This window comes from Pseudarthrobacter raffinosi, from assembly GCF_023913735.1.
Taxonomy (GTDB): domain Bacteria; phylum Actinomycetota; class Actinomycetes; order Actinomycetales; family Micrococcaceae; genus Arthrobacter; species Arthrobacter raffinosi.
Window position 1 is genome coordinate 115,344 of the sequence record NZ_JAMXBH010000006.1, and the last position, 114,536, is coordinate 229,879.

Annotated in this window: 92 protein-coding genes, 2 tRNA genes, 2 pseudogenes and 1 riboswitch (1 of these 97 only partly in view); of the genes and pseudogenes, 58 read left to right on the forward strand and 38 right to left on the reverse strand. The window is 65.7% G+C overall.

Features of this window, described 5'->3' with window-relative positions; genetic code table 11:
* The 4 genes from NG698_RS07130 to thiE all read right to left on the reverse strand — a co-directional run.
* A protein-coding gene (locus NG698_RS07130) for a DNA-methyltransferase (protein WP_252598289.1) crosses the window boundary here: on the reverse strand, positions 1-32 show its 5' portion. The gene continues 841 nt to the left of window position 1, outside the view; 32 of the gene's 873 nt are visible here — the first part of the coding sequence; it begins with the start codon at positions 30-32; its stop codon lies off the left edge, out of view.
* 8 nt (positions 33-40) lie between these two features.
* Positions 41-1,735, reverse strand: coding sequence for a DEAD/DEAH box helicase (locus NG698_RS07135; protein WP_252598288.1), 1,695 nt, complete (start codon positions 1,733-1,735; stop codon positions 41-43).
* Between the two features lie 292 nt (positions 1,736-2,027).
* Entirely contained in the window at positions 2,028-3,527 is a 1,500-nt protein-coding gene (locus NG698_RS07140; RefSeq protein ID WP_252598287.1) for an RNB domain-containing ribonuclease, read from the reverse strand.
* Between the two features lie 64 nt (positions 3,528-3,591).
* On the reverse strand, positions 3,592-4,368 hold the full coding sequence (thiE, locus tag NG698_RS07145; RefSeq protein WP_252598286.1) for a thiamine phosphate synthase: 777 nt from the start codon (positions 4,366-4,368) through the stop codon (positions 3,592-3,594).
* Between the two features lie 27 nt (positions 4,369-4,395).
* A riboswitch (TPP riboswitch) is annotated at positions 4,396-4,516 on the forward strand.
* On the opposite strand from thiE, the gene thiO reads away from it, so the two are divergent.
* From thiO to NG698_RS07165, 4 genes are all read left to right on the forward strand, one after another.
* Positions 4,507-5,853: a glycine oxidase ThiO gene (thiO, locus tag NG698_RS07150; protein ID WP_252609003.1), complete on the forward strand. Its 1,347-nt coding sequence runs from the start codon at positions 4,507-4,509 to the stop codon at positions 5,851-5,853. It overlaps the preceding riboswitch by 10 nt.
* Positions 5,850-6,086, forward strand: a complete 237-nt coding sequence (gene thiS, locus NG698_RS07155; RefSeq protein WP_252609005.1) for a sulfur carrier protein ThiS — start codon at positions 5,850-5,852, stop codon at positions 6,084-6,086. Before thiO ends, thiS begins: the two co-directional genes overlap by 4 nt.
* A gap of 4 nt (positions 6,087-6,090) precedes the next feature.
* Positions 6,091-6,906, forward strand: coding sequence for a thiazole synthase (locus tag NG698_RS07160; protein ID WP_256470863.1), 816 nt, complete (start codon positions 6,091-6,093; stop codon positions 6,904-6,906).
* A 72-nt stretch (positions 6,907-6,978) separates the two neighbouring features.
* Positions 6,979-7,305, forward strand: a complete 327-nt coding sequence (locus NG698_RS07165) for a 4a-hydroxytetrahydrobiopterin dehydratase (protein WP_252609007.1) — start codon at positions 6,979-6,981, stop codon at positions 7,303-7,305.
* Positions 7,306-7,383: 78 nt separating this feature from the next.
* Here the strand turns inward: NG698_RS07165 and NG698_RS07170 are convergent, their stop codons facing one another.
* The 3 genes from NG698_RS07170 to NG698_RS07180 are packed head-to-tail and all read right to left on the reverse strand — an operon-like array spanning position 7,384 to position 8,682.
* Complete coding sequence (locus tag NG698_RS07170; RefSeq protein WP_104062155.1) at positions 7,384-7,686, reverse strand: hypothetical protein; 303 nt, start codon at positions 7,684-7,686, stop codon at positions 7,384-7,386.
* Between the two features lie 55 nt (positions 7,687-7,741).
* A complete protein-coding gene (locus NG698_RS07175) occupies positions 7,742-7,966 on the reverse strand; it encodes a DUF3107 domain-containing protein (RefSeq protein WP_252609009.1) in 225 nt (74 codons plus the stop codon).
* 50 nt (positions 7,967-8,016) lie between these two features.
* Positions 8,017-8,682 carry a TetR/AcrR family transcriptional regulator gene (locus tag NG698_RS07180; RefSeq protein ID WP_252598281.1) on the reverse strand — a complete coding sequence of 222 codons (666 nt, stop codon included), beginning with the start codon at positions 8,680-8,682 and terminating at the stop codon, positions 8,017-8,019.
* 84 nt (positions 8,683-8,766) lie between these two features.
* Between NG698_RS07180 and moeB the strand changes: the two genes are divergently transcribed.
* Positions 8,767-9,966 carry a molybdopterin-synthase adenylyltransferase MoeB gene (gene moeB, locus NG698_RS07185; protein ID WP_252609011.1) on the forward strand — a complete coding sequence of 400 codons (1,200 nt, stop codon included), beginning with the start codon at positions 8,767-8,769 and terminating at the stop codon, positions 9,964-9,966.
* Positions 9,967-9,975: 9 nt separating this feature from the next.
* Here moeB and NG698_RS07190 read toward each other — a convergent pair whose 3' ends face one another.
* Positions 9,976-11,289, reverse strand: a complete 1,314-nt coding sequence (locus NG698_RS07190; protein WP_252609013.1) for a glutamyl-tRNA reductase — start codon at positions 11,287-11,289, stop codon at positions 9,976-9,978.
* Between the two features lie 158 nt (positions 11,290-11,447).
* Between NG698_RS07190 and hemE the strand changes: the two genes are divergently transcribed.
* From hemE to hemL, 10 genes are all read left to right on the forward strand, one after another.
* Positions 11,448-12,566, forward strand: coding sequence for a uroporphyrinogen decarboxylase (hemE, locus tag NG698_RS07195; RefSeq protein ID WP_252598278.1), 1,119 nt, complete (start codon positions 11,448-11,450; stop codon positions 12,564-12,566).
* A 4-nt stretch (positions 12,567-12,570) separates the two neighbouring features.
* Complete coding sequence (gene hemG, locus NG698_RS07200; RefSeq protein WP_252609015.1) at positions 12,571-14,013, forward strand: protoporphyrinogen oxidase; 1,443 nt, start codon at positions 12,571-12,573, stop codon at positions 14,011-14,013.
* 101 nt (positions 14,014-14,114) lie between these two features.
* Positions 14,115-14,876: a hypothetical protein gene (locus NG698_RS07205; protein ID WP_252609017.1), complete on the forward strand. Its 762-nt coding sequence runs from the start codon at positions 14,115-14,117 to the stop codon at positions 14,874-14,876.
* Positions 14,877-14,996: 120 nt separating this feature from the next.
* Positions 14,997-15,698, forward strand: coding sequence for a hydrogen peroxide-dependent heme synthase (gene hemQ, locus NG698_RS07210; protein ID WP_252598275.1), 702 nt, complete (start codon positions 14,997-14,999; stop codon positions 15,696-15,698).
* On the forward strand, positions 15,695-16,960 hold the full coding sequence (locus NG698_RS07215; RefSeq protein ID WP_252609019.1) for a ferrochelatase: 1,266 nt from the start codon (positions 15,695-15,697) through the stop codon (positions 16,958-16,960). Before hemQ ends, NG698_RS07215 begins: the two co-directional genes overlap by 4 nt.
* A complete protein-coding gene (hemC, locus tag NG698_RS07220; RefSeq protein WP_252598273.1) occupies positions 16,957-17,940 on the forward strand; it encodes a hydroxymethylbilane synthase in 984 nt (327 codons plus the stop codon). Before NG698_RS07215 ends, hemC begins: the two co-directional genes overlap by 4 nt.
* Positions 17,927-18,802: a uroporphyrinogen-III synthase gene (locus NG698_RS07225; protein ID WP_252609021.1), complete on the forward strand. Its 876-nt coding sequence runs from the start codon at positions 17,927-17,929 to the stop codon at positions 18,800-18,802. Before hemC ends, NG698_RS07225 begins: the two co-directional genes overlap by 14 nt.
* A complete protein-coding gene (gene hemB / locus NG698_RS07230) occupies positions 18,799-19,779 on the forward strand; it encodes a porphobilinogen synthase (RefSeq protein WP_058931884.1) in 981 nt (326 codons plus the stop codon). The genes NG698_RS07225 and hemB overlap by 4 nt, the downstream gene beginning before the upstream one ends.
* Positions 19,780-19,822: 43 nt before the next feature.
* Positions 19,823-20,941: an LLM class flavin-dependent oxidoreductase gene (locus NG698_RS07235; protein ID WP_252609023.1), complete on the forward strand. Its 1,119-nt coding sequence runs from the start codon at positions 19,823-19,825 to the stop codon at positions 20,939-20,941.
* A 94-nt stretch (positions 20,942-21,035) separates the two neighbouring features.
* The gene (hemL, locus tag NG698_RS07240) at positions 21,036-22,355 is read left to right on the forward strand and encodes a glutamate-1-semialdehyde 2,1-aminomutase (protein WP_252598270.1); all 1,320 of its coding nucleotides are present in this window, start codon (positions 21,036-21,038) and stop codon (positions 22,353-22,355) included.
* 125 nt (positions 22,356-22,480) lie between these two features.
* Here the strand turns inward: hemL and NG698_RS07245 are convergent, their stop codons facing one another.
* The 4 genes from NG698_RS07245 to NG698_RS07260 all read right to left on the reverse strand — a co-directional run bounded on the left by NG698_RS07245 (position 22,481) and on the right by NG698_RS07260 (position 25,946).
* Positions 22,481-23,218, reverse strand: coding sequence for an amino acid ABC transporter ATP-binding protein (locus NG698_RS07245; protein ID WP_252598269.1), 738 nt, complete (start codon positions 23,216-23,218; stop codon positions 22,481-22,483).
* Positions 23,215-23,979: an amino acid ABC transporter permease gene (locus NG698_RS07250; RefSeq protein WP_056343886.1), complete on the reverse strand. Its 765-nt coding sequence runs from the start codon at positions 23,977-23,979 to the stop codon at positions 23,215-23,217. Before NG698_RS07250 ends, NG698_RS07245 begins: the two co-directional genes overlap by 4 nt.
* Before the next feature lie 17 nt (positions 23,980-23,996).
* Positions 23,997-24,932, reverse strand: coding sequence for an ABC transporter substrate-binding protein (locus NG698_RS07255; RefSeq protein ID WP_252598268.1), 936 nt, complete (start codon positions 24,930-24,932; stop codon positions 23,997-23,999).
* Between the two features lie 306 nt (positions 24,933-25,238).
* Entirely contained in the window at positions 25,239-25,946 is a 708-nt protein-coding gene (locus tag NG698_RS07260) for a 3'-5' exonuclease (protein WP_252598267.1), read from the reverse strand.
* A 63-nt stretch (positions 25,947-26,009) separates the two neighbouring features.
* Here NG698_RS07260 and NG698_RS07265 point away from each other — a divergent pair, with 63 nt between their 5' ends.
* Genes NG698_RS07265 through NG698_RS07275 form a run of 3 tightly spaced genes read left to right on the forward strand, consistent with a single transcriptional unit; the run spans position 26,010 to position 33,435 of the window.
* Positions 26,010-26,426 (forward strand): MGMT family protein, encoded by a 417-nt coding sequence (locus NG698_RS07265; protein WP_252598266.1) that lies wholly within the window; start codon positions 26,010-26,012, stop codon positions 26,424-26,426.
* Positions 26,423-29,878 (forward strand): ATP-dependent helicase, encoded by a 3,456-nt coding sequence (locus NG698_RS07270; protein WP_374210087.1) that lies wholly within the window; start codon positions 26,423-26,425, stop codon positions 29,876-29,878. The genes NG698_RS07265 and NG698_RS07270 overlap by 4 nt, the downstream gene beginning before the upstream one ends.
* Positions 29,875-33,435 (forward strand): ATP-dependent helicase, encoded by a 3,561-nt coding sequence (locus tag NG698_RS07275; RefSeq protein ID WP_252609025.1) that lies wholly within the window; start codon positions 29,875-29,877, stop codon positions 33,433-33,435. Before NG698_RS07270 ends, NG698_RS07275 begins: the two co-directional genes overlap by 4 nt.
* A gap of 38 nt (positions 33,436-33,473) precedes the next feature.
* On the opposite strand, the gene NG698_RS07280 is transcribed toward NG698_RS07275, so the two are convergent.
* Complete coding sequence (locus NG698_RS07280) at positions 33,474-34,718, reverse strand: macrolide 2'-phosphotransferase (RefSeq protein WP_252609027.1); 1,245 nt, start codon at positions 34,716-34,718, stop codon at positions 33,474-33,476.
* A gap of 168 nt (positions 34,719-34,886) precedes the next feature.
* On the opposite strand from NG698_RS07280, the gene nudC reads away from it, so the two are divergent.
* From nudC to NG698_RS07300, 4 genes are all read left to right on the forward strand, one after another.
* Complete coding sequence (gene nudC / locus NG698_RS07285) at positions 34,887-35,909, forward strand: NAD(+) diphosphatase (protein WP_252609029.1); 1,023 nt, start codon at positions 34,887-34,889, stop codon at positions 35,907-35,909.
* A 68-nt stretch (positions 35,910-35,977) separates the two neighbouring features.
* Positions 35,978-38,113 carry an ATP-dependent DNA helicase UvrD2 gene (locus tag NG698_RS07290; RefSeq protein ID WP_056343866.1) on the forward strand — a complete coding sequence of 712 codons (2,136 nt, stop codon included), beginning with the start codon at positions 35,978-35,980 and terminating at the stop codon, positions 38,111-38,113.
* Positions 38,110-38,721, forward strand: a complete 612-nt coding sequence (locus NG698_RS07295) for a M48 metallopeptidase family protein (RefSeq protein WP_252598262.1) — start codon at positions 38,110-38,112, stop codon at positions 38,719-38,721. Before NG698_RS07290 ends, NG698_RS07295 begins: the two co-directional genes overlap by 4 nt.
* Before the next feature lie 133 nt (positions 38,722-38,854).
* A complete protein-coding gene (locus tag NG698_RS07300; protein WP_252609031.1) occupies positions 38,855-39,478 on the forward strand; it encodes a dihydrofolate reductase family protein in 624 nt (207 codons plus the stop codon).
* A gap of 39 nt (positions 39,479-39,517) precedes the next feature.
* Here NG698_RS07300 and NG698_RS07305 read toward each other — a convergent pair whose 3' ends face one another.
* Both NG698_RS07305 and NG698_RS07310 read right to left on the reverse strand, forming a co-directional pair.
* Positions 39,518-39,913 carry a dihydrofolate reductase family protein gene (locus tag NG698_RS07305; RefSeq protein ID WP_252609032.1) on the reverse strand — a complete coding sequence of 132 codons (396 nt, stop codon included), beginning with the start codon at positions 39,911-39,913 and terminating at the stop codon, positions 39,518-39,520.
* A gap of 59 nt (positions 39,914-39,972) precedes the next feature.
* Complete coding sequence (locus NG698_RS07310) at positions 39,973-41,391, reverse strand: zinc-dependent metalloprotease (RefSeq protein ID WP_252598260.1); 1,419 nt, start codon at positions 41,389-41,391, stop codon at positions 39,973-39,975.
* Between the two features lie 131 nt (positions 41,392-41,522).
* Between NG698_RS07310 and NG698_RS07315 the strand changes: the two genes are divergently transcribed.
* The 5 genes from NG698_RS07315 (at position 41,523) to NG698_RS07335 (ending at position 47,336) form a co-directional block, all read left to right on the forward strand.
* Positions 41,523-42,716, forward strand: coding sequence for a YlbL family protein (locus tag NG698_RS07315; RefSeq protein WP_374209925.1), 1,194 nt, complete (start codon positions 41,523-41,525; stop codon positions 42,714-42,716).
* A gap of 136 nt (positions 42,717-42,852) precedes the next feature.
* Positions 42,853-45,861: a UPF0182 family membrane protein gene (locus tag NG698_RS07320; protein ID WP_252598259.1), complete on the forward strand. Its 3,009-nt coding sequence runs from the start codon at positions 42,853-42,855 to the stop codon at positions 45,859-45,861.
* A gap of 80 nt (positions 45,862-45,941) precedes the next feature.
* A tRNA-Met gene (locus NG698_RS07325) sits at positions 45,942-46,015 on the forward strand.
* Positions 46,016-46,162: 147 nt separating this feature from the next.
* Positions 46,163-46,239 (forward strand) — tRNA-Met (locus NG698_RS07330).
* A gap of 164 nt (positions 46,240-46,403) precedes the next feature.
* Positions 46,404-47,336 (forward strand): cytochrome b/b6 domain-containing protein, encoded by a 933-nt coding sequence (locus NG698_RS07335; RefSeq protein ID WP_252598258.1) that lies wholly within the window; start codon positions 46,404-46,406, stop codon positions 47,334-47,336.
* Here NG698_RS07335 and NG698_RS07340 read toward each other — a convergent pair.
* From NG698_RS07340 to NG698_RS07350, 3 genes are all read right to left on the reverse strand, one after another.
* Positions 47,326-48,801 (reverse strand): cryptochrome/photolyase family protein, encoded by a 1,476-nt coding sequence (locus NG698_RS07340; protein ID WP_252609034.1) that lies wholly within the window; start codon positions 48,799-48,801, stop codon positions 47,326-47,328. The genes NG698_RS07335 and NG698_RS07340 overlap by 11 nt on opposite strands.
* A 129-nt stretch (positions 48,802-48,930) precedes the next feature.
* A complete protein-coding gene (locus tag NG698_RS07345; RefSeq protein ID WP_056343844.1) occupies positions 48,931-49,716 on the reverse strand; it encodes a PspA/IM30 family protein in 786 nt (261 codons plus the stop codon).
* Positions 49,717-49,826: 110 nt separating this feature from the next.
* Positions 49,827-51,875, reverse strand: coding sequence for a TPM domain-containing protein (locus tag NG698_RS07350; RefSeq protein WP_252598256.1), 2,049 nt, complete (start codon positions 51,873-51,875; stop codon positions 49,827-49,829).
* 286 nt (positions 51,876-52,161) lie between these two features.
* Here NG698_RS07350 and NG698_RS07355 point away from each other — a divergent pair, with 286 nt between their 5' ends.
* The 4 genes from NG698_RS07355 (at position 52,162) to NG698_RS07370 (ending at position 56,568) form a co-directional block, all read left to right on the forward strand.
* Positions 52,162-53,763: a trypsin-like peptidase domain-containing protein gene (locus NG698_RS07355; RefSeq protein ID WP_252609036.1), complete on the forward strand. Its 1,602-nt coding sequence runs from the start codon at positions 52,162-52,164 to the stop codon at positions 53,761-53,763.
* 253 nt (positions 53,764-54,016) lie between these two features.
* Positions 54,017-54,817, forward strand: a complete 801-nt coding sequence (locus NG698_RS07360; RefSeq protein WP_252609093.1) for an electron transfer flavoprotein subunit beta/FixA family protein — start codon at positions 54,017-54,019, stop codon at positions 54,815-54,817.
* 14 nt (positions 54,818-54,831) lie between these two features.
* On the forward strand, positions 54,832-55,785 hold the full coding sequence (locus NG698_RS07365; protein WP_252609038.1) for an electron transfer flavoprotein subunit alpha/FixB family protein: 954 nt from the start codon (positions 54,832-54,834) through the stop codon (positions 55,783-55,785).
* A 3-nt stretch (positions 55,786-55,788) separates the two neighbouring features.
* On the forward strand, positions 55,789-56,568 hold the full coding sequence (locus tag NG698_RS07370) for a PIG-L deacetylase family protein (RefSeq protein WP_252609040.1): 780 nt from the start codon (positions 55,789-55,791) through the stop codon (positions 56,566-56,568).
* Between the two features lie 49 nt (positions 56,569-56,617).
* Here NG698_RS07370 and NG698_RS07375 read toward each other — a convergent pair whose 3' ends face one another.
* From NG698_RS07375 to NG698_RS07390, 4 genes are all read right to left on the reverse strand, one after another.
* Positions 56,618-57,493 (reverse strand): anti-sigma factor, encoded by an 876-nt coding sequence (locus NG698_RS07375; RefSeq protein ID WP_252609042.1) that lies wholly within the window; start codon positions 57,491-57,493, stop codon positions 56,618-56,620.
* 1 nt (position 57,494) lies between these two features.
* On the reverse strand, positions 57,495-58,103 hold the full coding sequence (locus NG698_RS07380) for a sigma-70 family RNA polymerase sigma factor (protein WP_252598251.1): 609 nt from the start codon (positions 58,101-58,103) through the stop codon (positions 57,495-57,497).
* 190 nt (positions 58,104-58,293) lie between these two features.
* On the reverse strand, positions 58,294-58,761 hold the full coding sequence (locus NG698_RS07385; protein ID WP_252598250.1) for a tRNA (cytidine(34)-2'-O)-methyltransferase: 468 nt from the start codon (positions 58,759-58,761) through the stop codon (positions 58,294-58,296).
* Positions 58,762-58,827: 66 nt separating this feature from the next.
* Positions 58,828-59,790 (reverse strand): J domain-containing protein, encoded by a 963-nt coding sequence (locus tag NG698_RS07390; protein WP_252609043.1) that lies wholly within the window; start codon positions 59,788-59,790, stop codon positions 58,828-58,830.
* A 229-nt stretch (positions 59,791-60,019) separates the two neighbouring features.
* Here NG698_RS07390 and NG698_RS07395 point away from each other — a divergent pair, with 229 nt between their 5' ends.
* On the forward strand, positions 60,020-60,631 hold the full coding sequence (locus NG698_RS07395) for a hypothetical protein (protein WP_252609095.1): 612 nt from the start codon (positions 60,020-60,022) through the stop codon (positions 60,629-60,631).
* Between the two features lie 9 nt (positions 60,632-60,640).
* On the opposite strand, the gene NG698_RS07400 is transcribed toward NG698_RS07395, so the two are convergent.
* Positions 60,641-61,069, reverse strand: a complete 429-nt coding sequence (locus NG698_RS07400) for a hypothetical protein (RefSeq protein WP_252609045.1) — start codon at positions 61,067-61,069, stop codon at positions 60,641-60,643.
* Positions 61,070-61,159: 90 nt separating this feature from the next.
* Here NG698_RS07400 and NG698_RS07405 point away from each other — a divergent pair, with 90 nt between their 5' ends.
* Positions 61,160-61,822, forward strand: coding sequence for a helix-turn-helix transcriptional regulator (locus tag NG698_RS07405; RefSeq protein ID WP_252598247.1), 663 nt, complete (start codon positions 61,160-61,162; stop codon positions 61,820-61,822).
* A 56-nt stretch (positions 61,823-61,878) separates the two neighbouring features.
* The gene (locus NG698_RS07410; RefSeq protein WP_252598246.1) at positions 61,879-63,111 is read left to right on the forward strand and encodes a cysteine desulfurase family protein; all 1,233 of its coding nucleotides are present in this window, start codon (positions 61,879-61,881) and stop codon (positions 63,109-63,111) included.
* Here NG698_RS07410 and NG698_RS07415 read toward each other — a convergent pair.
* On the reverse strand, positions 63,087-64,358 hold the full coding sequence (locus NG698_RS07415; RefSeq protein ID WP_252609047.1) for an NAD(P)/FAD-dependent oxidoreductase: 1,272 nt from the start codon (positions 64,356-64,358) through the stop codon (positions 63,087-63,089). The two genes, NG698_RS07410 and NG698_RS07415, sit on opposite strands and share 25 nt — an antisense overlap.
* Positions 64,359-64,565: 207 nt before the next feature.
* Here NG698_RS07415 and mnmA point away from each other — a divergent pair, with 207 nt between their 5' ends.
* From mnmA to NG698_RS07450, 7 genes are all read left to right on the forward strand, one after another.
* Entirely contained in the window at positions 64,566-65,690 is a 1,125-nt protein-coding gene (gene mnmA, locus NG698_RS07420; RefSeq protein ID WP_256470865.1) for a tRNA 2-thiouridine(34) synthase MnmA, read from the forward strand.
* Between the two features lie 173 nt (positions 65,691-65,863).
* Positions 65,864-67,504, forward strand: a complete 1,641-nt coding sequence (locus NG698_RS07425) for an ABC transporter substrate-binding protein (protein ID WP_252598244.1) — start codon at positions 65,864-65,866, stop codon at positions 67,502-67,504.
* A 95-nt stretch (positions 67,505-67,599) separates the two neighbouring features.
* On the forward strand, positions 67,600-68,682 hold the full coding sequence (locus tag NG698_RS07430; RefSeq protein WP_252598243.1) for an ABC transporter permease: 1,083 nt from the start codon (positions 67,600-67,602) through the stop codon (positions 68,680-68,682).
* Positions 68,682-69,695: an ABC transporter permease gene (locus tag NG698_RS07435; protein WP_252609049.1), complete on the forward strand. Its 1,014-nt coding sequence runs from the start codon at positions 68,682-68,684 to the stop codon at positions 69,693-69,695. Before NG698_RS07430 ends, NG698_RS07435 begins: the two co-directional genes overlap by 1 nt.
* Positions 69,692-71,407 (forward strand): ABC transporter ATP-binding protein, encoded by a 1,716-nt coding sequence (locus NG698_RS07440; protein WP_252609051.1) that lies wholly within the window; start codon positions 69,692-69,694, stop codon positions 71,405-71,407. Before NG698_RS07435 ends, NG698_RS07440 begins: the two co-directional genes overlap by 4 nt.
* 121 nt (positions 71,408-71,528) lie before the next feature.
* Positions 71,529-71,915 (forward strand): chorismate mutase, encoded by a 387-nt coding sequence (locus tag NG698_RS07445; protein WP_058931921.1) that lies wholly within the window; start codon positions 71,529-71,531, stop codon positions 71,913-71,915.
* A complete protein-coding gene (locus NG698_RS07450; RefSeq protein WP_252609053.1) occupies positions 71,906-72,916 on the forward strand; it encodes a uroporphyrinogen decarboxylase/cobalamine-independent methonine synthase family protein in 1,011 nt (336 codons plus the stop codon). Before NG698_RS07445 ends, NG698_RS07450 begins: the two co-directional genes overlap by 10 nt.
* Before the next feature lie 51 nt (positions 72,917-72,967).
* Here NG698_RS07450 and NG698_RS07455 read toward each other — a convergent pair whose 3' ends face one another.
* From NG698_RS07455 to NG698_RS07480, 6 genes are read right to left on the reverse strand one after another with little or no spacing between them, the layout of a single operon-like run.
* Positions 72,968-73,681, reverse strand: a complete 714-nt coding sequence (locus NG698_RS07455; RefSeq protein ID WP_252598239.1) for a DUF4166 domain-containing protein — start codon at positions 73,679-73,681, stop codon at positions 72,968-72,970.
* A gap of 41 nt (positions 73,682-73,722) precedes the next feature.
* Positions 73,723-75,015 (reverse strand): DUF58 domain-containing protein, encoded by a 1,293-nt coding sequence (locus NG698_RS07460; RefSeq protein WP_252598238.1) that lies wholly within the window; start codon positions 75,013-75,015, stop codon positions 73,723-73,725.
* Positions 75,016-75,026: 11 nt separating this feature from the next.
* A complete protein-coding gene (locus NG698_RS07465) occupies positions 75,027-76,028 on the reverse strand; it encodes an AAA family ATPase (protein WP_374209926.1) in 1,002 nt (333 codons plus the stop codon).
* A complete protein-coding gene (locus NG698_RS07470; RefSeq protein ID WP_252609055.1) occupies positions 76,025-77,278 on the reverse strand; it encodes a DUF4350 domain-containing protein in 1,254 nt (417 codons plus the stop codon). The genes NG698_RS07465 and NG698_RS07470 overlap by 4 nt, the downstream gene beginning before the upstream one ends.
* 14 nt (positions 77,279-77,292) lie before the next feature.
* The gene (locus tag NG698_RS07475; RefSeq protein WP_252598236.1) at positions 77,293-77,949 is read right to left on the reverse strand and encodes a DUF4129 domain-containing protein; all 657 of its coding nucleotides are present in this window, start codon (positions 77,947-77,949) and stop codon (positions 77,293-77,295) included.
* Positions 77,939-79,210 carry a DUF7847 domain-containing protein gene (locus NG698_RS07480; RefSeq protein WP_252598235.1) on the reverse strand — a complete coding sequence of 424 codons (1,272 nt, stop codon included), beginning with the start codon at positions 79,208-79,210 and terminating at the stop codon, positions 77,939-77,941. The genes NG698_RS07475 and NG698_RS07480 overlap by 11 nt, the downstream gene beginning before the upstream one ends.
* Before the next feature lie 154 nt (positions 79,211-79,364).
* Here NG698_RS07480 and mtrA point away from each other — a divergent pair, with 154 nt between their 5' ends.
* The 7 genes from mtrA to secA all read left to right on the forward strand — a co-directional run bounded on the left by mtrA (position 79,365) and on the right by secA (position 89,674).
* Positions 79,365-80,039: an MtrAB system response regulator MtrA gene (mtrA, locus tag NG698_RS07485; RefSeq protein WP_056343773.1), complete on the forward strand. Its 675-nt coding sequence runs from the start codon at positions 79,365-79,367 to the stop codon at positions 80,037-80,039.
* Positions 80,040-80,172: 133 nt separating this feature from the next.
* Complete coding sequence (gene mtrB, locus NG698_RS07490; protein ID WP_374209979.1) at positions 80,173-81,936, forward strand: MtrAB system histidine kinase MtrB; 1,764 nt, start codon at positions 80,173-80,175, stop codon at positions 81,934-81,936.
* Positions 81,933-83,651 carry an LpqB family beta-propeller domain-containing protein gene (locus NG698_RS07495; protein WP_252598234.1) on the forward strand — a complete coding sequence of 573 codons (1,719 nt, stop codon included), beginning with the start codon at positions 81,933-81,935 and terminating at the stop codon, positions 83,649-83,651. The genes mtrB and NG698_RS07495 overlap by 4 nt, the downstream gene beginning before the upstream one ends.
* Positions 83,652-83,710: 59 nt before the next feature.
* Positions 83,711-84,658, forward strand: coding sequence for a ComF family protein (locus tag NG698_RS07500; RefSeq protein ID WP_252609057.1), 948 nt, complete (start codon positions 83,711-83,713; stop codon positions 84,656-84,658).
* A 211-nt stretch (positions 84,659-84,869) separates the two neighbouring features.
* Positions 84,870-85,595 (forward strand): ribosome hibernation-promoting factor, HPF/YfiA family, encoded by a 726-nt coding sequence (hpf, locus tag NG698_RS07505; protein ID WP_252598232.1) that lies wholly within the window; start codon positions 84,870-84,872, stop codon positions 85,593-85,595.
* Positions 85,596-85,627: 32 nt separating this feature from the next.
* The gene (locus NG698_RS07510) at positions 85,628-86,893 is read left to right on the forward strand and encodes a winged helix-turn-helix domain-containing protein (protein ID WP_252609059.1); all 1,266 of its coding nucleotides are present in this window, start codon (positions 85,628-85,630) and stop codon (positions 86,891-86,893) included.
* Positions 86,894-86,935: 42 nt separating this feature from the next.
* Complete coding sequence (gene secA, locus NG698_RS07515) at positions 86,936-89,674, forward strand: preprotein translocase subunit SecA (protein ID WP_252609060.1); 2,739 nt, start codon at positions 86,936-86,938, stop codon at positions 89,672-89,674.
* Between the two features lie 123 nt (positions 89,675-89,797).
* Here the strand turns inward: secA and NG698_RS07520 are convergent, their stop codons facing one another.
* Positions 89,798-90,265: an Rv3235 family protein gene (locus tag NG698_RS07520; RefSeq protein WP_252598229.1), complete on the reverse strand. Its 468-nt coding sequence runs from the start codon at positions 90,263-90,265 to the stop codon at positions 89,798-89,800.
* Between the two features lie 43 nt (positions 90,266-90,308).
* A complete protein-coding gene (locus NG698_RS07525) occupies positions 90,309-91,142 on the reverse strand; it encodes a LysM peptidoglycan-binding domain-containing protein (RefSeq protein WP_252609062.1) in 834 nt (277 codons plus the stop codon).
* 148 nt (positions 91,143-91,290) lie between these two features.
* Here NG698_RS07525 and NG698_RS07530 point away from each other — a divergent pair, with 148 nt between their 5' ends.
* The gene (locus NG698_RS07530) at positions 91,291-91,863 is read left to right on the forward strand and encodes a hypothetical protein (protein ID WP_056343753.1); all 573 of its coding nucleotides are present in this window, start codon (positions 91,291-91,293) and stop codon (positions 91,861-91,863) included.
* A gap of 113 nt (positions 91,864-91,976) precedes the next feature.
* On the opposite strand, the gene NG698_RS07535 is transcribed toward NG698_RS07530, so the two are convergent.
* Positions 91,977-92,192: a helix-turn-helix domain-containing protein gene (locus tag NG698_RS07535; protein ID WP_252567261.1), complete on the reverse strand. Its 216-nt coding sequence runs from the start codon at positions 92,190-92,192 to the stop codon at positions 91,977-91,979.
* Positions 92,193-92,345: 153 nt separating this feature from the next.
* Between NG698_RS07535 and NG698_RS07540 the strand changes: the two genes are divergently transcribed.
* The 4 genes from NG698_RS07540 to NG698_RS07555 are packed head-to-tail and all read left to right on the forward strand — an operon-like array spanning position 92,346 to position 100,700.
* Positions 92,346-92,987 carry an SAF domain-containing protein gene (locus tag NG698_RS07540; RefSeq protein ID WP_252609064.1) on the forward strand — a complete coding sequence of 214 codons (642 nt, stop codon included), beginning with the start codon at positions 92,346-92,348 and terminating at the stop codon, positions 92,985-92,987.
* Positions 92,984-94,291, forward strand: a complete 1,308-nt coding sequence (locus tag NG698_RS07545; RefSeq protein WP_252609065.1) for a CpaE/TadZ family protein — start codon at positions 92,984-92,986, stop codon at positions 94,289-94,291. The genes NG698_RS07540 and NG698_RS07545 overlap by 4 nt, the downstream gene beginning before the upstream one ends.
* A gap of 57 nt (positions 94,292-94,348) precedes the next feature.
* On the forward strand, positions 94,349-99,202 hold the full coding sequence (locus NG698_RS07550; protein WP_252609067.1) for an NAD-glutamate dehydrogenase: 4,854 nt from the start codon (positions 94,349-94,351) through the stop codon (positions 99,200-99,202).
* Positions 99,203-99,230: 28 nt separating this feature from the next.
* On the forward strand, positions 99,231-100,700 hold the full coding sequence (locus tag NG698_RS07555; RefSeq protein WP_056343739.1) for a sensor histidine kinase: 1,470 nt from the start codon (positions 99,231-99,233) through the stop codon (positions 100,698-100,700).
* 103 nt (positions 100,701-100,803) lie between these two features.
* Here the strand turns inward: NG698_RS07555 and NG698_RS07560 are convergent, their stop codons facing one another.
* Positions 100,804-101,052 (reverse strand): WhiB family transcriptional regulator, encoded by a 249-nt coding sequence (locus NG698_RS07560; protein ID WP_003804966.1) that lies wholly within the window; start codon positions 101,050-101,052, stop codon positions 100,804-100,806.
* Positions 101,053-101,282: 230 nt separating this feature from the next.
* Here NG698_RS07560 and NG698_RS07565 point away from each other — a divergent pair, with 230 nt between their 5' ends.
* The gene (locus tag NG698_RS07565) at positions 101,283-101,720 is read left to right on the forward strand and encodes a hypothetical protein (RefSeq protein WP_252609069.1); all 438 of its coding nucleotides are present in this window, start codon (positions 101,283-101,285) and stop codon (positions 101,718-101,720) included.
* Between the two features lie 14 nt (positions 101,721-101,734).
* Here NG698_RS07565 and NG698_RS07570 read toward each other — a convergent pair whose 3' ends face one another.
* On the reverse strand, positions 101,735-105,802 hold the full coding sequence (locus NG698_RS07570; protein ID WP_252609071.1) for an FtsK/SpoIIIE domain-containing protein: 4,068 nt from the start codon (positions 105,800-105,802) through the stop codon (positions 101,735-101,737).
* A 189-nt stretch (positions 105,803-105,991) separates the two neighbouring features.
* Here NG698_RS07570 and glf point away from each other — a divergent pair, with 189 nt between their 5' ends.
* Both glf and NG698_RS07580 read left to right on the forward strand, forming a co-directional pair.
* Positions 105,992-107,179, forward strand: coding sequence for a UDP-galactopyranose mutase (gene glf / locus NG698_RS07575; protein ID WP_252609073.1), 1,188 nt, complete (start codon positions 105,992-105,994; stop codon positions 107,177-107,179).
* A 65-nt stretch (positions 107,180-107,244) separates the two neighbouring features.
* Positions 107,245-109,146: a glycosyltransferase gene (locus NG698_RS07580; protein ID WP_252609100.1), complete on the forward strand. Its 1,902-nt coding sequence runs from the start codon at positions 107,245-107,247 to the stop codon at positions 109,144-109,146.
* A 56-nt stretch (positions 109,147-109,202) separates the two neighbouring features.
* Here NG698_RS07580 and NG698_RS07585 read toward each other — a convergent pair whose 3' ends face one another.
* Positions 109,203-110,771 carry a DUF2142 domain-containing protein gene (locus tag NG698_RS07585; protein WP_308293020.1) on the reverse strand — a complete coding sequence of 523 codons (1,569 nt, stop codon included), beginning with the start codon at positions 110,769-110,771 and terminating at the stop codon, positions 109,203-109,205.
* Positions 110,772-110,846: 75 nt separating this feature from the next.
* Here NG698_RS07585 and NG698_RS07590 point away from each other — a divergent pair, with 75 nt between their 5' ends.
* Both NG698_RS07590 and NG698_RS07595 read left to right on the forward strand, forming a co-directional pair.
* Positions 110,847-111,329, forward strand: coding sequence for a GtrA family protein (locus NG698_RS07590; RefSeq protein WP_252609102.1), 483 nt, complete (start codon positions 110,847-110,849; stop codon positions 111,327-111,329).
* A gap of 82 nt (positions 111,330-111,411) precedes the next feature.
* A pseudogene (locus NG698_RS07595) lies at positions 111,412-112,078 on the forward strand (IS256 family transposase); the annotation flags it as partial.
* Positions 112,079-112,727: 649 nt separating this feature from the next.
* On the opposite strand, the gene istB reads toward NG698_RS07595, so the two are convergent.
* Together istB and NG698_RS07605 are read right to left on the reverse strand one after the other, a co-directional pair.
* Positions 112,728-113,459 (reverse strand): IS21-like element helper ATPase IstB, encoded by a 732-nt coding sequence (gene istB, locus NG698_RS07600; RefSeq protein WP_252609076.1) that lies wholly within the window; start codon positions 113,457-113,459, stop codon positions 112,728-112,730.
* A pseudogene (locus NG698_RS07605) lies at positions 113,456-114,346 on the reverse strand (transposase); the annotation flags it as partial. The gene istB and the pseudogene NG698_RS07605, both read right to left, overlap by 4 nt.
* Positions 114,347-114,536: the final 190 nt, after the last annotated feature.

Genomic DNA, 114,536 nt, shown 5'->3' on the forward strand with positions numbered 1-114,536 from the left:
CTGCCGTCCGGCGCCCAGACGGTGTCAGTCATCGAGGCTGTTATGCCTCGGTGCTGCGCTGCTGCGGGCCGTTGTCGGCACCGGCCACCACTTCGCCGTTGCGGCGGCGGGTGCGGGTCCGGCTGCGGCGGGCACGGGGGTCCACTTCGCCTTCGGCCGGAGCCGCAGCAACCGGTTCGGGGGCAGGGCTGGTGCCGGCGGTCGCCGCATCAGAGGTACGACGACGGCGGTCACCGGAGCGTCCGCCGGGCTCGCTGGTGCGGCGGCTGCTGCTGTCGCGAGCACCGGAGCGGCCGGCGTCGCGGCTGTTGTCGCGCCCGCCATCACGGGCGCCGCTGGGACGGGTGTTCTTTTTGCCGGTCTCGCCCAGGTCCTCGAGGACCTCGGCGTCGACGCCGGCCAGCACGCGCTTGTTGCGGGGCAGGCGGCCCTTGGTGCCTTCCGGGATGTCCAGCTCTTCGTACAGGTGCGGCGACGAGGAGTACGTTTCCACGGGCTCCGGAACGCTGAGTCCCAGGGCCTTGTTGATCAGGCCCCAGCGCGGCATGTCGTCCCAGTCAACGAAGGTCACTGCTGTGCCCTTGTTGCCGGCGCGGCCGGTGCGGCCCACCCGGTGCAGGTAGATCTTTTCGTCTTCAACGCACTGGTAGTTGATGACGTGCGTGACGTCGTCGACGTCGATGCCGCGGGCGGCGACGTCAGTGGCCACCAGGACGTCCACCTTGTTGTTGCGGAAGGCACGGAGCGCCTGCTCGCGGGCGCCCTGGCCCAGGTCACCGTGGATGGCGGCGGCGGCGAAGCCGCGGTCCACGAGCTCCTCGGCAACCTTCGCGGCGGTGCGCTTGGTTTTGGTGAAAATGATGGTCCGGCCGCGGCCGCGTGCCTGCAGGATGCGGGCAACGACCTCGATCTTGTCCATGCTGTGCGCACGGTAGATGAGCTGACGGATGTCGCGCTTGGTGAGGCCCTCGTCGTCCGGATCAGCGGCCCGGATGTGGGTGGGCTGCGTCATGTAGCGGCGGGCCATGGCGATGACCGGGCCGGGCATGGTGGCAGAGAACAGCAGGGTCTGGCGGACTGCAGGGGTACCGGCGATGAGGGTTTCCACGTCCGGCAGGAAGCCGAGGTCCAGCATTTCGTCGGCCTCGTCAAGGATGACCATCTTGACGTTCTTCAGGACCAGGTGCTTCTGCTTGTAGAGGTCGATGAGGCGGCCGGGAGTACCGACAACTACCTCGACGCCGTTCTGCAGGGCCTCCACCTGGGGCTCGTAGGCACGGCCGCCGTAGATGGTGGTGATACGGGCGTTCCGCTTGCGGGAAGCGTTCTGGAGATCATTGGCCACCTGGACGGCCAGCTCGCGCGTGGGCACGATAACCAGGGCCTGCGGTGCACCCGGAACGGCGAGCTTGTCGTAGCCGGCGTCGTCCGGACCCACCACGCGCTGCAGCGCGGGAATGCCGAAGCCGAGGGTCTTGCCGGTGCCGGTCTTGGCCTGCCCGATGATGTCGTGGCCCGAAAGCGCCACCGGCAGGGTCATGGCCTGGATGGGGAAGGGGTGGGTGATCCCGGCGTCGGCGAGGGACTCCACGATGTCGGCGCGGACGTTGTAGTCAGCGAAGGATTTCTCCTCGATCTCGTGCGGCTTCTCGTCCGAGATGATGGTTTCTTCAGGTTCGATCGTCTCGATGCCGGAGTCGTCAGTCAGGATCTGGTGGGTATGCAATTCACTCACAGGGGAGTTTCCTTATTCATTCGGGCATTGGCGCTGCCTGCTCAACGGGCCGGCCAAAGTGGCCGTTCCGGAGCACGCTCGAAGCGCGCAAGCAAATCCAGTGGAAGCCGATCGCGGGCTATCAAAATGCTGGCACTGGTGACCAACGGGTGCATCTCAAGATCGCGTAGGGGCGGGCTTGTTGAATTCAAATCAAGGAAATCAACGACCGGGCATCCATATCTACTTCTTCAGTCTAGCCGCACGGACCCTGAATCCCGGCTTTGGGCCGATCAGGCAGCGCGGAAATCGTTCAGGCCAGCAGCTCGAAGTGGACCTCGCGGGCGGCGATATCGGACGAGATCAGGCGGACCCGCACTTTGGTGCCGGATTCCAGGTCGCCGCCGCACCGGGCCGTCACGGCGGGTTCGGCGATCTGGATGATCCCCGAGGGGCCGTTTCCATTTTTTGCGGCTCCGTTCTTGGTGCCGTTGCCGTTTTTCCCGTTGCCGTTGTCCTTCTGCGGCTTGGAGCCGGAAATCACGATCGCCTCGAACTCCTGGCCCACATGGTTGACCAGGAGTGCGGCCTCCACGGTGTCCAGCGCCATGCGTTCCATCCGCGATGCCAGCTGGTCGGATCCGGCCATGATCTCCGGCAGGGACGGCAGGGCTTCCCGAGCCCAGGCCGGTACAGGCTTGCCATTGCTCAGGGCTTCGCAGATCACCAGGACAAAGCGGTCGATCAGACGCCGGAGCGGTGCCGTGGTGTGGGCATAGGCAGCGCCGATGGCGGACTGGATGGCGTCTTTCGGGACTGTGCCGTCGAACGCCGTGTAGCTGGCACCGCGGAACAGCATGCCGGCGGAGTGCAGGATGGCCAGTTGCCGGGGTTCGGTCGGGTCAAGGCTGCGGAGGTATTCGCCGTAGCTGATCTTGCCGTCCCACGGCTTGCCCAATGCCTCAGTCTGGAGACGGAAGTGACGCAGGGAGCGCTCGTCCGGGGCGGGCATGGTGCGCAGGATGCCCACTTCTCCCGCCAGCATCAGGTCTGCCGCCGCCATCCCCGTCATCAGGGAGATCTGGGCGTTCCAGTCCTCCACCGGAAGCTGCGGCGCCGCGGCAATCCGGTAGCCGCCGTCGGGCAGCTGCACGATTTCCTGCTCGGGCATGTTCAGGCTGGCGCCGCCACGCTGCCGCTCCAGTTCAACGCGCTTGAGGCCCACTTCCTTCAGGAGCTGCAGGACAGGGCCGGCCGTCCCGGCGTCGAATTCGGCCTGGACTCCCTTGTAGCTCAGCTTGGCCCGGCTCCGGATGGTGGCCCTCTGGACGCTCACAGTGGAGACCTGCGCGGCGTCGTTCAGCCCGAACTCCCAGACGTAGGCGGAACACAGCTGGCCGGCCAGAAGGCTGCCTGCCCCTTCGCTGATGACTTCCGGGTGCAGCGGGATACGGCCGTCAGGGGCGTAGAACGTCTGGCCGCGGCGCCGGGTCTCTGCGTCCAGTCCGCCTCCGGGGCGGACAAAGGACGGCACGTCAGCGATGGCGTAAAGCACCCGGTAGCCAGTGCCCGCACGCTCGATGAACAGCGCCTGGTCCAGGTCAGTGGACGACGCCGGATCGATAGTGAGGAACGCCACTTCCGTCAGGTCAGCACCCGGCAACTCGTGCGCGGCCACTGCCGCTTCCGCGTCCCGGACCGCCTCCGCCGGGTAGGGCCCCGGCAGTTCCAGCTCGGTCCGCAGGGCGCTCAGCGCCGCCGCGAGGTCGTTCGTCTGCTCGTGGACATTGGGGGCCAACCTATGATGTGACACGAAAATCAGGTTAGCTCGATTTCCACGGATCGTGCACGCCCGCCGCACGCCACGCGGTGGATTGTCAGGATGCGCCGGCGTCCAGGGCCGCCAGAAGTGCCACGGCCGCCGCTGCGGGGTCCGAGGCTTCGGTGATGGCACGCACCACAACAATCCTGCCGGCGCCGGCCTCCACCACCTGCTCCACGTTGCCGAGATCGATGCCTCCGATGGCAAACCAGGGCAGCGTGGCCTGGGTGCCACCGGCAGCGCGGACGGCTTCGGCCGCGTACCGCACCAGGTCAAGGCCGACGGCGGCCCGGCCCGGTTTCGTCGGCGTGGCCCAGACCGGTCCTACGCAGAAGTAGTCCAGGCCGCCTTGGTCAGTCAGCCCACCGGACAGCCGGATGGCCCCTTCGATCTGCTCGGCGGTGTGCGTGGAAAGGCCGATCGCGGCTGGTGCCCCGAGCAGCGTGCGGGCGGAAGCGACCGGCAGATCCTTCTGCCCGATGTGGAAGACGGGGGCGCCGGACAGCAGCGCGATATCGGCACGGTCATTGACTGCCCACAGCTTTCCGTGGCGTTCGGCCGCGGCCTGAAGCACGGCCAGCAGCTCCAGCTCCTCGGCTGCCTCGATGGCCTTGTCCCGGAGCTGGATGATGTCCACGCCGCCGGCAAACGCCGCGTCCACAAACTCGCCAAAGTCCCCGCGGTCCCGGCGCGCGTCGGTGCACAGGTACAGCTTGACGCTGTGCGGGAGGCCGGTGTTTGTGCCGCCGGCGGGGTCTGTTCCGGTCAAGGATTCGGGAGCGGCGGAGGGGGCGGAGGGCGTGCCTGCCGCGGCGAAGGATTGCGCGTTCATGGAATCCAGCCTAAGTCCCCTAAACTGGGCGGGTACTGCGGGAGCCCGTTGCAGCCGTCACAAAGCGGCCGGGCTGAGAGGGCGTCAGAGCCGACCGCTTGACCTGATCCGGCTAGTACCGGCGTAGGGAAGGAACATATGCCCCCCGCAATAAGCAGCCCACCTGAGCCTGCACCAGCCAGCCCGGCCACCGCCCTGCACGCGGACGTGGCCGTCATCGGCGGCGGAGTCATCGGCCACGCCATAGCCTGGGAAGTCCGGCGGTCCGGCCGTTCCGTCGTGCTGATCGATGACGCGCCCGGCAACGGCGCCAGCTGGGCAGCCGCCGGCATGCTGGCCCCTGTGAGCGAACTGCACTACCAGGAGGAAGACCTCCTTGAGCTGATGCTGGCATCCTCCGGCCTGTGGCCTGCCTTTGCGGCGGACCTCGCCCTGGCCGGGGCTGGTGATACGGGATATCTGACGACGCCGACCCTCGCCATCGGCGCGGACGCTGCGGACCGCCGGGCACTGATGGACCTCCGGGCCGTGCAGCAGGCCAGCGGCCTGGTGGTGGAACCCCTGACTGTCCGTGAGGCCAGGACCAGGGAATCCCTGCTCAGCCCGGCCATATCCTGCGCCCTGGACATCCCCGCCGACCACCAGGTGGATCCGCGGAAACTCGTGGCGTGCCTCCAGGAAGTCCTGGCCATCCACGAACCGGGAGAAGGAACAGCCGTGGCAGGGGCCCGCGCGGGATTCGCCGTTGACCAACGTGCCGCTGCCCTGCTCTGGGAGGACGGCCGCGTCATCGGCGTGAAGCTCGCCCACGGCGGAACTGTCCAGGCCCGGGAGACCATCGTGGCCAACGGATTGCAGGCGGGGTCGCTGGCTGGCCTGCCGGGTGGGCTGCACCTGCCCCTGCGGCCCGTCTACGGTGACATCCTGCGGCTGGCTGTTCCGCGGCACCTGCGCCCGCTCCTCACCTCCACTGTCCGCGGAATGGTCCATGGTGTGCCGGTCTACATCGTTCCCCGGCAGGACGGCACGGTGGTGATCGGGGCTACGCAGCGAGAAGACGCGCTCGCCGGGACGGGCGACGCCGCTGTCTCGGCGGGCGGCGTCTACCAGTTGCTGCGGGACGCCCAGGTCCTGGTGCCGGCCGTCTCGGAGCTTGAACTCCTGGAATGCACAGCGCGGGCAAGGCCAGCGACCCCCGACAACGCGCCTCTCCTCGGCCGCGTACCGGTTTCCGCGCCACGGACGGGGAACACAGCGGACATTGCCGGGCTGATGATTGCCACCGGATTCTTCCGACACGGAGTGCTGCTTGCTCCGGCGGCGGCGGCCACCTGCCGGGAACTGCTGGATGGCCGGAAGGACCCGCGATGGGGGGCCCTCAGCCCGGCCCGCTTTTCAGGAGAGCACCACGTAGCCGGCACACAGGCCCCACGCAAGGACATCAGCAGCACGAAGGACGTCGACCCACAAAAGGAATCAGCATGAACATCACCCTCAACGGCTCGCGCCATTCCGTGACGGACGACGCCTCCATCACCACCCTCATCAGCCAGATCACTGGCCGTCCCCTCGCGGCCAACGGCCAGGCAACAGACGGGCAGAAACTCGGCGTCGCCGTCGCCCATAACTCCGAAGTAGTACCCCGCAGCCAGTGGTTCGTTACGGCGCTCGCCGAAGGTGACGACGTCGAACTGGTCACAGCAGTCCAGGGAGGCTGACACCATGACAGTAACCAGCAACATCAGCGCACATAACCGTCCCGAGGCCGCAGACAGGCTGGTCATCGACGGCGTCGAGCTCGGCTCCCGCCTCATCATGGGCACCGGTGGCGCCCCCAGCCTCGACGGGCTGGGGGCAGCCCTCCTGGCGTCCGGAACCGAGCTGACCACAGTGGCCATGCGGCGCTATTCGCCGGCTGAATCGGGGTCCCTTTTCCAGCTCCTGGTGGACCACGGGATCCGGATCCTGCCCAACACCGCCGGCTGCTTCACCGCCCGGGACGCGGTCATGACAGCGGAACTGGCCCGCGAAGCGCTGGAAACCGACTGGATCAAGCTGGAAGTCATCGCCGACGAACAGACCCTGCTGCCGGACGCCGTGGAATTGGTGGATGCTACGGAACGGCTTGTTAACCGGGGCTTCAAAGTGTTCGCCTACACCAACGATGACCCGGTCCTGGCCCTGCGGCTGGAAAACCTGGGTGCCACCGCGGTTATGCCGCTCGGAGCGCCCATCGGCACCGGCCTGGGAATCCTGAATCCACACAACATCGAACTGATCGTCTCGCGCGCCTCGGTGCCCGTGGTGCTGGACGCCGGCATCGGCACGGCATCCGACGCCGCCCTGGCCATGGAGCTTGGCTGTGATGCGGTACTGCTGGCCACTGCCGTCACCCGTGCGCAGAACCCGGCACTCATGGGGGAGGCCTTCAAACACGCCGTCATCGCCGGTAGGCTGGCGAAAGCGGCCGGCAGGATTCCGCGCCGCGAGCACGCCCTGGCGTCATCGGCCATGGAAGGCCGGGCAGAGTTTCTCTAGGCCGTTTTCTCTAGGCCTGGCGCCCTCAACCAAACGCCGGGGCGGCTCACCGGACGAGCCAAGGAGGCCGCTGTGGCCGGCAAGGAACACAAACTCACCAGGGAGCGGATCGACGCCGTCCTCGAGGCGCTGCCCGACTGGCGGTACCGGCTGGGCGGGCTGGTCACTGTCTATAAGACGCCGACGGCGGCCGCCGCACTGGAGCTGATTGCCGCCGTCGGACGTCTCGCGGAACAGCAGAACCACCATCCGGACCTTGAGTGGCGCTACAACAAGGTCCATCTCCGCTACACGTCCCACGACGCCGGCGGCGAGGTCACTGAGCGGGATGCCGCTGCTGCAGCGGCAGTGAGTGCGGCTGCGGCACGGCTCGGCGCCACAGCCCAGCCGGTGGGTTAAGCCGCCGGGTTAAAGGACCCGTGACCACGCACCCTGCTGGGGTGGTGGTCACGGGTACTTAAGGAAAAAGGGCGCGGCCTAAAGCTTGAGCGCCTGCGTCAGCCGCCGCGTATCGTGGCTTTCGCGCGTCCGGCCCAGGTAGATGACCGTCCCGATGGCAGCGACGGTGCCGAGCGCCATGGGCAGGACCCAGGGAATCCACGTCAGGCCCGGCTGGTAGCCAAAACCTGCCGCGATGAAAATGATCCAGCTGACCGCGCCCACCACCACGGCAACCCCTGCGGGCAACCCTGTGCCGTACCGCGTATGGCGCTTGTCATTGGCCCAGACAACAAAGCCTGCGGCCGCTGTGACCAGGACAACGATGGTCAGCGAAAGCATGGAATCTCCTCGGAAAGCAGCGGCCAGCCGCCAAAGGGGGCTGGCCGCGGACGTGCTAGAACTGGCCGAAACCGACCTTGCGGGCCTCTTCGGCGCCGATTTCCACGTAGCCCAGGGCGTTGCCGGGAACGATGATGATGCGTCCCTTGTCGTCCTTGAGGCGGAGTTCGGTGCCCTTGGTGATGGCTTCTTCAACGACCGTGGCTACAGCGTCAGCATCCTGAGCCGATTCCAATATGATTTCGCGGCCAATGTTCTGAATGCCGATCTTAATTTCCAAAAGGGGGCCTCCCAGCCAATCAAAGTTTCTTGGGTTCTCTTATTTGTAGTCTAGGACTCTTTGGGGAAGCGAGAGATTCCGCGCCAAGCTAAACGGTAAATGAGGTCGCTGGCCACATCGAGGTCCAGGTTCCCGTCCGTTTCCAGCCAGTAACGCGCGCTGACCTGGGCCATTCCGGCCAGGCCACGGCCCAGAAGCTGCGCCTCCAGGGGGGGCAGCTTGGTGTCCTCGGCAATCACGCGGGCAACGGCGTCCGCGAATGTCTTGTTGAATGTCTCGAGGCGTGAACTGACATCGGGATCGTTAATGAGGTCCGATTCGAAGACCAGGCGGTGTGCTTGGTCGTCGCTTGCGATGAAGCGGTAGTAGGCGCGCATCACCGCCTGGACACGTTCGTCATTGTCGGTGGTGGAGCTCAACGCACCAAGCATCAGGTCCGTCAGCGACGCTAGATGGCTGTCCAGCAGGGCAAGATACAGCTCCCGTTTGGACGGGAAGTGCTGGTACAGCACCGGTTTGCTGACATGGGCCGTTTCGGCGATTTCATCCATGGCGGCGCCATGGTAGCCGTTGGCGACAAAAACCTCCTGCGCCGCAGCGAGGAGCTGCGCCCGGCGCTCATCCCGGGGAAGCCGGGCGGACCTCTGGCCCGCCGTCCGTTGAGGTGCGGCGGGTTCGCCGCCGGACGCCGGGTCAGCCCGTGCTTCATGGACCACAGTTGCCCTACTTTCCCTTGCCGTTACCTACACAATACTGCGCGGTAATATGACCGGGCGGTATCTCGGGGCATACATTGAAGTATGGCTTCGACTTTGACCGCAAATGATTCCTCTGTCTCGCTTAACCCGCTCGTGGAGCCCGCCGGTGAATTGACGCCGGCCGAGGTGGAACGCTACTCGCGGCACCTCATCATTCCCGAAATCGGAGCGGTGGGGCAGCGGCGGCTGAAGAACGCCAGGGTACTTGTTATCGGAGCCGGGGGACTGGGCTCGCCCGCCCTGCTCTACTTGGCGGCAGCGGGCGTGGGGACCCTGGGAATCATCGACGACGACGCCGTTGACCTCAGCAACCTGCAACGCCAGGTGATCCACGGCGTCGCCGACGTAGGACGGCCCAAGATCGAATCCGCGCGGGACGCGATTGCCGCACTGAACCCGCTTGTGGAGGTCCGGCTGCACAACGTCAGGCTGGATGCCTCCAACGCACTGGAGCTGTTCGCGGACTACGATCTGATCCTGGACGGGGCGGACAACTTCGCCACCCGCTACCTGGTCAACGACTCCGCCGCCATCCTCGGCAAGCCTTATGTGTGGGGATCGATCTTCCGTTTCGACGGTCAGGTCAGCGTGTTTTGGGAAAAGCACGGACCCACCTACCGGGACCTATACCCCGAGGCCCCGCCGGCCGGATCCGTGCCCTCCTGCGGCGAGGGTGGCGTCTTCGGCATGCTCTGTGCTGCTGTGGGTTCACTTATGGTGACCGAGGCAGTGAAGCTGATCACCGGCGTCGGACGTTCACTCCTGGGCAGGGTGGCACTGTTTGATGCGCTGGGCGGCAGCTGGCGCGAGATCCGGGTGTCCAAGGACCCGGCGGCCGAGCCCATTACGGAACTGACGGACTACGAAGCCTTCTGCGGCATTACCCCCGCCGCCCTCGCCGACACGGAGCACACGGTGACGGCGACCCAGCTGGCCACCATGCTGGCGTCCCGGAAGGCAGGCCTGAAGGACTTCGAGCTGGTGGACGTCAGGGAAACCGGCGAACACGACATCGTGAGCATCGACGGCTCGGTGCTGATCCCGCAGGGCAGGATCCTGGCGGGGGAGGCCTGGGCGGAACTTCCGCAGGACAAGGACATTGTGTTCCACTGCAAGGCCGGCACGCGGTCAGGGAACGTGCTGGAGGCTGCGCGGAAGGCAGGCTACCAGCGGGTCAGCCATCTCGACGGCGGCATCCTGGCCTGGGTGCGCGATGTGGAACCGCAGAAGCCGGTCTACTGACCGGGCGGGTCAGGCGGTTTCGAGGCCCCGGTGGTCCACGGGGCACTCCGCCTGCGCTGCGGTGGCCGGCTGCTCCACGGTGATGCCGTAGAGGGTTTCGAGCGCGGACACGTAGTCGTCCTGTTGGCCGTTGGCGGCGAGCTCACGGGCACGGACAGTGGGCACGTGCAGCAGCTGCTTGACCATCCGGCGGAGGGCGAACTCCACTTCCTCGGCGGCGGCGGTGCAGCCGTGGCGGGCACGGACGCGTTCCATTTCCGCATCCAGGACGTTCATGGTGTGCCGGCGGAGCGCCACGATGGCGGAATCCATCGAGCGGGCTTCCCGTTCCTGTTCGAAGGCCTGGGCCGCGCCGGACACGATGCCGCTGGCCTGGGTGAGGGACTCGGCCTGTTCCTGGGGTGCCGCCAAACGCACGGATTCCAGCGTGAGCAGCTCAACGCCGTCGAGCTGGCCGACTTCGGGGTCAAAGTCATGGGTGAGGGCGAGGTCGATCGCGATCAGCGGCTGGGGAGAGCCCGCGCGGATCTCGGCAAGTTCGCCAGCCTCGACCCGGGTGTCGGAGCCGCTGCAGCCGATCATAACGTCTGCCGCAGCTACGGCTACCGGCAGGGATTCGCTGTCCAGCGCTGTTCCGCCGCGCGTGGCGACGAACGCTTCGGCGCGTCCCGACGAGGAGAACACGGAGATGTCGGTGCAGCCCCGTTCGCGGAGCAGAGCCATGGTGGCGCCGGCGTAGGCGCCGGTGCCGAACACCACCACCTTCTTCGCTGACCAGTCGGGGCTTTCGGAAAGATCGGTGGCCAGATCCAGTGCAACTGAAACGATGGACAGGCCCCTGGAACCGAGGGCGGTCTGCGCTCCGACGTCCTTGGCCGTCTTGGAGGCGGCCTGGAAGAGGCGGACCAGGCCGGAGCTGGCCGTGCCCTCGTGCTGGGCAGTGATGAGTGCGCGGCGGACCTGGCCGGCGATTTCACGTTCACCCACCACGGCGGAGTCCAGTCCGGCGCTGACGGCGAACAGGTGCTGGCTGACTTCGGGGCCGGTGCGTGTGCTGAAGGAGCGGGACACGAGCTGTTCGTTGAGGCCGCTGAGTCCGCTGATCTCGGACACGAGAGCCGCACGTGCGGCCTCAACATCGTCAGCGTGGGGCGCTTCGCCGTAGATTTCGTAGCGGTTGCAGGTGGCAAGCACAATCGCACCCGTCACTGCCGGCGATCCGGAGAGTGCGGATGTTGCGATACCGGAGGCACCGTTGCTCAGTTGAGCAACGGTCTCAAGGTCGATGTCGGCGTGTGTAGCCACCAATGAAAAAAGAACCACAGCAGACCAATCATAGCTTTTTCGTAGCCCGGTAGAACAACCGGCCAACCGGCAACGGGCGGTGGAGGGCCATGATTCCTGTCACGGCGCGTCCCGGGCGGCTCTCCGTGACAGGCTGTCGTTATCTTTTAGGGCCGATTTTGGGCACAATCAAAGGCATGACTTCCAGCTCCGCCGTGTCCAATGCCGTGCCTAGTGTCCCGTCTAACGGCAGAGCCCTCGCTGCCGGCCATCCGCTGATGGACGGCCGCACCTCAGATTCGCCGCTCATCACCGCTTACCGTGGCGGCAAGCCGTCGCGGCGGCCGGTGTGGTTCATGCGGCAGGCCGGGCGCTCCCTGCCGGAATACCTGAAGGTGCGCGAAGGCGTGGCCATGCTGGATTCCTGCCTGCGGCCCGAGCTCGCGGCCGAAATCACGCTGCAGCCCGTCCGGCGCCATGACGTGGACGCTGGCATTTTCTTCTCCGACATCGTCATTCCGCTCAAGCTCGCCGGCGTCGGCGTGGACATTGTGCCGGGCGTGGGCCCCGTGCTGGACAAACCGGTGCGCACGGCTGCAGACGTTGCCGCCCTGCCCCAGCTGACCTGGGAAGCGCTGGAACCGATCCGCGAAGCCGTGCGGCTGACCGTCGCCGAGCTGGGCAAAACCCCGCTGATCGGCTTTGCCGGTGCCCCGTTCACCCTCGCCGCCTACATGGTGGAGGGCAAACCCTCCCGTGACCACCTGGGCCCGCGCACCATGATGCACGCGGACCCGGAAGCCTGGACGGCGCTGGCCAACTGGGCCGCCGACGCCTCGGGGATGTTCCTCCGCGCCCAGCTGGAAGCCGGCGCCTCCGCCGCGCAGCTGTTTGATTCCTGGGCAGGGTCGCTGGGCCTGGCCGACTACACCAAGTTCGTGGCACCTGCCTCGGCCCGTGCGCTGGACCATGTCCGCCACCTCGGCGCGCCGCTGATCCACTTTGGTACCGGAACCTCCGAACTGCTTGTTGCCATGCGCGACGTCGGCGTGGACGTGGTGGGCGTGGATTACCGCCTTCCGCTGGATGAGGCCAACCGGCGCCTGGGTGGAACGGTGCCGCTGCAGGGCAACATCGACCCCGCGTTGCTTTCCGCGCCGTGGGACGTGCTGGAAGCCCATGTCCGTGCGGTCATTGCGGCCGGCGCTTCTGCGCCCGGCCATGTGCTCAACCTTGGACACGGGGTGCCGCCGGAAACCGACCCCACGGTCCTGACCCGCGTTGTAGAACTCATCCACTCCATTTCCCCGGAGTAGGACCGTGGGCAGTTCCGAGACACCGGCCCAGACCGCCGTCGTCCTTGGCGGCGGCATCTCCGGCCTGCTGGCCGCACGCGAGCTGGCAGCTGCCGGACGCACCGTCACCGTCCTGGAAGCCACAGCATCCTGGGGCGGCTGCGTGGGCAGCCACGTGGTGGCCGGCCTCACCCTGGACAGCGGAGCAGAGTCCTTCGCCACACGCTCCTCAGCCGTGGCGGACCTTGCTGCTGAACTGGGACTCGGCGGCAACGTTGTGGCGCCCCGCCCGGGCGGCGCCTGGGTGCAGCTTCCGGACGGCCCCCGCGAACTGCCCAAGACCGGAGTCCTGGGCATTCCCGCCAACCCTTGGGACCCGGAGGTCAGGCGGTCCCTCGGATTTGCGGGTTCGCTGCGGGCGTCGCTGGACAAGTACCTGCCGGCGTCGATCGGCGCGTCGGCGGACGTCACCAGCGTCGCGGCGCTGGTGCGGGCCCGGATGGGCCGCCGCGTGTTGGACCGCCTCGTAGCCCCGGTGGTGGGCGGCGTGCACTCCGCGGACCCCGGACTCCTGGACGTGGACATGGTGGCCCCCGGCCTCCGGGCCGGAATCCGTGAGCACGGTTCCCTCGCAGCCGCGGTGGCCGCCCAGCGGCGCGGTTCCACCCAGCCGTCCGTTGCGAAGGCGGGTTCCGCCGTCGCCGGCCTCAACGGCGGGATGCACACCCTGGTGTCGGCCCTGCTCAGCGATCTCCGCAGCCGCGGGGTCACCCTGATGAGTGGAACAGCCGCGGACGCCGTCGAACGGACGCCGGACGGGTGGCGGGTCACCGCCGGTGACGCAGCGTACGACGGCGGCCTGCTGGTGGTGGCGCTGCCCGGCCCGGCCGCAGTGGGGCTGCTTCAGGCGGCCGTACCCGCCCTCGCCGGCAGGAGCCCCGAAAGCGGGCCGGACGTCCGGCTCGTTACCCTGGTGGTGGACCTGCCCGAACTTGACCGCCGGCCGCGGGGCACCGGGATCCTCGTGGCCCCCCAAACGCCGGGCATCCAGGCTAAAGCCCTCACGCATGCAACCGCCAAGTGGGATTGGCTCGCCGCTGCGGCAGGTCCCGGGACGCACGTGCTGCGGCTCTCGTACGGCCGCCTGGAAGCCTCGGAACCCGCGACCGCAGAAACCGGCGGCTCCGCCCCAGCCGCCGACACTGAACTCCTGGCTGCTGCCTTGCACGACGCTTCGGCCCTGCTGGACGTCCCGGTGCAGGGGACCGACGTCGTTGGCTGGGATGTTGTCAGGTGGCAAGGGGCCCTGCCGTTCGCGGCCGTAGGACACAAAGCCCGGGTGGCCGAGGTCAGGAAGCTCTGCGCGGCAGAGGCTGGCCTCGGCATTGTGGGCGGATGGGTGGCCGGCAACGGACTCGCCGCCGTGGTGGCCGATACCCGAAAAGAAATTCGCAGCCTGCTCAGCTGACCATCGCTCCTGTTCAGTGGAATATGGGCCTTGAAGGGACCACTCCGGGGTGCAGTTTCCGGTTTTCAATCCACCCCCTGATGTGGCTAGGGTCGATAACTATGGTTATTTACAGGTCCGAATTTTCCCGTTCCCGGACCAGTATCCATGGGGGACTCCGGCGTGGCGCTGCAGCGGCTGCCGTCGGAGCGGTACTGGTCCTGTCCGCCGGCGTGCCGGCATCCCAGGCGGCTGACGGCAGCGCCGAACCCCCAGGGTCCGCCGAGGTTGCGGCCGACGGGGACCTCGCCGGGGTCGGTGGCCTGCTGAATGGACTCCTGGGCGGTTCCGGCGGACAGGCCAAAGCCTCACCGGAACCGACTCCGGCCCCCTCAGGATCGTCCACTCCGACGGCCACGGCTACACCGTCTCCCGCCCCCACGTCCACGGCCCCCACGTCAACTGCGCCGACGTCGTCCGCTCCGTCGACATCTGCCAGCCCAGCGCCGCAGGGCACCACTCCGCAGGGCACGGCTCCCCAAGGTGCCGTCCCGACGTCGAGCGCTCCGGCGCCGCTCAGCACGTCCCCGGATGCCGCAGGTTCAGCGGCAGGCACGCAGCCGAACGGCCAGCCCGGCACCCCAGCCGACGCGACGCAGGAAGCCGATCCTGCTGCGGACCAGCCCACGGACACCCACAGCACCAACGCCACGCCTGTTTCGGGACCGGGGCGCCACGGAAACGCGCCTGCCAGCCGGGACAACATGGCGTCCGCCACGGCAGCAGCCGCGGCCGCCGAACCCGCGAAGGTCTGGCTTGGTGTGGGACTGGTGGGGTCCGCCGGAGCCGCTGGCCTCCTTTTTGCCCGGATCCGCCAGATCTGACCTCAGTGCCGGATTGGCTCACAACCCACGCTTCGCCGAACGTGTGACATTGAGCACTTCTACGTCTTGTAGAAGTCGCTGGTTTCGACTTGGCGGTAGGGAAGGGGCAAACTGGTAACCATGAGCCACACTTCTGCCGAATCTGTCACTAAAACCGAAGAATCAGCCGAGCAGTTCTTCACTCTCTGGACTGTTTTCAAGCGGTCCGAGGAACTGGTGCGCAGCGCTGATGCTGCCGCCGATTTCGATGCCCTGTTGGTCCGCCTGGCCGAGGCCGGCGTGACGCACCGCGGCAGCTACGACGTCTCCGCGATGCGCGCCGACGCCGACATCATGGTGTGGCTCCACGGCCCGAAGCCCGAAGCGCTGCAGCAGGCCATCCGCGACATCCGCCGCAGCACGCTTTTCGCCGGAACCGAGATTGTCTGGTCCGCCATGGGCGTGCACCGGGAAGCCGAGTTCGCCAAGAACCACACCCCCGCTTACTCACGCGGTGTGGCCCCGGCCGAATGGCTCTGCGTCTACCCGTTCGTGCGCTCCTATGAGTGGTACATCCTGCCCGAGGAAGAACGCGGCAAGATGCTGCGCGACCACGGTATGCTGGGCCGGGAGTTCCCGCAGGTCATCTCCAACACGGTATCCTCCTTCGCCCTGGGAGACTGGGAATGGATCCTGGGACTGGAAGCCCCAGAACTGGTGGACCTCGTGGACCTCATGCGCCACCTCCGCGCCACCGAAGCACGCAACCACGTACGGGAGGAAATCCCGTTCTACACCGGCCGCCGCATCACCGCAGCCGAGGTCGCTGAGGTCCTCGCATGACCCAGCCCGATCCTGCGGCGGGCGCCGTGCTCACCGGAATCAACCCGGTCACCGAAGCCGGCCGGATGGCGCCCAAAAACTATGACGGCGTCCTGCTGGCCTCCTTTGGCGGGCCCGAAGGCCAGGACGACGTCATCCCGTTCCTACGCAATGTCACCCGCGGCCGCGGCATCCCGGACGAGCGGCTGGAAGAGGTTTCCCGGCACTACCGGGAAAATGGCGGCATCAGCCCCATCAACCAGCAAAACCGCGAGCTCAAGGCAGCCCTGGAAGCGGAGCTCAGCGCCCGCGGCATTGAGCTTCCCGTGCTGTGGGGCAACCGCAACTGGGACCCCTACATTCCGCAGACCCTGCAGGACGCGTACGACGCCGGCCACCGCAAACTGCTGATGGTCACCACAAGTGCCTACTCCTGTTACTCCAGCTGCCGCCAGTACCGCGAGGACATCGGCATCGCCCTGACGGAGACAGGACTGGACGGCCGGCTTGAGGTGGACAAGGTCCGCCAGTACTTCGACCACCCCGGCTTTGTGGAGCCCTTCATCGAAGGCACCGCAGCCGGGCTGGCGGACGTGCGGGCGCAGCTTGCGGCCGCGGGAACACCGGACGCCCCCGTGCACATCCTTTTTGCCACCCACTCCATCCCCACCCGGGATGCCGAGGCCGCCGGACGGTCTGCGGACGAACCGCGCGAGTTCGACGAAGGTTCCGCCTACGTGGCCCAGCACCTGGCCACCGGCGCCGCAGTCATCAGCCGAGTGCAGGCCGAGTCAGGCCTGACCGCACCCTGGTCGCTCGTCTACCAATCCCGCTCGGGCGCGCCGCACGTGCCCTGGCTGGAACCGGACATCAACGACGCCATCGCCGACCTGGCTGGCCAGGGCATCAAAGGCGTCGTCATCGTCCCGCTGGGCTTTGTCAGCGACCACATGGAAGTTGTCTGGGACCTGGACACCGAAGCTCTGGAAACCAGCCGTAACCTCGGCCTGGCTGCCACGCGTGTACCCACCCCCGGCAACCACCGGAAGTTTGTGAACGGCCTGGTGGACCTCATCTCCGAACGGACGCTCGCCAACAACATCAGCGACCGGCCCGCCGTGACCGGACTGGGCCCCTGGTACGACGTCTGCCGGCCGGGATGCTGCGCGAACTTCCGCGGCGAAAAGCCCACCATCGCCGGAGCCGACACCACCGTCGGCACCGGACACGACGCATACCCGGGCGCATCTGCGGGCGCTCCCGGGAGAGAAGGAACCCCGTGACCGTACGGATCGGAACCAGGGCCAGCAAGCTCGCCCTGACCCAGACCCAGCAGACGGCGGACCAGCTGGCCGCCGTCGGAGGCTTCCCCGTGGAGCTGGTGCACATCACCACCGAGGGCGACGTCAGGACAGGGTCCCTGTCCCAGATGGGCGGCACCGGGGTGTTTGTCGCCGCCCTGCGCGATGCCCTCCTGCAGGACACCTGCGATGTCGCTGTGCACTCACTCAAGGACCTTCCCACGGGCGCCGCGCCGGGCCTCACCATCGCCGCAACGCCCAAGCGTGCGGACGTGCGGGACGTCCTGTGCGCCCGCGACGGCCTAAAGCTGGCTGATCTGCCTCAAGGCGCCAAGGTGGGCACCGGCTCTCCGCGCCGAGCTGCCCAGTTGCGTGCCGCCCGCCCTGACCTGGAAGTGCAGGACATCCGCGGCAATGTGGATACCCGTCTGGGCCGCGTGCCCGGCCTGCCCGGAAACGCCGCCGGCGCACCGGGTGACCTGGACGCCGTCGTACTGGCCGCCGCAGGCCTGGAACGCATCGGCCGCCTGGACGCCGTCAGCGAATTTTTCGAGATGGACGTGATGCTGCCGGCGCCCGGACAGGGTTCGCTGGCCATCGAATGCCGGACGGCTGACGCCCCGCGCAAGGCAGGTTCCACCGAGGGGTCGCAGAGTGTTTTGGCGCAGGCCCTGGCCGCGCTCAACGATGAGGACACCCGCCTCGCCGTGACCGCCGAGCGTGCCGTGCTGGCCCGCCTCGAGGCCGGCTGCGCCGCCCCCGTGGGTGCCTTCGCGTACCGCAAGGGCAGCATGCTGTACCTCGAGGCGGCGGTGTGCGCCGTGGACGGCACCAAGACTGTGCGCGAAAAGAAGGCAACCGACGGTCTCACCGAGGTTGGTGCCACGCTGCTCGGCATCGAGGTGGCCGAGCTCCTGCTGGCTGCCGGCGCCGCGGAGATCGCGGACCTTGCAGCCTCCTGATGACCTGGCGGGCGCTCTGGGTGGCCGGCGCGTCCTGATCACCCGTAGCGCCGACCGTGCCGGGCCGCTGGCCGCGCTGCTCGGCGGTCTGGGGGCCGAACCGTTGCTTTTGCCGCTCATCGACTTTGAACGGGCCGCGGACCAGTCGGCTCTCGATGCCGCGCTGGATGATCTGGTGGCCGGGGGCTTCGACTGGCTGGTGGTCAGCAGCATCACCGCGGTGCGTGTGCTCGTGGAAAAAGCGGTTGAGCGCGGCACCACGCCGGCCGGACTGGTGCCGGCGGGAACGAGGGTGGCCACCATCGGACCGTCCTCCCGGCGGATCCTCGAGGCCGCGGGCATTCCTGTGGCGCTGGCCCCGGTGGATATCCAGTCCGCCGAAGGGCTCGTGGAACTGTGGACCGCCGCGCCGGCGCGCGTGCTGCTGCCACAGGCCGACATCGCGGCCCCTGAACTGCGCGATGGCCTGGCAGCCAAGGGTGCCGACGTCACCGCAGTTGTGGCCTACCACACCGTGGACTACCCGGCCCGGCAAGAACTCCGCCTGGAGGCGGAACTGCCGTCCGCCGTCGGAATCTCCCACGCTTTCGCTCCCCGTGAGCTCAGTCAGTCGCAGACCCGCAGGGAGCTCGACGCCGGGACGCTCGACGCCGTCGTGGCCGCCTCGCCAAGCGCCGCGCGGCGCATTGCAGCGACCCTCCTGCCGCTGGGCCGCTGCCGTTTCATCGCCATCGGACGCCCGACGGCGGCAGAAGCTGCCGCCCTTGGCATCCCGGTGGCCGCCACCGCCCAAGTCCCCACCCCGGACGGCATAGTGGCCGCGCTGGGCACCGTATTTGCCAACGAAGGGAACACCCGATGAGCTTTCCGAACCACCGCCCGCGCCGCCTCCGCACCACGCCCGCCATGCGCCGGCTCACCGCCGAATACCGCCTGGCGCCTGCCGACCTGATCCTGCCCGCGTTCATCCGCGAAGGCCTCAGCGAACCGTCGCCCATCACCTCCATGCCCGGCGTCGTCCAGCACACCACCGACTCGCTAAAGCGCGCCGCCGCGGAAGCCGTGGAATTGGGCGTCGGCGGCATCATGCTCTTTGGCGTGCCCGCAGTGCGCGATGCCCGCGGCACCGCCTCCCTGGACCCGGACGGCGTGCTCAATAAAGCCATCCGCGACGTCCGCGCCGAGGTGGGCGACGACCTGGTCATCATGGGCGATGTCTGCCTGGACGAATTCACCGACCACGGCCACTGCGGCGTCCTGGACGCCGATGGCTATGTGGACAACGACGCCACGCTGGAGATCTACGGCCAGATGGCCGTGGCCCAGGCTGACGCGGGCGCCCATGTGCTGGGGCCCTCCGGCATGATGGACGGCCAGATCGCCGTGATCCGCCAGGCCCTTGAGGAATCCGGCCACAAAAACACCGTCATCCTGGCCTACGCTGCCAAGTACGCCTCCGCCTTCTACGGTCCCTTCCGGGAAGCCGTGGATTCGCAGCTCAAGGGCGACCGCCGCACCTATCAGATGGACGCCGCCAACCGCCGCGAAGCCCTCCTTGAGGTGGAGCTGGATCTTGAGGAAGGCGCAGACATGGTGATGGTGAAGCCGGCCATGAGCTACCTGGATATCCTGGCCGACGTCGCCGCCATGAGTCCCGTGCCCGTCTCGGCCTACCAGATCTCGGGTGAATACGCGATGATCGAGGCCGCCGCCGCCAACGGCTGGATTGACCGGCGGGGTGCCATCACGGAATCCATCCTCGGCATCAAGCGGGCCGGCGCCAACACCGTGCTGACTTACTGGGCCTCCGAAGTAGCAGGCTGGCTCAAGGAATCCTGACGCGGCAGGGAATGTTTCCGGATGCTCGGTGGTTTGTATGCGTATGCATGAAAACAGCGAGCCTTCCGTAACCACTCCGTCCACCCCGGGCAACCCCACTGCCCCTGTCCCCGCGGACACCATCCTATTGGGCGTCAGTACCTTCGGCGACGTCGACCTGGCTGCCGACGGCGCACCCAAGCACCACGCGGAGGTGCTGCGCCAGGTGGTGGAACAGGCCAAGGTGGCCGACGCCGTCGGACTGCACTCCTTCGGCGTGGGGGAGCACCACCGCAGGGACTTCGCCGTCAGTGCGCCGGACGTGGTGCTCGCAGCCATCGCCACGGCCACGGAAAACATCCGGCTCGGCAGTGCCGTCACGGTCCTGAGCTCGGACGATCCCATCCGCGTCTTCCAGCGCTTCGCCACACTCGACGCCGTCTCCAACGGCCGCGCCGAAGTGATCCTGGGCAGGGGTTCGTTCACCGAGTCCTTCCCGCTCTTTGGCTACGACCTGGGCGACTACGACGCGCTGTTCGAGGAGAAGCTGGACATCTATGACCGCGTCCGCTCCCAGAACCCGGTGAACTGGGACGGCCGCACCCGGGCGTCGCTTCGGGGCCAGATGGTCTATCCGCACGTGGAAGGCCGCCTGCTTCCCACCTGGATCGGAGTGGGCGGCTCACCCCAGTCCGTAGTCCGCACGGCCACCTACGGGTACCCCATGGTCCTGGCGATCATCGGCGGCGAGCCCGAGCGTTTCCGCCCGTATGCCGATCTGTACCGGCGCACGCTGGCCGAAGCCGGTAAGGAACCGCAGGCACTCTCCGTGCATTCGCCCGGCTACGTGGCCGAAACTGACGAGCAGGCCCTCGAGGAGTACTACCCGCACTGGCTCGCCACGCGGAACAAGATCGGCGCGGAACGCGGCTGGGGACCGGCCGGGCGCGGCGAATACGAAGCCGCGGCCGACGAGGACGGCGCCCTGTTCGTTGGTTCCCCGGAGACCGTGGCGGCGAAGATCGCCCGGCTCAAGGGCACCCTCGGTGCGGACCGCTTCGAGATGAAGTACAGCAGCGGCACGCTGCCCCACGAGCAGATGCTGCGCTCCATCGAACTGTTCGGTTCCAAGGTGGCGCCACGCGTTGCGGACAAGCTTGCGGACATGCTCGCGGACCGCTGAGTCAGGCGGCCACTTGATCCGGCAGCTACTGTATCCGGCGCCCGCACCATGGCGTGGCGCCGGATGCCACCGCACGTGATGGAAGAATAGGGGCATGACTCGTTCCGAAGACCTCTTCGCCCGTGCCCAGACCCTGATGCCCGGTGGCGTCAACTCACCCGTCCGTGCCTTCGGCTCGGTGGGCGGTACCCCGCGGTTTATGGTGTCGGCCCAGGGCCCATACCTGACCGATGCCGACGGCAAAGAGTACGTCGACCTGGTCTGCTCCTGGGGCCCGGCCCTTCTGGGGCACGCCCATCCGGCCGTACTGGAGGCGGTCCACGCGGCGGTGGACCGAGGCCTGTCCTTCGGCGCGTCCACCCCGGACGAGGCCAACCTGGCCGCCATCGTCCAGGAGCGCGTGCCGGCCGCCGAACGCGTGCGTATGGTCTCCACCGGCACCGAGGCCACCATGACGGCCGTCCGGCTGGCCCGCGGCTTCACCGGCCGGAACCTCATCATCAAGTTCGCTGGCTGCTACCACGGCCACCTGGACGGGCTGCTCGCCGCTGCAGGATCGGGTGTTGCAACCCTGGCGCTGCCGGGCTCGGCCGGCGTCACCGCAGCCACTGCCGCCGAAACGCTGGTCCTGCCCTACAACGACCTCGCCGCCGTCGAAGCCGCCTTTGCTGCGCACGGGCCGAACATCGCAGCCGTCATCACCGAAGCCGCCCCCGCCAACATGGGCGTGGTGACTCCGAGGGAGGGCTTCAACCTGGGCCTGTCCCGCATCACCCGCGAGCACGGCGCCCTGCTGATCCTGGACGAAGTGCTCACCGGCTTCCGCACCGGCTACTCCGGCTACTGGGGACTCACCGGCGGTGCTGCTGACGCGACGGAGCCGTGGACCCCCGACCTGCTCACGTTCGGCAAGGTCATCGGCGGCGGAATGCCGACGGCGGCCCTCGGCGGGCGTGCGGACGTTATGGACTACCTTGCACCCCTCGGCCCGGTGTACCAGGCAGGGACACTCTCCGGGAACCCCGTGGCCATGGCAGCCGGCGTAGCCACGCTGACGCACGCCACCCGCGACGTGTACTCCTTTGTGGACGCCCGCTCGCTGGAACTCTCCTCGGCGCTGTCCGCTGCCCTGGACAGTGCCGGTGTGGACCACTCCGTCCAGTTCGCCGGAAACCTCTTCTCCGTGGCATTCGGCACGTCCGCCAACGGCGTCCACAACTACGCTGACGCCCAGGCCCAGGAAACCTTCCGGTACGCGCCGTTCTTCCACTCCATGCTGGAAACCGGCGTTTACCTGCCGCCGTCGGTCTTCGAGGCCTGGTTCCTCTCGGCCGCCCACGACGACGCCGCGATGAACCGAATCTTTGACGCCCTCCCGGCCGCCGCGAAGGCTGCAGCTGCCGCGAAGGCCTAGCGCCGCCGTCGGCCGTTGACCGGCGCCCGCAACGGCTGAAGCAAGAAAATCCCCGTCTCCCGGACAAATCCCCGCACAAAGCGTGGGGGAAATGTCCGGGAGACGGGGATTTCCTGTTGGCGCGTCTACAGCACGTCCGAAAGGAAGCCCTTCAGGCGGTCTGTTGCGGGCGCCGTGAAGATCTGCTCGGGCGGACCCGATTCGACCACCACGCCGGCGTCCATAAACGTGACAGTGTCCGAGACGTTGCGGGAGAAGCCCATCTCGTGGGTCACCACCACCATGGTCATGCCGCCCTTGGCGAGGTCGGTCATCAGCGCCAGGACGCCCTTAACGAGCTCGGGGTCGAGGGCGGAGGTGGCCTCGTCAAAGAACATCACCTCAGGCTTCATGGCCAACGCACGGGCGATTGCAACGCGCTGCTGCTGGCCGCCGGAGAGGTTGGCCGGGCGGGCATCGGCTTTGTGCTTGAGGCCCACCAGGTCCAGCTGCTCCAGGGCCTCGGCGCGCGCCTCGTCCTTGGAGAGCTTCCGGAGCTTTCGCAGCGCGAGCGAGACGTTGTCCAACACCGTCTTGTGCGGGAACAGGTTGAACTGCTGGAACACCATGCCGATCCGCTGGCGCAGCTCGTCCGGGTTGTCCTTCAGGACCGACCGGCCATCCAGCAGGATGTCGCCCTGGTCCGGTTCGATCAGCCGGTTCATGACGCGCAGGAGCGTCGACTTTCCAGAGCCAGACGGGCCGATGACCGAAGCCGTAGTGCCCTTCTCCACGTGGAGGTCGATGCCGCGGAGCACATGGTTATGCCCGAACGAAAGGTGCAGGTTCTTGCCGGTCAGGGTGCCGGAAGTAAACTCCGTCATGCCTGTGCCCCCTTGCCGATAGGTGCCGCCAGCTCGTCCGGTTCCTTCTTCTCCGGCCGGCCAGTACGGAGCCGGTTGTCGATGAAGTTCACGAAGTGTGTCAGCGGCACGGTCAGGATCAGATACAGAACGCCGGCGGCCACCAGCGGCGAAAGGTTCCCAGTGTTGGCCATGGCATCGTTACCGATCCGGAAAATCTCGCGGTCGGAGGCTGCCAGGCCCAGCACAAATACCAGGGAGGAATCCTTCAGCAGCGAGATGAACTGGTTCACCAAGGCAGGCAGCACGCGGCGGATGCCCTGTGGCACCACCACCAGGCGCATGGACTTGCCGTAGCTGAACCCCAAAGCGCGCGAGGCCTCCAACTGGCCCTTCTCCACGCTCTGGATTCCGGAACGGAAGATCTCGCCGATGTAGGCGCCGGCGATCAACGTCAGAGCCAGGATCCCGAGCGGATAGGGGTTCCGGTTACCGGTGAGTTCCCGAGCGATGGGGCTGAGCCCAATACCGATCACCAGGATGACCAAAATGGCGGGCAGGCCGCGGAACAGGTCGGTGTAGATCCGAGCTGCCCAGCGGGCGACGGGATTCCGGGAAATGCCCATCAGCGCGAGCAGTAGCCCCAGCAAGGAGCCGAGGATGCCCGAGGCCAAGGCCAGGATCAGGGTGTTGGGCAAGCCCACCGTGAGAAGGGAAGGAACGACTTTCGCCATTTCCTCCCAGTTGAGGAAGGTTTCACCCAGCTGGTCCAGGAGATCCATAAGCGGTTAAGTCCAGATCAGCTCTGGGGAGCCGGAGCAGCTTTGCTTCCCGGCTTCCAGTCGGCGGGGGTCTCGCGGTCCGGGTACCATTCCTTGGTCAGCTTGGACCAGGTGCCGTCAGCAATTACGGCATCAAGGCCGGAGTTCAAAGCGTCGATCAGGGCCTTGTTGTCCTTGTTCACGGCGTAAGCGGTGAAGTTCTGGGTGTTCACAACAGACTCGGCGATGACAGTTCCGTCGCCGTCCTTCACCTGGCCGGTGGCCTGCTGCGAGGGTGCCACCCAGGCATCGATCTGGCCGTTGCGCACGTTGGCGTACACGGTGGCGTAGTCCGGGAAACGGACCGGCTCGAGCTTCAGGGTGTTGGTGGCGTAGTCGTCCTGGACCGTGCCCTGGACAACGCCGATGCGGACATTGGCATCCAGGTCTGCGAAGCCCTTGACGTCGCTGTCGGTCTTGGCAACGACAGCCATAAAGCCGAAGTCGTAGCCGTTGGTGAAGCCCACGTTGGCGCGGCGGGCGTCTGTGGTGGAAATCGAGGACGATCCCACATCGAACTGCTTAGTCTGTACCTGGGAGAGCAGCGCCGAGAAGTCGGTGGCTACGAACTCGACCTCGAGGCCAAGCTTGCCGGCAACGGCGCGCAGGAGCTCGTTGTCGTAGCCGGTGAACTTGCCGGCGGGGTCGATGAAGATATTCGGCGGGGCGTCGGAGAGCGTGCCAACTTCAAGCTTGCCTTCGGTGTTGAGGCCCAGCTTGGTCTTGTCGATCTGGTCCAACGGCGTGACGTCGGCGGTGGTGTACTTGTCCAGCGTCTGCTGGTCACTGCCGGCGAGGGCATCGGTGGGCGTGCCGCTCGGCTGGGCAGTCCCGCTACCGCAGGCGGCCAGCGAGACAGCCAGCGCAACCGCGACCGGAACGCTGGTCAGCCACTTCATGGCTTTGGTCTTCATGAGAAAGTCACTTTCATCAGAGTCATAAGATCAACCGGGCCGAAGGCTGCGCGTCAGGCGCCTGGCGCCTTGCTCCCAAATGCCGGCCGGCCGGGGCGGGATTACCGCTGAACTTAATCATCTCATTTCCGGCTTTCAGCGCCTTCGGACGAATAAGACCTTGCTTCAATGCGCCTCTTGCCGAATTAGTGGCTGCAGTTGACTCTTCCTGAACATCTGATGAATGAAAGCTTCCCGCGCGGCCGAATCTGCGGGTTCCGGCAGCCGCAGTCAGCGGTTCCGGGCTAAATGTGAGTTAGCTCTCAACTAGAAGTCACCGCTGGCGTCTTCCGGTGGAAGGACGGGCCATTCCCCTTCGATCACGGCGGCGGGCTTGGTCTTGCGCAGGTAGTTCTGGAAGTCCGCAGCTTGGCTGACAGCCCAGTCCTTTTGCAGTTCGTGAAGCTGGCTGGCCGGCATCTTGAGCTTGGGAAACTTGATGGCCATCGCATCCAGCATCCGGAGCGTGGCCAAAGCATCCGCGGCCGACGTATGGGCGTTGTCCAGCGTGATGCCGTATTCCTCACACAACGCCGTCAACGTGCGCTTTCCCTTGCGGTACCGGTCCACCTGCTTGTTCATGATGAACGGGTCCAGGACAGGGAACCGGCTCAACTGCCGGACGCCGTAGCGGGCGGACTCAGCGGCCAGGACGGTGAAGTCGTAGCTGGCATTGAAGGCAATGACCGGAATGCCGGCGTCGAACAGGTCCTGCAGGACAGTGGCGAGCTCCGCGGTGACTTCATGGACAGGCCGTCCCTCACGCCGGGCCTGCTCCGTGGTGATGCCGTGGATATCGCTGGCCTCGGTAGGGATTTCGACGCCGGGATCGGCCAGCCATTCGTGTTCGGTGATCACGTCCCCCTTGTGGTCCACCACGGTGACCGACGCCGTGACGATGCGCGCGGCACGCGAATTCCGTCCGGTGGTTTCGAGATCGAAGGCTGCGCGGGGAAGGGTGTTCCAGGTGGTCATGCTTCAACGCTACCGGCCAGCACCGACAGGATCGTGCAGCGCCACTGCCGCTAACCTTGATGTATGCGGACTGAGTACATTGAGGCGGTGCTCGCGCTGGTCGAGCTGGTTCCACCCGGCACCGCACTGGCCTACGGCGATGTGGCCGAGCTGCTGGGATCCGGCGGTCCGCGGCAGGTGGGCCACGCCATGAGCCACTACGGCAGCGACGTCGCGTGGTGGCGCATCCTGAAGGCAAGCGGCCAGGGTCCGGAAGGCCACGAGGCCGAAGCCCTCCGCCACTACCTGCAGGAGGGGACGCCGCTGCTCGGCAACCACGATGCCTTCCTGCGTACCGGCGAAGGCAAATGGCGGGTAGACCTGATGGCAGTACGCTGGGCCCCGGGCGAGGATGACTTCGACCGGATTGACGCTATTGCGGAGCAGCTGGAGCGGCGGCTGCATAGATTGTCGGTGGCTGATGATGAAATGTCTGTGTGACCGTAACAATCCCCGATGTTGATACCGCCGAGTCCGCACGCACGTCAGCGAGGCCCGCGTCCGCGGCCGGACGATCCGGCGGAACGGGCCTCCGGCTTCTCCCGCCGCGGCAGCTGCACGCGGACGTGCCGGCGTTGTCTGCGGACCAGCGCGACGCCGTCGACGTGCCCCACGGCTCGGGGCCTGTCCTGGTTCCCGGCGCACCCGGAACCGGAAAATCAACGGTCCTGATCGAAGCCGCCGTCCGTGGGGCCCTGCAGGACGGCGTGGACCCCGAGCGGATCCTCATCCTGGCACCCGGACGCCTCGCCGCCGACTCACTCCGCGACCGCTTCACCGCACGGCTGGACAGGAGCCTGAGCACCACACCGGCCCGGACCTGGGCAGCCTATGCGTTTGACCTGATCCGCCGGGCCAAGGCTGAGGGAATCCTTCCGCTTCCCCGCGCGCCGCGCCTCCTGTCAGGCCCGGAACAGGACCTCATCATCCGCGAACTCCTGGAGGGCCACCGGATGCCGGGCTTGGAACTTCCGTGGCCTGCCGACCTGGAAGCGGCACTGGAGACGCGGGGTTTTCGGCACGAGGTACGCCAACTCTTCGACCGGATCATCGAATCCGGCCGGACCGCCGGCGACCTGGAGGAGCTGGGCCACCAGTGCGGTCGGCCCGATTGGATCGCCGCCGCGGCGCTGTACACCGAGTACCGGGATGTCCTGGATATGCGAATGCCCGAGGCCTTCGACCCCGCCGGCATCATCACTACGGCCCGGCAGATCTTCCAGGACGCGCCTGACTTCCTGGCCGCGGAACGGGACCGCCTCCAGCTGGTGCTGGTGGACGATGTGCAGGAGGCGAACCCTGCCGTGTTCGAACTGCTCGCCGATATCGCCGCCGGCAAGGACTGCTATGTCGCCTACTCCCCGGACACCGTTGTGCAGGGCTTCCGCGGGGCCAGGCCCGACTTGGTCGCGGAGCTGCCGCGCCTGCTTTCTGCGGACGCCGGGGTCGTCGAGCGGCCGCTGTGGCACACCCATCGGCACGCCCCCGCCATCGCGGCGGCCTGGCTCGGCGTCGCGGGCAGGATCTCGCAGCGTGCGGGCGGCCAGCTTGCCAGACGGCTCGAGCAGCCCGAACCCCTGGCCGGAACCGCGCACGGGCCCAACGCCGTCGTCGAACCCCAAACTCAGCCCGCCGGCACGGTGGAAGCACACCTGGTGCCGTCCCCGGTCCACGAACTGCGGTACGTTGCGCAGCGCATCCTGGACCAGCACGTCAACCATGGCCGCGACCTGGCAGAGATCGCCGTGATTGTACGAAACGGCGGACAGCTCAGTGAGCTGCAGCGCTACCTCACGGGCCAGGGGATCCCGGTGCGCGTTCCGGTAGCCGAGTCCGCGGTCCGAGATGAAGTGGCCGTACGCCCGCTGTTGGACGCCTACGCCATTGCGCTGGATCCTGAACTGCTGACTCCGGAAGCCGCCGTCGCCCTGCTGACGTCGCGCATCGGGGGCGCTACGTCCATTGAACTGCGCCGGCTACGCCAGTCGCTCAGGCGGGAAGAGCTGCTGGGCGGCGGCGGACGGACCAGCGACGCCCTGCTGGTTGAAGCATTATCGGAACCCGGCGCCCTGGGGACGCTGGGCCTGGAAGGCCGTTCCGCGCGCCGGACCGCACGCATGATCCAGGCAGGGCGGAGCGCCGCCGCCGCGCCCGGCGCCAATGCCGAGACCGTGCTCTGGGCCCTGTGGCATTCCACCGGACTGGCCAATGCGTGGACCGAATCCGCCCTCATCGGCGGTTCCCATGGAGCCCGCGCCGACCGGGACCTTGATGCCATGATGGCGCTCTTCCATACAGCCGAGCGCTACGTGGACCAGATGCCGGGCGCCGGGCCGGAGCAGTTCCTCGAGTACCTCCTGAACCAGGAGCTGCCGATGGATACCCTGGCCGCGCGGGCCCAGGTGGACGACGCCGTCGAGCTGATGACCCCGGCCAGTGCTGCCGGGCGGCAGTGGCCGGTGGTGATTGTGGCGGGGCTGCAGGAAGGCGTCTGGCCCAATACCCGGCTCCGCGGTGAGCTGCTGGGCAGCAGCCTGTACGCTGACGCCGTCGAGCATGGGGTCAGCTATGCATTGCAGCTGGACCCGCTGAGCCGGCTGCGGGAAATCCGCTACGACGAACTCCGGAGCTTCTCCACGGCCGTTTCCAGGGCCTGCGAGATGCTGATCTGCACCGCTGTTTCGTCTGAGGACGACCAGCCGTCGTCCTTCCTCGACTATGTGGCGCCGCTTGAGCCGGGCGCCGAGGGCAGGGGGTTCACGCCGGTGGAACGGCCCATGACGCTGCGTGCCCTGGTGGCCGAGCTGCGGCAATACGCGCAGCTGGATGGAAAGTATGAGCCCGAAGCCGCCGAGGCCGCCAGGGTCCTGGCCGGACTTGCCGCCGCGGAACCGGCGGTCCCGGGAGCGCATCCGGACAGCTGGTGGGGCCTGCCCCCTTTGACGACATCGGAACCGGTTGTCCCGCCCGGAGGGACGGTTTACGTCTCGCCCTCGAAGGTGGAATCCGTGCAGAAATCACCGCTCGACTGGTTTATGCAGGCGGCCGGCGGAGAAGCCGCCACGGACTTCGCCCGGAGCCTGGGCACCCTGGTGCACGCCATCGCGCAGGACCTGCCGGAAGCCTCCGGGGGCGAATACGTCGCCGAACTCATCCGCCGGTGGCCAACCCTGGGGATGAAGGACAACTGGGAAGGCAAACTCGACTTCCAGCGTGCCGAAACAATGGTGCGCAAGCTCGCCCAGTACGTCCTGGTGATGCGGAGCGAGGGCCGGAGCCTGCTGGGCGTCGAGCAGGACTTTGAGGTCCGGCTGCCCGATGTTCCGCCGGCGGACGCCGGGCAGGACGATGCCGAGTCCGTCGGAGATTTGGCTGGCGGGACCGACCTTCCCCGCGCCGCCGTGCTCCGCGGCCAGGTTGACCGGCTGGAGATCGACGCCGAAGGAAGGCTGGTCATTGTGGACCTCAAGACGGGCAAAAGGCAGCCTGGCAAGGCAGAGCTGTCCCGCCATCCGCAGCTGGGGGCCTACCAGGCGGCGGTCCTGGCCGGCGGTTTCACGGACGTACACGGACTGCCTGGCGCAGCAGAATTCAGCGCAGCAGAACCCGGTGCACCAGTGCCGGACTCACCAGCGCCGGGCTCACTCGTGCCGGGCGGCGCAGTACTGGCGCAGCTCGGAACAACTACCAAAAGTCCCGGCGTCCAGCAACAGGAACCCTTGGAGGCCCAGGATAACTGGGCGCTGGACATGGTCACCGATGCGGCCGCGGTAATGTCCGGCAGCAGCTTCGAAGCCAGGCATGACCCGGCAAAGAGCAGCCATGGGGGGCACGGCTGCAGGCTCCCTGAGGTCTGTCCACTCTGTGTCCGCGGAAAGCAGGTCACCGAATGAGCCAGCCCCAGGTTCCAGAGCCCCTGTTCAGCCCGGAGCAGCTGTCCATGCTGTTGGGTGAAAAGAACACGCCGACCCCCGAACAGTCGGCCATCATTTCCTCACCCTTGGCTCCCCGGCTGGTGATCGCCGGGGCGGGTTCCGGCAAGACCGCCACCATGGCCGACCGCGTCGTCTGGCTCGTTGCCAACGGCTGGGTCAGGCCTGAGGAAGTCCTGGGCGTAACTTTCACCAGGAAGGCAGCAGGCGAGCTGGCCACGCGGATCCGGTCCAAGCTGGCGGCACTGCAGCGCGTCGCTGCCCAGGACACTCAGCACGAACTGTTCCCCGAGGGGCTACTCAGCAGCGACGCCCTGGAGCCCAAGGTGTCCACCTACCACTCATTTGCGAGTGGCATCGTTTCTGACTACGGGTTGCGGCTGGGCGTGGAACGCGACGTTGTGCTGCTCGGCGGAGCCCAAGCCTGGCAGCTCGCCAGCGAAGTAGTGGAAGCGTTCGACGGCGAGTACAGCCACTTCAAGGCAGCCAAGTCCACACTGGTCAAGGCAGTCATCCAGCTGGCGGGGGAGTGCGCAGAGCACCTGCAGGAACCGGCCGACGTCGAGGCCTGGCTTCTGGCGCGACTCGCTGAGTTTGAAGAACGTCCCTACGTGGCCGGGGCGAACAAGAACGCCCCCCAGGCAGCCGGTGAACTGGCCGCGATGCTGCGCACCAGGGCAAGCGTGGCTGACATGGTGGGCCGCTACGCCGCCGCCAAGAAGTCACGCGGGGCATTGGACTTCGGCGACCTGGTGGCACTCGCGGCCCGTGTGGCCACGGAAATCCCCCTTGCTGCGGACATGGAACGCCAGCGCTACAAAGTGGTGCTCCTCGACGAGTTCCAGGACACGTCGTATGCGCAGTTGGTCCTGTTTTCGCGGCTTTTCGGCGCGGGCCACGCGGTCACCGCCGTGGGGGACCCCAACCAGTCGATATACGGCTTCCGGGGTGCTTCGGCAGGTCAGCTCTTCCACTTTGTCCGTGAATTCCCTGTCCGCGTGGACGGGGACGACGGGCCGGGACGTTTCACGCTGGCCCCTACGTCGTACCTCACAACGGCGTGGCGCAACGGCCGGGCCATCCTGTCCGCCGCCAACATCATGTCAGAGGCCTTAGGGCGCGCCGAGGCGCAGAAGGCCACTGCCGGCAGCGCCGCTGAGGGCAGCTCGGCAGGCAGTACCCCGGCGGGCACCGCCGCGGAAGGCACTATCCCGGTGGGCACGGCTACGGGGGCGGCGAATGTGCCGCCCCTGCAGCCCAGTCCCTTCGCGGTGGAGGGACGGGTGGTACTGGGCCGCTTCGGCACAGACCTCGACGAAGCGGCCGCCCTTGCCGAGGACGTCATAAAGTACCGGGTCACGGACTTTGAACGTGAGGCCGACGGCACACCGGTGCCGCCGGCACTGGCTGTCCTGTGCCGGCGGCGGGCCCAGATGGAAACCATCCGGCGGGAGTTCGAGGCGCGGGGGATTGCCTACGAAATCGTGGGGCTCGGCGGACTGCTCGACACTCCCGAAATCGTTGATCTGGTGGCCACGCTCCGGGTGCTTGCCGATCCCGGACGCTCGGACTCCCTGATGCGCCTCCTGGCCGGCGCCCGTTGGCGGATCGGGCCGGCAGACCTGATGGCCTTCCGAGACTGGTCCAGCCACCTCGCACGCCGGCGTGGCCGCCCCGCAGGCGCGGCCACGCCGGAGGACGGGCCCGCTGACGCGTCCGACGAGGCCGTCATCGAAAGCGACCTGACGGACGGTGCCAGCCTGGTTGAAGCGCTGGACTGGCTGCCACGCGAAGATTGGACCTCTTCCCACGGTCGGTCGCTGACCGAAGTGGCCCGCGACCGCCTCGGCAGGCTTTCGGCGGAGCTCAGGCAGCTGCGCGGCTACCTCGGGGACGACCTCACCACTCTGCTCGGCGAAGTGGAACGCGTTATGTTGCTCGATATCGAAGTGGCAGCACGCCCGGGGACCAGCATCCACCAGGCCCGCCGAAACCTGGACGCCTTCCAGGACGCGGCGGCCGGCTTCCTGCGGACCTCGCACCGAGTGGACATCCTCGCCTTCCTTGCCTGGCTGGAAGCTGCCGCGGCCGAGGAAAACGGCCTCGAAGCTCCGCCGTCGGATATCAACCGCGAGGCTGTGCAACTGCTGACCGTCCATGCGTCAAAGGGCCTGGAATGGGACGTCGTCTTTGTACCGGGCCTCAACGCCGGCGCCTTCCCCAGCAACAAGGACTCGCGCTGGAGCAGCGGCGCGGCGGCCCTGCCGTGGCCGCTGCGGGGGGACCGTTCGGACCTGCCCCAATGGGATACCGACCAGCCGGACCAGAAGGGCTGGCTGGACGCCGAGAAGGACTTCAAATCAGCCGTCCAGGTCCATGGTGAGGGCGAGGAACGCCGCCTGGCATATGTGGCCTACACCAGGGCAAAGCACGTCCTCTGGGTCTCCAGCGCGGCATGGGTGGGCTCCAGGGCAGGCCGTGCTGAGATGTCACCTTTCCTCGCTGAACTGGAACAGCTTGTCGGCTCCGGCCCCAACACGGCCCCGGTGGACGCCGCGGAAATCTGTCCCGCCATAGTGCACCCGGCGTCAGTGGACGAAGCCTCCCTGCCTGAAAAGAGCCCGTTGACTACCGAAACGGAGGTGGCCGGATGGCCCTATGACCCCCTCGAAGGTCCCGTGGATGCGCGGACCGGGGAGCGCCTGCGGGTTGTTCCCGGCAGGCGGCTGGCCATGGAGGGCGCCGCGGCACGCGTCCGGGCCGCGTTGGAGCCCGAGGACTCTGTGCCGGTCCTTGAGCCTGCATCCGCCAATGAGTCCGGGCCAAGGATCCGGGGCACTGCGGCGGGCTGGGCCAGGGAAGCTGCCTTGCTGCTGGAACGGCGGTCCAGGCGCGCCTCCGGGCAGGACGTTCATTTGCCCGGCCACATCTCGGCGTCCACGCTGGTGGATCTTGGAGAGGACCCGGCGGGGGTAGTGGGCAGGCTGCGAAGGCCTGTACCGCGTGAGCCCGGGATGTTGGCGAGAAAGGGAACGGCATTCCACGCCTGGGTTGAAGAGTACTTCGGCGCAGCCGGAATGCTGGATCTCGGCGAGGCCCCCGGATCCGACGACCACATTGATGCCGCCTACGACCTCGACACCATGGTGGCCACCTTCAAAGCCTCGGAATGGGCCGACAGGTCACCGGCTTTTGTCGAAGTTCCGGTGGAAACGCGGGTGGGAGACGTCGTGGTGCGCGGGCGCATCGACGCCGTCTTCCAGGACGCGGACGGGAGGTGGGACCTCGTGGACTGGAAAACCGGCCGCCGGCCCTCTGCCGCCCAGCTGCGGGCCAAATCGGTGCAGCTCGCCGCGTACAGGCTGGCCTGGGCCCGGCTCAAGGGCGTGGCAGTGGAGGACGTCAGGGCCGCCTTCTTCTACGTTGCGGACAACCAAGTCGTGCGCCCGCACGATCTGGGCTCCGCTGAGGAGCTTGAACAGATCGTGGCCACCGCCCTCGACGTCAGTGCTTCCTGAGGTCAGCGCAGGCTGACCTCAGGAAGCGTTCCCGGGTGTCAGTGCTTCCTGACGTCGACGATGCTGATGGCCGCGGTGGACGTGTCCTCGGCGGACGGGCGCACTGACGGCTTGTCCGCCGGTGACTCGTCTGCAGAGTCTTCGTCCGCCGGTGCTTCGTCGGCCGGGAGGTGCTCAGCCGGGATAGGGCTGACTTCCACTGCGGGCACCACCGGAACAGGCTCCACCGACGGGACGGGCACGGGGACGACGGTCACCGCCGGAGCAGCGGCCACACCCACCGCGTGGGACTGGGCTGCGGGGGACTGGGCGGCGTCGTCGGCCAGGGCAGCCGGGGCTGGCAGCGGCTCGACACTGATGGCCTGGCCGCCGTGCTCTTCGACGTCGGCCGCGAGGGTTTCCAGCATGCCTTCGGCTTCGGCAACCATACCCGCGTCGCTGGCAGCGATGGCCTTGACCAGGTATTGCGCCAACGCGAACTCGGCAGACAGGGCAGCTCGCCGGAGCAGGTGCTGGTCCGGGGAGTCGCGGCGGCTGCCGGTGTAGCTGGCAAGAACTGCGTCCACGAAATCCTGTTCGTTCGAGGCAACCAGCCAGGCGAAGTCGTCGGCGGGATCCCCGATCCGCAGGTCCGTCCAGCCCGTAACGGCCGTGACGCGGCTGCTTTCCACGAGCAGGTTGTCCTCATGGAGGTCCCCGTGGACAACGCACGGGTTGAACCGCCACAGTGAGACGTCTTCAAGGGCATGTTCCCAGCGGAGCAACAGCGACGCCGGGATTTTTCCGGTTGTGGCCGCCTGGTCGAGCTCGTTGAGCCGGCGCTGGCGGAATTCGTTGGGCGTGTAGCTGGGCAGGTCGGCATTGCTGACCAGGGAGTGCGGAAGATCATGGATGGCCGCGAGCGCTGTCCCGATTTCCCGGGCGAGCGCGGCCGGACCCGCGGTGAGTTCTTCCACACTTTGGGTGCTCCCGGCCAGATGGGAGTACACAAAGGTGCTGAGGTTACCAAGCCGGACGCTGCCGGCAACCGTGGGCATCAGGAAGGGCAGCTCGGCCCGGATGGCCGGTACGAATGCCCGGAGGACGAGGAACTCCGTCTCGAGCCTGGCGCTTGCTTCCGCATGCCGCGGGGACCTGACCCGCCACTGTTTGTCTTCGGAATCCAGCAGCAGCGCGGAGTCAAAATCCGCGGGATCGTCCGCAGCGGAGCTAACGGCGGTTGGGGTCAGCCCGGGGACTGCCGCGGTTGCTACGGCTGCCAGTTCGATCGGTTTTCTTCTCACCGTTCCACGGTAGATTGAGTGGCGTCCAAGACAACGATGTGCGGCGGCGAGTCTCCAGATATGCTGCAAAAGTCGGCTTCCGCACCCGGTCCGGACGTCCACACCACCTGTCCTGCCGAATGTCCCCGCCGAATGTAAATTGTCAGTCCGAATCAGTACGGTGGACACATGAGTCATGCGGAGTCCGCTATACCGGCCTACCAGCCGCAGGCAGCCCAGCTGCCGGCCAACCACCTGTTCGATACCGTACTGCCGGTTCTCCCTGCCGCGGTGGACCGCGGCTCCGCATACCGTGTCCGGCCAGGCATGGTTGAGGAATTGCTGGACAGCGAACACACCCGGGCAGTGGTCCTTGCCGGGCGGCAGGCCCTGGTGCAGGGCAACCAGCTTCTGCTGCCCGCAGCCGCCCAGTTGCTGGCTGACCTGCGGGACCGTGGCTCAGCCCCGGAACAGGTCATCTATCTTGGCGCCGCGCTGGACGGCTCGGATCTTGCCGCCGGCACCGAAGTGGTCCTTGTTGTCCTTCCTGAACCTGCCGAGCCCGGCACTGCCGGAATCCCGGCCGGCGCGCAGTGGGCCGGCTTCCGCGACATCGCCGCCGTCCTGAACCCCACTGATACGGCGTTGTTCGTCGAGGCCAGCGCCATCGCCAACTGGCATGCCGGCCATACGCATTGCCCCCGGTGCGGGGCCCGCACTGCCGTGGAGGCCGGCGGCTGGGTCCGCCGCTGCCCCCAGGACAGCTCGGAACACTACCCCCGGACGGATCCGGCCATCATCGTCACGGTGGTGGGGCCGGACGGACGGCTGCTGCTCGGTGGCGGCGGGCCGGTTGACGCGAAGAATTACTCCACGCTGGCCGGATTCGTTGAACCAGGCGAATCCCTGGAACAGGCTGTCGTCAGGGAAATCCACGAGGAAGTGGGCGTCCGGGTCACGGGCTGCCAGTACTTGGGCTCGCAGTCATGGCCTTTCCCGGCCTCCCTTATGCTTGGATTTACCGCCATCACCGAAGACGCCGTGGCAAAGCCCGACGGCGTGGAGGTAACCCGTGCGCGCTGGTTCAGCCGGGAGGAACTCCAGGATGCCGTGCTCACCGGCGAAATCACCATCTCCAGCCGGCTGTCCATTGCACGCTCGCTGATTGAGCACTGGTATGGCGGCCGGATCATGGACCGCACGGACACCTGACACCCGGAACAGGCATCACCATTGGCCAGACGCCAGCACGTGGCAGTCGCGACAACAGAGCAGCAGAAGTGACCACAGAGAATTTTGACAGTGCAGAGTCCCTTGAGGAACGAATCCTTGGGGGACTTGACGCTGAACAGCGCGAGGTCGCCAGCACCCTGAACGGGCCGCTGTGCGTCCTTGCCGGTGCCGGCACCGGCAAGACCAGGGCCATTACGCACCGGATTGCGTATGGCGTGCACTCAGGGGTGTACAGTCCCCAGCGGCTCCTCGCCGTGACGTTCACGGCCCGGGCCGCCGCGGAAATGCGCAGCAGGCTGCGGGATCTCGGCGTGGGCAATGTCCAGGCGCGCACCTTCCACGCCGCCGCCTTGCGGCAGCTGCAGTTTTTCTGGCCGCAGGCGGTCGGCGGCACGCTGCCCAACCTGCTGGACCACAAGGCCCAGATGATCGCCGAAGCGTCCCGCCGCCTGCGGCTCAGCACTGACCGCGCGTCCATCCGGGACCTCGCCTCCGAAATTGAGTGGGCCAAGGTCTCCATGCTGACCCCGGCCAACTACCTGGAGAACGCACAGGGCAGGGGAACGCCCGGCGGGTTCGACCTCACCGCCGTCGCCCGGGTCTTCCAGTCCTATGAGGATGTCAAGACGGACCGCAACGTCATTGATTTTGAGGACGTACTCCTGATCACGGTGGGGATCCTGCAGGAGGACCAGAAAGTCGCGGCCACCGTTCGTGAGCAGTACCGGCATTTTGTGGTGGACGAGTACCAGGACGTTTCGCCGCTGCAGCAGCGCCTCCTGGAGCTGTGGCTGGGCGGGCGGGACGAGCTGTGCGTTGTGGGCGATGCGAGCCAGACGATCTACTCGTTTACCGGCGCTTCGCCCAAACACCTGCTGGGATTCAAGGCCCAGTACCCTGAGGCCAATGTGGTGAAACTGATCCGGGATTACCGTTCCACGCCGCAGGTGGTCAAGCTGGCCAACGATCTCCTGGCCGCGCGGCGTGGCGGCGGGCCGGTGGCCGATGCTGCCTGGGCGGCTCCGCTGCAGCTGGTGGCGCAGCGGCCGGCGGGGCCTGTCCCACAGTTCACCGAGTGCTCCGACGATGAAGCCGAAGCCGCCACGGTCGCCATCAAGATCCAGGAATTGCTCGACGCCGGCACTCCCGCCAGCCAGGTGGCTGTCCTTTTCCGCACCAACGGGCAGTCCCAGGCCTACGAACAGGCGCTCGCGGCGGCCGGCATCAGTTACCAGCTGCGCGGTGGTGAGCGGTTCTTTGCCCGCAAGGAAGTGCGCGACGCCATTCTTCAGCTGCGCGCGGCAACCAGGGCCGTCGCTGAAACGGCGACGCCGGAACCGCTCGGCCAGCTGGTCCGCGATATCGTGGCCTCGCTCGGCTACACGGACGCCCCGCCCCACAACGGCGGCGCGCTGCGCGAACGCTGGGAGTCCCTGGCAGCGCTGGTGGCGCTCGCGGACGAGCTGGTCCACGTCCGCGGCGAGCAGTTCAGTCTCAGTGACTTTGTTAATGAACTCCAGGAACGGTCGCTGGCGCAGCACGCTCCCACTGTCCAGGGCGTGACGCTTGCATCGCTGCACGCCGCGAAGGGCCTCGAATGGGACGCCGTGTTCCTGGTGGGACTCTGCGAAGGCCTGATGCCCATTTCCTTCGCGGACACACCCGAATCCGTGGATGAGGAGCGCCGCCTGCTCTACGTGGGCATCACCCGCGCCCGCGAGCACCTGTCTCTGTCCTGGTCCACGGCACGGACACCGGGCGGCCGGGCCAACCGCAAACCCTCACGCTTCCTCGACGGGCTCCGGCCCAACTCGGTGGCCAGCTCCAGCGCCCGCGGAAAAGGGCCGGCGCCGCGCCGGAAATCGGCGGCCCCCGCCACCTGCAGGGTCTGCGGGAGCATGCTGGCCAGCGGCGCCGAACGCAAGGTGGGCCGCTGCAACGACTGTCCTCCCAGCTACGAAGAACAGACATTTGATGCCCTTCGGCAATGGCGGAAGGAAATTGCGCTGGCGGCCGAAGTGCCAGCATTTGTCGTCTTCACAGATGCCACGCTGACGGCCATCGCAGAGGCCAAACCGTCCACGCTGGAGGAACTGGCGGCACTGGCCGGCGTGGGTCCGTCCAAGCTGGAACGCTACGGCGAAGACGTGCTGCGGGTGCTCGTCGAAAGCACCACCCTGTGACCCGCCGGCCGGCAGGACAGGACACCCTCCCCGTCACCACGGCGGACGGATCACCGGTTGAGGTGCGGCGGTCGGCCCGCCGGACCAGGACAGTGGCTGCCTTCTGGGAGAACGGGACGGCAGTGGTGGCCATTCCGGCCCGGTTCACCGCCGCGCAGGAGTCTGAATGGGTGCACCGCATGCTGGAGAAGCTGCACCGCCAGGGGGAGCGGCGCTCCCGCAAAGGAAGCAAACAGCCGGCCACTGACACTGCCCTGGCCGCCCACGCCGCAGCCCTTTCGGCCCGGTACTTCGGCGGCAGGGCAGTCCCGACGTCGGTCCGCTGGGTCAGCAACCAGAACTCGCGCTGGGGCTCCGCAACACCGTCGGAAGGATCCATCCGGCTCTCCGACAAGCTCCGGCCCATGCCGCCGTGGGTCATCGACTATGTCCTGCTGCATGAGCTCGCGCACCTGCTGGTGGCCGGGCACAATGCCGCGTTCTGGAAGCTGTTGGAGGCTTACCCCGAGACGATGCGGGCCAAGGCGTTCCTGGAAGGCGTCTCGTTCGCCACGTCCCGGGGCCTGACCGCGGGCAGCACTGATTCAGAGCCGGGCGACGCCGACTAGAGCGTCTCTCCTAGCCGTCGCCTAATGATCGGGTCGAGCCGGGGAATGGTTGCTTCGCAGGGGGATCATGTGTCAGCCTCGAAAGTGATCCCGTCGCCGGGGCGACGACGGGCAACAGGGAAAAGAGCACGGCATGGGACTCATCCATATCGACCTGTTCACCACGCTCGACGGCGTCGCGCAGGCGCCCGGCGGGCCGGACGAGGATGCTGACGGCGGCTTCGCGTTTGGCGGCTGGCAGGCGCCCCTCCTAGATGAAGTCGTCGGCGAGCAGGTCGACTCCGGGATGGTGGGGATGGACGCGCTGCTGCTTGGGCGACGGACCTACGACATCTTCGCCGCGTACTGGCCGCACGCGGACGGGGGAATTGCGCGGCTGTTCAACCGCCTCCCGAAATACGTGGCCTCGCGCCAGTCGCCGGTCCTCGAGTGGGCCGACTCAACACTGCTGGGTCCTGATGTCGTCGCTGCCGTGCGCGAACTGCGCGACCGGCACGCGAACATCCACGTCATTGGCAGTCTCGACTTCGTGCAGACCCTGTTCGCCGAGCGGCTCTTTGACCGGCTCACGCTCTGGGTGTATCCGATCCTCCTCGGCGGTGGAAAGAAGGTTTTCGCCGACGGGGTGGTTCCGACGAACCTCAGACTCATCGAGCCGGTCGTCGCCTCACCGAAGGGTGCAGTGCTGCAGCGCTACGCGCTCGCCGATGGCACCCCTGGGGTCGGCGATATGTCTGCCAGCGACCAGGAAGGTTAGGCTGAAGCTGCATTCCACGACATTGCGCCGCAACACACGCTAGGCGCCGTCGCTCGAATAATTCAGCTGTACCACGCCATTGCCGAACGTCCGTGTCCCTTCGAGCCTGAGGTCCATCCGGACGTCAGGGGCCTCGAACAGCGGCCGGCCCTGCCCGAGGACCACGGGATGGACGAGGATTTGGAATTCGTCGATCAGGCCGTGCCGCATGAAGGTGGAGGCCAAGTTGGCGCCACTCAGGACGATGTCGCCGCCGGGCTGCGCCTTCAGTTCCGCGATCTGTTCAGGCACGACATCGTGAATCACCGTGGTATTCCAGTCGGCCTGCGTGAGGGTGCGTGAAAAGACGAACTTGGGCATCTCGCGCCAGACCCCGGCGAACTCGACCATGGGCGCCGAGAGGTCCGGATCCTGATCGGCAGTGGGCCAGCGCATCCGAGTACCTCCAGCGGCGGCGACAAGCGGTAGGGCCGCCGCCGTACCTTGCAGTCTGGTTAACCCTTGGGCTGCTCACCGTCGCCGGTGGGCTGTTCCCCGTCGCCGGCGTCGGAATCATCCTGCGGCGCGTCGTCGAAGCCGCCGCTCAGCAGCTTCTGTAGGGCGTCGTCCACTTCGCTGTCGCTGGCCTCGGCCAGCTGGCGGCGGCCACTGAACCCCTGCGGGTCATCGAGGTCCTCGGCGGTGGGGAGGAGGTCCGGGTGCTGCCAGATGGCATCGCGTCCGGCAATGCCCCGTTCGTCCTTCAGCGTGGCCCACAGCGTGGCAGCCTCGCGCAGGCGGCGGGGACGCAGTTCGAGTCCCACCAGGGAAGAGAAAGCGTGTTCCGCCGGACCGCCGGTGGCACGGCGTCGCCGGACTGTTTCCCGGAGCGCACCGGCGGAGGGCAGCAGTTTCTCCGTGGCCGAAGCGGTGAGCTCGTCCACCCAGCCTTCAACGAGGGCCAGGGCCGTCTCAAGTTTTTCAAGCGCCTGCTCCTGGGCAGGGGTCCGCTGCGGCATAAAGACTCCCTGGGACAGCGCTTCCTGGATGCCTTCAGGGTTGCTGGGGTCCAGGTCGCGGGCCAGCTCTTCAATCCTGGAAGTGTCGATATGGATGCCGCGGGCGTAGGCCTCGATGGCGCCGAGCAGGTGGCCGCGCAGCCAGGGTACCTGGACAAACAGCCGCGCATGGGCTGCCTCGCGGACGGCCAGGAACAGCCGGATGTCGTTCTCCGGCAGGCCCAGGCCCTCGCCGAACTTGGACACGTTGGCCGGCAGGAGCGCCATTTCCAGGTCAGCCAGGGGAACACCGATGTCCGTGGAGCTGACAACCTCGGCGGACAGGGCACCGATCGCCTGCCCCAGCTGCATCCCAAAGATCGCGCCGCCCATGTTCTGCAGCATGGAAGAGGCCCCGCCCATCATGGACTTCATCTCTTCGGGCATCTGTTCGGTCATGGCGCTGGAGAGCGCGTTGGCGATGCTGTTGGCTACGGGCTCGGTCAGCCGCTTCCATGTTCCAAGGGTGGCTTCCACCCACTCGGCACGCGACCACGCACGGCCGATCAGGCCGGTGGCAGGAAGGTCGGTCACGGGATCAAGCCACAGTTCGGCAAGCCGCAGGGCCTCGTCGACTTCGCGGGTCTGCAGGGCTGTGACGGACGGGTCGGCGCTGCTGGCGGCAACCCGGCGGGCGTTCTCGTGCGCGAGCTGCCAGTTGACGGGCCCTTCGGAAGGGGCGCTCATCATGGCCTGGACCTGGGAGAACATCTGGGCCAGGAGATTGGGGTCGTTCGGCAGGCCGGCTGCCTTTGCGAGTTCGGCGGGGTCGAAGTTTTCCATGCCCTTGCCGCCCATCAGGTTCTGCAGCATCTCGGTCAACGGATCCTTCGGCGTATCGTCGCCGTTGGACGGATTGAGTGGGTTGGAGGTCATGATCCCGCCGATCGTCGGTGTGACTGTTCACTTCACGGTACCCCGGGCAGGGGCGGCTGTCTGCCGGACAGGCGTCACGTTCGCTGTAGGCAAAGAGCTGGCCGGGGGCGGCACCGCGTAGTGTTGATTCCGTGACTACAACCCGCGGCGATCATCCGCATGAGGACCACGCTCCAGAGTTCGACGCCGGCGCTACAGCGGGTGCCCCAGCACCCGGAACGGGTGCGGCCGGCGCCCTGCCAACCGGGGAGTTTGCCCCCCGCAACTCCGCGCCGGGGGACCGGCGGGTGTCCGTGATGATGCTTTCCGGCGTCCTGGCGCTGGGTCTGGGGATCGCGGCCGTCACTGTCCCGGTGCCTTATGTTGTGGAATCACCCGGACCCACCTTCAACACTCTGGGCCAGAGCCAGGGCAGCGCTGTCATCAGCGTCACGGGCCACGAAACCTACCCGGCGAACGGCAATCTGGATCTAACCACCGTTTATGTCGACGGCGGCCCCAACGGCCCGGTGAGCGTCCTGGGTGCCTTCACCGCCTGGCTGGACGGGTCCAAGTCCGTTCACCCGGTGGAGATGCTTTACCCCAGCGGCACCACAAAGGAGGAGGCTGACGAGCAGAGCTCCGTGGCCATGACGTCGTCGCAGGAGAATGCGGTGGCGTCAGCACTCAAGGAGCTCGACATTCCCTTCGGCCAGCAGCTCCAGGCCGCGGGGCTGCCCGATGGTTCGCCGTCCGCCGGCAAGGTTGAAAACGGCGACATCTTCGGATCGATCAACGGCATACCCATCACATCGCTCGCCGTGGTGCAGGAGGAACTGGCCGCCGGCCAGGGGGCGCCGGCCACCCTGGTGGTGCAGCGCGCAGGGGAATCCGTCACACAGACCATCACCCCCATGAACAACGGTGCAGGCCGCTACATTCTCGGAGTCATGCTCAAGTACCTGTTCACGTTTCCGTTCGACGTGAAGATTTCACTGGACAAGGTTGGCGGACCCAGTGCCGGGCTGATGTTTTCGCTGGGCATTATCGACACCGTGACGCCGGGGGACCTGACTGGCGGCAAACATGTCGCCGGAACGGGGACCATCACCCCCGACGGCACCGTAGGTCCCATCGGCGGCATCCGGCAGAAGATGCTGGGCGCGCGTGCCGGGGGAGCCACCGTATTCCTTGCCCCGGCAGAAAACTGCGACGATGTTGTGGGCCATGTGCCGGAGGGACTGCAGGTGCTCAAAGTGGAGAACATCGCAGACGCGCGTCGCGCCGTCGAACTCGCCGGATCCGGGCAGGACACGGGCGCTTTGCCGGTCTGCGCCAGCAACTAGACTGAGGCCAGGAACTAAGCTTTACCGCCACTCGTGGCAGATATGACGGACGTTGCCACACGCTTGACCGGTGCCGGACGTCAACCGCACGCACGCTTCTTATGTAAACCTGACGACCAGCTATGAGGTACCGAGTTTGTCCCGTCCTACCAGCCCCATCCCGCCCGGAAGACCCCCCTCGCGACGCGGGGCCCTAACGCCCACGCTGATTGTTGTTGCCATCGCAGTGGTGGGCTTCATCCTCTTCGCCAACGTGTGGACTGACGTCCTCTGGTACCGGCAGCTCGGCTACTTCGAAGTGTTTGTGACAGAAAACCTCTCGCGGATCGGGATCTTCCTCGCCGGCTTCGCGCTTATGTTCCTGGCCGTCTTTTTTGCCATCCGGGTTGCCTACCACGCACGGCCCGTGTACGCGCCGGACTCGGAGATGCGCGACAACCTGAACCGCTACCAGGCCCAGCTTGAACCGGTCCGCCGCGTCGTTATGGTGGGCCTGCCCATCCTGTTCGGGCTGTTCGCGGGCAGCGCCGCGGCCAGCCAATGGCAGAAAGTGCTGTTGTTCTTCAACCAGGAACCGTTCGGCCAGAGCGATCCTGAGTTCGGCCTGGACATCAGCTTCTACCTCATGACTCTTCCGTTCCTGGGATTCGTCACAGGCTTCCTGATCAGCGTGGTTGTGGTGGCCGGCATCGCCGGAATCCTCACCCACTACCTCTACGGCAGCATCCGGCTGATGGAACGCGGCGTGTTCACCAGCCGCGCGGCACAGATCCACCTCGCGGTAACCGGCGCAGCCTTCCTGATCCTGCTCGGCGCAAACTTCTGGCTGGACCGCTATGCCGCCCTTCAGGGCAACGGCGGGCGCTGGGCCGGTGCGCTGTATACGGACGTGAACGCCGTGATCCCCACCAAGGCGATCCTCGCCGTGGCGGCAGGCTTGGTGGCCATCCTCTTCATCGTTGCGGCGGTCATCGGCCGCTGGCGCCTGCCGGTCATCGGCACGGCCATGCTGATCATCACCTCGATCCTGGCCGGCGGCGTTTACCCGTGGGTTATCCAGCAGTTCCAGGTGCGGCCTTCCGAGCAGACGTTGGAGAAGGAGTTCATCCAGCGCAACATCGAGATGACTCGGGCGGCCTACGGCCTGGACCAGATTCAGGTGGACCGCTATGACGCGACGAACACTGCCAGCACCGGGGCGCTGGCCCCGGACGCCCAGACCACGGCCAACATCCGGCTCCTGGACCCCAACCTGATCTCCGATGCGTTCTCCCAGCTGGAGCAGTACCGCCCGTACTACCAGTTCCCGGAGGCACTGAACGTCGACCGCTACGAGGTGGACGGCAAGATCCAGGACACGGTCATCGCCGTGCGTGAGCTGAACCCGGCGAACGTTGCCACCAACCAGCAGGGCTGGCTCAACCAGCACGTCGTCTACACCCACGGCTACGGCGTGGTGGCGGCCAAGGGAAACAAGTTCACCGTCGACGGCAAGCCGGAGTTCCTCCAGTCGGGTATCCCGTCCACCGGTGTACTTGGCGATGACTCCACCTACGAGCCGCGGATCTACTTCGGCGAAGACTCCCCGGAGTACTCCATTGTCGGGGCGCCTTCGGGATCACCGCACCGCGAACAGGACAGGCCTTCCGGCAAGGAAGGGGACGGGGAAACCCAGTACACCTTCACCGGCAACGGCGGGCCCAACGTGGGCAGCTTCTTCAACAAGGTCCTCTACTCCATCAAGTTCCAGTCCTCGGACCTCCTCCTCTCCGACGGAGTTAACGCAGAATCCCAGATCCTGTACGACCGCAGTCCGCGTGACCGCGTGGAGAAGGTTGCCCCGTACCTCACCGTTGACGGCAACTCCTATCCGGCCGTTGTTGACGGCCGCGTCAAGTGGATCGTGGACGGGTACACCACTAGCCAGTACTACCCGTACTCGCAGCAGGAGCAGCTCTCGGCTGCCACCGCGGACTCCCAGACCACTTCAGGCCGGACGGTTGCCCTGCCGAACAGCTCGGTGAACTACATCAGGAACTCGGTCAAGGCCACGGTCGACGCCTATGACGGCTCGGTGACCCTCTATGCATGGGACGATCAGGACCCCGTCCTGAAGGCCTGGCAGAAAGTTTTCCCCGCGTCCGTGAAGCCGTACTCGGAGATGTCCGGCGATGTTATGAGCCACGTCCGTTACCCGGAAGACCTGTTCAAGGTGCAGCGCGAACTGCTGGGCCGCTACCACGTCACGGAACCAGTGAGCTTTTACAAGAGTGACGAAGTATGGAGCGTGCCGAACGATCCCACCGTGGATACCGAAGTCAAGCAGCCGCCGTTCTACATGTCACTGCAGATGCCTGACCAGGAGAAGCCGGCCTTCCAGCTCACGTCGTCCTTCATCCCGCAGATCGTCAACGGCACTGCCCGGAACGTGCTCTACGGATTCCTGGCGGCCGACTCTGACGCAGGAAACGAGAAGGGCGTCAAAGCGGACAGCTACGGCAAGTTGAGGCTGCTGCAGATTCCGCCGGAAACACAGGTTCCCGGGCCGGGCCAGGCCCAGAACAAGTTCAACTCCGATCCCACGGTGTCCCAGGCGTTGAACCTGCTGAGGCAGGGCGCTTCCGAGGTGCTCAACGGCAACCTGCTGACTCTGCCCGTGGGCGGCGGCATCCTGTACGTCCAGCCGGTTTACCTCAAGTCGACCGGCGAGACGTCCTACCCCACCCTGCAGCGTGTGCTGGTGGCCTTCGGTGACAAGGTCGGCTTTGCGCCGACCCTGGACGGTGCCCTGAAGCAACTCTTCGGAGGCGACTCAGGCGCTGCCGCGGGCGACTCCGACAACACCGGCCAGACCCCGCCTGCTCCTGGCACCACACCGCCGGTAAGTGCGGGTGCCCAAGCTGACTTGAAGGCCGCGCTGGATGAGGCGAACGCAGCCATCAAGGCGGGCCAGGCAGCCCTGGCGGCTGGCGACTTTGCCGCCTATGGGGAAGAGCAGAAGAAGCTCGCGGCGGCCCTGCAGAAGGCTATTGACGCCGAGGGCAAGATCCCGGCGCCGGCCCCTGAAGCCACGCCATCGCCCGAGGCGACACCGTCGCCGGAAGCCACACCGACGGCGACGCCCTCGCCGGCGGCCAGCAACTAAGGGGTTTGACCCAGCGAGACGCACATCACGCCACCAGGATTTGGCCTCCCGTTCACCGGACGGTAGAGTTGATCTTGCGACGCGGGGTGGAGCAGTTCGGTAGCTCGCTGGGCTCATAACCCAGAGGTCACAGGTTCAAATCCTGTCCCCGCAACTGGCGAAAAGTCCGGATTCTGGAAACAGAATCCGGACTTTTTGGTTTAAGCGGACCCGTCCCAGGCAGGCAACCTCGGCGTCGTGGGGACCCTCAATCACGATTGGTTTTTACCTACTCCAAAGTACGGTAGTGTTGATCTTGCGACGCGGGGTGGAGCAGTTCGGTAGCTCGCTGGGCTCATAACCCAGAGGTCACAGGTTCAAATCCTGTCCCCGCAACCATGCAGAAGACCCCGACCGGCATAACGCCGGCCGGGGTCTTTTTTTGNGACCGGCATAACGCCGGCCGGGGTCTTTTTTTGCCCGATTACAGCTGGTTCCTAGTATTCTCGTTCGCAAAGCGATTTGAGCACCTGGTCAGTCATTCTCGAGAGGAATGTTGTTCGATGTCCACACCCACGAAGAAGCCCGGCTCCTCCACGAGCAAGCGGTCAAGACTCTACTGGGGTGTTCCTGCCGCGCTCGTAGTGCTGGTGCTCGTGGTGCTGCTGGCCAAGTGGATGACCGGCCTTCCTGCGGTGGCCTCGTTCCTGGCTGACTATCCGGGCCATTCGGAACTGCCTGACGGCGCGCCTGTGGGATTCCCGGCGTGGCTGGCCTGGCAGCACTTCCTGAACGGCTTCTTCCTGCTGCTCATCATCAGGACCGGCTGGCAGGTGCGGACCACCACGCGGCCCAGCGGCCACTGGACGCGCAACAACAAGGGCCTGATCAAGACCAGGAATGCGCCCACCAAGATCACCTTGGAGCTTTGGCTGCACCTGACGCTGGACGCGCTCTGGATCCTCAACGGCCTGGTGTTCGCCATCCTGCTGTTCGCCACCGGCCAATGGATGCGGATCGTGCCCACGAGCTGGGACGTTATCCCCAATGCCCTCTCCGCAGCGCTTCAGTACGCCTCGTTGAACTGGCCCACCGACAACGGCTGGGTCAACTACAACGCGCTGCAGCTGCTGACGTATTTCGCCACGGTCTTCATCGCCGCACCGCTTGCCTTCATCTCCGGTATTCGGACGTCCTCCGCCTGGCCCAAGAAGGCCACCGCTCTCAATAAGGCCTACCCCATTGAGCTCGCGCGGGCCATCCACTTCCCGGTCATGATCTATTTCGTGGCGTTCATCGTGGTGCATGTCTTCCTGGTGCTCGCCACCGGTGCATTGCGGAACCTGAACCACATGTACGGCGGCAGCGACGACGCCGGCTGGTTCGGCTTCTGGGTCTTCGTCGCCTCGGTGGCAGCCATGGTGGCAGCCTGGTTTCTGGCGCGTCCCCTCTTCCTTCGCCCCATCGCCTCCCTGATGGGCAAAGTCAGCCGCTAATTTCCGGGCCGGTGACGTTGTCCAGGCCTTGCCGGTCCTCCCGAAGCCTCTGGTAGGTGGCCAGCGCACGCTCCCTGGACTCGGGGAGTCCCACCACGGGCGCGGGGTAGCCCTGGACATCGGGCTGCTTCCACGGTTCGTGGATGGCTCTGCGGTCCATGTGGGCGAGTTCCGGAATGAACTCGCGAAGGTACCGGCCGTCGGGGTCGAACTTCTTGCTCTGCGTGACGGGATTGAAGATCCGGAAGTACGGGGACGCGTCGGCGCCCGAGCCTGCAACCCATTGCCAGTTGGCGGGGTTGCTGGCTGCATCGGCATCCACCAGGGTGTCCCAGAACCATGCCTCGCCCAGACGCCAGTCGGCCAGGAGATTCTTGACGAGGAATGACGCCGCCGCCATCCGGACCCGGTTATGCATCCAACCGGTCTGCCAGAGCTGCCGCATCCCCGCATCCACCAGCGGATACCCGGTCCGGCCCTGTTCCCACGCCTCCAGTTCCGCGGCGGTGGGCTGCTGCCATTCGAAGCGGTCGAAGTCGGGCCGGTAGTTTCGGGTAGCCAGCTGGGGATTGGCGTAAAGCAGTTGCCAGCAGAACTCCCGCCAGCCCAGCTCGGACCGGAAGATCCCGACGTCGGGCGTCGCCTCGCGGGGGAAGTGGCGGCGGAGCTCGTGCCAGACCCGGAACGGGCTGATTTCACCAAAACGGAGGTGCGGGGACAGCCTGGAAGTGCCTTCCACACCGGGAATGTCCCGCCCAGTGCCGTAGTCCTGTGCGGGCCCGTCCAGGAAGTCCTCAAGCCTGCTGTGCGCTCCGGATTCCCCGGGCTGCCAGGTCTCAGCCAGTCCGCCGCTCCAGTCCGGGGACACGGGCAGCAGCGACCACTCTGTCAGCGCGTCGCTGGAGGCCTGCTTCATCGAACCGGCGACGGCGGGGGAGGGCAGGCGGGCCGGCGCATCCAGCGGCGGACGGGGCTCGCCGGACGCTGTGCAGGCCCGCCAGTAGGGCGTGAACACCTTGTAGGGACCGCCGCTGCCGGTGGTGATGGTCCACGGCTCGAACAGCAGGTTGGCCTGGAAGCTGGCCGCTTCGATGCCGTTCTCCGCCGCCCAGGCCTTGATGTCCGCGTCCAGGGACCGCTCGGGACCGCCGTAGCGGCGGTTCCACAGCACGTGCTTTGCGCCGGTCTCCTCGGCCAGGTCCCGGATCACACAGCTGGCAGGTCCGCGCCTGAGGATGAGTGCGGAACCGGCCTCAGCAAGCGCCCCCGCCAACGAAGTCAGCGAGTGGTGCAGCCACCAGCGGGCCGCGCCTCCCAGGGGACGGATTCCGGGGGATTCCTCGTCGAGAATGTAGACCACTGTAAGCGGCAGGCCGAGTTCGACGGCGTGGGACAGAGCGGGGTTATCGTCCAGTCGAAGGTCATCACGGAGCCAGACGATGGAGGACGCAACGGGGGAGACCATGGCCTCCACGCTACACACCCGAGTCAGGAGCCGCACGGTCGTTTGCAGGTTTCTGTCCGGGCATGGCAGGGGCCGGGGTTCGTGATGAACCCCGGCCCCTGCTGCCCGCTCAGCGGCGGACGCGGCTGGCTACAGCTTGTCGAAGTCGGCCTCGTCGACTGTGGACTCGGACCGGGTGCCGGAAGCGCCGATGGCCGGCTTGGCCCCGCCGGACTTCAGGGCTGCCAGGCGTGCTTCGATTTCCACCTGCTCGCCGAGGTCTTCCAGCTGGTTGAACTGGGCGTCCAGGCTCGACGCGGCAAGCTCCTGCTGTCCGCGGACCTTGGCCTCTTCGCGGCGGATTTTCTCTTCGAAGCGGCCAACTTCGCTGGTGGGATCCATGAAGTCGATGCTCTTAATGGCATCATGCACCTGGGACTGTGCCGCGGCCGTCTTGGAGCGCGCAACCAGCTCGTTGCGCTTGCTGGTGAGTTCGTTGAGCTTGCCCTTCATCTGGTCCAGGCCCGACTTGAGCTTGTCCACTACCTCGGTCTGCGAGGCGATGCTCGGCTCAGCACCCTTGGCTTCGCTTTCCGCGGACATCTGGCGCTGCAGCGCTACCTTCGCGAGGTTGTCGAACTTCTCGGCGTCTACGCTGTCGCCGGCGCTGCGGTATTCGTCAGCCTTGCGAGACGCGGCGAGGGCCTTGTTGCCCCAGTCCTGGGCATTCTTGATGTCCTCGCGGTAGTCATCCTGGAGCATACGGAGGTTACCGATGGTCTGGGCGACTGCGGATTCAGCCTCCGCAATGTTGTTGGTGTAGTCCCGGACCATCTGGTCCAGCATCTTCTGCGGATCCTCAGCGTTGTCCAGCAAAGTGTTGATGTTTGCCTTTGCCAGCTGTGCGATCCGGCCGAAAATGGACTGCTTAACCATGGTGTTACCTTTCGTCCTGCTCAATGGTGGCCACTGAGATCAGTGAACAGTTGTTGTACCGCTTCTTTTCGCCTGCAGGTTGGTTCCTGTTGGCGCCTAGCTTTGTCGGATCAGAAACTTCCCGAGTCTCCGCCGCCGAAATCTCCTCCGCCGAAGTCCCCTCCCCCGGAGTCACCGCCCCAGCCGCCACCATCGCTGTGGCCTCCGCCCCAGCCTCCGCCGCTGCCGCCGTTGAGGATGGAGTTGATGAGGATACCGCCAAGGATGGCGCCACCGAGGCCGCCACCGCCTCCGCCGCGCCCGCCGAACATGCCACCGCCGCCGAAGCCCTGGTTGGCGTAGCCACCAAAGTTGTCGACGTCTGCCTGGGCCAGCTGCGCTGCCTGGGCCGCGAGGGCGTGGGCCTGCTGGGCGTATGTGAGGGCAGTAACCGGATCGTTGCGGGAGATGGACAGCGCGTAGTCGAGGTTGCGCTGGGACTCGGCGAGCCGCGTGCGGGCCTCGGTGCCTACGCCGCCGCGGCGGGCGGTGATGTAGTCCGACGTGGCACTGATCTGCGCCTGCGCCGACATGATGGTCTGCTGCAGCGACGCCTGGGCACGGCGGGCCTGGTCCTGCTGGTTCCGGATGCCGGTGAGGGACTGGTCCAGGGCCTGGTGCGCTGTTTCAACGCGCTGCAGGGTGGCGATGGGATCGATCTTTCCGCCCTGGATTTCGGCCTTGACCTGGCCCAGAGCGGCTTCAACACCGGCAACCGGGCCAGCCAGTTCGGGGTGTTCGCCGGACTGGATCATGGCCTTCGCCTGCGCGAGGTCCTGGGAGGTTTCAACGACGGCCGCCTCCAGCCCATTGCGGGCCTCGTCCAGGCTGGTGGACACCTTGGCGATGGCGTCCAGCAGAACGTTGGTCTGGTGCAGGCTCTCTTCAGATGCCCGCACGGCGACCGCGGCGAGGCTACCCTCGCCTGCGGTGAGCTTCTCCTGGGCGGTGGCCGTGGCATTCTGCACAAAAGCCAGCCGTTCCTTGGCCTGGGTGATGTTGTCAGCGACCTGCACCAGAGCGCTGTCCGCGTACTTGGCGCGCAAGGCCGTCAGTGACTGTTCGGCGCTGGCGATCTTGGCATCGGCTTCGTGGGCTCCGGCGCTGATGGCTGCCAGTGCCTGCGGGGCGTTCTTCTCGAGCTCCCGGAGCGAGTCGAAGTCGGCCTTCTGCTCCTGGAGCGAGCCGAGCGCTGCCTCTGAACGGCGGATGATCTCGCCGAGCCAGCTGCGCTGCTGTTCTTCGGTGTCCGGGATGTGGTCGTCAAGCTGCTGCTGGAGCTTGAAGGATTCGGACATGTGGGCTTTGGCCTCGGCCAGGGCCTTGGTGAAGTTCCCCACCGCGGCATCGCCATACTGGGCCTCCGCGAAGCCGAGTTCCTGTTCGCTGGACTTGATAGCGTCGTCGGCCTCGATGATGAGGGAACCGCTCTTGCGCCGGAGTTCCTCGATGCTGAGCGAAGCCAGCGGATCGAGCTCGGCACCCTGGGGACCGTAGCTGGCGCTGGATGCCAAGGCTGCCTTTTTGCGCTTGTTGCGGAAGTAAAGGTACGCGCCGGCCCCACCGGCAACTGCAATACCCGTTCCTACCAGGACCGCAGCCCCGGCGCCATCACCCGAGGGGACATTGCCGCTGCCGCCGCCTGCCGCATCCCCGATGGCTCCAGCGGTGTCAATGGCAGCCTGGGCGAAGTCCCTCTTGCCGCCAGCCAGGTTGGCTGTGACGGCGTTCTGGCTGATGGCTCCCTGTTTGGACTTGATAGGGCTGGCAGAGTTCAGGACGAAGCTGAATTTGCCGTCATCCTTGGCTATCGCCAGGACGGCGTCGGACCTGCCCATGCCCTTGTTCGTCGCAACGGCCGCGGCCCAGTCAGCTGGAACGGTTGGGTTGGTGAACGTGTCCACGGTCACCACATAGAGGTTGTACTTGTGGTCCTTCAGGAGCTTCTGGATGGCTTCCTGGACCTCGCCACTGCGTCCGCCGAGAACCTTGGCGTTGTCCACAATGTTGGTTCCGGGTGGGATGGTCACCGGGTCTTCAGCCCAGGCCGCGCCGGCAGGAACCGCTAGCAGCCCGGTCAGGCCGATCACGGCGAGGATACGTTTGAACTTTGACCGCATGTGCAACCCTTCAGCACGCCTGACACCGATTCGGGACGAATAAGCGTCTCAGAATGCAGCAGCGCCCCCACGCGTGGTGTAAAGCCGCAGGTCGCTGTGGCATTTCCTTTTGATTCTATGGTGCACCTCTTGGTGCGTCCACAGCGGCGAATATGCCACCAGCGAAACCCTTGGAAGTGCCTGTTGGCAGCGGAATTCGGTCTCCCAGCAACCTCCCAGCCAACGTTCGTCCCAGTTCCAGCCAGACGGTACATAGTTAATGCAGACGAGGATGAAAGGAAGTCCAATGACTGAGAACCCAACCCAGGGTGCAGCGCCGGAGAACCGCAATCCGGATGAGAACCGGAATGCGGACCAGAACCCTGCGGAGGTCCGCAGTGACGCTGTCGGTCAGGCTAATACGACCGAGCAGCTGGACCGATCCGGGGCACCCGACAACCCCACCCAGCCGCTGCCGGGTGCACCCCGTCCGGTTTTTCCTCCCCGCGAGCCCTTATACGGCCAGCAAACGCCGGGCCAGCAGGCTCCCGGCCACGAGTACGCCCAGCACGGGGCGCATTCGGCCGCGCCCGGCGGCTCTGCGGGTCAGCACAACCCGGGTCAGTACGGAACGGGTCAGTACGGAACAGGCCAGTACTCCCCGGGCCAGTACAACGCTGCCCCGAACCCGGCCGACGCGCCCCGCAGGAAAGCCTCCTTCGGCGTCGGGACCCTGGTGGCAAGCATCCTGGCCGCAGGCCTTGTGGGTGGTGGCGTGGCCACGGTCGGTTCGGGCAACCTATTCAACAATGGCTCGCCGTCGGCCGCGAGCAGCGGCAGCCAGTCTGAGACCGTGATTGTTAACAACAAGGACGACGTCAACGCCATCACGGCCGCGGCGCTCAAGGCGTCGCCCAGCGTGGTGACCATCAGTGCCACGAGCGGCAGTTCGGGCGGCACAGGCTCCGGCATCGTTATGGACAACGAAGGGCACATCCTGACCAACACCCACGTGGTGACGCTCGATGGCCAGAGCGCCAACGCAGCCCTGGAGGTCCGGACCAGCGCGGGCAAGGTCCTCAAGGCCACACTGGTGGGCACTGACCCCCTCTCTGACCTTGCCGTCATCAAGGTGGACGACGCGTCCGGGCTGACCGCAGCCACGCTCGGTGACTCGGGCAAGCTCAACGTCGGCGACACGGCCATCGCCATCGGCTCCCCACTTGGCCTGACCGGAACAGTCACTGACGGCATCGTCTCAACCCTGAACCGGACCATCAGTGTTGCGTCCTCGGCGGCACCGAAGGAAGGCGACACTTCCCAGGGCGGCGATCAGGGCTTCCAGTTCGCCCCGCCAAACGGTGGCCAAGGCCAAAGCACCGCCAACCAGGGTTCCATCTCCATCAACGTGATCCAGACTGATGCCGCCATCAACCCCGGCAACTCCGGCGGAGCGCTGGTCAACAGCAAGGGAGAGATCATCGGCGTCAACGTCGCCATCGCGTCCGCCGGCTCCGATTCTTCGACCACCGGCGGAAATATCGGAGTGGGCTTCAGCATCCCCATCAACCACGCAAAACGGGTGGCACAGGAGATCATTGATACCGGCAAGGCCTCCCACGGCCAGTTGGGTGTCAGCGTCAAGGAAAAGTCGTCCAGCAGCTCGTCCTCGGGCTTCTCCGTAGGTGCCGACGTGGCAACGGTAGAGCCGAATTCAGCTGCCGCAAAGGCCGGTATAAAGGTGGGCGATGTGGTGATCAAGTTCAACGACCTGGTCATCAGCGAGCCTAACCAGCTCACAGCGGCCGTCCGTGAGCAGGCCGGCGGCTCCACCGTCAAGCTCACCGTCCTGCGCAACGGCCAGGAGCAGACGCTGGACGTCACGCTCGGCACCGCGGCGGACCAGTAGGCCTGAACAGCAGAGCGCACGGCAAACAATCCACGACGACGGCGGAGGTCACCAAAGGTGACCGCCGCCGCCGTCGTCCGCGTTCCCGTGCGCCCGGGCAGGGCCGTGACACAGGCGTTAACGGGACGGCAACGGGGGACGGCTATATGGTTAGCTAGGATCTACCCGTACCCCGGGCGTTCCGAGGCCATGACCCCATCCGGCTGGCTGTCCACAAGCATGGAAGGCTGCTGTAAATACAGTGGAAGAGACATTGAAGATCATCGTCCTGGTCAAGCATGTACCGGACGCACAGTTCGACCGACACCTCACCGGCGAGGGCTACACTACGGACCGTAACGAAAGCATCCTTTCCGAGCTGGACGAATACGCGCTGGAGGCGGCTTTGCAGCTGGCTGAGGCCCGCGGTGGCGCCAAGGCCGGCAACCAGGTCATTGCGCTGAGCATGGGCGCGTCCGGTGCCGTGAACGCGGTGAAGAAGTCACTCCAGATGGGCGCCACCGAAGGTGTGCACCTCACGGACAGTGCCCTGGCGGGCTCAGACGCCGCCGCCACTTCGCTCGCGCTCGCGGCCGCCATCCGCCATATTGGCACCGGCGCTCCGGTGGACCTTGTCCTCACGGGCATGGCGTCCACCGACGGCGAAACGTCCCTGGTCCCGGCCCAGCTCGCCGAGCGCCTCGGTCTGCCGCAGGTCACCTTCGCGTCCTCGCTGACGGTCGACGGCGGCCGGCTCACCGCGCGCCGCGACGCCGACACCTACTCGGAGACCGTCGAAGCTTCGCTGCCCGCAGTGGTCTCCGTGACGGACCAGATCAACGAGCCGCGCTACCCCAACTTTAAGGGCATCATCGCGGCCAAGCGCAAGAGCATCACCACGCTGTCGCTGGCCGACATCGGAGTCGATCCCGCGCACGTGGGCCACGCCGGATCGTGGACCACAGTGACCGCTGCCGAGGAACGCCCGCCGCGCACCGCCGGAACCATCATCACCGACGAAGGCGACGCCGGCATCAAGCTCGTCGACTTCCTGGCCGCCCAGAAGCTGCTCTAAGAGGGATCACAGACATGGCAAACGTACTCGTATTCATTGACAACCCCGGCGATGCCCTGAAGAAGAGCACCCTCGAACTGCTCACCCTGGGACGTTCCCTGGGAGAGACCGCTGTTGCCGTGAACGGCGATCTGCACCAGGATGTTTCGGCCACGCTCGCCGAATACGGCGTCACCGCCGTTTTCCGGCCCTCCGCCCAGGACCTGGATGACTACCTTGTCTCGGCGAAGGCAGCCTATCTCGCGGCCGCCGCGGGTGCCGCCAGTGCCGGCACGGTCCTCCTGGACAACTCGCCCGAAGGCAAAGAGATCGCGGCGCGGCTCGGCATCCGGCTCAACGCCGGCGTCATCACCGATGTTGTGGCGGTCGACGCCGACGGTACAGCCCACAAGTCGGTCCTCGCGGGGTCCTACACCACTTCTGCCAGGGCCACCACGGTGGTTTCCGTGCTGACGGTGAAGGCCAACAACGTCACGCCGGAGCCGGCCTCCGTGGCTTCCGCCCCGGAGACGTCCACCGTCGAAGTGCCGGCGGACGGCACGGCCACGGCAGCCCGCATCACCGCCCGCGAACAGAAGGCGGCCAGTGGACGCCCGGATCTGTCGGACGCCCGCATCGTGGTGGCCGGCGGACGCGGAGTGGACGGCGACTTCGGCCCGGTGGAGCAGCTTGCCGACGCCCTCGGAGCTGCCGTCGGCGCCTCCCGTGCGGCCACGGACGCCGGCTGGATCAGCCACGACGCCCAGGTAGGCCAGACCGGCAAAACCGTGTCGCCCCAGCTCTACATCTCGGCAGGAATTTCCGGTGCCATCCAGCAGAAAGCCGGGATGCAGACAGCAAAGGTCATCGTGGCCGTGAACAAAGACGCCGAGTCACCAATCTTCGAAATCGCCGATTTTGGCATCATCGGGGACCTCTTCGACGTCCTTCCGCAGGCCACCGAAGAAATCAAGAAGCGAAAAGGCTGACCCTTGGCCCACTCCGCTGCCTCAGCACAGAGCCCGTTCAACCCGGACATCCACCGGGTTGGGCGGGTGCTCTGTTTCGCCGCCCACCCGGACGACATTGACTTCGGTGCGGCCGGCACCATCGCCGCCTGGACGGCCGCCGGCATCCAGGTCAGCTACTGCATCATGACCGACGGCGACGCCGGCGGCTTCGACCCGGCGCACCGGGCGGAGATTATCGCCCTCAGGGCGGCCGAGCAGCGCCGGGCCGCCGAACTCGTGGGCGTGACTGACCTCCGCTACCTCCATGAGCGCGACGGCTACCTCGAACCGACGCACGAGGTGATGAAAGGTGTGGTGAAGCTGATCCGGGAAATCCGTCCCGACGTCGTGCTTGCCATGCATCCGGAACGGAACTGGAGCCGCCTGCAGAAGAGCCACCCGGACCACCTTGCCGTGGGTGAGGCCGTGACCCGGGCCGTCTACCCTGCAGTCGAAAACCCGTTCGCCTATCCGGAACTGGCTGAGGCAGGCCTCGCCGCGTACAAGCTGCCGTGGCTGTGGCTCTACGCCGGGCCGGACGAGCGGGATAACCATTTTGTGGACGTCACCGACCATGTGGCCGCCAAGCTTGAGGCGATCCACGTGCATGTGAGCCAGCATCCCGACGTCGGCGCCATGGAATCTGCGGTGCGGAATGGCATGCACGTGACTGCCCGGCGTGCGGGGTTTGCCGAGGGCCGCAGCGCCGAAGCCTTCCATGTGGTCGCCGTCAACGGCCCGGGGACCATCGCCGGCTTCTAGGACCGCCGGCGGCTGGGGCGGCCGGCCTCTGGCGCAGCCGCCCCCGGGCTCAGGCGCCCAGCGGTGCGGCAGCCACGGTGGGGAACGTCGGCGTGGCCGAACCACCCACGGGCTCCACGGTGATGCCAAGCGCTGCGGCGGATGCAATGCCCTTCACTACAGCAGGCTTCGACAGGGCTGCTTCGTCCATCAGGCCCTGGGAAACCGGTGCCGAGCCGTCCTTCGGGATCAGCCACATCTGGTAGACCTTGCCGGCAGGCGGCGCGGGCACACCGTTCATCTTGACCACCACGGCATCCTTCGACGACGAAATCAGCACCGTGGCGGTGCCGCCGGCGGAGACAGGTACGGATGCTTCGCGCACGTCGCCAGCCCGGACCACCTGGTTCAGGGGATCGTTCTGGTCAGCAATGTAGGCACCCACGCCCACTCCACCGAGGGCGATCACGGCGGCGGCTGCCACCGCGGTGAGCCAGCGGCGGGCGCCGGCAGGCCGGCGCCGTTCTTCCCGGCGGACCCTGGCGGCGGCGAGCTCATCCAGGGCTTCTGCAGACGACTGCTCGGCCGGCATGGCCGTGGTGGCGGGAGCCACGACTGTTATTGGCCCATCGGCAGGCAGCTGCGCGAGGGACGGCAACTGGGACACGATTCGTGCGAAAAGATCCGCGGGAGGTTCCGCCTCAGCCGTAAAGGACGCCGCGAGGGTCTCCCTGTCCTGGCGGACACGCTCAAGGAAGGCGCTGCGCTCGGCGTCGGGGGCGGCGGAGATGTAGCGGTCAATGGTGGCGCGTTCAGCATCGCTGATCGCGTCCAGGGCATAGAGCTCGGCGAGATCCACGGCCCGCCCGGATTCCAGGTCGGCGGCGATCGCAGTTCCGAACGAGCCGGGACGGCGGGTGCCTCCCTGACTATTCATTTCTGTCATCTCAACTCACCCCCAGACAGGTCTTCAAGCGGATCAGTCCGTCGCGGATGCGGGACTTGATAGTGGGTACTGCTGCGTTTAGCTTCTCCGCGACTTCGCGGTACGTGAGGCCGCCGTAGTAGGCCAGCCGCACGGATTCCTGTTGTGTATCGGTCAGCGTTTCCAGGCACCGGACCACCGCCTCGGCCTCCAGCCTGCTGTCCACCTCGGTGGAGACGGAGTCGTGGTCCACGTCCTGGCTGCTGGCGCCGTACTTGGCCTCACGGTCGGTGGCCGACTGCGAGGAACGGACCTTGTCCACGGCCCGGCGGTGCGAAATGGTCATCAGCCACGAGAGCGGGCTTCCTGCTTCCGGGTTGAACTTTGCGGCGTTCTGCCATACCTGGAGGAAAACCTCCTGCGTGGTGTCTTCGCTGAGTTCGGGATCGATGAGGACCCGCCGCGCCATGCCGAACACCCTGCGCGATGTCAGTTGGTAGAACTCGGCAAACGCGGCCTGGTCGCCGCCGGCTATGCGGGCGAGCAGCCCGGCCAAGCGCTTGCCGAGATCCGCCGGTGAGTTTGTAACTGCGGCCGGGGCCTCGGAGTTTGGCGCGTTGGGAGTTTCCATCACTACCCAGCATAAGTCGCCCGGCGGTGAAACCTGAGCATCGCGGCCGGTGCTGCCCCGGGGAAAGGGGAGAGCCGACGGCGCCGCCCGCCTCGTCGCTAGCCGTGTCACCTGCCCGCTCCTTCCTCGCCCTGGAATTGCTGTCAGGAGTTATTCGGTGCCGGCAGCCGTCCGGATGGGCAGCGGGCGCTCAGATCTGGGCGCCCGAAAATCCCTGTTGGCGCCAGGCCTCGTAGACGGCAATGGACGCTGCGTTGGCCAGGTTCAGGGAACGCAGGGACGGAAGCATGGGGAGCCGCACCGTGGACGTGACATGCGGATCGCTCTTAAGGTGCTCAGGCAGGCCTACCGATTCCTGGCCGAACATCAGCACATCGCCGGGGCGGTAGGCGATGTCCGCGTAGCTGGCGGTGCCGTCCGAGGTGAAGGCGTACACACGCTCCGGCTGCAGTTCGCGCCAGGCGTCCTCGATGCTTTTGTGGACGGTGACGACGGCGAGGTCGTGGTAGTCCAGGCCGGCGCGCCGGAGCTTGGCATCGGAGAAATCAAAGCCGAGGGGTTCCACCAGGTGCAGTTGGGCGCCGGTTATGGCTGCCAGCCTGATCGCATTGCCGGTGTTGCCGGGGATTTCGGGGGCATGGAAGAGGATTCGGAACACGGTCCAATCCTAGTCAACCAATCCGGGTCAACGGTTCAGTGCCCGCTTCCCAGCGCATGCAACGGTTCAGTGCATGCCGCGAAGCAGCCTGGCCAGCACGGACACATTGACGGTGTTGGGTGTGGGGCCGGAGGAGAGGAAGTGCTTGAGGCCGCGGACCAGGCCTGCCGCGTTCACCACCTGGATGGTTTCGGAGGTGCCGGCTGTTCGCCGGTGGCGGTCGATGACGGGTTCGTGGAGGTTGCCGTCGGCGCTGTGGATGACTGTCCAGCCGGTGACGTTCAGTTCCGGGAAGATGTCCTGCATGGCCCGGACAACGTGGGCCAGTTGCGGCGGCGCGATGGAACGTCCGCCGTGCCTCAGGGTTTGCCCGTCCCAGGCGTAGGCGCCCTTTGGCAGCAGCATGGACCCGATCAGCGCCAGCCGGTAGCCGGACAGGAGTGCGTGGTCGATGTGGCTGTTATCGGCCGGGGACTGCAGGCCGTTGACCAGCCGGGTCGCAGGAATCGCAGGCAGAACCTGGCGGGTGATGAGCTGCACCGTGCGCAGTTCGCGCTGGATTCGGGCCTCGGCGCCAAAAATACCCCGTTTGCGCGGCATCCCGTGGACCTGCTGGCTGGCCTGGGCGAACGGGATGAGCGGCACCGTGCCGGACGCCTCGAAAGCCGCGGCATCGTAGGGCGGGACATAAAGGGGCGGGTCGCCTGCGGTGTTCCGCGGCGTGGTGGTTCTGTGCACTGTGGCCGAGGCATGGCTGCCCGCCGCCGGCGCATCAAAGTGCGGCCCTGCGGCGGAATCGTCGGTGTTGCGGGCGGTTCCCGCGGCGTACGAGCGGTCGTAGGCCTTCCGGCGCGTGGGGTCTATGAGGGTTTCGTATGCTGCCGTCACTCGCCGGAAAGCAGCGGCGTCCCCGCCATGGTCAGGATGGGCCTTCCGCGCGGCCCGGCGGTAGGCCACCTTGATCTCCTGGTCGGTGGCCGTCACGGCGACACGGAGCACCTCGTAGTAGGAGTTGCTGCTCTCGGTCAAGCACTCATCCCTTTTCTTCGCTGGCCAGTCCACGGCATGCAGCCCGGTGGGCCCCAGTTTACGGCCTGCCCACACAACGTCTGCGCACGCCTCAGTGGTTCCCGCGGCCCGGCGTCTAGACTCTTTGAGGATGACGGCAGGCGGGCCGTCCGGGCGAACATATTGGGGTGGACGTGAAGGCGCAGGCGGCTGTACTCGTGGGGGGGGGGCGCTGCTCGGCGTGACAGCAATGGGAGGCTGCAGTGTAGACGTTCCCGATCCGGCCGCCCCGAAAGTGGCGCCAACCGTCACCGCCCTGGCCACCCCTACCATCACCCCGGGCCATGACGCAGAAGCGGTGGCCGCAAAGGACGTGCCGTTCTCCGCTGGCGGTTCCCTGGCCGCCGGGGTCCCCGTGGGGATCTCGGACGGACTCAAGGATGCACCCGGCTGGCAGCAGGTCAAGGAGAACGTGGCCGGCGAGAGTCAATTCGTGAAGTCCGATGGCTGTCTGGTGGCGGCCAAGGTCCGCACCAACCAGGCACCGCTGGCGCTTCAGGACGACAAGGAGTCGAGTGTTGGCCTCTTCACGTACCTGGACCCGACCATCCTGCCCGGCTATCTGAAGACAGCGACGCTGCGGTGGGGCGGTGAGGTTGGCAAGCCGGGGCCATCGGCTGAGGTGCTGGCCCTGGAGAAACCCGGCCAAGCGGGCGTCAGGCCCACGGCCGTTATGGCCCGGGTGTTCGGCACTGCGGCATCGTCGGTCTACATTTCGGTGGCCTGCCCGGACGATGCCACACTGGCAGCCGCCCGGGCCTACATCGCAGAACGCCTCCTGTTGGTTCCGCCGTCGAACTAGCGGTGTCGGTTACTTACCATGCCTGCGCCAGGACCCGGCGGGGGAAAGGCGGTTCAGGGCCAGCGCGCCCACGAGCAGGCCGAAGTCCCGTAAGGCAACGTCGTAGAAGCTGCCCAGGACCAGTAGGTTGATGATGATGCCCAGCAGCCAGACGGCGACCAGCAGGGAACCGAACCGGGGCCGGACGGCCACTGCAATACCGGCGGCGATCTCCACGACGCCGACGATGTACATGAAGCTCTGCGCCGACACGGGCACCACGGAGGTGGCAACCGGCGCGAGGTATATGGTCCAGTCGGCCAGGGTGTTGGTGAACTTGTCCAGCCCGAAGAGAATCGGTGCGACGGTGAACACGGTGCGCAGCAGGAAGAAGGCCTGCCTGTCCGGTGCCATAGCCTGTAGCCGACTGCCTGCGGTGATTTTCGCGTTGGTTGTCATGGTGGACTCCTTCTAAAAGTAGGTATGATTATTTTAGAAAAATTAGCACCATTAAGCAATGGATGTTGTTTTTAGAGTTAGGGGTACAGGGTGCGCAGACTTCCGTGGGGCCGCCGCATGGCGGCCGTGGCTTCCTTGGGCGACGACAAGCGCCGGGAGCTTTTTGAACTGGTTGCCGCTTCCGATGCCGCAGTCGGGCGCGATGAGGCTGCGCTGGCCCTCGGCCTGCCAAGAAGCACTGCGTCCTTCCACCTTGACAGGCTGGTCCAGGACGGACTCCTGGCGGTGGAATTCCACAAGGCCGCCGGGAAGTCAGGTCCTGGCTCCGGGCGGCCGGCGAAGATGTACCGGCAATCAACGAGTGAGGTCGGCGCTTCCGTGCCGGACCGCAACTATGACCTCGCCGCTGAGCTGCTGGTCGCAGCGATCGAGCACTCCACAGCGACCGGCGGAGCCGTGGGCAATTCCCTGCTGGCCGCGTCGTACGGCAAGGGCAAGGCGATGGCCGCCGGCGCCGCAAGCCTGACGGACTTCATGGCGGGGGAGGGCTACGAGCCCAGGCCTGACGGCACCGGCGGCTTTGTGCTGGTGAACTGCCCGTTCCATCGGCTCTCGGACGGGCACCCGGAAGTCGTCTGCGCCATGAACGGATCATTTCTGCAGGGCGCGGCTGCGGCGTGCGGGGAGCCGGAGGAACGTATAGCGCCGAACAGCGAGCCTGGCCAGTGCTGCGCCAGGATCACCCCGCCCTGACACCTGATGGGCCGGGGCCGCGGGTGTGCCGCCCTGGGCGCCGCTAGAATTGAGGCGTGCCCGTCTACCTCGATCATGCAGCCACCACGCCACTTTCCGCCGAGGCGCTGGCAGCCCTGACCCGGGAACTTGCCCGCACCGGCAATCCTTCGTCCCTGCACGGCTCGGGCCGGCGTGCCCGCCGCTCCGTGGAGGACGCCAGGGAAGCAATCGCGAAAGCGGCCGGCGCCCATCCCTCCGAGGTCATCTTTACGTCCGGGGGCACTGAGTCCGACAACCTTGCCGTCAAGGGCCTGTACTGGGCCCGTTCCGGCGAAGACCCGGCACGGCGGCGCATCCTCTGCTCCGCCGTCGAGCATCATGCCGTGCTGGACACCGTGGAATGGCTGGAGCGGCACGAGGGTGCCATTGTCACGTGGCTTCCCGTGGACAGCGGGGGCGTGGTGGATTTGGACGTCCTCGCCGCCGAGCTGGCCCAGGACCCCGGGACCATTGCGCTCGTGACGGTCATGTGGGCCAACAATGAAGTGGGCACTATCCAGCCGGTGCACAGGATTGTGCAGTTGGCGCACGCCGCCGGGGTGCCGGTCCATTCGGATGCCGTGCAGGCCTTCGGCTCGCTGCCGGTTGATTTCAAGGCCTCCGGGCTGGACGCGATGTCCGTTTCCGGGCACAAGATCGGCGGACCGGTGGGAGTCGGCGCCCTCCTGCTGGGGCGGGCCGTCAAGCTGACCCCGGTGCAGCACGGCGGCGGCCAGGAACGCGACGTGCGCTCCGGGACGCTGGACACGGCGTCCATCGCCGCCTTCGCTGCTGCCGCCGAGGCCGCCACCGCACGGCTTGCCGCCGAGTCCGCGAGGATCGCGGCCCTGCGGGACAGGCTCATCGACGGCGTCCTGCAGCGGGTGCCCGAAGCTGCACTCCGCGGCGCCCCGGGGGAGGGTCGGCTGCCCGGCAACGCGCATTTCACGTTCCCTGGCTGCGAAGGTGATTCGCTGCTGTTCCTGCTGGACCTGGTGGGGGTGGAATCCTCCACGGGATCCGCCTGCACGGCCGGTGTCCCGCGCCCGTCCCACGTGTTGCTGGCCATGGGGCTGGACGAGGAGACAGCCCGTGGCGCCCAGCGCTTCACGCTGGGACATGCCTCAACCGACGCGGACGTGGATGCCTTGCTGGCAGCCCTCCCCGGCGCGTACCAACGCGCCCGCCAGGCAGGGATGGCCGGGCATGAATCCTCGATCCAGACTGCGGGAACGGTAGCGCGTCAGGCGTCCTCCGGCAGGAGCTGATCGAGCCCAACGGACCTGTCGGCCAGGCGCTCCGCTGTGACTCGGGTCCTGGCCGAGATGAGGGCCTTGATGGTCTTCTGCGTGCCGGGCTGTGGCTTCCGCGGCCAGTTGACGCTCATCCCGGCCATCACCCTGGAATCCTGCTGCCAGAACGCGACGAACTCCTTGCCCTCCAGTGACCCCCGGATCACCGGCTCAGCGCCCGCCGCCAGGGCCGGGAAGCCCGAGTACTCCATGCTGACGTCGTACTGATCGGTGTAGAAGTAGGGGATGGTGCTCAGGACTGCATCCTGGCCGAGCATGGCCCTGGCGGCCACCTTTCCGCCGTTCAGGGCATTGGACCAGTGCTCGCTGCGGTGGTGCTGGCCGGTGAAGGGGTGCAAGGCGTTGGCGACGTCGCCGGCGGCAAAAATACCGGGCGCGCTGGTCTGCAGGGACGCGTCCGTGAGGATCCCGTTGTCCAGGGTGAGGCCGGCCGCCTGCGCGAGTCCGGTCTCGGGAACCACGCCGACGGCGATGACCACGATGTCCGCAGGGAGCGCCTCTCCGGAATCGGTGACCACCCCGGTGACAGCGCCGCCGTGGCCGGTGATTTCCCGCGCTGAGGCAGGAAGCCGGAAGCTCACGCCGTTGGCTTCGTGGAGTCTGCGGAAGAACCGTCCGAGGTCAGGGCCGATGGCCCCGGCCAGGGGGATCTCGTCCAGTCCGAGGAGCGTGACGTTGTTGCCGTACGTGGCGGCAGCCGCAGCCAGTTCCATACCGATCCAGCCGGAGCCGATCATCACCACGTTCCTGCCGCCCGCCGCCAGGCTGCTGCGCAACCGCCGGCTGTCGTCCAAGGTGCGGAAGGTGGATACCCCGGCCAGATCGCTGCCGGGCACGCGGAGGGTGCGGGGCGTCGCGCCGGTGGCGAGCAGCAGGGAGCCGAATGACAGTGTGCTGCCGTCGTCGAGTTCCACCGTCCTGGCGTCCGGCCGGATGTCCGTGACGCGCGCGCCCAGGCGGAGGCCGACGTCGTTCTCCGCGTACCAGCCTGGCGGCACCACCGGGACGGCGTCCTCGTCAGCCTTTCCCAGCAGATACTCCTTGGACAGCGGCGGCCGCAAGTAGGGGTGATGGCGCTCGGCGCCGATGATGGTCACCCGGCCTTCGAACCCTTCCGCCCGCAGGGTCTTGGCAGCGGTGGCACCGGCCAGGCCGCCGCCGGCAATCACAATTTCCCCCGCGGCCGCAATGTCCTCAGCCATGTCCGTCCGATTCCCGCTGGTGCGTGCTCGAAGTCTAAAACTGTTAATTCTGACTTTAGAAGTGAAGGCCCGCTGGGTCAAGGGTCTTTTGGGGAGGATTCGGCGTGGCGATAGACTGGTGCGGCAGGCATTGTGCTATTCCTGCGGCAGCCGGTTGAACGGCAGCCGCCCTCTGCCGGCATCCCCCGAACCCTAAAGAAAGCCAGCATGCGAGTTCTAGCAGCCATGAGCGGTGGAGTCGACTCCGCCGTTGCCGCAGCACGTGCCGTTGAAGCCGGGCACGACGTCGTCGGCGTTCACCTTGCGCTGTCCAGGATGCCCGGAACCCTGCGGACGGGCAGCCGCGGCTGCTGCACCATCGAGGACTCGCGCGATGCGTGGCGGGCCTGCGATGTGCTGGGCATTCCGTATTACGTCTGGGATTTCTCGGAGCGCTTCAAGGAAGACGTGGTCCAGGACTTCATTGATGAGTATGCTGCCGGGCGGACACCCAATCCCTGCATGCGCTGCAACGAGCGGATCAAGTTTGCCGCCCTGCTGGAGAAGGCCATCGCCCTGGGCTTTGACGCCGTCTGCACCGGGCATTACGCCAAGGTCATCAAGGACGCCGAAGGCAACCCCGAACTTCACCGGGCGGCGGACTGGGTTAAGGATCAGAGCTACGTCCTGGGTGTCCTGACCCACGAGCAGCTCAAGCACTCCATGTTCCCGCTGGCTGACACGCCCTCCAAGGCTGAGGTGCGGGCCGAGGCCGAGCGCCGTGGACTGTCAGTGGCCAACAAGCCCGACAGCCACGACATCTGCTTCATTCCCGACGGCGACACCGCGGGCTGGCTCGCCGAAAAGATCGACATGACCACCGGTGACATTGTGGACGAGACCGGCTCGAAGGTGGGGGAGCACCCGGGAGCCAACGCGTTCACCGTGGGACAGCGCCGCGGCCTGAAGCTCGGCACACCCGCAGCGGACGGCAAGCCCAGGTTCGTCCTGGAGATCCGGCCCAAGGAAAACAAGGTAGTGGTGGGGCCCCAGGCGCTGCTGGCCATTGACGAGATCCGCGGCATCAAGGTCTCGTGGGCTGGTCTGCCCATCGCGGAAATCGAAACGGGCGCCGAGTTTGACTGCTATGCCCAGGTCCGCGCCCACGGAGACCCCGTGCCGGCAACCGCGCGAATGCTGCCCGGCGAGGGTGCACCCCAGCTGCTGGTCACGTTGACCGATCCGCTGCGCGGTGTGGCACCTGGCCAGACAGTGGTCCTCTACCAGGGCAGCCGCGTCTTGGGCCAGGCCACCATCGACGCTGCCCGGTCGTTGCAGCGCGCGGAGCTCTGAGGCGGAGCAATTTACCCCGGTCAGGTAAATTTTGTGTCTCAACTAACAAAAAAGCCGGTTGATGAGTCCGGCGTCTGGTTGAATCTAGGCATCAGGACAGCGCGCTGCCCGCTCAAGCCAAGACACCCATTTGCGGGCGGCGAGCGCGTACTCATCGAACAGAAAGTTCACAGATGACCAAGAGCACTCAAGCCTTGCGCAGCGCACTCGCGCTCGCAGGCGTTTCCGCCTTCGCATTGACGGCCTGCACGGGCCCCTCGGGTGGCGGGGGCGGTGGCAGCACAGCTTCGGAGAATGCAAGCAGCGTCATCGCATATGGCACCACAGACAAAGTCACCGCACTGGACCCGGCGGGCTCGTACGACAACGGTTCGTTTATGGTGATGAACCAGATTTACTCCTATTTGTTGAACTCCAAGCCCGGTGGCGCCGATCCCGTGCCGGACCTTGCCGAATCGTCGTCCTTCACCAAGCCTACGGAATTCACCGTCAAGCTGAAGAGCGACCTCAAGTGGGCCAACGGGCACGTTTTGGATTCCAAAGACGTCAAGTTCTCCTTTGATCGCCAGGTGGCCATCAACGATCCCAATGGACCGGCATCATTGTTGTCCAACATCGATTCCATTGCCACGCCTGATGCCAGCACCGTTGTATTCACGCTGAAGAATGCCAACGACCAGACGTTCCCGCAGATTCTGACCAGCCCGGCCGCGCCGATCGTCGACGATGAAGTCTTCCCGGCAGACAAGCTCCTCAGCGACGAGGAAATTGTCAAGGCCAATGCCTTCCACGGCCAGTACATCATCGACTCCTACAACAAGAACACGCTGGTCAGCCTCAAGGCCTGGCCGGACTACAAGGGCGTGCTTGGAAAGCCCGCCAACGCAGGGGCCACCATCAAGTACTACACCGACCAGACCAACATGAAGTTGGAGGTCAAGGGCGGGCAGATCGATGTTGCCAACCGCAGCCTGAGCGCCACGGACATCGATGACCTCAAGAAGGACTCCAACGTCACGGTCCATGTCGGACCCGGCGGCGAGATGCGGTACATCGTCTTCAACTTCGACACCATGCCCTTCGGTGCCAAGACCCCGGAAACGGACCCCAAGAAAGCGCTGGCCGTCCGCCAGGCCGTTGCTGACCTCATTGACCGCCAAGCCATCTCGGACCAGGTCTACAAGGGCACGTACCTGCCCATGTGGTCCAACGTCCCGTCCGGTTTCGTGGGCGCCAACGAATCCTTCAAGCAGGCCTATGGGGACGGCTCCGGCAAGCCCAGCCTGGACAAGGCCAAGAAGGTCATGTCCGACGCCGGCATCACCGGCCCGGTAACGATCAAACTGCAGTACAACCCTGACCACTATGGCAAGTCATCCGGTGACGAATACGCCATGGTCAAGGACCAGTTGGAGAAGAGCGGTCTGTTCACCGTGGACCTTCAGTCCACCGAGTGGGTCACGTACAACTCTGCGTCGAAGAAAGACAGCTACCCCGTCTTCCAGCTGGGCTGGTTCCCGGACTTCAGCGACGCGGACAATTACCTGACACCCTTCTTTGTGGGCGGTGGCTTCATGAACAACCACTACTCCAACAGCGAGGTCGAAACGCTGATCGCAAAGCAGCTTGTGACGGCTGATAAGGCAGAGCGTGAGAAGACCATACAGGAGGTCCAGAACCTGCTTGCCAAGGACATCTCCACGTTGCCGTTGTTGCAAGGGGCACAGGTGGCTGTTTCGGGGACCAAGGTGAAGGGCGTGGATTCGACGCTGGATGCGTCGTTCAAGTTCCGGCTCGGCACCATTTCCAAGTAACACCTGTTACACCTGCGTAGGAGGTGGGGCCGGCCGGCCCTGCCTCCTACGTGTTGGCTCCACACTTTTCGCTTTCCAGACCAAGCAGGTTCAGCATGGCCACATTGATTGATGCGCCGCCGCCAACTGTAGCGGCCCCCACATCCAAATCCGCGGGAGGTGGCCTCGGGAGGTATATCCTGATTCGCTTCCTGCTCATTTTCCCCACGATCTTCATCCTCGTCACCCTCGTTTTCTTTCTGATGCGGATCACCGGCGATCCCATTACCGCAGCCCAGGGCGGACGCCTCCCGCAGGAACAAATCGACGCCTTGGTTCACCAGGCCGGCTATGACCGGAACCTGTTCATCCAATACATCGAGTACCTTGGCCACATCGCCACCGGAAACTTCGGCCGGACTATTTCAGATGGCCGGCCCGTCATCGAGATGCTCGCGAAATTTGGTGCAGCCACCCTGGAACTGAGCATCAACGCCGTGATGGTGGCGTTGCTCGTGGGAATACCGCTGGGTATGTTCGCCGCCCACAAACGCGACAAGGTTCCGGACGCTGTCCTGCGCATGTTCGCCATCCTTTGCTATGCCACCCCTGTCTTCTTTGCCGGCCTGCTGCTGAAGCTGACATTTTCTGTAGGACTGGGTTGGTTCCCCGTAGCTGGCCGTGCATCCACCACAACGGAATTGGCGATGGGCCGGCTGGCAGCGCCCACTGGCGTCTACTGGCTGGACGCCCTTCGCAGCGGCAATCTGGCAGCCTTTGGCGACATCGTCCACCACGCAGTCCTGCCGGCCGTCGCGCTGGGCCTATTGACCGCGGGCGTCTTCCTCCGTCTGGTCCGCACCAACGTGATCGGCACGCTGGGCAGGGACTATGTTGAGGCAGGCCGGTCCCGAGGTGTCAGTGAATACCGCCTGGTGACCAAGCATGCCTACAAGCCTGCGCTGATCCCCATCATCACGGTGATGGGTTTGCAGATTGCCCTGCTGCTCGGCGGTGCGGTGCTGACCGAAACCACCTTCGAGTGGAAGGGCCTTGGCTATCAGCTGGCGCAGTACCTTACCGCGCGTGACTTTGTGGCTGTCCAGGGCATCGTGATGCTGCTGGCCGTCATTGTGGCGATCACCAATTTCGTGGTGGATATTGCCGCTGCCCTGATTGATCCGCGAGTGAGGTACTGATGGGCACCACAGTTTTGGAACCGAAAAAGAAGTCCTTGCTGAACCGGCTTCCGGTCTCGTCCCACATCCGCCAGAGCGTTGGCCTGCAACGGACCATGCTGCTCATCGGCGTCGTCCTTTGCGCTGTTTTTGTGGTGGCCGCGATATTTGCGCCGGTGCTGGCGCCCTACGGGTATTCTCAGATTTCCGATGACGCCGGTTCTTTCCCGGCGCAGGCCGAACCCGGTGGCAAGCATCTGATGGGAACAACCGTGGGCGGATACGATGTGCTGTCCCGGATGATCTGGGGATCGCAGACAGCCATGGCGGTGATTGTTGCTGCCGTGTTGATGTCCATCTTCCTGGGAGTGTTCCTCGGACTGGTGAGTGGCTACTTCGGCGGCTGGCTGGACCGAGTGCTGGTGGTGATTGCTGACGCGATTTACGCCTTCCCGACACTCCTCGTGGCTATCGTGATGTCGATTGCCATCAATAAGGGACAGTCTGGCTTCTGGGGCGGAATCCTCGCCTGCGGGTTTGCCATCACGGCAGTGTTTGTACCGCAGTACTTCCGGGTGATCCGTGCTGAAACCATCCGGCTCAAGGCTGAACCGTTTGTGGAATCCGCCCAGGTTGTTGGCGCCTCAAGCGCCAGGATTATTAGCAGGCACATCTTTTCCAACGCGACCCGGACCCTGCCGCTGATCTTTACGCTCAACGCCTCCGAAGCCATCCTCACTCTGGCAGGCCTGGGCTTCCTCGGTTTCGGTATCGAGCCAAGCTCCGCCGCTGAATGGGGCTTTGACCTGAACAAGGCGATGTCCGACGCCTCCTCAGGCATTTGGTGGACCGGCGTGTTCCCCGGCCTCGCCATCGTGCTGACGGTGGTTGGCCTGACCCTCGTGGGTGAAAGCATCAACGACCTGAACGATCCGCGCTTGCGCGGACGCAAGGCTGCCGGCGCCAAGGGCGCCCCGGGACCATCAACCGCGGCCGCGCAGTCTGCCATCGCAGCGAATGTGAGAGGACTGTGACCATCAATATTGATTCGGCATCTGACCGGTCCAGGCCGGCAGACCAGCCCGTACTGGAGATCGACCACCTCAAAGTCACGTTCGCCACCGATGGCGGAGACGTCTACGCCGTGAAGGATGTGAGCCTGGACGTCCGCTCCGGCGAGGTCCTGGCCATCGTGGGCGAATCCGGCTCGGGCAAGACCGTGACCGCGAAAACCATCCTCGGGCTGCTGCCGGAGACAGCCACCAGCGGCGGGGCTGTCCTGATCAACGGGAACAACGTGATCAGCGTCAGCGCCGCGAAGCTGAGGCAGATCCGTGGCCGCGATGTGGCCATGGTGTTCCAGGAGCCCTCCACGGCACTGAACCCGGTGTTCACCGTGGGCTGGCAGATCGCCGAGGGCATCCGTGCCCACGCCGGCGGGGCCGGCGGGAAGCGGGTCTCGGCCAAGGACGCGAAGGTCCGTGCCATTGAGGCGCTGCGCAAAGTGGGGATCCCGGATCCGGAGCATCGGGTTAACTACTATCCGCACCAGTTCTCCGGCGGCCAGAAGCAGCGCGTGGTGATCGCCGCCGCGCTGGCCCTGAACCCGGGACTGATTGTCGCCGATGAACCCACCACAGCCCTGGATGTCACCGTCCAGGCCGAAATCCTGGAGCTGCTCCGGGACCTCCGGGACAAGTACGGCACCTCGATCGTGCTGATCACCCACAACATGGGCGTGGTGGCCGATCTCGCGGACCGCGTAGTGGTGATGTACCAGGGTGATGTGGTGGAGGAGGCGCCGGTGCGCGTGCTTTTTGCTGAACCCAAGCAGGATTACACCAAGAAGCTGCTGGCCGCCGTGCCCCACCTGGGCCGGAACTCGGCGTCGGAGGGCCTGCGGGAACGCGCCCACCAGGGTTCACCGGTGCTGGTGGAGGCAACCAACCTGACCATCGAGTACCCCGGCAGGCTGGGAACTCCGGCCTTCAAGGCCGTGGACGGGGTCAGCTTCACCGTGTCCCCGGGCGAAGTCTTTGGGCTGGTGGGCGAATCCGGCTCAGGGAAAACCACCATCGGCCGGGCCATCGCGGGCCTGAACCGGACCACGGGCGGCAGCCTGAAGGTACTCGGCTACGAGATGCTGAACCTCAAGGAGCGGACGTTCAAGCCCCTCCGGAAGAATATTGGCTTTGTGTTCCAGGATCCGGCTGCGTCCTTCAACCCCCAGCTGACCATCGGCGACTGCGTAGCGGAGCCCATGATCATTCACACCAACCCGAGCCCGGCGCAGGCGCGCAAACGCGTTGCTGAGCTGCTTGAATCAGTGCAGTTGCCGGCGTCGTACGCCCAGCGGTACCCGCACGAGCTGTCCGGCGGCCAGCGCCAGCGGGCGTCGCTGGCGCGGGCACTGATCCTGAACCCGCGGTTGCTGATCGCTGACGAGCCGACGTCGGCCCTGGACGTTTCGGTGCAGGCAAAGGTCCTGGAACTCTTCAAGGAAATCCAGGCCGAGTTCGGGTTCGCGGCACTGTTCATCAGCCACGACCTCGCGGTGGTGGACATTCTGTCCCAGTGGGTGGGCGTCCTGTACAAGGGCAAGCTGGTGGAGCAGGGTATCGGCAGCCAGGTGATGGGCGCGCCGCAGCACGACTACACCAAACGGCTGATTGCCTCGCTGCCGGTCCCTGATCCGGACGAACAGGCACGACGCCGGGAAGCGCACCGGGCGCTGCTGACCCAGTAGGCACCACCAGCGACCCCACAGTCGCGGCATCACCAGACGGACATCCCGCCCCACCAGGCGGGGTGTCCGTCCGCCGCTTAACACCGGAAGGATTTCTCCGGACGCCCCATAGACTTGGACCATGACGCAGCAAAACCACGATGTTCCCGACACCGACACCTACGATGCCGCCGCGAGTTCGCTGGCAGGCCACGTGGACAACTCGGTGATGGCGGAACTGCTGTCCATCCGCTCCAGCATCGACAACATCGACGCGACCCTGGTGTACCTCCTGGCCGAACGGTTCAAGGCCACCCAGAAAGTGGGCTTCCTCAAGGCCGCGCACCGGCTCCCGGCGGGGGATCCAGGCCGGGAATCCGCCCAGATCGCCCGTCTCCGGCGGCTGGCGGAGGATGCGCACCTCGATCCCGCGTTTGCGGAGAAGTTCCTGAATTTCATCATCGGCGAGGTCATCCGCCATCATGAAGCCATCGCCGAGGACCACCAGGCCGCTGCAGAGTGGAAGTAACATCCACCGGGCTTGGGCCCTGGCCGGGGGAGGACCCCGTGGAGGCTGCCCGCATTATCCGCGGCGAGCTTGGAAGCCCGCACCTGCCGTTCCTGGCAGAGCTTCCGGACCGTGGAGTCGGTTCCGACGCCCTGGGGCGGACGGCCGCACTCCTGGTTGAAATGGCCGTGGATGTCCAGCCGTACGGCTGGCGGCTGGTGGACCGTCCGGGCAAGGATTTCCGCCGGGCCGCGTCGGCCCTGTCCACCGACATCAACGTCCTGGCAGATGTCGCCGGCGCCGAGGACACCCCGGCCCCCGAACTCAAGGTCCAGCTGCTGGGACCGCTGGGTCTTGCCGCCGGGCTGCACCTGCACAACGGCGAACGGGCACTGATCGACTACGGCGCACGCCGGGACATTGCCGACTCGCTTGCCGCAGGGGTGGGCGGCTACCTGTCCCGGATCTCCAGCGCCGTTCCGGGCGCACGGCTGGTGGTCCAGGTCGATGAGCCTGATATCGCCGCCGTACTGGCCGGCACCATTCCGACGTCGAGCGGTTACCGCACGCTTCGGGCGGTGGGTGGCCAGGAGGTCACCGAGTCCTGGCAGGTGGTGATCGACGCGCTGCGCGCCGCGGGTGCCGCCGAAATCGTCATCTCCGTGCCTGAAATTGAGGCCCCCATCGACCGGATCATGGCCGCCGGTGCCGACGGCGTGGCCGTGCCGCTGAGGGCCCTGACCACACGGCAGTGGGAGCAGTTGGCCACGGCAGTGGAGGCAGGCAAGCGGATCTGGGCCGGCGCCCTGGACGTCAGCCGCGGCACACTGCCCAGGGTGGCCGACGTCGTGGAGTCCGTCTGGCGGCCATGGCACGAGCTGGGGCTCCCGGCGTCGTCCCTGGGCAGTATCCGGGTCACCCCCTCGTCGGGACTTGCCGGCCACACGCCGGCCACCGCCACAGCAGTGCTGGGCCGGCTCACCCAGGTGGCCGACGGCCTGAACCAGCGCGCGCACGGCTGAGCGGGCGAACGGCTGAGCGGGCCCACCGCTCAGCCGTGCGACGCAAGACTTCTATGTCCGGTTTTCCCAACGGTCCGGCTGGGCGTAGCGGGGCAGGAAACTCTGCGCCGAACTGCCGCCGATGTAGGGACGCAGGCAGTAGTCAAAACCGCCCGCATAGACCAGGACCAGCCCGATCTGCGGCTGGATGACCTTGACCTGGATCCGGTGCTGTCCGTGCTCGCCTGCGGCGCCGTCCCACCACTGCTCGGCGTAAGCCCTGGCATCCACGGTGGCCGGTAGCGGCAGGCGGAGGGGGCCCAGGAACAGCCGCGAGGCTTCGGAAACGCCGCGCAGCCTACCCTCGTTCGTCACACTGAGCTTGAGGTCGGTCACCATGCGCCGGAAACGGCCCAGGTAGTCCACCAGCCGCGGGCCGCCGTCGGAATCCATGAGGCTGGTGGTGTCCTGGAATATCCGCAGGTTCCCGGGGAAACGGATTTCCCGCCGGGCAGTCAGGCTGGAGCGGCCGAACGGATCCTGGTGGGCATGGTTTTCAATCCGGAAGGGGATGCCTTCCCCGTAATCCGGGAAGAACGCGTCCTCCCCGGAGGTCAGCTTGAGCAGCGGCCGCAGCCACGCCTGCCGGCAGCCCACAACGTCGAACACGCCCTCCCCGACGCCGTAGTGCCCCGAACCGGGCGCCAGCGAAAAGTACTCCTGCAGCTCAGGCTGCAGCCGGTGGAAGTCCTCGCCCAGGGCCTGCTGGTAAATAGGGACGTTCATGGTGACCTCCTGGACGGTACCGTCAGCGGCGCTGCAGTAATTCACAATCTACCGGCCGCCTTGAGCCGGATGTACATGTCGGCAAGCTGTGGCGGCAGCTGGTGTGGCTCCGCATCCACCACTTCCACCCCGTGGTGCCGGAGCTCGGCGCTGACCGCCGCCCGTTCCAGGAGTACGCGTTCAGCCGCTGCCGCCCGGAATACACCGGCGGCGTTCTCACGCTCCCGCAGCATCTGCCCCAGCATGGGATCACGGACGGCGGCCACCACCACAACGTGCTGCTGGGCGAGCTGTGCGGCCACGGGAATGAGTCCTTCCTCCGGCGCCCCGCCGTCCAACGCCGTCAGCAGCACCACCAGGGACCGGTGGGCGGAGACCGCCCGGATCTGGCCGGGGAGGCTGGACCAGTCAAGCTCGATCAGTTCAGCTTCGAGGGGCGCCATTGCCTGCACCAGCTGCCCCAGGAGGTTGCCGGTGGTGGCGGAACCGGCTCTGGCCCGCGGACGGCGGTCGTAGGCAAGGAAATCCACCCGGTCACCGCCACGCTCTGCCAGCACCGCCAGCAGGAGCGCCGCTTCGATGCCTGTATCCAGCCTTGGTTCGTCCTCGATCCTCGCCGCTGACGTGCGGGACGTATCCAGCATGATCACCACGCGCCGGTCGCGTTCCGGGCGCCAGGTGCGGACGACGACGGCGGACCGGCGGGCGGTTGCGCGCCAGTCGATGGACCGGACGTCGTCCCCGCGGACGTAGTCACGCAGCGAGTCGAATTCGGTGCCGGAACCCCGGATCTGCACGGCGGCCTTGCCGTCGAGTTCGCGGAGTTTCCTGAGCTTCGAGGGGAGGTGCCTGCGGGAATGGAACGGCGGCAGGACCCGCAGGAGGCCGTCACAGTCAAACGTGCGCTGGCGTGCCGCGAGCCGAAGGGGTCCATGGGAGCGCACAGTGACGTGCCGGGCGCCCACGTCGCCACGGCGGACCGGCTGTAGCCGGACGGTCATCCGGCGGCTTTCCAGGGCGGGGATATCCAGGTCCTGGACCGGATTCACAGCCCCGGCAGACGGCTGCCACGCGTCTCGAACAGTGGCGCGCAAGCGTCGCCGGCCACTGTTGCGCAGCGTGATGACCGAAGCGGCCGTGCCGTGCAGCGTCACGTTGCCGGGCTCGGCGCGCGTGACGATGATGGCCCGCGGGGAAGCGGCCAGGCCAAGGTCCAGGCCCAGGAGAGCAGCGAGTGCCACGACCACGCCCAGGACCGTTCCTCCGCGAGGAAACAGCAGCACCGGCACCAGGCCCAGCAGTGCCAGCACGACGAACCGTCCGGAGAGTGCCATGTGCAAGCGAATCAGCGGGGGACCGGGACGGACGCCAGGATGCTGCCCAGGACATCGTCCACGCGGACCCCGTCCATCTGGGCATCAGGCTGCAGGGCCACCCGGTGGCGCAGGCACGGCAGCGCCAGTGCCTTGACGTCGTCCGGGGTGACGAAGCTGCGGCCCGACAGCCAGGCCCAGGCGCGGGCCGTATTAAGCAGTGCAGTCGCGCCGCGGGGCGAGACGCCCAGCTGGAACGACGGCGCCTGCCGGGTGGCGCGCACGAGGTCCACGATGTAGCCGATGATTTCCCGTTCGACGGCAACGGTGGCCACAGCCTGCCGCGCCCGTTCGAGGTCCTCGGCGCCGGCCACCGCCCGGACACCGGCGGCAGCAAGATCCCGGGGATTGAAGCCGGCTGCGTGCCGCCGGATCACTTCCACCTCGTCAATCCGGCTGGGCAGCGGCATGGTGAGCTTGAGCAGGAACCGGTCCAGCTGGGCTTCGGGCAGGGGATAGGTTCCCTCATATTCCACGGGGTTCTGGGTTGCCGCCACCAGGAAGTTCGCCGGCAGCGGCCGGGACACCCCGTCCACCGAGACCTGCCGCTCTTCCATGGCCTCCAACAGGGAGGCCTGCGTCTTCGGGGGCGTCCGGTTGATTTCGTCGGCCAGCAGGATGTTGGTGAAGACCGGCCCCTCGCGGAAACTGAATTCCGAGGTGTGCGAGTCATAGACCAGGGAACCGGTGATGTCGCCGGGCATCAGGTCAGGGGTGAACTGTACGCGTTTGGTGTCCAGGCTCAGCGCGGCGGAAAGGGCACGGACCAGGAGTGTCTTGGCCACACCGGGCACGCCCTCGAGGAGAACATGCCCTTGGGAAAGCAGCGCGATCAGGAGTCCCGTGACGGTGGCATCCTGGCCCACCACGGCTTTGGCAACCTCGTGGCGGACATCCAAAAGCGCCTGCCGGGCGGGATCCAGCGTCCGCGGGGAGGAATCCATGATCTGCGGGGCGCCGTACGCTTCGTTCATCGGGTTCTGACCTCGTTCTCTAGTTTGTCCAGTTCCTGTGACCATTGCACCAGCCTGGTTGCGGTACCGGGGCGTTCTTGGATCAGGCTGCTGATATCTCTGACCGGCCGGCCCATGTGCCGGGCCACTGCCTGCACCACGTCGTCGGCAGTGGCCTGGGATCCGACTCTAAGGGCTTGCGCCAGACGAACCAGGGTGCCGGCCCGAAGGTTGTCCCGTGCCCGGTCAAGTGCGTGGGAATCCTGATAAAGGCGCGCGCGGCCTTCGGCGGTCTCCACGGCCTTGACCACCACGGGGAGTGGTTCAAACACGAGCGGGCCGAGGCGGCGCCCGCGCCACACAATGGTCAGCACGGTCACAAAGACCAGCCAGGGCCCCAGGAATGCCACCCAGTCAGGGGCGAGGTCATCAAGTGTCTGCGTTGACTCCGCAGCGGCCGCGTCGCCCAGTCCGGGCAGGTACCAGACAACGACTTCTGAGCGGCCCAGCGTCCGCAGGGCCAGTGCGGCATGGCCGTGGCCGGCAAGCCCGCCGTTGTTGAGGAGGGCGGTGCTGCCCAGGACGGTCAGGCCGCCGTCATCCGTGCGGGCAAGCAGCCCGGCGGTGCTTCCCGGCGGGCTGAAGCACACTGTGCCGCCGTCGTACAGGAATCCGCCGGTTCCGGAGACAGCACCTGCCGCCGCGGGATCGGTGAGATCGCAGCCCGGTTCCAGGAGCGCCGTTGACTCAGGCACCACACCGGCCTGGCTGATGCCGGTATCGAGGGCCTTCAGCGTGCCGAGCCGCGGCGTCACCAGCACTACGCTACCCGCACTTGCGGCCAGCTCGTCCAGCCGGGATTGGTCCAGGAATCCGCTCCGGTCGTACAGGAGGAGGGTGGCACCCGGCCGGTCCGCGAGTGCTGCCGTGGCGGAGTCAAAGGAGTCAACATCCTGGACCTCGACACCGTGGCGGCCCAGTATCTCGGTGACCGCCCTGGCGCCGCCCGGCCCGGCGTTATGCACGGATAAGGGCAGGGAATCGCCCTTTGGTGCGAGTTGGGTGGAAATAACCACCGCCAGTCCGACGGCGGCCGCCGCGCCGATCGCTGCCCCGCCGCGGTGCCGCCGGAGCCAGGCACGGGCACCGGACACGGCACCGGCGCCGGACCCGGACCCGGATCGGAGTGCCGGGGCGGAACCCGGCTGCGCCTCCGGTGCACCCGACGTCGGAAGTTTGGGCGTCAAAAGATCCGGCGAAGGGTTCTGCATCGTGGGACCCTGCGTCATCGCGGAACCGCCGGTTCGTTACGTTCAGCGGGCAGGGCGGCGCTCGCCGGCGTGAGGGACTGCAGGGCAATGTCCAGTTCGCGCACCGCGGCAAAGTCAGCCTGGCCTGCGGACTCATTTCCGTAGCGGATCCCGTCGAAAGTCCGCGCAGCTTCCGTCAGGCGGCCGGCCTCTGACGGAAACGGTGTGGCCAGTTCGTGCGCCACCTCGTCCGCGGTCCGGCCCGGCCGCGCGTCGAAAAGCGTTCTGTCCTCGGCTGTGCGCACGAGCGCACGGAAACAGTCCACGATGGCGGCGCTCCAGTTGCCGGCCGCGGCAGCGGCCGCCGCGCGCCCACGGTAGGCCTCGGCACTGACTGTTGTGCCGGCGTCGAATACGTCTCCGGCACGCTTGGCCTTCGCGTTGAGGCGCGGGCGGGCCAGGACGACCGCGGCGCCGATCAGCACGGCGATGGCCACACCGATCCACGGCGCCGCCACGGTGGTGTCCGGGCCGGAGCCGCCGTCCAGGGACCGCAGCCAGTCCAGGATGTCCGCCCACACAGTGTCCAGCCAGCCGGGGGCCGCGTCACGGTATTCCGGCTTGGCGAGTTCTTCTTCGGCCCAGCGGCGGGCCTCGTCGCGGCCAGGCAGGACCGGTGGTTCAGCGGCCATCCGGCCATGCCCCGCCGGGCGGTGCCCCGTAGGGCGGCAGCGGATTTTGGCCGCGTCCCGCCCGGTAGACCGGAACGCCTCGGCCCGGGACGCCGTCGGGATCTGCTCCGGATTCCAGCAGCCGGAGCAGGGCGATATCCAGTCCGTCCCGGCGCATCCTGAGGTCGAGGTAGAGCAGCGCCATCACGGAGGTCTGGAAGGCAAAACCCGCTGCGGCGACCACTGCGGTAACGACCGCGGTGGCAACGCCCGCCACCACGGCCGCCGTCATGGCCTGCTCGGAACCGCCGTGGGGTGAGACCACTCCGGTGTAAAAGCCGGTGAGCAGCGTGACGGGAATCATGACGACCTGGGCGATGACCCCCACCATGATGCCCACCACCAGCGTGATGCCCAGGAGCCGCCACCAATTGCTGCGTGTCAGTTCCCAGGAGCGCCGAATGCCGGCCATCGCACCGAGTTCCTCCACGACAACGGCGGCAGGGGCCACCATAAGCTTGATGTAGACCCATACGTACAGCACAAAGCACACCAGCCCAAGCGGGATGAGGATCAGGGCGCCCACTCCGCCGACGGTGCTGACCAGCAGCACTGCCAGCGCCAAAAACAGCAGCGCAACGAGGAGCCCGCCGCCCACCAGCAGGGCCGCAAGGCGGATCAGGGCACCAGCGCGGGACCGCGCCAGGGTCCACATCTGCCTGAAGCCGGTGGGGCGGTTGAGGACGGATCTGGCGACCGGAACCACCATGGCGCCCTGCAGCACCGCGGACAGAAAAACGGTGAGCACCGAGACGAGCAGGATCCCGGACGCGAAGGTCACCACCAGCGGGACCAGGTCCTGCTCCGTCAGGCCCGCCGCCCAGGCTTCAAGTGACGCCGCGGACGTGGCGGAAAATGAACTGAGAACTGCCGTGAGCACTGCGGCGAGCGTCTGCGCCAGCAGCGCGGCGCCCAGCATGGCTTTGGCGTTGCGCCTGATCGCCTGGAAGGAGCCATCCAGGATCTCGCCGAACATCAGTGGCCGCAGGGGAACGATGCCGGGTTTGGGCGGGGCAACATAACGCGGCTGCTGGTAGGGCGGCGGAGCGCCGTAGGGATTGTGCGACGGAGTGTCCCAAGCCGGCGGGCCACCCGGAGGAGGTCCCCAAACCGGCTGGCCGCCCCAGGGCTGCTGTGCCGGGCCGGGCTGCTGCCCCCACGGAGGCTGGTTCCCTGGCGGCTGGCCTTTCCCAGCCTCGCCGGCAGGATGCGGCTGCTGCATGTTCGGATCCTGGTGTGGCACCCTGTTCCTTCCCCCGTGCGGGACTGTCCGCGTCTTGCCAGCCTATAGTTCCGGCGTCGGGCGGCATAGCGTGGCGCCATGCCGTAAGGCCGTTCAACAGGACAAACCCTGTTCAATAAGGGAATATATAACTATGAAGGCACGCATTCTGGTAGTTGACGATGACGAAGCGCTGGCCGAAATGATTGGGATTGTTCTGCGCAATGACGGCTTTGAGCCGGTTTTTTGCGCCGATGGCAGCCAGGCGCTGGATATTTTCCGTTCATCGAAGCCTGACCTCGTGCTGCTTGACCTGATGCTGCCCGGCGTGGACGGCATCGAGGTCTGCCGGCAGATCCGCTCCGAATCGGACGTGCCCATCGTCATGCTCACGGCCAAGTCGGACACGTCCGACGTCGTCCGCGGCCTTGAGTCCGGCGCAGACGACTACGTACCCAAGCCGTTCAAACCCGCCGAACTCGTGGCACGCGTGCGTGCCCGCCTGCGGCCCGGCGACCAGAAGGCGCCTGAAACGCTGCGGATCGCTGACATCACCATCGACGTGGCCGGCCACACCGTGAAGCGTGCCGATGAGCGGATTTCCCTCACGCCCCTGGAGTTTGACCTCCTCGTAGCCCTGGCGCGGAAGCCCTGGCAGGTGTTCACCCGTGAGCTGCTGCTGGAGCAGGTCTGGGGCTACCGCCACGCGGCGGACACCCGGCTGGTCAACGTCCACGTCCAGCGCCTCCGGTCAAAAATTGAACGGGATCCGGAAGCTCCCGAAGTTGTATTGACGGTTCGTGGTGTCGGCTACAAAGCAGGATCCTGAGCCCTCAGGACCAGAAGCGCACCGCGCCCCGGACCTTCCCGCAGCCAAGGGCCCGGAGCACACGGATGCGCTGCCGTTGGAGCTGGCAACGCTGCCATTCCGGGCACGGATCTGGCGGCGCCGTGGAGTAATCGTGGGGCTACGGGTGGGCCGCCTTGTCCGTCTCGGCGTGACCCGTTTCTTCCCTGCGGTCCGGTTTGCCGGGCGGGCCATGCGTCGACGCTGGCGCCGGTCCCTGCAGTTCCGGACAGTTCTCACCACGCTGCTGTTGGCCGTGACATCCTTTGGCGCCGTGGGCGCCTACCTGTCCAACCAGATCGCCAACAACCTGTTCCAGGAGCGCCTCACCCAGGCGGAATCCGAGACCCGTTACTACGTCAAGCAGGTCCAGGAGACGTTCGACGGCGCCCAGGTCACCGACCAGTCCAGCGTCATCACCCTGGTCTACGACACTTTGAACGCAGTGGAGGGCCGCGGCTCCGTCATCCAGCGCCGCTACGTTTTCGAAGCCAAGCCCGAACAGACCAAGCCCCGGAACCGCTGGGTGGAGTCGCGGGCGTCGGACCAGCTGACCGTCAGCGTCATCCCGCCTGCACTCCGTACGGCGGTACAGGATTCAGGCAAGGACCAGTACTGGGCCTCCACCGTGATTCCGGTAGGTACCGAGGACAGGCCGGGCATCGCCGTGGGCAACCTGGTGACCTTCAACGGGACCGTGTACGAGCTCTACCTGATCTATGACGTCAACACCGCCCAGCAGACGCTCGACGAAATCCAAGGCGTCCTCCTGGCCGGCGGCGCGGTGCTGGTGCTGATGATCGGGGCCATCGCCTGGTATGTCACCCGCAATGTTGTCAGCCCCGTCAGCCACGCTGCCCTGGTGTCGGAGAAGCTTGCGGCCGGCCAATTGCAGGAGCGGATGGTGGTCAAGGGCGAAGACGAGGTTGCCCGTCTCGGGGCATCGTTCAACCACATGGCCGCCAGCCTCCAGGAGCAGATCACCCAGCTGGCCATGTTGTCCCAGATGCAGCAGCGGTTTGTCTCCGACGTCTCCCACGAGCTCCGCACGCCCCTGACCACCGTCCGGATGGCCGCGGAAGTGTTGTACGACGCCCGCCACGATTTCGACCCCATCAACAAGCGCTCGGCCGAACTCCTGTACAACCAGGTGGAGCGGTTCCAGTCCCTGCTGGCCGACCTGCTCGAGATCTCCCGCTTCGACGCCGGCGTGGCCATGCTCGACGCCGAGCCCGAGGACATCCTGCAGGTGATCGCCCATGTCATTGACGGGGCAGCGCCCGTCGCGGCCGAATACGGCTCGGAGATCATCCTCCGGGCTCCCGCCGTGGGAATTGTCGCGGAGATGGACGCCAGGAGGATCGACAGGATCCTACGGAACCTCATCCTGAATGCAGTGGAGCATGGCGAAGGCAAGCCGGTCACCGTGACTGTCTCAGCCAACCAGTCAGCAGTGGGAGTTGCAGTCCGGGATCAGGGGATCGGCATGACCCCGGCCGAGGCCGCCCGGGTCTTTGACCGGTTCTGGCGTGCGGATCCGGCGCGGGCCCGCACCACCGGAGGCAGCGGACTGGGCCTGTCCATCGCAATGGAAGACACCAAACTCCACAACGGCTGGCTGCAGGCATGGGGAAACAAGGGTAGAGGGGCCAACTTCCGGCTGACCATTCCGTTGCGCCAGGGCGAGGAGATCGACCGCTCACCTGTGCAGCTTGAGCCGGAAGACATCATCCTCCCCGACGTCCCACATTCGAAAAACATGCTGGTCCTGGGGCCCGGCCCCACTGGGGCGCCTGATGTCCCCGCTGGCGGCGGGCGTGGCCAGGGCGCCGGGCGCACCCCTGCCGGGACGGGCGCAACACCGAAGGAGTCTTCATGACGGGACGAAAAGTGCGGGCGATGCTGAAGAGGAGCGTTGTGCTGTTCGTCGTTGCCCTGGTGCTGGCCTCCTGCGCGCGCATTCCCACGGCCGGGCCGGTGGGGAAGAGCGCGGAAGGCAGCGCCGGCAACGTCAACGCACCGGTGTTCCTCCCGGCCGCTCCCCAGCCCGGCGCTACTCCGGAAAACATCATTGATTACTTCTACCGTGCCGGTACCGGATACGAGGGGGACTACGCGGTGGCCCGCGAATACCTGACGCAGGCAGCGTCAGTATCCTGGAAACCCGACCAGCGCGCGCTGGTGTACCGCGAGGCGAAAGTGGTGGGCACCGGCGTCGACAACGTCTACAACTACCAGCTGGACGTTGCGTACAGCGTGGATGTTGACGGCATCGCCACCCAGATGCCCGAAGGCACCATCGAGAACATTCCGGCCACTCTCACCCAGGTGGACGGCGAATGGCGGATCTCAGAGATCCCGGACGGAACAGCGATCCCGGAGGAAACCTTCAAGGTCATCTACGGCGCCTACCCTATCTACTTCTACGATCCCAGCTTCACCTATGCCGTGCCTGACGTCCGCTGGTTCATCAAGAACAAGACGGTCAAAGCCATGACCAGTGCGCTGCTGGCCGGCCCCGCGCCGTACCTTCGCGGCGCGGTGGTGAGCGCCTTCCCGTCCGGCATCAAACTCGCCCGCGAATCCGTTCCGGTGGTGTCCGGCGCCGCGCAGGTGGACCTCACGGCCAAGGAACTCACCGAGGCGTCCACGGAGGACAGGCTCCGGATGCAGACGCAGCTTTCGCTCACGTTCCGCAGCCAGCCCGACGTCGTTAATGTGGAGTTGCATGCCAACCAGGACCTGGTCCGCGTCGAAGACAACGGTTCGGTGTTGCCCCCGGTGCGGGACAAAAACGTGCCGGTCCGCGAGATCGCCGTCAGTGGCAATGAGCTGGTTCGCTACGAAAACAACAGGGTGTCCCCGCTGCCGGATATGCAGCCAGTTTCATCGCTCGGGCCCCGCTACCCGTCGGAATCCCCGGTGTCCCAGACCATTGCGTTCCTCAACGAAAGCCGGACGACGCTCTACAGCATGGTGCCGGGACAGCCCGCCCGTGCGCTGACAACGCGCAGCACCATTACGCACCCGTCCTTCAGTATTCATGACTGGGTGTGGGCCGCAGGGCCGGGAGCTACCGGCGGTACGGAGGTGGTGGCCTACCGGCCCGTCGGAGTTGCCGAAGGTGCCGCCGTTCCCACCGTTACGCTCACGCCGTCGTGGTTGGCCGGAAGAACCGTCAAGGAGCTGAGGATCTCCCGCGAGGGCGTCCGGGCGCTGGTCATTTCGGAACAAAACGGCAAGACGAAGGTGCAGATTGCCGGGATCATCCGGAACGCCGACGGGACACCCCGGGAACTGACTGCCCCGATCACCCTGGTGGCTTCCGGTGACCCGGACCAGGGCGTCTGGGTGAACGACACAACGGTCGCCGTGATGAAAGCCTCGGCAGGCTCGAACGTCACGCCGGAGCTGCTGTCCCTCACCTCCGGACAACCCCAGCAGTTGGCGCCGTGGCCCGGCCTTGTGTGGCTCAGCGCCGGCAACGGGCTGGAGGAAATTTACGGCCAGTCGGCCGAGGGCATCTTCCAGCGGCTCGGCAACGGCTGGTCGCCCCAGCTGAAGGGCCCCATTGACCCCTCATTCCCTGGGTAGCTTTCCACATAGCGCGGACCAGCGGTTCCGGGGCTGCGATACGCAGGCCACCATGGGGTGTGACCGAAGTTCAGCCCGGACGTCCTCCTGCTCGCCACCCGTCTGCTCGCCACGCGCCTGCGCGCCGGTCCGGGGGCCGCGGTGGGGGCCGCTCCCGGGGGGGTCCCGCCAGAAATGCGGCAAGCCTGGATCCGGACCTCCTGCCGCCTCCGCTGCAGTCCGCCAAGCATCGCAGCGGCCACCGCCGCCGCTGGCTGCGGGCCGCCGACCAGATGGGCGTGGCCGCCGCGGAGCTGCTGGCACTTGCCGTCCCTGTGGACTGCGTCTGCTGCGGTGCGGAGGACCTGGCCCTGTGCGTCATGTGCGAACGCCACGTCCGCCTGTTGACCAGGCACCCGTTCCGGGCAGAGGAGCAGGCGCCGGCCCTGATGAACGTCGACGGCGGCCTGATCCTTCCCGTGGTGGCGGCCGGGGTGTACCGCGAGGAGCTGGCGCAGGCCGTGCTTTCGTTCAAGAGCCATGGCCAGCACCAGCTCACGTCAGTCCTGGCGCGCGGACTGGGGCAGGGCATTGCCGCGTCCGTGGCCGGCGTCGACGGCGTCTGCCTGGTTCCGGTGCCCAGCAGTACGGCCGGCTACATCAAAAGAGGGTTCAGTCCGGTCCACCTCCTACTCGCAGAGTTGCGCCGGGGGACCACCCTCCGCGGTACACCGGTGTTGGACGTGATCCGGAAATCCCGGCGCCGCGCCGCACTGGAGCGGCTGCCTGGAGGCCAAAAGGGACTCGGCCGCGGGGCCAGGGCGAGCCGGGTCAAGGGGTCCATGAAGGTCCCGAAACGCCAGCGCGCGCGGGTGGCCGGACGCCGCTGCATCATTGTCGACGATGTCCTCACCACCGGGGCCACACTCGCCGAAGCAGCCCGCGCACTGCACCTCAGCGGTGCCGTGGTGGTGGGTGCAGTGGTCCTCGCCGCGACACGCCCGCCGGATTCAGCTGGCGGCGAATAGCCCGCCCCGGGAGCTGGCGGAACGCTGCCCGTCTTAGAAAAAAATAAACGAAGAAAGGATGAATAACAGGTGGCTATGAACTAACGTCGGTTGTGGGTACCAAGAACAAGTTGTACCTTTCGATGGCGGCTCGGAAAGGGGCTTGACTGTCAAGCAGATCGGCCCGTGGGATGTGCCGCCGTCGTGTCACCGAAGTCATTTGGAGGGCACCATGGAGTTTATGATCAGCGGACGAAATCTGACGGTCTCAGACCGCTTCCGCGAATACGCCGGTGAGAAGATCTCGAAGATCGAGTCACTTGGCGACAAGGTCCAGCGGGTTGACGCGAAGGTTTCCAAGGAAACGAATGCGCGCCAGACCGGCGACCAGCTCACCGTTGAAGTGACGGTCCTGGGCCGGGGACCCGTAATCCGTGCCGAAGCCAGCGCCGCAGACAAATTCGCTGCGTTCGATCTCGCCTACACCAAGCTGCTGGAACGTCTCCGCCGCGCCAAGGATCGCAAGAAGGTCCACCACGGGCGCCACACCCCCAAGGCAGTACGTGAAGCCACCGCATCACTGGAACCCGCGAGTACCAGCGAGCCCCTTTATGTCGAGGCGAGCCATCGCAGCGAAACCCAGGCAGCACCTGTTGAACGATCGCCCTACGAGGTCGAGAACGACATTCCGGCTGGGGACTCCCCGGTGCTGATCCGGCGCAAAGTTTTCCCCGCGGCCTCCCTGACCCTTGACGATGCTGTGGACAACATGGAGCTCGTGGGCCACGATTTCTACCTGTTTGTGGACAAGGCCACCAACACGCCCTCGGTGGTCTACCGGCGCCGTGGCTGGACGTACGGAGTGATCACCCTGGACCACGAATGCGAACCGGGGGAGACGGCCGTCGAAGAAAAAATCCTCGCCTACCGTTCCGATGACGAGGCTGCAAAAGTCTAGGGCGGTTTACACCCCTCAATGAAAGGACTGATGTGCCAGCGACGCTGAGCCTTAACCAGGCCCGGCGGATCGCCCTGGCAGCTCAGGGACTCGACAAAGGACGGCCCGCCGGCCCCGTGACCTCACGGACGGTGGGCCGTACCTTTGCCCGGATCCAGCTTGTCCAGATCGATTCCGTCAACGTGTTGTCCCGCAGTCACTTTCTGCCCTTCTTTTCAAGGCTCGGCAACTATGACCGCACCATTCTTCAGCGGATGGCCAGCTCGCCGCCCAGGCGCATGATGGAGTACTGGGCGCACGAGGCCAGCTTCATCCGGCCCGAGCATTTCCAGGACCTCCGATTGTGGCAGAAACGCACGTGGGTGGGTGCGTCCGCCCTCGACCCAGGCCTGCGCGACGCGGTGGCGGCAAAGATCCTCGATGCCCTCGCCACAGGGCGGCCCATGACGGCGGCGGAACTGACGGTGGACATCGGGCACGTGGAGGACCGGCGGGACGACAACTGGGGATGGAACTGGAACGCCGTCAAACGCGTGCTTGAAGACCTGTTCGAGGCGGGCACCATTTCCGCGGCGTCCAGAACCGAACAGTTCGAGCGAAAGTACACGCTGACGGCTAGGGTGCTGCCGCGCCGACTGGCCCTCGAAGCCACGCCGGACCCTGTTGAGGCCATGCATCGGCTCATCGACGCGGCCGCGCAAGCCCATGGCATCGGAACCGTGAAGTGCTTCGCGGACTACTTCCGGACACCGGGCAAGGCGGCCGCCGCCTCTGTGGACCATCTGGTCAGCATAGGGAGGCTGAAGCCGGTGGCTGTCGCAGGCTGGGACCGGAAGGTATTCCTCCATGCCGACGCCACATTGCCGCGGCGGGCGGCAGGGCGGGCCTTGCTCAGTCCCTTTGACTCCCTGGTCTTCGAGCGGCGCCGGCTTGAGGAGCTCTTCGGGTTCCATTTCCGGATCGAGATTTACACGCCCGCGCACCTCCGACGCTTCGGGTACTACGTCCTGCCCTTTCTCCTGGGTGACACCATCGTGGCGCGCGTGGATCTTAAAGCGGACCGTGCGGCGGGAAATCTGCTGGTGAGGTCCGCCTACGGTGAGCCGGACGCACCGGCAGGGACCGCCGTCGAGCTCGCCGCCGAGCTGGAACTGATGGCCGACTGGCTGGAGCTGGACAACATTGTGGTAAGCCCGATCGGGGACCTGGCGGAGTCCCTCGGCGCCGCCCTGCGTCACCGCGCCGGTCCGCTCTCAGGGAACACCGGCCGCGTGGCCTGTGTCTCTCCCGTAGACTAAAAACGCCAGAATTCGGCAGCATAAGACTGGGAGTATCTTCACGTGGCATCACTTATCGAAAAACTTCTCCGCACGGGTGACAAAAAAACCCTGCGGCAACTGCGGAACTATGCCGACTCCATCAATGCGCTCGAAGACTCGTTCAAAACCTTCACGGATGCTGAGCTCCGCGAGGAAACTGACCACCTCCGCGCCCGCCACCGGGACGGCGAGCACCTGGACGATCTCCTCCCGGAGGCATTCGCGGCCGTGCGTGAGGCCTCATCCCGCACCCTGGGCATGCGTCACTTCGACGTCCAGCTTATGGGTGGCGCCGCCCTCCACCTCGGCAATATCGCCGAAATGAAGACCGGCGAAGGCAAAACCCTTGTGGCCACCGCGCCCGCCTTCCTTAATGCCCTCACCGGCAACGGCGTCCACGTCATCACGGTGAACGACTACCTTGCCGAGTACCAGTCAGACCTTATGGGCCGGGTCTACCGTTTCCTTGGCCTGACCAGCGGTTGCATCCTGTCCAACCAGGATCCCGCGGTGCGCCGGCAGCAGTACGCCGCGGACATCACCTACGGCACGAACAACGAATTCGGCTTTGACTACCTGCGCGACAACATGGCGTGGGACCAGTCAGAGCTGGTCCAGCGTGGCCACAACTTCGCCATTGTTGATGAGGTCGACTCCATCCTCATCGACGAAGCCCGCACGCCGCTCATCATTTCCGGCCCTGCCCAGGGCGACACCAACCGGTGGTATAGCGAATTTGCCAAGGTGGTGCAGCGACTGAAGGCCGGCGAGGACTACGAGGCGGACGAGAAGAAGCGCACGGTCGGTGTCCTGGAGAGCGGCATCGAAAAGGTGGAGGACTACCTGGGCATCCAGAACCTCTACGAATCCGCGAACACTCCGCTCATCGGGTTCCTGAACAACGCCATCAAAGCCAAGGAACTGTTCAAGCGGGACAAGGACTACGTCATCCTCGACGGCGAAGTGCTGATCGTTGACGAACACACTGGCCGAATCCTGGCTGGCCGCCGCTATAACGAGGGCATGCACCAGGCCATCGAGGCCAAGGAAGCCGTGGAGATCAAGGCCGAGAACCAGACCCTGGCCACGGTGACGCTCCAGAACTACTTCCGGATGTACTCCAAGCTGGCAGGCATGACCGGCACGGCCGAGACTGAGGCCGCCGAGTTCATGGGCACGTACAAGCTCGGCGTGGTGGCCATCCCCACCAACCGGGACATGCAGCGGATCGACCAGTCGGACCTCGTGTTCAAGAATGAAAAGGTGAAGTTCGACGCCGTCGTGAAGGACATTGCCGAGCGTCACGAACAGGGCCAGCCGATCCTTGTGGGCACAACGAGTGTCGAAAAGAGCGAATACCTTTCCGGGCTGCTTGCCAAGGAGGGCATCAGGCACGAAGTCCTGAACGCCAAGAACCACGCCCGTGAAGCGGCCATCGTTGCGCAGGCCGGACGCAAGGGTGCTGTTACGGTGGCCACCAACATGGCAGGCCGCGGCACTGACATCATGCTGGGTGGCAACGCCGAATTCACTGCGGTGGCCGATCTGGCCAAGCGCGGGCTGGACCCGGAAGAGAATTCCGAAGAGTACGAGGCCGCGTGGCCGGCTGCCCTGGAGGCGGCCAAGCAGTCCGTAAAGGACGAACACGAGGAAGTACTGAACCTCGGCGGGCTGTATGTCCTGGGAACTGAGCGGCACGAGTCCCGCCGCATCGATAACCAGCTCCGTGGCCGCTCCGGCCGCCAGGGCGACCCCGGCGAATCACGCTTCTACCTCTCCCTGACCGATGACCTGATGCGGCTCTTCAACTCCGGCGCGGCCGAACGGCTGATGAACAGTTCCGTCCCGGATGATGTGGCGTTGGAATCGAAACTGGTTTCCCGGGCCATCGCGTCTGCCCAGGGCCAGGTTGAAGGCCGCAACGCCGAGCAGCGCAAGAACGTCCTCAAGTACGACGACGTCCTGAACCGCCAGCGCGAAGCCATCTACGGTGACCGCCGCCGGATCCTCGAAGGTGACGACCTCCACGAGAAGGTCCAGTTCTTCGTGGAGGACACCATCACCGCCCTGATCGACTCCGCCACGGCCGAAGGCAATGGCGACGACTGGGATTACACCCAGCTGTGGACCAACCTCAAGACGCTCTACCCCGTCAGCGTCACAGCGGAAGAGATCGTCGAGGAAGCCGGCGGCAAGTCCAAGCTCACTGTTGAATTCCTCAAGGAGGAGCTGCTCTCCGACGCCCGTGTGGTCTACCAGGCCCGGGAAGAGACCATCGGCGCAGAGAGCATGCGCGAGCTGGAACGCCGCGTGGTGCTCTCGGTCATCGGGCGCAAGTGGCAGGAACACCTGTACGAGATGGACTACCTCAAGGAAGGCATCGGCCTGCGCGCCATGGCACAGCGTGACCCGCTGGTGGAATACCAGCGCGAGGGCTTCGTTATGTTCCAGAGCATGATGGAGGCCATCCGCGAGGAAAGCGTCGGTTTCCTGTTCAACCTTGAAGTTGAGGTGACCCCAGCCCAGGATGTGGTGGTGCCCGACGCAGCAGGTGGCCACACCGAGCACGTTGAGCCGCAGATCCACGCTGCCGGCCTGGAAGCGCCGGAGAAGCCGGCCCAGCTGCAGTACACGGCTCCCGGCGAAGACGGCGCATCCCAGACCCGGGTGGAGGGTCGTGTCTCTTCACGGTCCGGAAATCCCGCAAAGGCTGCAGCGCAGGACGCCACCAAGCGTCCGGCCAGGAAAAAGCGCCGCTGACAGCAGGGATCGTGGCTGATCAGCCATAGGTCGGCACTGCAATAGATCGTCGCTGAAATAGTTCGACACTGGAAGTGCCCGGAGCCTCAGCTCCGGGCACTTCTGCATTCGTGGGCAAGCGGTTCAGCCGACCATAAACTCGGTCACGCGCCAGACCTGCTTGCTGCGCTCAAGCCGGACCGCTACAGCCCGTGCCCGGATGTCATCAACCACCACGGCGCTTGCCTCATAGATGCCCGGGGCGACCTCGCAGGCGCGGACTGAACGCACGATGGAGTTCTTGTGCAGCCGGGCCAGGGACGGCGAGGCAGAGCGCGACTGTTCGCGACGGATCAAAGCCGCGCGGTGCTGCAGCACCGCGAGGCAGCGCGGATCCAGACGGCGGGCGAGCTGGTGGATCGGCCGGATGCCGGCGAGGACTTCCATGGCCGCCTGCACGGTATTGCGTGTGATCGCCAGGATTTCGGAGGCTTCGTCTGCCGCACGCAGCGGCACGACCGGCGCGGTAGTGGTGCGCGGAGGAACCTGGCGGACTGCTGCCGCGCCGCCCGGGTTGACCGTGGCGGAGCGGATTGGCGTAACTGCGTACATGTGATTCCCCTTAATCGTGAGCTGATGAATATCGGAACGTCGGTTAGGCCGTGGAAGGTGCATTCAAAATCTGCCCGGGCAGCAGGACATGCGGGCTTTCGCCGATCCGGGATTTGTTGGCCTCGTACCAGCGGGGCCAGTGCAAGGCGACATCCACATCCGAAGCCGCCGGGCCCAAGTGGCGGGAAGCGATGTCCCAGAGTGTGTCGCCCGCCAGTACCGTGACCTCACTCAATGGCGACCTTGGGCCCTGTTCCGCCCGGACGGGCTGGGCCGCCAGCAGGCCGGGGTCCGGGACCGGCGGGCTGGGACGCCAGTCTGGCCGGACCGCCGCCGCAGGAGTTTCGGTGGTCTGTCCTCCCGTGTCTGCAGGGTGTTTGCCCTCCGGTTCCGGGAGCTGCCGGTGGCCGCTTGTGGGAGACCACTGGGCCTGGATGGCTGCGCCGTGGACCGGTACGTCCTGGACCGCCACTTCCTGCGTGGGTACCCAGGCGGGTCCGGCCGGTGGGACGGCTGCGTGAGCCAGCGGTGCCGACAGTAGTTGCACCGACAGTGCGGCCACAGCGAGCCGGCGCATAAATGCCGGGCAGCACTTGCCGGCCCTGTCGGCGGCCCGCCGCCTGCCGCACCTGTCCAGGACGGCAGCCGCTGACGCCAAAACCATCGAGAAGATCCACCACGCCACGATGGCCAGCCCTGCGGCGACAGCCACGGCACCGAGTAGGTCATCGAGGTCCGGGCCTTGCCGGCGTGCTGTGGACAGTTGCCATCGGCCCACCATGCCCCCGCCGGCAACGCAGAGGAAGAATCCCAACAGGAGGATGGACGCCGCCATGACGGCGTCTGCGCGGAGCCCACGTGCTGTAGCTGCCGTCATGCTGTTCCTATCTTATGTTTGATGCTGTTTGATATCATTTGATAAATTTAGGTTCAGTTTGACGCACTTATGCTGGATTTGTCCAGAGACTGGAGTGAAGTCGTTGGTGAATTGACCGCGAACAAACCCGCACCCTACGCTTGGCCCCATGCGTTGGGATGCTCTGTTCAGTGATATGGAGGCACAGTTCGCCGAGGGCGAGCGGCTGGCCGTCGATGCCGAGATCTCTGAGCGGGCAAGAGCGGAAACGGCCTCCGTCGCTCTGGCTGACCGCTTGCGGGGTTCCCTGAACAGCCACGTGGCCGTGTACCTGGCGTGTGGGCGCGCCTTCGAAGGAACCCTGAGCCATGCCGGCGCCGATGCGCTGGTCCTGAACGAGTTGCGTCACCAGGTCCTGGTCCCGTACGGCGCGGTGGCACGCTATGCGGGCCTTGGCCGCGGCTCCGTGGCCGAGACTTCGCAGGTGCGGCGCCGGATCGGATTGGCGCATGCGCTGCGGGGCCTGGCGCGGGACCGGGCCGAACTTGCAGTCACTCTGCGCCACGCGCCGGAAAGGGATACAGGGCTGGCGGGAGTCATCGACCGGGTGGGCAGTGACTTTTTGGACCTGGCGCTGGTCAGCCCCGGGGAGTCCCGGCGTGCATCACAGGTTCGGCAGGTAGCCACGATTCCGTTTGCGGCGCTGGGTGCCCTGCGGTCACGGAGTGCAGGGGAACTGTAGCCGCGGGCCGGAGTTTTTGTCCACCTAATGGGACTTTGCCGCCCGTTGAGGCGATTATCTGGACAAAAACTCAGCGGACAAACGGTTGCGAGGGCTGACTCGCAAAGCCAAAATCAGCCTTGCTTGGCTTTGGCTTCCAGGATCATGCGGCTGGCCTCGGCGTAACGCTCTTCGATGTATTGCTCCAACATCTTTTCCTCGACGCGCCACTGCCCGCGCCCACCCACCTGGATGGCCTTCAGTTCTCCGCTGCGGACCAAGGCATAGGCCGCCGGCGAGTTGATTTGCAGCTGTTCAGCAACATCGGCGAGAGTCAGGAATCTGGGCATAGCTCCATTTTGCCATTGAAGGCGTCATCTGGTGCGGTTATCCACAGTTTGATGTTGTTTGGTCTTTTGACTTTTGTTCCGGGGCCCATGCCGTAACAATGAGGTGTCCGGACGCAGCCAGCCGCCTGGACCGGAGCTAAGGGGGAGAAGAGCATGAGCCACGATGCTGTTACTACAGGTGCCAGGCTGAAACCGCCGTCGTGGAAGGATCCCCGGCTGCTGGTTGGCGTGCTGCTGGTCCTGGCATCGGTGGTGGGAGTGATCTCGCTGGTTGGCAGCGCTGATCAGACCACCGAGGTTTACGCCGCCCGGGACTCCATTGCGGTGGGTGAGAAGCTGACCGCGGACAATGTGGTCCGGGCCAAGGTCCGCCTGGGTGAGACCGAACAGCATTACGTCACCGTTGAAGCAGGGCTCCCCGACGGGTTGGTTGCAGTCCAAAGAATCGGCAAGAACCAATTGGTGCCCAAGGAAAGTCTGGCCACCGTGGATTCGTTGGACCGCAAGCCCGTGGCCGTGGCCATTGAGGAAGCACTGCCGCCGCAGGCGGTTGCCGGGACCCGGGTGGACGTCTGGGTTGCCTTGCCGGATGCCCGCAACGGCTTCAGTGAGCCGAAGCTCTTGCTGCCCGGCGCGGAAATTGCACAGGTGACCGCCGGCTCCACGGCCTTGGGGTCCTCCCGCAATACAGTGCTGATGGTGCTGGTTGCCGACGGCCAGATGCCGGCCATCCTCGGCGCGCAGGCGAACCAGGCCAAGATTTCAGTGGTGTGGAACCCGGGCGGGGCCTCATGAGTATCCCCGTGGTCACCGTGGGCCAGGCCCGCGAGGACGTGGTGGGCGGGTTGGAGCGGCTCCACGGTCCGGTCACGGTGGTCCGTCGCTGCACTGAACTGACGGAACTGCTGGCGGCCTGCCAGAGCGGCCTGGCACGGGCCGCGGTTGTGGCTGACGGCTGCGAGGGCCTGACTGCTTCGCTCGTTGATCGGCTCGGTGCCGTGGGCGTGGCGATCATCGCCCTCACGGATGACGCCGACGAGGCTGCCAGGCTGCGCGGGATCGGTGTGGCCTCCGCACTGACCGGCGTAGAGTCCGCCGCCCTGGCCGGCAGGATTGCCGAGGCCGTTGACCAGCTGACAGGCACCGCCAGGGATGCAACGTTCGGGAGCGGGCTGGGGGACACCAGCGCTGCGTTGCGTCAGCGTCCCGCAGCCCAGGCGGACGTGCCGCCGGCCTCCGGGGCGGGAAAGATCATTGCCGTGTGGGGTCCCGCCGGTTCACCCGGCCGGACCTTCGTCGCGGCCAACATCGCGGGGGAACTGGCTGCGGATGGGAAATCCGTGCTCCTCGTCGACGCCGACAGTTACGGGGCCAGCATCGCCGCAGTCCTGGGCCTGCTGGATGAATCTGCGGGGATCGCGCAGGCCTGCCGGCTTGCGGACCAGGGACTGCTCGACGCCGATGCGCTGCTGAAGGTGGCCACACCGGTCACCACCAAACTTGGAACTTTCCGGGTCCTGACCGGGATCACCCGGGCGGACAGGTGGACCGAACTACGGGCAGCAGCACTGTCGCTGGTGCTGGAACGCGCCAAGGAGGTTGCCGACGTCGTGGTTGTGGACACCGGCTTCTGCCTGGAGGCGGACGAGGAACTCAGCTTCGACACGATGGCTCCGCGCCGGAATGCCGCGACCCTGCGGACCCTGGAACTGGCGGACACCGTCTATGCCGTGGGGGCCGCCGATCCGGTGGGGGTTCCCCGGCTGGTCCGCGGACTCGCGGAGCTCGAGCTGGCAGTGCCGAATGTGTCGCCTGTTGTGGTGATGAACAAGGTCCGGGCGGCGGCGGTGGGGAGATCCCCGGAGCGACAGCTGAAGGATGCGTGGGGGCGGTATGGCCCGTCGGCGGAGATCGCAGCCTTCCTGCCGGCGGACAGCCCCGCAGCTGACGCCGCGCTGCTCGGCGGCTCTTTGCTGCTCGAAACAGCGCCGGATTCCAAGCTCAGGCGGGCGATCGCCGATTTGGTTTGTGCAGCTGTCCAGCGATCTTCCCGATCCTCTGTATTTTCTTCCACACCGAGGCTTCGGCGAAAGGGCTAGGCTCACCGTAGGAGCTGCAACGGTGCAGCATCAAACTTGTGATGGAGGCGTTTGTTGATGTCGTCTGGATCCAGCGTGGAGGATCAAGCCTTGGCTATGGGTGACCGGGAGGGGTTCCTGGCGGATTATTACCAGCACCTTGCCGAAGAGGATGCCCGGACTTATTCCCCGGAGGTGCTGGCCAGCCGGGCGGAAACCCACCGCGGTGTCGCCGCGAACCGGCAGCCGGGCCAGGCGAAGGTTTCCATCGTCAACGAGGCGGACAGCAGCGTCGTCTACGTCGTCACGGACGATATGCCTTTCCTTGTTGACTCGGTCAACGCCGAGCTTGTTCGCCAGAACGCCGCCATCGGACTTGTGCTTCATCCACTGTTCGTGGTGACCCGGAACCGGGAAACGGGACAGCTGGTCAAAGTTGACCGCGTCCCGTCCCACATCGGTCTCTCCAGCGGTGATACGGCCGCGATGCCTGTGCTGTCGCACCTCATCGCGCAGGGCGAAAACGCCTCCCACATGGAGTCGTGGATCGCCGTGGAAATCAACCGTGTCTCCGACGAGGCAAAGGCGTCGTTGCTGGACGGGCTGGACCGCATCCTGGGAGACGTGCGCGCCGCCGTCGAAGACTGGCCCAAGATGCGCAACAAGGCCCAACAGATTGCCGCGAGCCTCGACCAGGTGTCCCACCCGGCCCAGATTGCCGAACTGCGGCAGGCGCAGGATCTTCTGCGCTGGCTCGACGACGGCAACTTCACTTTCCTTGGATACCGTGAGTACCACCTCGTCAACGTCGACGGTGAAGATGTACTGGAACTGCGTGAAGACAGCGGTCTCGGACTGCTCCGGGCGAAGCCGGGCGCGCCGCATATGCAGCATCTCACCGACGCCGGCCGAAAAAAGGCCCGCGAAAAGCGGGCGCTCGTGATCACCAAGGCAAACTCACGGTCCACCGTCCACCGCCCCGCGTACCTTGACTACATTGGCGTGAAGAGTTTCGACGCGGCCGGCAACGTCAACGGCGAGCGCCGCTTTATCGGCCTGTTCGCAACCAGTGCCTACGCCGGATCCGTCCGGAACATCCCCGTCGTGCGCGAAAAAGTGGACGCCGTGCTGGGCAATGCCGGCTACCCGCCGGACTCACACTCCGGCAAGGACCTTTTGGGGATCCTGGAGACGTACCCACGCGACGAGCTGTTCCAGATCGAGACCGAGGACCTGGCGGCCACCGCAACCGGCATCCAGAGATTGCAGGAGCGGCGGCGGACCCGGCTGTTCCTCCGGCCGGACATCTACGGCCGTTTTATGTCCGCGGTGGTCTACCTTCCGCGTGACCGGTACACCACCAATGTCCGGCTCCGCATCGAGGAAGAATTACGGACCACGTTCAAGGCTGAGTCCATCGACTACGAGGCGCGGATGACAGAATCGGCCCTCGCCCGCCTGTTCTTCCGGATCCGCCTGCCCAAGGGCAGCGAGGTCAGCCACTTCAACGCCGACGAGCTTGAAGCGCGGCTGGTCCGGGCAGCCCGTTCGTGGAGTGAGGGCATCGCTGAAGTCCTGCGGGAACGCGGCGCCGATGAGCAGGCGAAGGAGCTTGCCGCGATCTGGTCGGAGGCTTTTCCGGCCGGCTACCGGGTGGATTACGAGGTCGAAGACGCGCTGGAGGACATCGCCCGGTTCGAGAAATACGGGGCCGAAGCCGAACGCACGGCCGGTGCCAGGCAGGAACGGCCGGGCGTCCATGTGTACTTGCCCAAGGGCGCCGGTGAAGTCCTGGAGGAGGACGCCCGCGTCAAGCTGTACATGCTGGAGCCCAAGAGCCTGAGCCAGATCCTGCCGTTCTTCCACAATCTGGGACTCGAGGTGCTGGATGAGCGGCCCTTTGAGATCGAGACGGCTGACCAGCGGGACTTCTTCCTCTATGACCTCGGGCTTAAATACCCTGCCGGCATTGATCCGCTGGCCACGGGACAGCTGCTGGCTGACTCGTTCGGTGCCGCCGTATCCGGCGCCGTTGAGTCGGACAGTTTTGACCGGCTGGTGCTGCGTGAGGGGATGCAGTGGCGGCAGATCACTGTCCTGCGGGCCTATGCCCGGTACATGCGGCAGATGGGAAATACCAACTCGGTGGGCTTCATGGCGGACACGCTGCTCGCCAATCCCGATGTCACCAAGGCCCTGACAGCTCTTTTCGAGGCCCGGTTCGATCCCGCCCTGAGCGGGACCGAGCGCCTTGCGGCGCAGGAGAAAGCCCGCGGCGAGCTGTCAGCTGCCATTGAAGAGGTGGCAACCCTCGACGCCGACCGTGTGCTGCGGACCTTGGCGAACCTGATCGAGGCGACCCTCCGCACCAACTACTACCAGTACAAAACGCACCTGAGCTTCAAGCTCGATCCTGCCCGGATTGAGGGGCTGCCGTTCCCGCGGCCGATGTTCGAAATCTGGGTCTATTCCCCGCGGGTTGAGGGCGTCCACCTGCGCTTCGGCAAGGTGGCCCGCGGCGGCCTGCGCTGGTCTGACCGGCGCGAGGATTTCCGGACGGAGATCCTTGGCCTGGTGAAGGCGCAGACCGTCAAGAACGCGGTCATCGTTCCCACCGGGGCCAAGGGCGGCTTCTTCGCCAAGCGGCTGCCCGATCCTGCCGCGGACCGTGCCGCCTGGATGGCGGAGGGTGTTGAAAGCTACAAGACGTTCATCCGGGGCCTGCTGGACCTCACTGACAACCTCGTCACCGGAGCCGAGGGCGAAACTGTTGTGCCGCCGTCGGACGTTGTCAGGCACGACGACGACGATTCCTACCTTGTGGTGGCGGCGGACAAGGGGACGGCCACGTTCTCGGATATTGCCAACGGGCTGGCCGCAGAATACGGGTTCTGGCTCGGTGACGCGTTCGCCTCCGGAGGTTCGGTGGGTTACGACCACAAGGCCATGGGCATCACGGCCCGTGGCGCCTGGGAGTCGGTCAAGCGCCACTTCAGCGAGTTCGACGTTGATACCCAGACCCAGCCGTTCAGCGTAGTGGGCGTGGGTGATATGTCCGGCGATGTATTCGGCAACGGCATGCTCCTGTCCCGGCATATCCGGCTGCTGGCAGCGTTCGACCACCGGCACATCTTCCTTGACCCGGCACCGGAAACGGAATCGTCGTTCGTGGAACGCCGGAGGCTGTTCGAACTGCCGCGGTCCTCGTGGGACGACTACGACAAATCCCTCATCAGCGAAGGCGGCGGCGTGTACGCCCGCCAGGCCAAGTCCATTCCGGTCTCGCGGCAGGTCCGGGCGGCCCTGGGCCTGCCCGAGGCGACCACCGAGCTCAGCCCGCCGGAGCTTCTCCGCGCTATCCTGCTCGCCCCTGCAGACCTGCTCTATAACGGCGGGATCGGAACGTACGTCAAGGCCAGCACCGAGTCCAACGCCTCCGTGGGTGACAAGGCCAACGACAGCATTCGCGTGGACGGCAAGGACCTGCGGGTCAAGGTGGTTGGCGAAGGCGGAAACCTGGGCATGACGCAGCGCGGCCGCATCGAAGCCGCCCTGCAAGGGGTCATCCTGAACACCGACGCGATCGATAACTCGGCCGGCGTCGACTGCTCCGACCATGAAGTGAACATCAAGATCTTTGTGGACCGGATGGTGGCTGCGGACAAACTGACCCCGGAGGAACGGGCAGGCTTCCTCGCCTCCATGACGGACGAGGTAGGGCGGCTGGTCCTCGAGGACAACGTGGACCAGAACATCCTGCTCCTGAACGACCGGATGCGGGTGGCCGAGTGGAGTCCCAGCTATGAGCGACTCATGGACTGGCTGGAAAAGTCGGCTGACCTGAAGCGTGACCTTGAAGCCCTGCCCAGCACCGAAACCCTGCGGGAGCGCCTAAGCCAGGGCCAGGGGCTGACGTCACCGGAGCTCTCGGTGCTGGCGGCCTACGCGAAGATCGAGCTGGCCTCGGCGCTGCGTGACAGCGACCTCGCCGACGATCCGTGGTTCCGGGGGACGCTGCGGGCGTACTTCCCGCAGCAGCTGCGCGAACGGTTCGACGCCGAGCTGGACACCCATCCGCTGCGGCGCGAGATTATTGCCACGGTGGTGGCCAACGACATGATCAACCTGGGCGGCATCACGTTCGCCTTCCGGACCATGGAGGAAACGTCGGCCACGGAAGTGGCTGTGGCGAAGGCCTTTGTGGCGCTCCGCGAGATTTTCGACCTGAACACCATGGTGGGGGAGCTGAACAGCCTGCCGGCGTCGTTCCCCACAGAGCACTGGAGCACCGTCCACCTGGACATCCGTCGTCTGCTGGACCGCGCTGTCCGGTGGCTGCTGGCGCAGGGCGGCACGTCCCGGCCCATCGCTGACACCGTGGCCGAATTCAAGCCGCTCCTGGACCCGATGCGGGCCCGGCTCCTGGACTACCTGCGTGGCGATGACCGTGACCGCGTTGCGGACTGGCTGGAGACCGCGCGCGCGTGGGAACTCCCGGAGGGGCTTGCCTTCCGGTGGGCGGAGCTCTTCGAGAGCTTTGTCCTGCTGGACATCGCCAAGATCGTGCATGCCCGTAAGGAGCCGGTGGAGGAGATTGCGGCCGTTTACTACACAGTGTTCAACCGCTTCCACGCTGACAGGCTGCTGGAACGGATCAGCAGCCTGCCGCGCCAGGACAGGTGGCAGGCACTGGCCAGGGCCGCACTCCGGGATGACCTCTATTCCACTGTGTCGGACATGACGACGGCGGTACTCGAGTCGACGGCGTCAGGGGACTCCGCGGAGGACAGGCTGAAGGACTGGGAACGCCAGAATGCCGAGCAGCTGGGCAGGGCAAAGAGCATGTTTGACGAGGTCAACTCGCTCGAGGCCGACGACATGGCCTCACTGTCGGTAGCATTGAGGCTCTTGAGGTCAATCGTCCGACGCTAGGAATCCCGGCGTCGTAACTGGAGGTGCAGTGGCAATCTTTACGGACCCCATCAGGGAACACGCTGATTTCGGGCCGGGCGATGCCGAATGGCTGCACCTCCTGGTGGGCGACTGGCAGATGGTCGCTGACCTGGCGTTCGCCGACTTGGCGTTATGGTTCCCGCACCCGGATCACGGCTATGTGGCGCTGGCCCACGTCAGGCCGTCCACCACGCACACCGTGTTCCACGGCGACTTTGTGGGCGAGCCCATCCGGCAGGACCTGCAGCCGCTGGTGGACAAGGCCTGGAGCAGCCGTGCCATCGAGCGGTCCAGTGAGACCAACTGGAGCACTGACATGGCGTTGCGGGTGGAGGCTGTGCCGATGGTGCGCAACGGCCGGACCCTGGCTGTGGTGACCACCCACATGGACCTGTCCAGTTCCCGGATGCCGTCCCGCCTGGAGCTGACGTACCGGCAGTGCGCCTACGATCTCCTCCGGATGGGAACGCTGGGGCTGTGGCCTGACTTTGCCTCGCCTACCGGTTCGCGCCGCGGCGCGCCTCGTGTGGGGGACGGCCTGATCAGGCTCGATGCCGAAGGAATTGTGCAGTACGCAAGCCCCAACGGGGTATCGGCCTTCCGGCGGCTGGGCGACGGCGAGTCGCTGGAAGGCCGTTCCCTGGCCGAGGTGACCGCCGGCCTGCTGAAGGACCGGCGGCTGGTGGACGAGACGCTGCCGCTGGTGGTGACGGGGCGGATGCCGTGGCGTAGTGAGATTGAATCCCGTGGTGTGAGCCTGTCGCTGCGGGCCATCCCGCTGCGGGATGAGCAGCAGCGCTTTGGTGCGCTGGTGCTGTGTCGGGACGTGTCCGAACTGCGGCGCCGGGAGATGGAACTCGTTACCAAGGATGCGACCATCCGCGAGATCCATCACCGGGTGAAAAACAACCTGCAGACCGTAGCGGCCCTGCTGCGTATGCAGTCCCGCCGGATGGTCAGCGACGAGGCCAAGCAGGGCCTGGAGCAGGCGATGCGGCGCGTGGCCACCATCGCGCTGGTCCACGAGACCCTTTCACAGGGATTGGCGCAGAGCGTTGACTTCGACGAGCTGATCGGCCGCCAGTTCAGGCTTTCCGCAGAGGTCGCCTCGCCATCGCAGCAGGTCAAGACCGAGCGGTCCGGACTGTTTGGGGAACTGCCCAGCGACTTCGCCACCCCGCTGGCACTGGTCATTAACGAACTGGTGACCAACGCCGTCGAGCACGGGCTCGAAGGACGGACCGGCACCGTGTGGCTCATCGCGGACCGTTCCGAGGAGGAAGACGGCGAGGAACTGCTGACCGTCACCATTGCCGACGACGGTGTGGGACTGCCGGATACGCCGCACGTCGAGGGGCTGGGGCTGCAGATTGTCCGCACGCTGGTCACCAGTGAGCTGGGCGGCACCATCGCGTGGCACCCGCGCGACGGCGGCGGAACGGCTGTCCAGATCCGCCTCAGCCTGGCGGCCAGGTAGCCCGGAGACCTTGCACGTGACTTAACAGCCGATGGCCGCAACCCGGAAGGGTTGCGGCCATCGTTGTGTGAGGCTGTTGGTGCTAGGGCCTTAAGGACCGAGCCTAGGAGGCGCGGCGGGCCCGTGCGGCGCGGCGCTTAAGGGCACGGCGTTCGTCTTCGCTCATGCCGCCCCAGACGCCGGCGTCCTGGCCGGACTCGAGAGCCCACTGGAGGCACGTGTCAACGACGGGGCAGCGGCGGCAAACGCTTTTGGCTTCCTCAATCTGGAGGAGGGCAGGCCCTGTGTTTCCTACGGGGAAAAACAGTTCCGGGTCCTTGTCGAGGCACGCCGCGCGGTTACGCCAATCCATGCTGATCAGTTGCTCCAATTCTGGGAAAAGCTCTTGTGAAATAATTCACTAGTAGCTACAAAGGAAAAGGGCCCTGAGGGGCCCCCTTGGTCATCTCAGTCAAGCCTGTCATGTTAACGCTGTGTAAACAAGGGGTAATACAGCTTGAAATCCCCGGATAGCTGAGCGATACATCACACGGGCATTGCCGACCCCCGCCACTGTCCGACTATCTCCGGTAGGGTGCCAGTGTGTCAAGACCCCCCACGAACCCTGCAGATCCGTCGCCATCCACGCGCCCGCACGGCATTGTGGCGATAGCTCTTGTTGTTGCCGCCGAGGCCACCGCGCTATTGGTTGCCGCCGCCTGGTACGGCTACGAACTCCTGACCGGTGCACCGGTCCTGTCTTTTTGGGGAGCCGTATTTACTCTGGTCCTCTTGCTCGCTTTCTCGGCCTGGCTCTATTCGGTGGGGCACTTCCTCTTCCGTGGGCGCCGGTGGACGAGGGCAGCGGCGCTGGTCGCCCAGCTGTTTGTCCTTACTATCGGCGTCCCGACCCTTACCGGCGGCGTCATTTGGTCGGGGATCGCCATGGTGGTGCCGGCGCTTGCGGCCATAGTGCTTCTGTTCGACAAACGCGTCATCAGCTACGCATCCCGGACAGCCGATTCGCCTCCGGCGTTCTAGGCACCACCGGCACTTTAGGCGGCCAATCCGTCCTTCGACTGATCCGGCGGTACCCAGCCCAGCTGGACGGCGGTGGCGCGGCCGTTCTGGATGAGAACGCTCCGTCCCGGTGGCGGGTTGGGTTCCGTCTCGAAGCGGACCCCTAAGAGGTCTCCGTCCATAAAGGTTCGGGGCGCGATCAGGATGCCGCAGCGCAGGTTGCGTGCCTGGAGCGCCAGTGGAACCCGCTGGGGGAGTATCGGGCTGTACCCGGCCGTCATCACCACCGTGATTCCAAGCGTGTTGAGGTCGGCAAGGTCGCGGTTGACGTCCTGCGGCAATAGGTCCGCATCGTCAACCAATGCCACCGGGTTCCGTTCCAGACCGCCGGATGTCGCTTGGCGCAGGATCCCGGACCAGTAGGCTCCCGGTTCGGTGTCCTGCTCCGGCATAAGCCACGGTCCTGCTTCAGGGTTGAGCCTCGGCAGGAGCCGGAGAAATGACGACTTGCCAGACGAAGGGCCGCCCAGCACGGCCAGCACTCCACCCGCAGGCGCCCGGACGGATATCGGTTCAAGTTCGTCGCCGCCCACGCCGATGCGGAGGACGCGCTGCCCCAGTGGGATCCTGCCTTTCAGTTCAGCCGGGATCTGAGGGGCCGCCCGGTTCAGGATCCGGGCCGCGGGAACCACGGCCGGCAGGGTCTCCACTCGGAATGGTCGACGCCGCAGGGAGGGCTCCGGCGCTTGGGCTACCCCCGGATCTGCGGCCTCAGCGCCGGCAGCCGTATGGAACTGGCAGACTGTAGTTCGTCCACCCGACAGCGCGCCCACAGCGACGCCCCTTCCCACTGCGGGCGCTGTCGGAGGCAGTTTCGGCCAGGCAATCCGGCTGTCGTCGCTGGATCCGGTCGGGAAGTACACCCGGTTGGGTACGGCTGCGAAGAACCTGGAAGTGACCAGTTCCCGCTGTCCCGAGATGATCACCGTGATACCGGCCCGGTTTCCATCCCGGACAAGGTCATGGAGAACGTCCTCGGCCCACGCCAACGGCCCGGCACGTAAGGCCGAGAGCCAGGATCCCCAGCCAGCGATCACGAGCACGAGCGGTATGTCGTCGTCAGCGGGACGTCCCAGCCGGAGTGACTGCTCCCGTGCCAGACGCTCCAGGATGCGTACGGCACGGCGAAGCTCGTGCAGTCCTGCCGTGGCGCCCACCCGGCAGTGGGAAGCCAACACCACGAACGAACTGTCCGGGTCCAGCACATACAAGTGGGATTCCCGGGCATGGGATGCCAAGCCGAGGACTGCCAGCCGGATGGCCTCGGGCACTCCTGATTCCTGTCCGCCAACAAGGGCCAGGTGTCCGTGGCCGGCAGGTTCCCAGATCAAGGGTGCGGTTCGCTGTTCGGCGGGCAGGTCCATCAGGCCGAGCGTCACGGACCATCTGGTGGCACCGGCGTCGGCCTTGGTCCTGTCACTGGCGCCATCGTCGTCGTCAGCATCGCTTTCTACGGTCCCGGGGGTAGACGAGCCTGCAGGTTCGGGGAGGAGACAGGGGAGCGGCGCAGCAATCGGCTTCCGGATGGCCGGACGGTTCATGGTCTCCCACAACGCGGACATGGAAGCTATCAACGGGGCGGTTGCCTCGGCAGGCGTCGGTTCGTGCCTGGCGGATCCGGAACCCCCCAGCACTGCAGGGGCATCGATGTACTCGGAGGCCAACCATACCGAGATTCCGGCGGGTTCGGACCGGATGGCTCCGGCTGTCAGGGATCCGGCCTGAAACTCCAGCGGAGCCTCCGTTCCGCGGGCCAGGTAAGCCCGGCCCGGAGTATCGACCCTGATCCCGGCCGCGGCTTTCGAATTTATGATGTCCACGGATTCCATCTCCGACTGGACGCGCAACGCGATGCTAGTGGTGACGTTGGCGCGGATGTCGGCCGTCAGCGCGCCCTGGGGCCGTTGTGTGGCCATGATCAGGTGGATGCCCAGGGAACGGCCGATGGCGGCGATCCTCATCAATTCCCGGAGCGATTCGGGAGCATCCTCCACCAGCATCCGGAATTCATCTATGACAATTACAAGATGGGGGAGCGGCGACGCGCGCCCCGCCGACGTTGCCCGGAATGACGTCAGGTCCGGTGCCTGAACTGCCGCCAGGCTCTGTTCCCGGAATTTGATCTCGGCGCGGAGGGACTGCAGGGCGCGTTCGAGCTCATGGCTGCTCAGGTCGGTGAGCATACCCACACAGTGCGGGAGCCCGGTCAGGGGGCCGAGTCCGGAGCCGCCCTTGAAATCCACAAAGAGGAAGTTGATGCGGTCCGGCGCGTAGCTGAGGGCGAGAGCAACAGTGAGGCTGCGCAGGAGTTCGGATTTTCCTGAGCCGGTGGTCCCGGCGACCAGCAGGTGGGGTCCGTCGTTTTGGAGATCGAGTGTCCGTAGACCCTCAAGACCGCGCCCGATGGGAACGGCAAGCCCGGGCAAGCTGTTGTTTGCTGACCATCGCCTGGATGTTTCGGGCGTGGAGTGGGGGAGCAGCTCTGCGAGCCGGCAGGACGTGGGGATGGACCGTCCCGCACCGACTGGCTGGTTTGCCTCCCGCGCCAGTCGACGGCAAAACCTGTTGAAGACGTCAATGGGCGCCAGATCAGGAGCGAATCGGATGCTGTTATCACCGTCATTGAACACAGACAAGCGTTCACCGAGTTCCACGTCAGCATTCGTCAGCGCTGACCCGTCTTCGGGGGCATGGATGACCTGCCACCCGTGTTCCAATGCCGTGGCGGTGATCTTGGCCGAGGGCTCCGTGCCGTCCATAAGGAGGAGCAGTCCGTGTCCATGGGCAGGCCCGAAGCCGTGTTCGAGCAGGGTCCCGAGAGTGTTTGAGTTACTGGAAAGCGTGACACCGTCCAGATACCGTGCGGCGAGGGGGAGATGCTCCGCCTTGCCATGGACGACCACCCGGGTATTCCGGCCCAGCGGATAGCCGGAAAGCTGCATCAGGAGTGAGCGCACCAGCCCGTCGACGGCGGCTCGTGGCCCGCGGATGGTGGTGAGGGGTCTGGCCGGACTGAGCGTGAGTGGCAGTGTACCGGCCGAAGGAATTGCGCGGCCCGGATCCGTGGGCTCGAACCGGAGGTTGGCCGGCTGGATTGCCTGGCCCAGCCGCAGCCAGATGCCCTTGTTGGTGCGCGGCCCGGCACGGTCCCTACCTGTTGTATCCCCGATGGTCAGGTCCGAGAGCGGCGGCGCGGCCCGCCGTCGTCGTTCCTGGTCCTGGGTGACCGCGGCCCTGACCGCGGCAGCGAGTTCGCGGCGTTGCCGGCGCCCGCCGATCACCGGCACCAAGATGGAGATCGCCGAGACGGCCGTGAAAGCCAGGAACATCCACATTCCGGTCACGACGGCAAGCCCCACGCCAATGACCACCGGCAACACAGCCGTCAGAAGCAGCGCCGCGCGGTTCGTGGGATCGTCGCGCCGGCTGATAACCAACGGCTCGTGGACATCCATCCCCGCGTCGGCCAGGCCGTCACCCGAACGCTCAAGGAACACCAACGACATGGTGGAGTTGCCGCAACGAATGGTGGAGCCCGTCGAAATCACGGCATTCCGCACGCGCTCGCCGTCCACATCAGTGCCGTTGGCGCTGTCCAGATCAACAATCGAGATGGCTGTCTCGGTGACCACCAGGTGTGCGTGGGCCCGCGAAACGTCGGCGTCTGGGATGAGAATATCGGCATTGCTCCGGCCGATGGTGTATGTGCCCCGCCGCAGCGGCACAACCGTCCCCGCGCCGGCACCGCTGTGGACGGCCAATGCCAGTAACGCCGGAGGCTCGGAGGTGCGCTGCCGGGACCTGCGCGCCGTCAGGTCCGCCCCGTCGACGAGCGTGGCTCCGTTGACAAGCGGAGGCTGTCCGAGCCTGAGCTCAGCGACGTTCTGGCTGTCGACAGACACAATCCCCGTCCCGAAGTTTGCCGTCAGCGCTGCCTGCACTTCCGCACCGGCAGCCCCGTGTGGACCCTCGATGGTCAGCTCCACGGGTGGTTCCCGCAGAGCTGCGCCCGGGCTCCGAACGAGCGTGCAGTGCAGCGGCATGATGTGAGACTCCTAACGGTCAGCTTGTCTTCAAGCTAGCCGTCAGGCAGGCCGGTGTCGTGGGACGAGGTGCAGTATGTGGACAAGGGCGGGAGCGCCGGATTAGTAGGTCACGATGGGGTCTCGGGTAGGCTGGTGCAGCAGACAATGCGCAACATTGCGCTGCCCGCATTCGAACCAGGAGATTTTGTGACCGCTGACCTCGTCATCGTAGGGTCTGGCTTTTTCGGCCTGACAATCGCAGAACGGGCCGCCACTGAGCTCGGCTTGAAGGTGGTCGTCCTCGACCGCCGCCACCACATCGGTGGGAACGCGTACAGCGAAAAGGAAGAACAGACCGGGATCGAGGTGCACCGCTACGGCGCCCACCTGTTCCACACCTCCAACGAGCGTGTATGGGAGTACGTGAACCGGTTCACCACCTTCACGAACTACGTCCACAAGGTCTATGGCGTGCACAAGGGCGAGGTCTATTCCCTGCCCATCAACCTGGCCACTATCAACCAGTTCTTCCGCGCCAACCTGACACCCGGCCAGGCGCAGGCCCTGATCCAGGAACAGGCTGGCGAACTCGCCGGGACCGATCCGCAGAACCTGAACGACAAGGGCATCCAGCTCATCGGCCGGCCGCTCTATGAGGCGTTTATCAAGCACTACACCGGCAAGCAGTGGCAGACCGATCCCAAGGACCTGCCCGCGGGCATCATCTCCCGCCTCCCGGTGCGCTACAACTACGACAACCGGTACTTCAACGACAAGTACGAGGGCCTTCCCACGAACGGTTACACGGCGTGGATCGAAAAGATGGCTGAACACCCGAACATCGAAGTCCGATTGAACACGGACTTCTTCGACGAATCGCACGAGTACAGCAAGAACAAGGTTGTCGGGAACATCCCCGTGATCTACACGGGTCCGGTGGACCGTTACTTCGATTTCGCCGAGGGCGACCTCTCGTGGCGCACCATCGACTTCGAGAAGGAAGTGCTCGACGTCGGCGATTTCCAGGGAACGTCGGTGGTCAACTACAACGACGCCGAGGTGGCCTACACGCGGATCATTGAGCCCCGTCACTTCCACCCCGAGCGGGAGTACCAGACGGAAAAGACCGTCATCATGCGCGAATTCTCGCGTGCCGCCGAAAAGGGCGACGAGCCTTACTACCCGATCAATACTGCCGCGGACCGGGAACGGCTGCTCAAGTACCGTGACCTTGCTGCTGCGGAGAAGGACGTTCTCTTTGGCGGACGGCTTGGCACCTACAAGTACCTCGACATGCACATGGCCATTGGGTCTGCGCTGTCAATGTTCGACAACAAGATCCGTCCGCACTTTGAAAGCGGCGCAGCGATCGAAAGCGGAGGCGTAGACGCGTGAGTGAAGCGCCGGGCTGGGCGACGCTCCAAAGGGTGATATTCCCCCCGGAGTCAGGCGTGGACACGATGTCGCTCTACGCCGACGCCGGCCCGGCAGCGGGTGTGCGCATTAGGGAGAGCGACGAGTTTGCCCGGAATCCCAAGCGAACCGAAGATAAACTCCATCTCGTTGGCTCAAGCCCACGCGAGGTGCACTTTGACGACGTTATGTCCCGGCACTCGATCAGGGTGCGTTCGGGGGAGCAGCTCTCGTTGGGCACGTACTTTAACGCCTTCCCGGCAGGATATTGGCGGCGGTGGACCGAGGTCCGTGAGGTGCGGCTCGTCGTAGAGACACGCGGCCACGGGACCATCTCCGTCTACAAGTCCAATGCCCGGGGAACCATTCAGCGTGTTGACGGATCGAGGCTCGAAGGGGAATCTTCTACCGAGTTCCTGCTGTCGCTGAAGCCATTCGGGGATGGCGGCTGGTATTGGTTTGACCTGGCCTCAAGCCAGGAGGATCTGGTGCTGGACCGTGCGCGCTGGGAGGGCCCGCAAACCGCGGGACCGGCCCAAAGCGTGACAATTCAGGTTACGACGATGAACAAGCCGGACTTTTGCCTTGCAAATGCCCGGATCCTCGCGGATCATCCTGAAGCTCTGGACCTGGCGCATGAAGTACTGATCGTCGACCAGGGAACGAACAAGGTCGCTGATCAACCGGGATTCGAAGAATTGGCCAGTCGGCTCGGCGAGAAGCTGCGCATCATTGAGCAGGCCAACCTGGGCGGCTCCGGCGGATTCGCACGCGGAATGTACGAGGCCGTAGAGAACGGCAGCGACTACGTCCTGTTGCTGGACGATGATGTCGTCCTTGAGCCGGAGAGCATCGCACGGCTGATGTCATTTGCAGCCCACTGCAAGACGCCAACGATTGTTGGCGGGCACATGTTCGACCTCTACAGCCGTAGCACTTTGTATTCGATGGGTGAGATCATCGATGCCCACCGCATTTCGCCTGATCAGCCCCACCAGGACATGCAGATGCGCCACGATTTCAGCGTGTCGAACCTTCGGCAGACACCGTGGATGCATCGCCGTTTTGATGTTGATTACAACGGGTGGTGGATGTGCCTGGTCCCGACGTCAGTCATCAGGGAAATCGGGCTGCCGCTTCCGCTGTTCCTCAAGTGGGACGATTCGGAATATGGCCTTCGCGCCAGGGCGGCAGGTATCCGCACGGTGTCCCTGCCGGGGGCCGCTTTGTGGCATATTTCGTGGATTGACAAGGACGACCTCGTCGGGTGGCAGGCGTATTTCCATAGCCGCAACAGGCTGATCACGGCGCTCTTACACAGCCCGCACGCCAAAGGTGGCGGCGTAATCCGTGAGTCCCTGCAATCCGACATCAAGCACCTTGTCTCCATGCAGTACTTCACCGAAGAAAGCCGCCTGAAGGCGATGGCGGACTTGTTCGAGGGGCCGGGGCATCTTCACCCGTCGCTGGCGACCAAACTGCCCGATATCATTAGCATGCAGGCCGAACACTCCGACGCCCAGATGCGGGAGGACCTTGACGATTTCCCGGCGCCGTCATTGGGTGGCGGCCCGTCCACCGCGTCCCGGATAGGGATGCCCCACAAGAAGGACATGGTCAAGTGGGGCCTGACAACGGTGGCACGCCAACTGGTTAGCCGGCCGTCCGAAGAAGCCCTGGCAAGGCCGCAAAGCCACCTAGCCCATGTGGACAATCGCTGGTTCCGCCTGGCTCACTACGATTCCGTTGTGGTCTCCAATGCGGAGGGGACAGCGGCCTCATGGTACAAACGGGACCCGCGGAAGATGAGGGCCATGCTCGCGCGGGCCGGGAGCCAGCACGCGCGCTTGTATAAGTCGTGGGAGTCATTGGCGGAGGCATACCGCTCAGCACTGCCGGAGTTGGTTTCCATGGAAGCCTGGCGGAAGACCTTCGGCCTGGACCGCTGAGCCCAGGCAGATTGCATGAATGCGGCGCCCCCACTGTTGTGGGGGCGCCGCTCGTCTTAACTTTCGGAAGTAGTCCGGCCGCTGAGAGCCGGGGTCTGGCGAGTTGTCAGCAGACGATAGAGGCAAACGCCAGCAACGGAGAGGACCGCAATGTAAGCGACCGTTAGACCTTGCCAGGAAAACGGCGGCTGCCACTCTGGATCGAACATTTCGCTCCAGTTAATGTGGTCGCCTCGGATCCCAACGGTGTACCGGCGGAGACCCTCGAGCAGGAGGTAGGTGTGTGCGACGACACCGAGCACTAGGCTCCAACGGACGATGGAAGTCGACCATGGTGTCACTTTGAAGGGCAGGAACCGCGCAGCGACTCCTGTAGCTAAAATCAGCAGGACTACCAGTGCCAGCGCGTAACGGCCCTGCCAGATCCACCCAATAGTTTCGCTGGAGCCGGCCTGAAGAGCAGGTGGGATTGCAACGAGGGCTACAGTGAGCAAAGCAACTGGCCAGCGGAGCCTGGTGGGTCGGGCAGTGAACGACAACAAGAGCATTGCCCCAAATCCGAGCACCCATGTGTACACGACGGCCATCGGAGGATTGGTGTCGAGTGAGCCCAGCACGCCAACATACTCGCGCATATACCCGACCGTCCGGTCCAGCATGAGGAGGGCTGCTTCGTCAGCCGGGATTGGCGGCGTCACCGCAAAGAGACTGTCCAGGCTCCTGGCGGTAATGCTCCACCAAAGTGCGAAGAGACACGACAAAGCAACAATTAGTGCTGACAGCTGGAAGGACTTTGTCACCAGCACTGTGCGAATTGACGACAGATTATGTCCGAGAAGTGCGGCCGCAAGTGCCACAGCGATCCACAAGAAGGACAGCGGCCTGGTGTTTGATAGGAGAACTCCGGAGGCTGTCACGATAACTGCGGGAAGCACGTTGAGATGAGGGTGTGTTCGCTGTTCGAGCATGAGGCAAAGACCCATATAAAACGCTCCGGCCGTGCCGATCTCCAAGGCATTCGGGTTGACTGAACCGGTGAGGAACAGCACCGCCGGCGTGACTGCGATTGTCGAGGCGACCACCATGAGTGCGCTTCGACGCATCGATGTGGCCGCATAAAAGATTGCGGCAAGGAAAAACGCTGTGAGCCAAGAACTGATCAGCCGCATCGCGTAGAGGGCTGCCTCGCCGGTCAATCCGTGGCTGCCCAGTCCAACAATCGCATAGTACACGGGATTGTAGTTGCCCGCAGATGTCTCAGCGGGCACGAGACCGTTCTCCGCCCCAATGGACCGGGCGCAGGCAGGAGTAATTTCTGGATGAGTTGCAAAGCAGTTGTAGTTGCTGAGGTCGGCGATGTACTTGGGGACTTGGACCGTCAGCGACTCCCCTTGGACTCCCGAGCTGCCTCCGGAAAATTGACCCCGTGTAACTGCGGCCGCTTTGATCACGTGGGCCGTTTCATCCGGTGCAGACATGAGAGGTGATGCAAAGGACCAGATGTTGCCCGCGGCCCCGAGCAATAGCCACGAAACGAAGAGAACTACGACTGGGGATGGCCGACTGCTGGGAGAGGAACGGTGCCGTCGGTTAGCCATCGGCCCGCATGACGTGGATATCTGCATGGTAGTTTTAACAATACGTGGAGGTCGGCCGTGGCAGGTTTGTATGCTCCGTTCTACCCGGGAGACACCACTCACATGCGCAGTCCAACCGCACGAACCCTACGACGAACCAGGCTTCAGGAATGGTTGCCGGCGAGGCTAAGGCGCCTGCTTCGAATTCTCGCGGAGAGTCCCGTCATCAGGTTTCTCATAGTTGGCGGACTGTCCTTCGCTTTGGACCTCGGCATCCTGGCAATTCTCCACGAAGGTGTCGGCGTCGACCTTTGGATTGCTACCCCTATAGCCTTTATAGCCAGCTTGGTATTCAACTTTCTTCTCCAGCGCATGTTCACATTCCGCGCGACCAATCACCGCGCGGTGAGCGCCGCCAAATACCTGCTCCTCGTGCTCGTCAATATCGTAGTCAGCGATTTGATTGTCATAAGTTTTGACTCTAAAGGGTGGTCCTACGTAGCTGGAAAAGTGACAGCTACAGTCCTGACTACAGTCTGGAACTACCTTCTGTACCGTCATTGGATTTTCAAGAGCAGCGAAAGTGCGGCAAAGGTCAGTAGCTAACCTCTCCGCGATGGGACTGTGGAAATGACGGTGTATCCGGCTCGACACGCCGGGCGGTAAGCCTGGCGGGGAGGAGCCCGATATGGCCGCAACACTTGAGGCTGTGCCGAGTACGAAAACCGCTGAGAAGAAGACAGAAATATCCGAGGCTGACGCTGCCCGCGAACTGGTCAGAATGGCGAGGGAACAGGGCCTGTCCCTGACCGGTCCGCACGGTCTGCTCAAGCAGTTGACCAAGACCGTGATCGAGACCGCGCTCGATGAGGAAATGACCGAGCATCTTGGATATGAAAAGCACGATACAGCGGGGGAAGCAGACCGCGAACTCCCGCAACGGGGTGCGGCCGAAAACGGTGTTGACGGAGACCACCGGCCCGGTGGAGGTGGACGTGCCGAGGGACCGGGAAGGCACGTTCGAGCCGGTCATTGTGAAGAAGCGCCAGCGCCGCCTGACCGGTGTCGATGAGATGGTCCTCTCGCTCTATGCCGAGGGCCTGACCACCGGGGAGATCAGTGCGCATTTCGCTGAGATCTACGGTGCGTCGGTGTCGAAGGAGACGGTCTCGCGGATCACCGACCGGGTGCTTGAGGAGATGGCCGCATGGCAGAACCGGCCACTCGATGAGGTCTACGAGGCGATCTTCATCGCCGCCATCGTCGTCAAGGTCCGCGACGGGCAGGTCGCCAACCGGCCGATCTACGCCGCGATCGGCGTGACCCTGGACGGGGAAAAGGACATTCTGGGGCTCCAGGGCTCCTGACATGGTGAGGTATTCCGTGTGGGGTCAGGGGTTTTTGATTTCGTAGCGCAGGGTGAGGCCGGTGCCGGGGTAGCGGGTTTGGGTGGTGGTGAGGTGCTGGCAGAGCTTGCGGATTGCCGTGGTGGCCCGTGGTGTGTGTGGGGAGCGGGTCCAGGCGGATGGTGAGGTATCCGGGGGTGGTGGTGTCGATGTCGCCGCTGCCGGTGAGCGCCTGGCGTGCCAGGGTGTGGGCTTCCTGGGTGGCGCGGGCGTAGCCGGTGTTCGTGCGGATCTCCCGGGCGAGGATCGTGGCGGTGTTTGAAGGCAGCCATCCTGACCGCGTGGGTGATGAGTTTGGTCTCGGTGTCCAGGACCTGTTGGCCGGATGAGAGTTCTCCCAACGGGACCCTGACGGGGATCTTCTGGTGGGCGGCTTCTGCCTGGTCCAGTGCGGCTTCGGCGGTAAGGAGCGGGGCGGTGACCGCGTTGCACAGGTGTTGGTGATGATGACTTCGCTGGTGCCTGGCGCCGGGGTCCGCAGCGCGAGCATCGCGGCGTCTGTTCGGGCCAGGATGTGTTTCGTCAACTTTAAGTAGGCCATTTCAGCGCTAAGAATCAGGCCACCTCGGCACGTTTCCAGGCCATTTCAGCTGTTTGGTTATTTCATCAGGGCATTTTTGACCCGGTAGGACTCACCACGGAATTGCAGCAGGCGCCCGTGGTGCACCAGCCGGTCGATGACGGCTGCTGCCATGTTGTCGTCCCCGAACACCGTTCCCCAGCGGGAGAATTCGAGGTTGGTGGTGATGATGAGGCTGCGTTTTTCGTAGCCGTCGGCGATGACCTGGAACAGCAGTCTGGCCCCTTCGGTATCGATCGGGAGGTATCCCAGTTCATCGATGGCCAGGAGCTGGTTTTTGGCCAGGGAAGCGAGCTCCTTGTCCAGCCGGTCCTCGTCCTTGGCCCTGCGCAGCATCATGACCAGGGCGGAGGTGGTGAAGAACCTGGCTGGGATGCCCTGTCGGCAGGCGGCTGCCACCAGGGCGGTGGCCATGTGGGTTTTGCCGGTGCCCACGTCCCCGTAGAGAACCAGGTCCTGGGCCCGGTTGATGAACTCCAGGGATTCGAGGGGTTCGCGGCCGTAGTCCTCGGGGAACCTGAGACTGGTGTAGTCGAATCCCGTGAGTGTTTTTAGGGCAGGGAGCCTCGCGGATTTCAGCAACCGCTGGCGGCGTGATTCCTGCCGGGATTCGTGTTCGGCCAGCAGCACCCCGTGCAGGTATTCGTGCTGTTTCGGGGTGCCTTTCTCGGCCCATTCGGTCAACACGCTGCCGGTCAGTGAGGCATGTTTGCCCGCTTCGAGGATGTCCTGGACGGTGATCGGGTTCATGCGACTTCTCCGGTGCTGGTGTTCAGGGTGGTGAAGGTGTCATAGACGCTTAAGTCCACGTTGGCGGCGGCCGGTTCGGTGCCGTGGGCTAACCGGCGGGCGAGCATTCCCAGGGCTGCCATGTCCGGAGTGTCTCCGCGCCGGATCAGCGTGTCGGCGGCGGCCATCGCGGCATCGAAGCCGGCGGACCCGGACGCGGCATCCACCGCGTTGAGCAGGCGGCGACGGTCCGTGGGCGCCGCGGCATCGAGCCAGTCGCGGACCGGGTCGGTGACCAGAGCCCGCAACGGGGAATGGCTCCAGGCTCCAGGCTTGGTCACCAGCAGCGGAACCAGAGACGCGGGGTCGAAGATCGTCTCGGCCTGCCGGCCGAACACCCGGTCAAAGGACCGGACCGGCTCGGAGTGCTCATCGAGGATCTGCACCACGTCGTGGCGCAGCCCCACGGTGAGCATCCGCCCATGGAAGGAGGACCCGGCGGCGTAGGTGTTCCCGTCAATGAGCAGGTTCCCGGTCTTGTCGGCCTTGCGCGATTCGTAGCGCACCGGGTCGAACCCGACCCCGGGCAACGCCAGGGATGAGGCAACGTCGTGGGTGAACAGCTCGCCCAAGGGCAGGCCCTTGCGGTAATGCGTGGTGGTGGCCAACGCGTCGCACCGGGCCATGAGCACCTCGTTCAAGGCCTGCAGGCTGGAGGCCACGGGTTCGGGAACCATGAGGTTACGGCGCAGGAACCCGACCGCGTTTTCCACGTTCCCTTTTTCATGCCCGGAGTACGGGTTGCAGTAGCGGGATTCTGCCCGGTAGTGCAGCTTGAACGCCCCGAACAGTTTTGACTCCACGACCTTGGTGCCCACCCGGCGCCCGATGCCGGTGGCGTTATCAAAGTTCTGTGGCCGGCTGGATTATGTGGCCCGAGCCGCCGATAGCTGGTATGTATCGGTTGCTTTGGCGGTTTGGGCCACATAACCGTCAGAGGGATGACAGCCAGTTCAGCAGGGATTCGTCGGTCTTCCAGACGGGGAGAGCGCGGGGCCCCTCCGATGTACTGGGCGGCTCTGTGGCCCGTAAGGCTTC

Bases quoted from the DNA above. Each gene is read 5' to 3' on its own strand.
- thiE (WP_252598286.1), bottom strand. From the start codon at position 4,368: ATGAACGCGCAATCCTTCGCCGCGGCAGGCACGCCCTCCGCCCCCTCC.
- thiO (WP_252609003.1), top strand. From the start codon at position 4,507: ATGCCCCCCGCAATAAGCAGCCCACCTGAGCCTGCACCAGCCAGCCCG.
- thiS (WP_252609005.1), top strand. From the start codon at position 5,850: ATGAACATCACCCTCAACGGCTCGCGCCATTCCGTGACGGACGACGCC.
- NG698_RS07160 (WP_256470863.1), top strand. From the start codon at position 6,091: ATGACAGTAACCAGCAACATCAGCGCACATAACCGTCCCGAGGCCGCA.
- NG698_RS07170 (WP_104062155.1), bottom strand. From the start codon at position 7,686: ATGCTTTCGCTGACCATCGTTGTCCTGGTCACAGCGGCCGCAGGCTTT.
- moeB (WP_252609011.1), top strand. From the start codon at position 8,767: ATGGCTTCGACTTTGACCGCAAATGATTCCTCTGTCTCGCTTAACCCG.
- hemE (WP_252598278.1), top strand. From the start codon at position 11,448: ATGACTTCCAGCTCCGCCGTGTCCAATGCCGTGCCTAGTGTCCCGTCT.
- NG698_RS07205 (WP_252609017.1), top strand. From the start codon at position 14,115: ATGGTTATTTACAGGTCCGAATTTTCCCGTTCCCGGACCAGTATCCAT.
- hemQ (WP_252598275.1), top strand. From the start codon at position 14,997: ATGAGCCACACTTCTGCCGAATCTGTCACTAAAACCGAAGAATCAGCC.
- NG698_RS07215 (WP_252609019.1), top strand. From the start codon at position 15,695: ATGACCCAGCCCGATCCTGCGGCGGGCGCCGTGCTCACCGGAATCAAC.
- hemB (WP_058931884.1), top strand. From the start codon at position 18,799: ATGAGCTTTCCGAACCACCGCCCGCGCCGCCTCCGCACCACGCCCGCC.
- NG698_RS07235 (WP_252609023.1), top strand. From the start codon at position 19,823: ATGCATGAAAACAGCGAGCCTTCCGTAACCACTCCGTCCACCCCGGGC.
- hemL (WP_252598270.1), top strand. From the start codon at position 21,036: ATGACTCGTTCCGAAGACCTCTTCGCCCGTGCCCAGACCCTGATGCCC.
- NG698_RS07245 (WP_252598269.1), bottom strand. From the start codon at position 23,218: ATGACGGAGTTTACTTCCGGCACCCTGACCGGCAAGAACCTGCACCTT.
- NG698_RS07250 (WP_056343886.1), bottom strand. From the start codon at position 23,979: ATGGATCTCCTGGACCAGCTGGGTGAAACCTTCCTCAACTGGGAGGAA.
- NG698_RS07255 (WP_252598268.1), bottom strand. From the start codon at position 24,932: ATGAAGACCAAAGCCATGAAGTGGCTGACCAGCGTTCCGGTCGCGGTT.
- NG698_RS07260 (WP_252598267.1), bottom strand. From the start codon at position 25,946: ATGACCACCTGGAACACCCTTCCCCGCGCAGCCTTCGATCTCGAAACC.
- NG698_RS07265 (WP_252598266.1), top strand. From the start codon at position 26,010: ATGCGGACTGAGTACATTGAGGCGGTGCTCGCGCTGGTCGAGCTGGTT.
- NG698_RS07275 (WP_252609025.1), top strand. From the start codon at position 29,875: ATGAGCCAGCCCCAGGTTCCAGAGCCCCTGTTCAGCCCGGAGCAGCTG.
- nudC (WP_252609029.1), top strand. From the start codon at position 34,887: ATGAGTCATGCGGAGTCCGCTATACCGGCCTACCAGCCGCAGGCAGCC.
- NG698_RS07300 (WP_252609031.1), top strand. From the start codon at position 38,855: ATGGGACTCATCCATATCGACCTGTTCACCACGCTCGACGGCGTCGCG.
- NG698_RS07305 (WP_252609032.1), bottom strand. From the start codon at position 39,913: ATGCGCTGGCCCACTGCCGATCAGGATCCGGACCTCTCGGCGCCCATG.
- NG698_RS07310 (WP_252598260.1), bottom strand. From the start codon at position 41,391: ATGACCTCCAACCCACTCAATCCGTCCAACGGCGACGATACGCCGAAG.
- NG698_RS07335 (WP_252598258.1), top strand. From the start codon at position 46,404: ATGTCCACACCCACGAAGAAGCCCGGCTCCTCCACGAGCAAGCGGTCA.
- NG698_RS07340 (WP_252609034.1), bottom strand. From the start codon at position 48,801: ATGGTCTCCCCCGTTGCGTCCTCCATCGTCTGGCTCCGTGATGACCTT.
- NG698_RS07345 (WP_056343844.1), bottom strand. From the start codon at position 49,716: ATGGTTAAGCAGTCCATTTTCGGCCGGATCGCACAGCTGGCAAAGGCA.
- NG698_RS07350 (WP_252598256.1), bottom strand. From the start codon at position 51,875: ATGCGGTCAAAGTTCAAACGTATCCTCGCCGTGATCGGCCTGACCGGG.
- NG698_RS07355 (WP_252609036.1), top strand. From the start codon at position 52,162: ATGACTGAGAACCCAACCCAGGGTGCAGCGCCGGAGAACCGCAATCCG.
- NG698_RS07365 (WP_252609038.1), top strand. From the start codon at position 54,832: ATGGCAAACGTACTCGTATTCATTGACAACCCCGGCGATGCCCTGAAG.
- NG698_RS07375 (WP_252609042.1), bottom strand. From the start codon at position 57,493: ATGACAGAAATGAATAGTCAGGGAGGCACCCGCCGTCCCGGCTCGTTC.
- NG698_RS07380 (WP_252598251.1), bottom strand. From the start codon at position 58,103: ATGGAAACTCCCAACGCGCCAAACTCCGAGGCCCCGGCCGCAGTTACA.
- NG698_RS07395 (WP_252609095.1), top strand. From the start codon at position 60,020: ATGGGAGGCTGCAGTGTAGACGTTCCCGATCCGGCCGCCCCGAAAGTG.
- NG698_RS07400 (WP_252609045.1), bottom strand. From the start codon at position 61,069: ATGACAACCAACGCGAAAATCACCGCAGGCAGTCGGCTACAGGCTATG.
- NG698_RS07415 (WP_252609047.1), bottom strand. From the start codon at position 64,358: ATGGCTGAGGACATTGCGGCCGCGGGGGAAATTGTGATTGCCGGCGGC.
- mnmA (WP_256470865.1), top strand. From the start codon at position 64,566: ATGCGAGTTCTAGCAGCCATGAGCGGTGGAGTCGACTCCGCCGTTGCC.
- NG698_RS07425 (WP_252598244.1), top strand. From the start codon at position 65,864: ATGACCAAGAGCACTCAAGCCTTGCGCAGCGCACTCGCGCTCGCAGGC.
- NG698_RS07430 (WP_252598243.1), top strand. From the start codon at position 67,600: ATGGCCACATTGATTGATGCGCCGCCGCCAACTGTAGCGGCCCCCACA.
- NG698_RS07435 (WP_252609049.1), top strand. From the start codon at position 68,682: ATGGGCACCACAGTTTTGGAACCGAAAAAGAAGTCCTTGCTGAACCGG.
- NG698_RS07445 (WP_058931921.1), top strand. From the start codon at position 71,529: ATGACGCAGCAAAACCACGATGTTCCCGACACCGACACCTACGATGCC.
- NG698_RS07455 (WP_252598239.1), bottom strand. From the start codon at position 73,681: ATGAACGTCCCTATTTACCAGCAGGCCCTGGGCGAGGACTTCCACCGG.
- NG698_RS07460 (WP_252598238.1), bottom strand. From the start codon at position 75,015: ATGGCACTCTCCGGACGGTTCGTCGTGCTGGCACTGCTGGGCCTGGTG.
- NG698_RS07465 (WP_374209926.1), bottom strand. From the start codon at position 76,028: ATGAACGAAGCGTACGGCGCCCCGCAGATCATGGATTCCTCCCCGCGG.
- NG698_RS07470 (WP_252609055.1), bottom strand. From the start codon at position 77,278: ATGCAGAACCCTTCGCCGGATCTTTTGACGCCCAAACTTCCGACGTCG.
- NG698_RS07475 (WP_252598236.1), bottom strand. From the start codon at position 77,949: ATGGCCGCTGAACCACCGGTCCTGCCTGGCCGCGACGAGGCCCGCCGC.
- NG698_RS07480 (WP_252598235.1), bottom strand. From the start codon at position 79,210: ATGCAGCAGCCGCATCCTGCCGGCGAGGCTGGGAAAGGCCAGCCGCCA.
- mtrA (WP_056343773.1), top strand. From the start codon at position 79,365: ATGAAGGCACGCATTCTGGTAGTTGACGATGACGAAGCGCTGGCCGAA.
- NG698_RS07495 (WP_252598234.1), top strand. From the start codon at position 81,933: ATGACGGGACGAAAAGTGCGGGCGATGCTGAAGAGGAGCGTTGTGCTG.
- hpf (WP_252598232.1), top strand. From the start codon at position 84,870: ATGGAGTTTATGATCAGCGGACGAAATCTGACGGTCTCAGACCGCTTC.
- NG698_RS07520 (WP_252598229.1), bottom strand. From the start codon at position 90,265: ATGTACGCAGTTACGCCAATCCGCTCCGCCACGGTCAACCCGGGCGGC.
- NG698_RS07525 (WP_252609062.1), bottom strand. From the start codon at position 91,142: ATGACGGCAGCTACAGCACGTGGGCTCCGCGCAGACGCCGTCATGGCG.
- NG698_RS07530 (WP_056343753.1), top strand. From the start codon at position 91,291: ATGCGTTGGGATGCTCTGTTCAGTGATATGGAGGCACAGTTCGCCGAG.
- NG698_RS07535 (WP_252567261.1), bottom strand. From the start codon at position 92,192: ATGCCCAGATTCCTGACTCTCGCCGATGTTGCTGAACAGCTGCAAATC.
- NG698_RS07540 (WP_252609064.1), top strand. From the start codon at position 92,346: ATGAGCCACGATGCTGTTACTACAGGTGCCAGGCTGAAACCGCCGTCG.
- NG698_RS07545 (WP_252609065.1), top strand. From the start codon at position 92,984: ATGAGTATCCCCGTGGTCACCGTGGGCCAGGCCCGCGAGGACGTGGTG.
- NG698_RS07550 (WP_252609067.1), top strand. From the start codon at position 94,349: ATGTCGTCTGGATCCAGCGTGGAGGATCAAGCCTTGGCTATGGGTGAC.
- NG698_RS07560 (WP_003804966.1), bottom strand. From the start codon at position 101,052: ATGGATTGGCGTAACCGCGCGGCGTGCCTCGACAAGGACCCGGAACTG.
- NG698_RS07570 (WP_252609071.1), bottom strand. From the start codon at position 105,802: ATGCCGCTGCACTGCACGCTCGTTCGGAGCCCGGGCGCAGCTCTGCGG.
- NG698_RS07580 (WP_252609100.1), top strand. From the start codon at position 107,245: ATGTCGCTCTACGCCGACGCCGGCCCGGCAGCGGGTGTGCGCATTAGG.
- NG698_RS07585 (WP_308293020.1), bottom strand. From the start codon at position 110,771: ATGCAGATATCCACGTCATGCGGGCCGATGGCTAACCGACGGCACCGT.
- NG698_RS07590 (WP_252609102.1), top strand. From the start codon at position 110,847: ATGCGCAGTCCAACCGCACGAACCCTACGACGAACCAGGCTTCAGGAA.
- istB (WP_252609076.1), bottom strand. From the start codon at position 113,459: ATGAACCCGATCACCGTCCAGGACATCCTCGAAGCGGGCAAACATGCC.